General features: G+C 68.0%; 117 protein-coding genes and 3 tRNA genes (2 of these 120 cut by a window edge). 44 read left to right on the top strand and 76 right to left on the bottom strand.

Going from position 1 to position 112630, the window contains the following annotated elements:
* From FDA38_RS38400 to FDA38_RS38360, 9 genes are all read right to left on the bottom strand, one after another.
* Positions 1–137: the 5' portion of a MazG family protein gene (locus tag FDA38_RS38400; protein WP_137259070.1), read on the bottom strand. It extends 838 nt beyond the left edge of the window; only the first 137 of its 975 coding nucleotides appear in the window; it begins with the start codon at positions 135–137; its stop codon lies off the left edge, out of view.
* A 6-nt stretch (positions 138–143) separates the two neighbouring features.
* Complete coding sequence (locus tag FDA38_RS38395) at positions 144–767, bottom strand: hypothetical protein (RefSeq protein WP_137259069.1); 624 nt, start codon at positions 765–767, stop codon at positions 144–146.
* Between the two features lie 31 nt (positions 768–798).
* Positions 799–4431, bottom strand: a complete 3633-nt coding sequence (mfd, locus tag FDA38_RS38390; protein ID WP_137259068.1) for a transcription-repair coupling factor — start codon at positions 4429–4431, stop codon at positions 799–801.
* Positions 4428–5003, bottom strand: coding sequence for an aminoacyl-tRNA hydrolase (gene pth / locus FDA38_RS38385; protein WP_137259067.1), 576 nt, complete (start codon positions 5001–5003; stop codon positions 4428–4430). The genes mfd and pth overlap by 4 nt, the downstream gene beginning before the upstream one ends.
* Before the next feature lie 45 nt (positions 5004–5048).
* Positions 5049–5693: a 50S ribosomal protein L25/general stress protein Ctc gene (locus FDA38_RS38380; RefSeq protein ID WP_137259066.1), complete on the bottom strand. Its 645-nt coding sequence runs from the start codon at positions 5691–5693 to the stop codon at positions 5049–5051.
* A gap of 269 nt (positions 5694–5962) precedes the next feature.
* The gene (locus tag FDA38_RS38375; protein ID WP_137259065.1) at positions 5963–6724 is read right to left on the bottom strand and encodes an NAD(P)-binding domain-containing protein; all 762 of its coding nucleotides are present in this window, start codon (positions 6722–6724) and stop codon (positions 5963–5965) included.
* 2 nt (positions 6725–6726) lie between these two features.
* A complete protein-coding gene (locus FDA38_RS38370; RefSeq protein WP_137259064.1) occupies positions 6727–7707 on the bottom strand; it encodes a ribose-phosphate diphosphokinase in 981 nt (326 codons plus the stop codon).
* Between the two features lie 26 nt (positions 7708–7733).
* Positions 7734–9185: a bifunctional UDP-N-acetylglucosamine diphosphorylase/glucosamine-1-phosphate N-acetyltransferase GlmU gene (gene glmU, locus FDA38_RS38365; RefSeq protein WP_170990006.1), complete on the bottom strand. Its 1452-nt coding sequence runs from the start codon at positions 9183–9185 to the stop codon at positions 7734–7736.
* A 163-nt stretch (positions 9186–9348) separates the two neighbouring features.
* Complete coding sequence (locus FDA38_RS38360) at positions 9349–10428, bottom strand: hypothetical protein (RefSeq protein WP_137259062.1); 1080 nt, start codon at positions 10426–10428, stop codon at positions 9349–9351.
* Between the two features lie 93 nt (positions 10429–10521).
* Here FDA38_RS38360 and FDA38_RS38355 point away from each other — a divergent pair, with 93 nt between their 5' ends.
* Positions 10522–10848, top strand: a complete 327-nt coding sequence (locus FDA38_RS38355) for a VOC family protein (RefSeq protein ID WP_137259061.1) — start codon at positions 10522–10524, stop codon at positions 10846–10848.
* On the opposite strand, the gene FDA38_RS38350 is transcribed toward FDA38_RS38355, so the two are convergent.
* Positions 10838–11671 carry a phosphotransferase family protein gene (locus FDA38_RS38350; protein ID WP_170990005.1) on the bottom strand — a complete coding sequence of 278 codons (834 nt, stop codon included), beginning with the start codon at positions 11669–11671 and terminating at the stop codon, positions 10838–10840. The two genes, FDA38_RS38355 and FDA38_RS38350, sit on opposite strands and share 11 nt — an antisense overlap.
* An 88-nt stretch (positions 11672–11759) precedes the next feature.
* Between FDA38_RS38350 and FDA38_RS38345 the strand changes: the two genes are divergently transcribed.
* From FDA38_RS38345 to FDA38_RS38325, 5 genes are all read left to right on the top strand, one after another.
* Positions 11760–12134 carry a YciI family protein gene (locus FDA38_RS38345; RefSeq protein WP_137259059.1) on the top strand — a complete coding sequence of 125 codons (375 nt, stop codon included), beginning with the start codon at positions 11760–11762 and terminating at the stop codon, positions 12132–12134.
* 39 nt (positions 12135–12173) lie between these two features.
* On the top strand, positions 12174–12992 hold the full coding sequence (locus FDA38_RS38340; RefSeq protein WP_137259058.1) for an alpha/beta fold hydrolase: 819 nt from the start codon (positions 12174–12176) through the stop codon (positions 12990–12992).
* A 172-nt stretch (positions 12993–13164) separates the two neighbouring features.
* Positions 13165–13740, top strand: a complete 576-nt coding sequence (locus tag FDA38_RS38335) for a nucleotidyltransferase domain-containing protein (protein WP_137259057.1) — start codon at positions 13165–13167, stop codon at positions 13738–13740.
* A 29-nt stretch (positions 13741–13769) separates the two neighbouring features.
* On the top strand, positions 13770–14207 hold the full coding sequence (locus tag FDA38_RS38330; protein ID WP_137259056.1) for an NUDIX hydrolase: 438 nt from the start codon (positions 13770–13772) through the stop codon (positions 14205–14207).
* The gene (locus FDA38_RS38325; protein WP_233715177.1) at positions 14197–14721 is read left to right on the top strand and encodes a DinB family protein; all 525 of its coding nucleotides are present in this window, start codon (positions 14197–14199) and stop codon (positions 14719–14721) included. Before FDA38_RS38330 ends, FDA38_RS38325 begins: the two co-directional genes overlap by 11 nt.
* Here FDA38_RS38325 and FDA38_RS38320 read toward each other — a convergent pair.
* The 3 genes from FDA38_RS38320 to FDA38_RS38310 form a co-directional block, all read right to left on the bottom strand.
* Entirely contained in the window at positions 14712–15152 is a 441-nt protein-coding gene (locus tag FDA38_RS38320; RefSeq protein WP_137259055.1) for an AAA family ATPase, read from the bottom strand. The two genes, FDA38_RS38325 and FDA38_RS38320, sit on opposite strands and share 10 nt — an antisense overlap.
* A 54-nt stretch (positions 15153–15206) precedes the next feature.
* Positions 15207–16151, bottom strand: a complete 945-nt coding sequence (locus tag FDA38_RS38315; protein WP_137259054.1) for a phosphotransferase family protein — start codon at positions 16149–16151, stop codon at positions 15207–15209.
* A 91-nt stretch (positions 16152–16242) separates the two neighbouring features.
* Positions 16243–17031, bottom strand: coding sequence for a hypothetical protein (locus FDA38_RS38310; protein ID WP_137259053.1), 789 nt, complete (start codon positions 17029–17031; stop codon positions 16243–16245).
* Positions 17032–17272: 241 nt separating this feature from the next.
* On the opposite strand from FDA38_RS38310, the gene FDA38_RS38305 reads away from it, so the two are divergent.
* Positions 17273–17623 carry a hypothetical protein gene (locus tag FDA38_RS38305; protein WP_137259052.1) on the top strand — a complete coding sequence of 117 codons (351 nt, stop codon included), beginning with the start codon at positions 17273–17275 and terminating at the stop codon, positions 17621–17623.
* Positions 17624–17691: 68 nt separating this feature from the next.
* Here FDA38_RS38305 and FDA38_RS43515 read toward each other — a convergent pair whose 3' ends face one another.
* The 4 genes from FDA38_RS43515 to FDA38_RS42515 all read right to left on the bottom strand — a co-directional run bounded on the left by FDA38_RS43515 (position 17692) and on the right by FDA38_RS42515 (position 20332).
* Positions 17692–17814, bottom strand: coding sequence for a hypothetical protein (locus tag FDA38_RS43515; protein WP_267901779.1), 123 nt, complete (start codon positions 17812–17814; stop codon positions 17692–17694).
* 615 nt (positions 17815–18429) lie between these two features.
* The gene (locus tag FDA38_RS38295) at positions 18430–18870 is read right to left on the bottom strand and encodes a hypothetical protein (protein WP_137259050.1); all 441 of its coding nucleotides are present in this window, start codon (positions 18868–18870) and stop codon (positions 18430–18432) included.
* Between the two features lie 104 nt (positions 18871–18974).
* Positions 18975–19262, bottom strand: a complete 288-nt coding sequence (locus tag FDA38_RS38290) for a hypothetical protein (protein WP_137259049.1) — start codon at positions 19260–19262, stop codon at positions 18975–18977.
* Positions 19263–20260: 998 nt separating this feature from the next.
* Positions 20261–20332, bottom strand: a tRNA-Gln gene (locus FDA38_RS42515).
* 123 nt (positions 20333–20455) lie between these two features.
* Here FDA38_RS42515 and FDA38_RS38285 point away from each other — a divergent pair.
* The 6 genes from FDA38_RS38285 to FDA38_RS38260 all read left to right on the top strand — a co-directional run bounded on the left by FDA38_RS38285 (position 20456) and on the right by FDA38_RS38260 (position 27406).
* Entirely contained in the window at positions 20456–21451 is a 996-nt protein-coding gene (locus FDA38_RS38285) for an acyl-CoA desaturase (RefSeq protein WP_137259048.1), read from the top strand.
* Between the two features lie 54 nt (positions 21452–21505).
* A complete protein-coding gene (locus FDA38_RS38280) occupies positions 21506–22147 on the top strand; it encodes a TetR/AcrR family transcriptional regulator (RefSeq protein WP_137259047.1) in 642 nt (213 codons plus the stop codon).
* A 75-nt stretch (positions 22148–22222) separates the two neighbouring features.
* Positions 22223–23401, top strand: coding sequence for a sensor histidine kinase (locus FDA38_RS38275; protein WP_137259046.1), 1179 nt, complete (start codon positions 22223–22225; stop codon positions 23399–23401).
* A complete protein-coding gene (locus FDA38_RS38270; protein ID WP_137259045.1) occupies positions 23401–24066 on the top strand; it encodes a response regulator transcription factor in 666 nt (221 codons plus the stop codon). Before FDA38_RS38275 ends, FDA38_RS38270 begins: the two co-directional genes overlap by 1 nt.
* Positions 24067–24162: 96 nt before the next feature.
* Positions 24163–24942, top strand: coding sequence for an ABC transporter ATP-binding protein (locus FDA38_RS38265; RefSeq protein WP_137259044.1), 780 nt, complete (start codon positions 24163–24165; stop codon positions 24940–24942).
* 1 nt (position 24943) lies between these two features.
* Positions 24944–27406 carry an ABC transporter permease gene (locus FDA38_RS38260; protein WP_137259043.1) on the top strand — a complete coding sequence of 821 codons (2463 nt, stop codon included), beginning with the start codon at positions 24944–24946 and terminating at the stop codon, positions 27404–27406.
* Positions 27407–27449: 43 nt separating this feature from the next.
* Here FDA38_RS38260 and FDA38_RS38255 read toward each other — a convergent pair whose 3' ends face one another.
* Together FDA38_RS38255 and FDA38_RS38250 are read right to left on the bottom strand one after the other, a co-directional pair.
* Positions 27450–27797, bottom strand: coding sequence for a VOC family protein (locus FDA38_RS38255; RefSeq protein WP_202878026.1), 348 nt, complete (start codon positions 27795–27797; stop codon positions 27450–27452).
* A gap of 2 nt (positions 27798–27799) precedes the next feature.
* A complete protein-coding gene (locus FDA38_RS38250; protein WP_137259041.1) occupies positions 27800–28585 on the bottom strand; it encodes a methyltransferase domain-containing protein in 786 nt (261 codons plus the stop codon).
* Between the two features lie 97 nt (positions 28586–28682).
* Between FDA38_RS38250 and FDA38_RS38245 the strand changes: the two genes are divergently transcribed.
* Positions 28683–29180 (top strand): MarR family winged helix-turn-helix transcriptional regulator, encoded by a 498-nt coding sequence (locus tag FDA38_RS38245; protein ID WP_130440594.1) that lies wholly within the window; start codon positions 28683–28685, stop codon positions 29178–29180.
* A 360-nt stretch (positions 29181–29540) separates the two neighbouring features.
* On the opposite strand, the gene FDA38_RS38240 is transcribed toward FDA38_RS38245, so the two are convergent.
* Positions 29541–31301, bottom strand: coding sequence for an ABC-F family ATP-binding cassette domain-containing protein (locus tag FDA38_RS38240; RefSeq protein WP_380092105.1), 1761 nt, complete (start codon positions 31299–31301; stop codon positions 29541–29543).
* A 73-nt stretch (positions 31302–31374) separates the two neighbouring features.
* Between FDA38_RS38240 and FDA38_RS38235 the strand changes: the two genes are divergently transcribed.
* On the top strand, positions 31375–32223 hold the full coding sequence (locus tag FDA38_RS38235; RefSeq protein ID WP_170990004.1) for a fructosamine kinase family protein: 849 nt from the start codon (positions 31375–31377) through the stop codon (positions 32221–32223).
* On the opposite strand, the gene FDA38_RS38230 is transcribed toward FDA38_RS38235, so the two are convergent.
* The 13 genes from FDA38_RS38230 to FDA38_RS38170 all read right to left on the bottom strand — a co-directional run bounded on the left by FDA38_RS38230 (position 32207) and on the right by FDA38_RS38170 (position 42982).
* The gene (locus tag FDA38_RS38230) at positions 32207–34084 is read right to left on the bottom strand and encodes an elongation factor G (protein WP_137259038.1); all 1878 of its coding nucleotides are present in this window, start codon (positions 34082–34084) and stop codon (positions 32207–32209) included. The genes FDA38_RS38235 and FDA38_RS38230 overlap by 17 nt on opposite strands.
* 146 nt (positions 34085–34230) lie before the next feature.
* Positions 34231–34626: a type II toxin-antitoxin system VapC family toxin gene (locus tag FDA38_RS38225; protein WP_137259037.1), complete on the bottom strand. Its 396-nt coding sequence runs from the start codon at positions 34624–34626 to the stop codon at positions 34231–34233.
* Positions 34623–34877 (bottom strand): type II toxin-antitoxin system Phd/YefM family antitoxin, encoded by a 255-nt coding sequence (locus FDA38_RS38220; protein ID WP_137259036.1) that lies wholly within the window; start codon positions 34875–34877, stop codon positions 34623–34625. Before FDA38_RS38220 ends, FDA38_RS38225 begins: the two co-directional genes overlap by 4 nt.
* A 31-nt stretch (positions 34878–34908) precedes the next feature.
* Entirely contained in the window at positions 34909–35841 is a 933-nt protein-coding gene (locus tag FDA38_RS38215) for a 4-(cytidine 5'-diphospho)-2-C-methyl-D-erythritol kinase (RefSeq protein WP_137259035.1), read from the bottom strand.
* Positions 35842–35859: 18 nt separating this feature from the next.
* Positions 35860–36681: a 16S rRNA (adenine(1518)-N(6)/adenine(1519)-N(6))-dimethyltransferase RsmA gene (gene rsmA, locus FDA38_RS38210; protein ID WP_233715176.1), complete on the bottom strand. Its 822-nt coding sequence runs from the start codon at positions 36679–36681 to the stop codon at positions 35860–35862.
* A gap of 76 nt (positions 36682–36757) precedes the next feature.
* Entirely contained in the window at positions 36758–37888 is a 1131-nt protein-coding gene (locus FDA38_RS43305; protein ID WP_137259033.1) for a resuscitation-promoting factor, read from the bottom strand.
* Positions 37889–38114: 226 nt separating this feature from the next.
* Entirely contained in the window at positions 38115–38729 is a 615-nt protein-coding gene (locus FDA38_RS38200; RefSeq protein WP_137259032.1) for a nitroreductase family protein, read from the bottom strand.
* Between the two features lie 21 nt (positions 38730–38750).
* Positions 38751–39059 carry a hypothetical protein gene (locus FDA38_RS38195; RefSeq protein WP_137259031.1) on the bottom strand — a complete coding sequence of 103 codons (309 nt, stop codon included), beginning with the start codon at positions 39057–39059 and terminating at the stop codon, positions 38751–38753.
* Positions 39060–39171: 112 nt separating this feature from the next.
* Positions 39172–40062, bottom strand: coding sequence for an ornithine cyclodeaminase family protein (locus tag FDA38_RS38190; RefSeq protein ID WP_137259030.1), 891 nt, complete (start codon positions 40060–40062; stop codon positions 39172–39174).
* A 10-nt stretch (positions 40063–40072) separates the two neighbouring features.
* Complete coding sequence (locus FDA38_RS38185; protein WP_137259029.1) at positions 40073–41209, bottom strand: hypothetical protein; 1137 nt, start codon at positions 41207–41209, stop codon at positions 40073–40075.
* Entirely contained in the window at positions 41206–41622 is a 417-nt protein-coding gene (locus tag FDA38_RS38180; protein WP_137259028.1) for a hypothetical protein, read from the bottom strand. Before FDA38_RS38180 ends, FDA38_RS38185 begins: the two co-directional genes overlap by 4 nt.
* Positions 41623–41646: 24 nt before the next feature.
* Positions 41647–42558: a TatD family hydrolase gene (locus tag FDA38_RS38175; RefSeq protein ID WP_137259027.1), complete on the bottom strand. Its 912-nt coding sequence runs from the start codon at positions 42556–42558 to the stop codon at positions 41647–41649.
* Positions 42559–42568: 10 nt separating this feature from the next.
* The gene (locus tag FDA38_RS38170; protein WP_137259026.1) at positions 42569–42982 is read right to left on the bottom strand and encodes an SRPBCC family protein; all 414 of its coding nucleotides are present in this window, start codon (positions 42980–42982) and stop codon (positions 42569–42571) included.
* A 163-nt stretch (positions 42983–43145) separates the two neighbouring features.
* On the opposite strand from FDA38_RS38170, the gene FDA38_RS38165 reads away from it, so the two are divergent.
* On the top strand, positions 43146–45281 hold the full coding sequence (locus FDA38_RS38165; protein ID WP_137259025.1) for a discoidin domain-containing protein: 2136 nt from the start codon (positions 43146–43148) through the stop codon (positions 45279–45281).
* Here FDA38_RS38165 and FDA38_RS38160 read toward each other — a convergent pair.
* On the bottom strand, positions 45253–46170 hold the full coding sequence (locus FDA38_RS38160; RefSeq protein ID WP_137259024.1) for a helix-turn-helix domain-containing protein: 918 nt from the start codon (positions 46168–46170) through the stop codon (positions 45253–45255). The genes FDA38_RS38165 and FDA38_RS38160 overlap by 29 nt on opposite strands.
* Positions 46171–46235: 65 nt before the next feature.
* Between FDA38_RS38160 and FDA38_RS38155 the strand changes: the two genes are divergently transcribed.
* The 5 genes from FDA38_RS38155 to FDA38_RS38135 are packed head-to-tail and all read left to right on the top strand — an operon-like array spanning position 46236 to position 51455.
* A complete protein-coding gene (locus FDA38_RS38155; protein ID WP_137259023.1) occupies positions 46236–47546 on the top strand; it encodes a glycoside hydrolase family 36 protein in 1311 nt (436 codons plus the stop codon).
* Positions 47539–48453, top strand: coding sequence for a carbohydrate ABC transporter permease (locus FDA38_RS38150; RefSeq protein WP_233715175.1), 915 nt, complete (start codon positions 47539–47541; stop codon positions 48451–48453). Before FDA38_RS38155 ends, FDA38_RS38150 begins: the two co-directional genes overlap by 8 nt.
* A complete protein-coding gene (locus FDA38_RS38145) occupies positions 48450–49259 on the top strand; it encodes a carbohydrate ABC transporter permease (RefSeq protein ID WP_137259022.1) in 810 nt (269 codons plus the stop codon). The genes FDA38_RS38150 and FDA38_RS38145 overlap by 4 nt, the downstream gene beginning before the upstream one ends.
* A 13-nt stretch (positions 49260–49272) precedes the next feature.
* Positions 49273–50547, top strand: coding sequence for an ABC transporter substrate-binding protein (locus FDA38_RS38140; RefSeq protein ID WP_137259021.1), 1275 nt, complete (start codon positions 49273–49275; stop codon positions 50545–50547).
* Positions 50544–51455 (top strand): phytanoyl-CoA dioxygenase family protein, encoded by a 912-nt coding sequence (locus FDA38_RS38135; RefSeq protein ID WP_137259020.1) that lies wholly within the window; start codon positions 50544–50546, stop codon positions 51453–51455. Before FDA38_RS38140 ends, FDA38_RS38135 begins: the two co-directional genes overlap by 4 nt.
* Here FDA38_RS38135 and FDA38_RS38130 read toward each other — a convergent pair.
* From FDA38_RS38130 to rsmI, 3 genes are all read right to left on the bottom strand, one after another.
* Positions 51446–52363 carry an NADP-dependent oxidoreductase gene (locus FDA38_RS38130; RefSeq protein ID WP_137259019.1) on the bottom strand — a complete coding sequence of 306 codons (918 nt, stop codon included), beginning with the start codon at positions 52361–52363 and terminating at the stop codon, positions 51446–51448. The two genes, FDA38_RS38135 and FDA38_RS38130, sit on opposite strands and share 10 nt — an antisense overlap.
* An 88-nt stretch (positions 52364–52451) precedes the next feature.
* Positions 52452–54017 carry a methionine--tRNA ligase gene (gene metG / locus FDA38_RS38125; protein ID WP_137259018.1) on the bottom strand — a complete coding sequence of 522 codons (1566 nt, stop codon included), beginning with the start codon at positions 54015–54017 and terminating at the stop codon, positions 52452–52454.
* A gap of 28 nt (positions 54018–54045) precedes the next feature.
* Positions 54046–54888 (bottom strand): 16S rRNA (cytidine(1402)-2'-O)-methyltransferase, encoded by an 843-nt coding sequence (gene rsmI / locus FDA38_RS38120; RefSeq protein WP_137259017.1) that lies wholly within the window; start codon positions 54886–54888, stop codon positions 54046–54048.
* Between the two features lie 195 nt (positions 54889–55083).
* On the opposite strand from rsmI, the gene FDA38_RS38115 reads away from it, so the two are divergent.
* The gene (locus tag FDA38_RS38115; protein WP_325053140.1) at positions 55084–56655 is read left to right on the top strand and encodes a dolichyl-phosphate-mannose--protein mannosyltransferase; all 1572 of its coding nucleotides are present in this window, start codon (positions 55084–55086) and stop codon (positions 56653–56655) included.
* Here the strand turns inward: FDA38_RS38115 and FDA38_RS38110 are convergent.
* The 14 genes from FDA38_RS38110 to FDA38_RS38045 form a co-directional block, all read right to left on the bottom strand.
* A complete protein-coding gene (locus FDA38_RS38110) occupies positions 56639–57088 on the bottom strand; it encodes a GNAT family N-acetyltransferase (protein ID WP_137259015.1) in 450 nt (149 codons plus the stop codon). The two genes, FDA38_RS38115 and FDA38_RS38110, sit on opposite strands and share 17 nt — an antisense overlap.
* Positions 57089–57128: 40 nt before the next feature.
* Entirely contained in the window at positions 57129–57806 is a 678-nt protein-coding gene (locus tag FDA38_RS38105) for a DUF1707 SHOCT-like domain-containing protein (protein WP_137259014.1), read from the bottom strand.
* A gap of 63 nt (positions 57807–57869) precedes the next feature.
* Positions 57870–59078, bottom strand: a complete 1209-nt coding sequence (locus tag FDA38_RS38100) for an MFS transporter (RefSeq protein WP_233715174.1) — start codon at positions 59076–59078, stop codon at positions 57870–57872.
* Complete coding sequence (locus FDA38_RS38095; protein ID WP_137259013.1) at positions 59075–59878, bottom strand: Rossmann-like domain-containing protein; 804 nt, start codon at positions 59876–59878, stop codon at positions 59075–59077. Before FDA38_RS38095 ends, FDA38_RS38100 begins: the two co-directional genes overlap by 4 nt.
* A 26-nt stretch (positions 59879–59904) precedes the next feature.
* Positions 59905–60951 carry a pyridoxal-phosphate dependent enzyme gene (locus tag FDA38_RS38090; protein WP_202878024.1) on the bottom strand — a complete coding sequence of 349 codons (1047 nt, stop codon included), beginning with the start codon at positions 60949–60951 and terminating at the stop codon, positions 59905–59907.
* Positions 60948–62468: an ABC transporter ATP-binding protein gene (locus tag FDA38_RS38085; protein WP_137259012.1), complete on the bottom strand. Its 1521-nt coding sequence runs from the start codon at positions 62466–62468 to the stop codon at positions 60948–60950. Before FDA38_RS38085 ends, FDA38_RS38090 begins: the two co-directional genes overlap by 4 nt.
* Positions 62465–63226, bottom strand: coding sequence for an ABC transporter permease (locus tag FDA38_RS38080; RefSeq protein ID WP_233715173.1), 762 nt, complete (start codon positions 63224–63226; stop codon positions 62465–62467). Before FDA38_RS38080 ends, FDA38_RS38085 begins: the two co-directional genes overlap by 4 nt.
* Positions 63227–63246: 20 nt before the next feature.
* Positions 63247–64185, bottom strand: coding sequence for an ABC transporter permease (locus FDA38_RS38075; RefSeq protein ID WP_137259010.1), 939 nt, complete (start codon positions 64183–64185; stop codon positions 63247–63249).
* Complete coding sequence (locus FDA38_RS38070; protein ID WP_137259009.1) at positions 64186–65721, bottom strand: ABC transporter substrate-binding protein; 1536 nt, start codon at positions 65719–65721, stop codon at positions 64186–64188. It lies immediately after the preceding gene.
* Positions 65722–65823: 102 nt separating this feature from the next.
* Positions 65824–66306 carry a MarR family winged helix-turn-helix transcriptional regulator gene (locus FDA38_RS38065; protein ID WP_137259008.1) on the bottom strand — a complete coding sequence of 161 codons (483 nt, stop codon included), beginning with the start codon at positions 66304–66306 and terminating at the stop codon, positions 65824–65826.
* A 42-nt stretch (positions 66307–66348) separates the two neighbouring features.
* A complete protein-coding gene (locus tag FDA38_RS38060; RefSeq protein ID WP_233715172.1) occupies positions 66349–67161 on the bottom strand; it encodes a copper resistance D family protein in 813 nt (270 codons plus the stop codon).
* A 248-nt stretch (positions 67162–67409) separates the two neighbouring features.
* Entirely contained in the window at positions 67410–67916 is a 507-nt protein-coding gene (locus FDA38_RS38055) for a copper resistance CopC family protein (protein ID WP_137259006.1), read from the bottom strand.
* Positions 67917–67918: 2 nt separating this feature from the next.
* Complete coding sequence (locus FDA38_RS38050; protein ID WP_137259005.1) at positions 67919–68611, bottom strand: YcnI family copper-binding membrane protein; 693 nt, start codon at positions 68609–68611, stop codon at positions 67919–67921.
* Positions 68612–68657: 46 nt separating this feature from the next.
* Positions 68658–69191, bottom strand: a complete 534-nt coding sequence (locus FDA38_RS38045; protein WP_137259004.1) for a hypothetical protein — start codon at positions 69189–69191, stop codon at positions 68658–68660.
* Positions 69192–69337: 146 nt separating this feature from the next.
* Between FDA38_RS38045 and FDA38_RS38040 the strand changes: the two genes are divergently transcribed.
* The 5 genes from FDA38_RS38040 (at position 69338) to FDA38_RS38020 (ending at position 74475) form a co-directional block, all read left to right on the top strand.
* Entirely contained in the window at positions 69338–69862 is a 525-nt protein-coding gene (locus FDA38_RS38040; protein ID WP_137259003.1) for a SigE family RNA polymerase sigma factor, read from the top strand.
* A 1-nt stretch (position 69863) separates the two neighbouring features.
* Positions 69864–70634: a hypothetical protein gene (locus FDA38_RS38035; RefSeq protein WP_137259002.1), complete on the top strand. Its 771-nt coding sequence runs from the start codon at positions 69864–69866 to the stop codon at positions 70632–70634.
* Between the two features lie 19 nt (positions 70635–70653).
* Complete coding sequence (locus FDA38_RS38030; protein ID WP_137259001.1) at positions 70654–71478, top strand: ROK family protein; 825 nt, start codon at positions 70654–70656, stop codon at positions 71476–71478.
* 31 nt (positions 71479–71509) lie between these two features.
* A complete protein-coding gene (locus FDA38_RS38025; protein WP_233715171.1) occupies positions 71510–72172 on the top strand; it encodes a pentapeptide repeat-containing protein in 663 nt (220 codons plus the stop codon).
* Positions 72173–72258: 86 nt separating this feature from the next.
* Positions 72259–74475, top strand: a complete 2217-nt coding sequence (locus FDA38_RS38020; RefSeq protein ID WP_137258999.1) for an NADP-dependent isocitrate dehydrogenase — start codon at positions 72259–72261, stop codon at positions 74473–74475.
* 46 nt (positions 74476–74521) lie between these two features.
* On the opposite strand, the gene FDA38_RS38015 is transcribed toward FDA38_RS38020, so the two are convergent.
* Positions 74522–75535: a metallophosphoesterase gene (locus FDA38_RS38015; protein WP_137258998.1), complete on the bottom strand. Its 1014-nt coding sequence runs from the start codon at positions 75533–75535 to the stop codon at positions 74522–74524.
* A gap of 156 nt (positions 75536–75691) precedes the next feature.
* On the opposite strand from FDA38_RS38015, the gene proS reads away from it, so the two are divergent.
* The gene (gene proS, locus FDA38_RS38010; protein ID WP_137258997.1) at positions 75692–77104 is read left to right on the top strand and encodes a proline--tRNA ligase; all 1413 of its coding nucleotides are present in this window, start codon (positions 75692–75694) and stop codon (positions 77102–77104) included.
* Here the strand turns inward: proS and FDA38_RS42810 are convergent.
* The 7 genes from FDA38_RS42810 to FDA38_RS37975 all read right to left on the bottom strand — a co-directional run bounded on the left by FDA38_RS42810 (position 77101) and on the right by FDA38_RS37975 (position 84847).
* Positions 77101–78084, bottom strand: a complete 984-nt coding sequence (locus FDA38_RS42810; RefSeq protein ID WP_202878023.1) for a helix-turn-helix transcriptional regulator — start codon at positions 78082–78084, stop codon at positions 77101–77103. The two genes, proS and FDA38_RS42810, sit on opposite strands and share 4 nt — an antisense overlap.
* Positions 78085–78477: 393 nt before the next feature.
* Positions 78478–79914: a GuaB1 family IMP dehydrogenase-related protein gene (locus FDA38_RS38000; protein WP_137258996.1), complete on the bottom strand. Its 1437-nt coding sequence runs from the start codon at positions 79912–79914 to the stop codon at positions 78478–78480.
* Between the two features lie 75 nt (positions 79915–79989).
* Positions 79990–80598 (bottom strand): hypothetical protein, encoded by a 609-nt coding sequence (locus FDA38_RS37995; RefSeq protein ID WP_137258995.1) that lies wholly within the window; start codon positions 80596–80598, stop codon positions 79990–79992.
* Entirely contained in the window at positions 80595–81107 is a 513-nt protein-coding gene (locus FDA38_RS37990) for a hypothetical protein (protein ID WP_137258994.1), read from the bottom strand. Before FDA38_RS37990 ends, FDA38_RS37995 begins: the two co-directional genes overlap by 4 nt.
* Before the next feature lie 96 nt (positions 81108–81203).
* The gene (gene katG / locus FDA38_RS37985) at positions 81204–83432 is read right to left on the bottom strand and encodes a catalase/peroxidase HPI (RefSeq protein WP_137258993.1); all 2229 of its coding nucleotides are present in this window, start codon (positions 83430–83432) and stop codon (positions 81204–81206) included.
* Positions 83433–83470: 38 nt separating this feature from the next.
* Entirely contained in the window at positions 83471–83896 is a 426-nt protein-coding gene (locus tag FDA38_RS37980; protein ID WP_134107921.1) for a Fur family transcriptional regulator, read from the bottom strand.
* A 69-nt stretch (positions 83897–83965) separates the two neighbouring features.
* Entirely contained in the window at positions 83966–84847 is an 882-nt protein-coding gene (locus tag FDA38_RS37975) for an NAD-dependent epimerase/dehydratase family protein (RefSeq protein ID WP_137258992.1), read from the bottom strand.
* An 83-nt stretch (positions 84848–84930) separates the two neighbouring features.
* Between FDA38_RS37975 and FDA38_RS37970 the strand changes: the two genes are divergently transcribed.
* Positions 84931–85506, top strand: coding sequence for a TetR/AcrR family transcriptional regulator (locus FDA38_RS37970; protein ID WP_137258991.1), 576 nt, complete (start codon positions 84931–84933; stop codon positions 85504–85506).
* A gap of 51 nt (positions 85507–85557) precedes the next feature.
* On the opposite strand, the gene FDA38_RS37965 is transcribed toward FDA38_RS37970, so the two are convergent.
* Entirely contained in the window at positions 85558–86250 is a 693-nt protein-coding gene (locus FDA38_RS37965) for a hypothetical protein (protein WP_137258990.1), read from the bottom strand.
* Between the two features lie 114 nt (positions 86251–86364).
* Between FDA38_RS37965 and FDA38_RS37960 the strand changes: the two genes are divergently transcribed.
* Positions 86365–86952: a TetR/AcrR family transcriptional regulator gene (locus tag FDA38_RS37960; protein ID WP_137258989.1), complete on the top strand. Its 588-nt coding sequence runs from the start codon at positions 86365–86367 to the stop codon at positions 86950–86952.
* A 213-nt stretch (positions 86953–87165) separates the two neighbouring features.
* Here the strand turns inward: FDA38_RS37960 and FDA38_RS37955 are convergent.
* From FDA38_RS37955 to FDA38_RS37920, 8 genes are all read right to left on the bottom strand, one after another.
* Positions 87166–87238: transfer RNA gene (locus FDA38_RS37955), tRNA-Ala, on the bottom strand.
* 73 nt (positions 87239–87311) lie between these two features.
* Positions 87312–88088, bottom strand: coding sequence for a divisome protein SepX/GlpR (gene sepX, locus FDA38_RS37950; RefSeq protein ID WP_137258988.1), 777 nt, complete (start codon positions 88086–88088; stop codon positions 87312–87314).
* Between the two features lie 97 nt (positions 88089–88185).
* Positions 88186–88803, bottom strand: a complete 618-nt coding sequence (locus FDA38_RS37945) for a GNAT family N-acetyltransferase (protein WP_137258987.1) — start codon at positions 88801–88803, stop codon at positions 88186–88188.
* On the bottom strand, positions 88803–89291 hold the full coding sequence (locus FDA38_RS37940; protein WP_137258986.1) for a MogA/MoaB family molybdenum cofactor biosynthesis protein: 489 nt from the start codon (positions 89289–89291) through the stop codon (positions 88803–88805). The genes FDA38_RS37945 and FDA38_RS37940 overlap by 1 nt, the downstream gene beginning before the upstream one ends.
* On the bottom strand, positions 89288–89770 hold the full coding sequence (gene moaC, locus FDA38_RS37935; protein ID WP_137258985.1) for a cyclic pyranopterin monophosphate synthase MoaC: 483 nt from the start codon (positions 89768–89770) through the stop codon (positions 89288–89290). Before moaC ends, FDA38_RS37940 begins: the two co-directional genes overlap by 4 nt.
* The gene (glp, locus tag FDA38_RS37930) at positions 89767–90993 is read right to left on the bottom strand and encodes a molybdotransferase-like divisome protein Glp (protein ID WP_137258984.1); all 1227 of its coding nucleotides are present in this window, start codon (positions 90991–90993) and stop codon (positions 89767–89769) included. Before glp ends, moaC begins: the two co-directional genes overlap by 4 nt.
* A gap of 10 nt (positions 90994–91003) precedes the next feature.
* A complete protein-coding gene (locus FDA38_RS37925; RefSeq protein WP_137258983.1) occupies positions 91004–91474 on the bottom strand; it encodes a GNAT family N-acetyltransferase in 471 nt (156 codons plus the stop codon).
* Positions 91475–91493: 19 nt separating this feature from the next.
* Positions 91494–92882, bottom strand: a complete 1389-nt coding sequence (locus FDA38_RS37920; protein WP_137258982.1) for a UTP--glucose-1-phosphate uridylyltransferase — start codon at positions 92880–92882, stop codon at positions 91494–91496.
* 65 nt (positions 92883–92947) lie between these two features.
* On the opposite strand from FDA38_RS37920, the gene FDA38_RS37915 reads away from it, so the two are divergent.
* From FDA38_RS37915 to FDA38_RS37905, 3 genes are read left to right on the top strand one after another with little or no spacing between them, the layout of a single operon-like run.
* A complete protein-coding gene (locus FDA38_RS37915) occupies positions 92948–93508 on the top strand; it encodes a 5-formyltetrahydrofolate cyclo-ligase (RefSeq protein WP_233715170.1) in 561 nt (186 codons plus the stop codon).
* A complete protein-coding gene (locus FDA38_RS37910) occupies positions 93501–94397 on the top strand; it encodes an aminoglycoside phosphotransferase family protein (RefSeq protein WP_137258981.1) in 897 nt (298 codons plus the stop codon). Before FDA38_RS37915 ends, FDA38_RS37910 begins: the two co-directional genes overlap by 8 nt.
* Positions 94397–95455 (top strand): serine hydrolase domain-containing protein, encoded by a 1059-nt coding sequence (locus FDA38_RS37905; protein ID WP_137258980.1) that lies wholly within the window; start codon positions 94397–94399, stop codon positions 95453–95455. Before FDA38_RS37910 ends, FDA38_RS37905 begins: the two co-directional genes overlap by 1 nt.
* A 3-nt stretch (positions 95456–95458) precedes the next feature.
* Here the strand turns inward: FDA38_RS37905 and FDA38_RS37900 are convergent, their stop codons facing one another.
* Complete coding sequence (locus tag FDA38_RS37900; protein WP_137258979.1) at positions 95459–97999, bottom strand: penicillin acylase family protein; 2541 nt, start codon at positions 97997–97999, stop codon at positions 95459–95461.
* Between the two features lie 78 nt (positions 98000–98077).
* Here FDA38_RS37900 and FDA38_RS37895 point away from each other — a divergent pair, with 78 nt between their 5' ends.
* From FDA38_RS37895 to mscL, 4 genes are all read left to right on the top strand, one after another.
* Positions 98078–98539: a DUF1203 domain-containing protein gene (locus tag FDA38_RS37895; RefSeq protein WP_137258978.1), complete on the top strand. Its 462-nt coding sequence runs from the start codon at positions 98078–98080 to the stop codon at positions 98537–98539.
* A gap of 77 nt (positions 98540–98616) precedes the next feature.
* Entirely contained in the window at positions 98617–98949 is a 333-nt protein-coding gene (locus FDA38_RS37890) for an FmdB family zinc ribbon protein (protein ID WP_137258977.1), read from the top strand.
* A 55-nt stretch (positions 98950–99004) separates the two neighbouring features.
* Positions 99005–99616 (top strand): Flp pilus assembly protein CpaB, encoded by a 612-nt coding sequence (gene cpaB / locus FDA38_RS37885; protein ID WP_233715169.1) that lies wholly within the window; start codon positions 99005–99007, stop codon positions 99614–99616.
* A 104-nt stretch (positions 99617–99720) separates the two neighbouring features.
* Entirely contained in the window at positions 99721–100131 is a 411-nt protein-coding gene (mscL, locus tag FDA38_RS37880; RefSeq protein ID WP_233715168.1) for a large conductance mechanosensitive channel protein MscL, read from the top strand.
* A 33-nt stretch (positions 100132–100164) separates the two neighbouring features.
* Here mscL and FDA38_RS37875 read toward each other — a convergent pair whose 3' ends face one another.
* The 3 genes from FDA38_RS37875 to FDA38_RS42510 are packed head-to-tail and all read right to left on the bottom strand — an operon-like array spanning position 100165 to position 101445.
* Positions 100165–100671 (bottom strand): GNAT family N-acetyltransferase, encoded by a 507-nt coding sequence (locus tag FDA38_RS37875; protein WP_137258976.1) that lies wholly within the window; start codon positions 100669–100671, stop codon positions 100165–100167.
* Between the two features lie 10 nt (positions 100672–100681).
* Positions 100682–101308 carry an alpha/beta fold hydrolase gene (locus FDA38_RS37870; RefSeq protein WP_137258975.1) on the bottom strand — a complete coding sequence of 209 codons (627 nt, stop codon included), beginning with the start codon at positions 101306–101308 and terminating at the stop codon, positions 100682–100684.
* Positions 101305–101445 (bottom strand): hypothetical protein, encoded by a 141-nt coding sequence (locus tag FDA38_RS42510; RefSeq protein WP_170990002.1) that lies wholly within the window; start codon positions 101443–101445, stop codon positions 101305–101307. The genes FDA38_RS37870 and FDA38_RS42510 overlap by 4 nt, the downstream gene beginning before the upstream one ends.
* A gap of 215 nt (positions 101446–101660) precedes the next feature.
* Between FDA38_RS42510 and FDA38_RS37860 the strand changes: the two genes are divergently transcribed.
* The 7 genes from FDA38_RS37860 (at position 101661) to FDA38_RS37830 (ending at position 107875) form a co-directional block, all read left to right on the top strand.
* Positions 101661–102266: a hypothetical protein gene (locus FDA38_RS37860; RefSeq protein WP_233715167.1), complete on the top strand. Its 606-nt coding sequence runs from the start codon at positions 101661–101663 to the stop codon at positions 102264–102266.
* A 129-nt stretch (positions 102267–102395) separates the two neighbouring features.
* A complete protein-coding gene (locus FDA38_RS37855; protein ID WP_137258974.1) occupies positions 102396–103697 on the top strand; it encodes an alpha/beta hydrolase in 1302 nt (433 codons plus the stop codon).
* A gap of 92 nt (positions 103698–103789) precedes the next feature.
* Positions 103790–104284, top strand: coding sequence for a SigE family RNA polymerase sigma factor (locus FDA38_RS37850; protein ID WP_137258973.1), 495 nt, complete (start codon positions 103790–103792; stop codon positions 104282–104284).
* Positions 104281–104886 (top strand): META domain-containing protein, encoded by a 606-nt coding sequence (locus FDA38_RS37845; RefSeq protein WP_137258972.1) that lies wholly within the window; start codon positions 104281–104283, stop codon positions 104884–104886. The genes FDA38_RS37850 and FDA38_RS37845 overlap by 4 nt, the downstream gene beginning before the upstream one ends.
* 92 nt (positions 104887–104978) lie before the next feature.
* On the top strand, positions 104979–106268 hold the full coding sequence (locus tag FDA38_RS37840) for a chymotrypsin family serine protease (protein WP_137258971.1): 1290 nt from the start codon (positions 104979–104981) through the stop codon (positions 106266–106268).
* Between the two features lie 22 nt (positions 106269–106290).
* A tRNA-Arg gene (locus FDA38_RS37835) sits at positions 106291–106363 on the top strand.
* A gap of 138 nt (positions 106364–106501) precedes the next feature.
* On the top strand, positions 106502–107875 hold the full coding sequence (locus tag FDA38_RS37830; RefSeq protein WP_137258970.1) for a chloride channel protein: 1374 nt from the start codon (positions 106502–106504) through the stop codon (positions 107873–107875).
* Between the two features lie 43 nt (positions 107876–107918).
* Here the strand turns inward: FDA38_RS37830 and FDA38_RS37825 are convergent, their stop codons facing one another.
* The 4 genes from FDA38_RS37825 to FDA38_RS37810 form a co-directional block, all read right to left on the bottom strand.
* A complete protein-coding gene (locus FDA38_RS37825; RefSeq protein WP_202878022.1) occupies positions 107919–108725 on the bottom strand; it encodes an HAD family hydrolase in 807 nt (268 codons plus the stop codon).
* A gap of 166 nt (positions 108726–108891) precedes the next feature.
* Positions 108892–109707, bottom strand: coding sequence for an MIP/aquaporin family protein (locus FDA38_RS37820; protein WP_137258968.1), 816 nt, complete (start codon positions 109705–109707; stop codon positions 108892–108894).
* A gap of 53 nt (positions 109708–109760) precedes the next feature.
* On the bottom strand, positions 109761–111227 hold the full coding sequence (locus FDA38_RS37815) for a DUF2252 domain-containing protein (RefSeq protein ID WP_137258967.1): 1467 nt from the start codon (positions 111225–111227) through the stop codon (positions 109761–109763).
* 69 nt (positions 111228–111296) lie between these two features.
* Positions 111297–112630, bottom strand: partial view of an arylsulfatase gene (locus FDA38_RS37810; RefSeq protein WP_137258966.1) — the 3' portion only. The gene runs 1024 nt beyond the window's last position; the window shows 1334 of its 2358 coding nt (coding positions 1025–2358); its start codon lies off the right edge, out of view; the stop codon is at positions 111297–111299.

The following is a 112630-nucleotide window of genomic DNA, read 5'->3' as shown; positions in this document are numbered from 1 at the left end:
ACATCCGGGCGGCCAGGACCGCCCGCCGCGCCGATCTCGTCGGCCGCCTCGAGGGCCTGCCAGGTCGCGCGGGTCAGCAGACCCGGCGCGACCCGGGGGCTGGTGAGTACGACCGTGATCGTCCCACCGCTACTCATGAGCCGTCAGCCCTGGGGCTGGGCTTGCTGGGCGGCGTCGGCCGCAGCTTTGCGCTTGGCGGCGGTCTGGTCGGACTCGACCGAGAGGGAGCCCGAGACGCTCGTGTCGAGCTTGCCGTCGGTCCACTGGCCGAAGCGCGGGGCGACCGAGACCTTGATGTCCTTCGACGCGTCCTTGACCGCGAGCAGGCCCTGCTGCAGCTTGGCCTGGTCCTGCAGGTCCTTGATCGTGCCGCCGCCGAGCTTGACGGTGACGACCGCGGCGGTGGCAACCTCGTTCAGGAAGTCGCGCGTGACCGTGTCGGACTGGAACTTCTGGAACGTCGCCTCGTCGTCACCGACCGCGCTCTTGGCCGCCGTGGCGGTCTCCGCGGGCGTGACCGAGATCGACTTGTCCTGCTTGACCTGCCCGAGGATCGCGTTGTTCACCAGGTCGCTCAGCGCGGCGGCAGTGTTGTAGTTCTGCCCGAGCGCGGTGCTCACCGCCTGCGAGGTCTTGTCGACGTCGCCGATGCTGATCTCGGTCGTGCCGACAACGGCTGCCGCACCCGGGTGTGTGCCCGCCGCGCAACCACCGGTCAGCAGCACGATCGCCGCCACCGCACCGAGAGCCCGTAGCCGTGTGCTCACCGAATCTCCTCGTATCTGTTCTTCAAAGGTTTCACGCCGGCACCACGATAGGTTCCGCGATCACGTCGTCGATCAACCGGGTGCACCATTGCAGCAACTCCTGGTCGCGGAGCGGCTGACCGCCGACCGGCCTGGTGGCAGGTCTCGGCACCAGAATGGTATGCAGTTGCGGCTTCACCAGACTCTTCGGGTACAGCCTGTTCAACCGGAGCACCTTCGAATCGGGCAGCTCGACCGGTCCGAACCGGATCATGTTCCCCTGCAGCGTGACGTCGTGCAGCCCCGCCCGGCGGGCGTGGTTGCGGAACTTCGCCACCTCGATCAGGTTCAGCACGGCCTGCGGGATGTCGCCGTACCGGTCGTGCAGCTCCTCGACCAGCTCCGCGATCCCGTCCTCGTCCCGGACGGCGGCCAGCCGCTGGTACATCTCCAGCCGCAGCCGCTGCGACGGGATGTAGTCGTGCGGCAAGTGCGCGTCGATCGGGAGCTCGATCTTGACCTCGGGCTCCTCGGTCTGCGTGTCACCGCGGTACTCCGCGACCGCCTCGCCGACCAGCCGGACATAGAGATCGAACCCGACGTCCGCGATATGCCCGGACTGCTCGCCGCCGAGCAGGTTGCCCGCGCCGCGGATCTCCAGGTCCTTCATCGCGACCGCCATACCGCCGCCCAGATCGGCGTGCTGCGCGATCGTGGCCAGCCGGTCGTGGGCGGTCTCGGTGAGCGGCTTCTCCGGCGGGAAGAAGAAGTACGCGTACGCACGCTCCCGGCCACGACCGACGCGACCGCGGAGCTGGTGCAGCTGGGACAGGCCGAGCAGGTCGGCGCGTTCGACGATCATCGTGTTCGCGTTCGAGATGTCGATGCCGGATTCGACGATCGTCGTACACACGATCACGTCGGACTGCTTCTCCCAGAAGCCCTGGATGACGCTCTCGAGGGTGTGCTCGTTCATCTGGCCGTGCGCGACCGACACCCGCGCCTCGGGCACGAGCTGACGGATCCGCGCCGCGGCCTTCTCGATCGTGTTGACCCGGTTGTGGACGACGAAGACCTGCCCCTCGCGGAGCAGCTCGCGCCGGATCGCCGCGGTCACCTGGTGCTCGTCGTACGCGCCGACGAAGGTCAGCACCGGGTGCCGTTCCTCGGGCGGGGTCGCGATCGTCGACATCTCGCGGATGCCGGTGATCGACATCTCCAGCGTCCGCGGAATCGGCGTCGCGGACATCGTGAGTACGTCGACCGCCGTCCGCAGCCGCTTCAGCTGCTCCTTGTGCTCGACGCCGAACCGCTGCTCCTCGTCGACCACGACCAGGCCGAGATCCTTGAACGCGACCTCGCCGCTGAACAGCCGGTGCGTCCCGATCACCACGTCGACCGACCCGTCGGCGAGGCCGTCGATCGTTGCCTTCGCCTCCTTGTCGGTCTGGAACCGGGACAACGGCGCGACGTTCACCGGGAAGGCGGCGTACCGCTCGGCGAAGGTCGCGTAGTGCTGCTGCACCAGCAGCGTGGTCGGCACGAGGACGGCGACCTGCTTGCCGTCCTGCACTGCCTTGAACGCGGCCCGGACGGCGATCTCGGTCTTGCCGTAGCCGACGTCACCGCAGACGATCCGGTCCATCGGCATGACGCGTTCCATGTCGTGCTTGACGTCGTCGATCGTGGCCAGCTGGTCCGGCGTCTCGACGAACGGGAACGCGTCCTCGAGCTCACGCTGCCACGGGGTGTCCTTGGCGAAGGCATGCCCCTTGGTCGCCTGACGGGCGGCGTACAGCTTGATCAGCTCGCCGGCGATCTGGCGGACGGCCTTGCGGGCGCGGCCCTTGCGCTTGGCCCAGTCGCCGCCGCCCATCTTGTCCAGCGTCGGCTGCTCGCCACCGACGTACCGCGTGACCTGGTCGAGCTGGTCGGTCGGCACGTACAGCCGGTCGCCCGGTTGACCGCGCTTACTGGGCGCGAACTCGATCACGACGTACTCGCGGGTGGCCTTCTGACTGCCCGAACCGACGGTCCGCTGCATCATCTCGACGTAGCGGCCGACACCGTGCTGCTCGTGGACGACATAGTCGCCCGGCTGCAGCTCCAGCGGGTCGATCGTCTTCTTCCGGCGCGACGGCATCCGTTGCTGCGAACGGCGTTCGGCCGCGGACCGCTGCCCGGCCAGGTCGTTCTCGGTGAGTACGGCGAACTTGATGCCCTCGGCAATGAACCCGTGGTCCAGCTGCCCCTGCGAGATCAGGACGACACCCGGCTCCGGGATCTCCTCGATCCCCTCGACCACGCGGGCCGGCAGCTCGGCCTCGGAGAACACCTCGGCCAGACGTTGCGCGGGGCCGTGTCCTTCGGTGACGCAGACGACCCGCCAGCCGTCCCGGAGCCAGCCGCGGATGTCCTCGGCCGCGGCCGCCGTCTCACCGCGGTACGGGTCGACCTCGTGGACCGCGAGGATCCTGCTGGTGACCGCGCCGGCGTTGGCGTCGATGTCGAACGAGACCCGCTCGCCCATCGAGTCCCGCAGTACCGGGGTGTCGTCGGTCGGCGCCGCCGCGAACGGCGACAGGCTCCACCAGGCCAGCCCCTTGCCCAAGGCATGCGACCGGACGTCTCCCAGCGACATGTACGCCGCTGCGCCGAGGTCGATCGGGGCCTCGCCACCACCGGCGGCCGCGGCCCACGACGCCTCCAGGAACTCCTGGCTGGTCGCGACCAGATCGTGCGCCCGGGCCCGGACCCGCTCGGGGTCGCTGACGATGACATGCGCACCGGCCGGCATCAGGTCGACGAGCAACTCCATGTCGTCGACGAGCACCGGAGCCAGCGACTCCATGCCCTCGACGGCATGCCCCTCGGCGAGCTTCTCGAACAGCTCGGCCAGCTCGGGGTGTTCCTTCGCGAGTACGGCGGCGCGCGAACGCACCTCGTCGGTCAGCAGCAGCTCGCGGCACGGCGGCGCCCACAGACCGTGCTCGGCGATCTCCAACGAGCGCTGGTCGGCGACCGCGAAGTACCTGATCTCCTCGACGTCGTCGCCGAAGAAGTCGACCCGGAGCGGGTGCTCCTCGGTCGGCGGGAAGACGTCGATGATGCCGCCGCGGACCGCGAACTCACCACGCCGCTCGACCAGATCGACCCGGTGGTACGCCGCTCCGGCGAGCCGCTCCACTACATCTTCGAGCTCCATCGAGTCGCCGACGTGTAGCTGCACCGGCTTGAGGTCAGCCAGGCCGGCGACCTGCGGCTGCAGCACGGATCGCACCGGCGCGACCAGGATCTTGATCGGCCCGGTGGTCTCGTCGGACGGATCCGGGTGCGCGAGACGTCGCAGTACGGCGAGACGCCGGCCGACCGTGTCCGAACGCGGCGAGAGGCGCTCGTGCGGGAGGGTCTCCCAGGCCGGGTAGTAGGCGACGGTGCCGGGCTCTTCGACCAGGCACTGCAGCTCCTCGGCGAGCTCCTCGGCCTCGCGGAAGGTGGCCGTGACCGCGAGGACCGGGCGGTCGGCGCCGTTCTGGGCGGCGGCGATCGCGGCGAGCAGGACCGGGCGCACCGGGCCGGGCGCGCTCAGGTCGAGGGTCGTGACACCGTCGCTCTTGGCATCACGAACGGCCTCGGACACCACCGGATCGGTGATCAGGGTGTCGACCAGACCGCTCAATTTCACGAGTTGTACTTCCCTTGGGTTGCATCCAGGCCGTCGGTGAGCAGGTACTCGACGGCGTCCGCGGTCCGGTCGACGGCGAACGGAAGATCCTTGCGTTCGGTCGAGGAGAACTCGTTGAGGACGAAGTCTGCGGGCGCCTGCCGGCCCGGCGGACGACCCACACCGAACCGCACTCGATAGTACTCACCGGTGCCAAGCGATTTCCGCAGTGACTTGAGCCCGTTGTGCCCGTTGTCCCCGCCGCCGAACTTGCAGCGCAGTACGCCGAAGTCGATGTCCAGCTCGTCGTGGACGACGACCAGGCTGGCCGGGTCCAGCTTGAAGAACTTCAGCAGGCCGGAGACCGGGCCGCCGGACTCGTTCATGTACGCGCGGGGCTTGGCCAGCACCGTCCGCAGGCCACTGATCCGGGTCTCGATCAGCTCGGCCTTGACCTGCTTACTCTGCTTCCACTTGCCGCCGGTCCGGGCGGCAAGCTCGTCGGCCACCAGGCAGCCGATGTTGTGCCGGGTGCGGGCATAGGAAGGGCCGGGATTCCCCAGTCCGACGACCAACCACACGTCGTCCGCCACGGATCCCGGCCCTCCTGAAGTTCGGCTGCTGATGCCGAGTGCAGACTACTCGGCCGCGGCGGCCACCGGCTCCTCGGCAGCGGTCGGCTCGTCGCGCTCGATACCGGCCTCGGCCTCGGCCTCGGCCAGCTCGGCCTCGGCCTGCTCAGCGGTCTGCTGGGCGGTGATGTTCACGACCAGGGTGTCGGGCTCGATCGCCAGCGTCGTGCCGGCCGGCAGCTGCAGGTCCGACGCGTGGATCTGGGCGCCGACCTCCAGGCCCTCGATCGAGACGGTGACGCCGTCGGGGATGTGCGTCGCCTCGGCCTCGACCAGGATGCTCTGCGCCTCGAGCACGACCAGGGAGTCGCTGACGGCCTCGCCCTCGAGGTGCACCGCGATGTCGACCTGGACCTTCTCGCCACGGCGGACGATGACCAGGTCCACGTGCTCGATGAAGCCCTTCAGCGGGTCGCGCTGGACCTGCTTCGGCAGCGCGAGGTGGGACTCGCCGCCCTCGACCTCGATCATCAGCAGGGCGTTGGCGGTCTTGAGGGCCAGCATGGTGTCGTGACCGGGCAGCGTGATGTGCACCGGGTCACTGCCGTGGCCGTAGAGGACAGCGGGAACCTTGTTGTCCCGGCGGATTCGGCGGGCAGCCCCCTTGCCGAACTCCGTACGCGATTCGGCTTGGATCTTGACCTCGGCCACGAGATGAACTCCTAAAAGCGTTGCGGTGATCAGTTGTCTGGTTGGAACTCGGCTGCGGCCTCAGCGGGCGCCTGCTGACCCCGGAGAAGGCGTCAGGCAACGAACCACCGCGTCGATCACGGAGCCGCGCCCTGCACTTCTCGGGGGGCGTCCCTCGCCGAGGCAACCAAAACAGTCTACCCACCACTCCGGCCAGACGGGAAATCGTACTTCCAAGGCACTTTGCTCCCCCGCTGGAGCCGCTCCCGGTGAGCCGTTTCCGGGCCCGGTCAGGTGAGTTTGGTCCAGACCTCGCGGAGGGCGCGGGCGGCGTCGCCTTCGAGGCCGGCGTTGTCCAGGGTCTTGGCGAGTTCGTCGAACTCCGGGCCCCAGCGCCACGCCACGCTCCGGAGCTGGTCCGGGAGCGTCGGGTCCTTCAGCGAACCGGCGTCAGCACGGGTCTGCTGGGCGACGAGCGCCTCGGTCACACCGTGCTTCTCGGCCAGCTGGAACGCCAGCACGGCCAGCGCCGCCTTGCCCTTGTTGTAGAGCGCGTACGACGACTTCGCCGCGCTGGCCGCACCGGGCTCCGTGCCGACCACCATCGGGGTGACCGCAGTCCCGGCCCACAACGCGGCGACCTGGTCGGCCGCAGTACCGGACAGCATCAGGTGGGTCGGGCTCGGCCCACCGATCGGCGGCGGCCCGACCACGCCAGCGTCGACGAAAGTTGCGTCCGGTACGGCGGACTGCGCCTCGCGGAGCGACATCGGCGAGAGCGGGTTCGCCTCGACGTACAGACCGCTGAAGCCCGCACTGCCGACCTGCTTGGCGACGTCCACGGCACCCTGCGGGGCACACGAGCACAGGACGACCTCAGCCTGCTCGACGGCCTGCGCGAACGGCGTACCGATCAGACCGGCGTCCTCGGCGCGCTGCCGTGAAGCCTCGCTGCGCCCCTCGGGGACCCAGTACACCTCGTGACCGGCAGTGACCAGTTGCTTGGCGAGTTTCGAGCCCATGGCGCCGGGGTGGAAGACGGCGATTCGCATGCCTAGGCGCGGCCCTCGAAGAGGCTGGTGACCGAGCCGTCCTCGAAGACCTCGCGGATGGCCCGGCTGATCAGCGGAGCGATCGACAGCTCGGTGAGCTTGTCGAAGCGGCGGTCCTCCGCGATCGGCAGCGTGTTGGTCACGATGACCTCGCTGGCCTGGCAGTTCTTCAGCCGGTCCACCGCCGGACCGGACAGGATCGCATGGGTCGCGGCGATCACCACCCCGGCGGCGCCCTCGGCGTACAGGGCGTCGGCGGCCTTGGTGATCGTGCCGGCGGTGTCGATCATGTCGTCGACCAGGATGCAGACCCGGCCCTTGACCTCACCGACGACCCGGTTCGCGACCGTCTCGTTCGGGCGGTCGATGTCGCGGGTCTTGTGGATGAACGCCAGCGGCGCGCCGCCGAGCCGGGCGGACCACTGCTCGGCCACCTTGATCCGGCCGGCGTCCGGCGAGACCACGGCCAGCTGCTGGTCGCCGTACTTCTGCGCGACGTAGTCACTCAGGATCGGCAGCGCCATCAGGTGGTCCACCGGACCGTCGAAGAAGCCCTGGATCTGCGAGGTGTGCAGGTCGACGCAGATCAGCCGGTTCGCGCCCGCGGTCTTGAACAGGTCGGCCATCAGCCGGGCCGAGATCGGTTCGCGCCCGCGGTGTTTCTTGTCCTGGCGCGCGTACCCGTAGAACGGGAGTACGACGGTGATCCGCTTGGCCGAGGCCCGCTTCAGCGCGTCGACCATGATCAGCTGCTCCATGATCCACTCGTTGATCGGCGAGGTGTGGCTCTGGATCACGAACGCGTCGCTGCCCCGGACCGACTCCTCGAACCGGACGTAGATCTCGCCGTTGGCGAAGTCGTACGCCTGCGTCGGAACCAGGCCGCTGCCGAGCTCCTCGGCGACCTGCGCGGCGAGCGCGGGATGCGCCCGGCCGGAGAAGACCATCAGGTTCTTCTCGGTGGTTCGTTTCATCCCGCTCATCGCCGCGCCTCCCGTTGTTCTGCTGTTCAGGACTGCTCGTCGCCGGCCTGTTCGGCCAGCGCCGCTTCGGCCGCCTGAGCGGTCTTGGTGCCGGCCCGCTTACGCGCGACCCAGCCCTTGATGTTGCGCTGCCGACCGCGTGCGACCGCGATCTCGCCCGGGCCGACGTCCTCGGTCAGCGCCGTACCGGCCGCCAGGTAGGCGCCGTCGGCGATCGTGCGCGGGGCGACGATGACCGAGTTGCTGCCGATGAACGAGTGCTTGCCGACGTGGGTCGGGTGCTTCGCGACGCCGTCGTAGTTCGCGAAGATCGTGCCGGCGCCGATGTTCGCGCCGTCGCCGATCGTCGCGTCCCCGGCGTACGTGAGGTGCGGCACCTTGGCGCCGTCGCCGATGGTCGAGTTCTTGGTCTCGACGAACGTGCCGATCTTGCCCTTGACGCCGAGCTTGGTGTTCGGCCGCAGGTACGCGAACGGGCCGACCGAGGCGCCGTCGCCGATCACCGCGAGCGAGCCGTGGGTGCGGATGATCGTCGCGTTCTCGCCGACCTCGACATCGGTCAGCGTGGTGTCCGGGCCGATCGTCGTACCGCTGCCGACCGTGGTGGCGCCGTGCAGCTGGATGTTCGGCAGCAGGGTGACGTCGCGGGCCAGCTCGACCGTGGAGTCGACCCAGGTGGTGTTCGGGTCGACGATCGTGACGCCCTCGAGCATGTGCTTGGCGAGCGTACGGCGGTTCAGCTCCGCGCCGAGCGTGGCGAGCTGGACGCGGTTGTTGACGCCCTCGGTCTGCATCGCGTCGTCGGTGACGTGGGCGCCGACGCGCTTGCCGTCGTTCCGGGCGATCGAGATGACGTCGGTCAGGTACAGCTCGCCCTGTGCGTTGTCGGTGGTGAGACGGCTGAGCCCGTCACGCAGCGTGATCGAATCGAAGACATAGATGCCGGCGTTGATCACCCGGATCTCGCGCTGTTCCGGGGTGGCGTCCTTGTGCTCGACGATCGCGTCCACCGCGCCGTCGGCGCCCTGGACGACCCGCCCGTACCCGGTCGGGTCGGGGACGAGCGCGGTCAGGACGGTGACCGCGTTCCCCTGCTTGTCGTGGTCGGCGATCAGGTCGTGCAGCGTCTCCGCCTCCAGCAGCGGGACGTCACCCGACGTGACGATCACCGAGCCGTCGAAGTCCTGCGGTACGGCGGTCAGCCCGGCGCGGACGGCGTCGCCCGTGCCGAGCTGCTGCTCCTGGACGGCGGTCCGGACGTCGGGGTCGACCTCCTTCAGGTGCGCCTCGACCAGTTCGCGGCCGCTGCCGACCACGACGACCAGGTGTTCGGGGGTGAGTGCCCGGGCGGCGACGACGGCGTGCCCGACGAGACTGCGCCCGCCGATCTCGTGCAGCACCTTCGGCGTCGCCGATTTCATCCGGGTTCCGAGCCCGGCGGCCATGATCACGACCGCCGCGGGGCGATGGGAAGTCACGCGGTCTTCTCCTCGAGTTCCCTGCGAGTTTCTTTCAACAAGTATCAGCATGGGCACCCGATGCAGTGCCCGCGCAAGCCTACTTGCTCAAGATCCGAACCCCACCCCACCCTCCACGAGACCGATCTCACCCTCCGTCGTGGTCGGGACGCTCAGTGACCGATCAGCGGCTGTAGGCGGCCAGGGCCGAGAACGGGGACGCCGCGGACGTGGCTGTCATGCCTACTGTCCAGGTTCGGTCGTTGGTGGTGGTGATGGCGGTGAGGGTGCCCGTTGGGGCATTGGGGGCGGGGGCGTTGACGAACTTCGCGCCGGTGAGTTGGAGGACGTAGGGCTTGGCGGTTGAGTTGTCGCCTTCGAAGCGTTCGCCGACGGCGACGGGGCGGTTGTTCCGGAGTACGACGTCGTACAGCTGCGCCATGCCCGCCGGGACCGGGACCTGGGCCCACTTGGTGCCGTTGTAGTGGAGGGCGAGTGGGGCGATCCCGGAGTGGTACTGGACGCCGACCAGCCAGATGTTCTTCGGGCCGGCGACCGCGATGCCGGTCGGGATCTGGGAGCCGTCGACCGGTACGTCCTTCACCAGGGTCCAGCGCTTGCCGTCGAAGTGCGCGAGGCCGGCGTTCAGCCCGAGCCAGGCGTTGTTCGCGGAGAGTACGGCGAGGACGTTGCCGTTGATCGAATTCTCGAGGCCGGTGTAGAGCGGCTGCCACTTCCCACCGACGTACCGATAGACGACCGCCCGCTCCGCGCCGCCGACGTTCGCCCACCCGGCGACCCAGACCGACTTGTCCGGCGCGATGACGACATCGTCGAACGACCCGGTCGGTACGGCGGGCGGCTTGACGACCAACCACTTCGTACCGTTCCAGTGCATGGCAAGCGGCTTCGTCTGGTTCGGGTCCGTCCGGTCTTCGCCGACCGCCCAGACGTTGGCCGCCGTACCGACCGCAACGCTCTCCAACGTCGCGTTGGTCTTCACCGGCTGCGCGGTCGCCTTCCACGTCTTCCCGTCCCAGCGCATCGCCAACGGACGCTGATCGGCGAAGTCCTCCACCTGATCGCCACCGACAGCCCATGTCCCGCCGGCCCCACTCGCGACGTCGTTGAACGTCGCCGGCTGCCGATGCGTCGCAGTCGTTGCCCACCGCAACGGTGCTTCGGCTCCTGCAGCGGATCCGGCCGCCAGCGCGCTCGCGACGACCCCAGCCATCACGGCCAGCATGCTTTTCTTCAGTCTCACAACGGTTCCCTCCGAGTGTGCGTCTCCTACACCCCTCCCGACGCCTTCACCCGACCCCCGCGTTACACCCCAGAATCTGCAACCCTGAGAACCATGGCCCTCACCCTCGGAGCAATCATCCTCAACGTCCCGAAAACCGGCCCCGCCGCCGACTTCTGGAGTCAGGCTCTCGGTTTCACCGCCGACGGCAACCCCGACTTCCTCATCCCTCCCCCGTCCGCCCGCCCCACCCGCCTCCACTTCGACGAAACCGACCGCACCCACCTAGACCTCTGGGTAGACAACTCAACCCTGGAAGAGGAAGTAGACCGTCTCATCGCCCTCGGCGCCGAACGAGTCGAAGACTGGACCTACCCGCACGACGCCGACTTCGTGGTCCTCAGATCCCCCGACGGCACCGTCTTCTGCATCATCGGTTGAACAAAGCCGCAGCCAGCGGTACGGCGCTGTCCCGGCCGTACGGGTCTGCGTCATGCGCATTGGCGATCAGCAGCGAGTGAACGCGGCGATAGACGAGCAGCTGCTCAGCGTCGTACCCGAGTTGATCCACAAACGCCTGGTCGAACGCCGCCTCGACCTCGCGAACCCGCGGCAACCACAGCTCGACCAGACTCGCAGCCGCCGCCGCGTCGAACACCGGATCGCCGGCCATCGTCAGCATGCCCAGATCGATCAGCGCCACCGGCCAGAGATCCTCGTCGACGAGGATGTTCCCCGCGGTCACGTCGCCGTGCACGAGCCGGCTCTCCGGCTCCTTCATCCCGGACAGCTGTTGCAACAGCTGCTCCACCTTGCCGTCGAAGTCATCGACAACCGGCGCAAGCTGATCGCCGAACCGCGCCACCCGCCGCCGTACCAGCCCTGTCAGCGCCTCGATCCACGACGTTCCCTCCGGCCTGAACAGGTCGTCCTCATCGAGCACCGTCATCCGCTGCAGCACCTCAGGCGCGTCGACCTCCGCAAGCGCCGCGAGTACGTCGACAACGCAGTCCCGCGTCCGCTCCCACCCGGCCTCCCCGAACGCCGGCGCCACCTTGTAGAGCGGTACGCCGGGCAGCTCCGCCTCGATCGTCACGTGGTACGGACCAGGCCGGCGAATCTCGATCATCCGCGGCGTACGAAACGGCAACCGCCCGTCGATCGCGGCGTACAACTCCCCCAGCCGTCGCAGCTCGGCGTCGCCGGCGTGAAACCAGATCTTGGCGATCCTCTCGCCCGGCAGGCGGTAGACAGCCCCCTGCATCCCGATCGCGAGCTGCTCGAGTCGTGTCGATTTCAGGTCAGGTCGGTCGTCATCCTGGTGATACTGCCGGTCCTGAAAGGCGAACCACATGGCTGACTTGACGCGATTTCTGATCCTGATGGCGGAGCCCGATCACTTCGCTCGCTGGGATGCGGCGGCCGACGCGGAGCACGAGCGAGTCTTTGCGGACTTCCGTGCGTTCACGGCTGCCGTACGTGAGCGCGGGCGCTTCCGCGGGGGCGAGGCGCTGGTGCACCCGAAGGATGCCCGGACGCTGCGTCCGGACGGCGATGGGCGTGCGGTGGTCGAAGGGCCGTACGCCGACACCGTCGAGCAACTCGGCGGCTTCTATCTGGTCGAGCTGCCCGACCGGGCAACGGCGCTTGAGGTGGCCGCGCTGCTGCCCCGCGAGTACGACATCGAGGTGCGGGAATGCCTCGATGTCGGCGTACCTGACGAGTAAAGGCCTCTAGCTGTCGGTGCGACCTGACATCCTCGCGGCATGCGTGATTCGTTCGTAGACGTTGGCGATGTGACGCTGTTCGTGCGTGAGCTTGGGGAGCGGGGCGATAGGCCCTCGCTGGTCGTGATGCACGGCGGGCCGGACGTCGGCCACGGCTACCTCCTGCCCGGCTTCGAGCCGCTGGCTCGCGATCACCATGTCGTACTGTTCGACTTCCGCGGTTGCGGGCGGAGTACGCGCCGCCTGCCCGACGACGAGCTGCAACCGGAGTACGTCGTACGGGACACCCATCGCCTGATCGACAAACTCGAGCTCGGGCAGGTCGATCTGCTCGGGTTCTCCACGGGCGGGCGCGCCGCGATGGGCTTCGTGGACAAGCATCCGGAGCAGGTACGCCGCTTGGTTCTTGCCTCCACGTCGGCGTACACATCTGCAGACAACGCCCGCCATCTGGCCGACTGGCCCGAATACCACCGCCGCCAACGCATCGAGGACGAGGCCAACGGCGCCCTCCGCAACTCGACCGTCTTCGTCTGGGACCTGTCCCTCGCACCCGCCTACCTGGCCCTGCTCAACTCGATTGGCACCGACGAAGGCGACTGGTCCCTCGAACGCGCGATGCAAGGCCTGATGCACCCGTGGTGCCCCGGCGACCCCGAACAAGTCCTCCGCACTCTCAACAAACCCACGCTCATCCTCCACGGCGTGTACGACATGGGCTTCCCCGTCCAACTCGCCCGCCGCCTCCACACCGCCCTCCCCACCAGCCAACTAGCAGTCATTCCCAACGCAGCCCACATGGCCCACTTCGAAAACCCCACCCTCTGGTCAGATCACATCCGCCGCTTCCTGGCCTGAAATCCCGGTGCCGACAGACCTTTGGATCGCTACGATTCGTTCGACGAGTGTCAGAGCACGGAGGAGGTGGTTCTCATGCGCTACTCATGCGCGGTGCCGCCTCGAACGGAACTCTGGCGGCTCTGACTCTCTCGGGGCTCACCGCATCCGATGTCATGCGAGGGAGTCAGCCATGCAATCTGAAGCTCTGAGCGCCGTACGCGCGCTGTTCGACAACTACCCCGCCCGCTACTGGATCGCCGGCGGTTGGGCGCTCGATCTGTTTGCTGATCGGGTACGGCGACCGCACTCGGACGTCGACGTACTCGTCCTGGCCCGCGACCTCCACCACGTCGCCGCCACCTTCACCGCCCCGCGGCCAACGCTCGAAAACCCCAACACCGGCGACCAGCGGCCGTGGGAGCCCGGCGAGACGCTGACCCCAGGCCCCGACGTACTCGCCTTCCCAGATGAGCTCTTCCCGGCCCCGGTCCGCATCATGCTCGCGGCCTCCGACGGCGACGACTGGGTGTATCACCGCGGCCGCGGCACCACCCGGAAACCGCTCGACGAGATCACCCTCACCAACGGCCTGCCGTACCTCGCCCCGGAGATCGTGCTCGTCTACAAGTCCCGCAGCGACCGCCCGAAGGACACCGAAGACTTCCACGATGTCGCGGACCTCCTAGACCCAGCCCGCCGCGCCTGGCTCCACGCCCACATCGCCCCGCGATACCCCGACCACCCCTGGCTCCCAACCCTCAGCTAGCTGAGCCCACCAGCCTCTAAAGTCATCCCGTGGCGAGGCTAGCGGTAAAGCTCATCCTGCTCGACGCCGACGACCGCGTACTCCTCATCCACGCCAAGGACCCGAAATCCCAGTCCAAGTGCTGGTACCCGGTCGGCGGCGGCGTCGAGCCCGGCGAGTCCCTCCAGTCAGCCGCCGCACGCGAGGCCCACGAAGAAACCGGCCTGGTCGATCTCCCGGTCGGTACGCCGGTCTGGCGCCGCGACCACCGCTACGAGTTCGACGGCCAGGCCTTCGACGTACACGAAGAATGGTTGCTGCACCGGGTCGAGCACTTCTCGCCGGCACCTGCGGCATTGAGCGAGTACGAGACCCGCACCATCCTCGGCTTCCGCTGGTGGACCTCCCAGGAACTACTCACCACAACCGAAACCATCTTCCCGCCCCAACTCGGCCAACTGCTGGCGGAGGTGCCGGGTGAAAGATGAGCTGTTGAAGGCGTTACAGGGCAGTCGGGCCGTGATGCTCGGGAAGCTCGCCGGGTTGTCGGAGTACGACCGGCGCCGGCCGTTGACTCCGACCGGGACGAATCTGCTTGGGCTGGTGAAGCATCTGGCCGGGATGGAGTACGGGTACCTCGGCGAGGCGTTCGGGCGTCCACCGATCGAGCGCCCGTCGTGGTTCCGCGACGACCCGTCCACCGAGATCGACATGTGGGCCACGCCGGATGAATCGAGCGAGTACGTCGTGACCGTCTACCAGCAGGCCTGTGCTCATGCAGACCGCACCGTCAACGAGCTCGACCTGGACAGCCCGGCCCACGTCGCGCACTGGGCCGAGGGCCACCAAGAGACGACATTGGGCGTCCTACTGATCCGCATGGTCAACGAGACCGCCCAGCACGCCGGCCACGCCGACATCATCCGCGAGCTGATCGACGACGACCCGTCCTGGCGCGACCACCGAGGCGTGATCCAACAAGCTGCCGACGCCTACCGCTGAAGCCCTTCGATCAGATCGGCCAGCTCTCCCACCGGCTTCCGCCCATCCAGCTCCACCGTCGCGCCCTGGCGGAGCAGGGGCTCGACGGTCTCGACGTACGTCGCAATCTCGGCCTGCTGCTCCGCGGTCCTGCCGTACGGATTGTTGGTCCGCGTACTGACCCGCTCGATCAGCACCTCAACCGGCGCACTGATCAACACCACCTGCTCGAACCGGTCGTAGAACCGTCCCTGATTCTCAACCGTCCCCGAAACAACAACATCCGGCTGCTCCCGCAACAACCGATCCATCCGCCACTCATCCCACCGACCATCCGCCAACACCCAGCCGTCGTAGTCGGTGTCGACCGTCAGATGCCCCCGCCGCCGCAACTCCTCAAGCACGGTCGTCTTCCCGACCCCCGACATCCCCGTCACCAACACCCGCGCCATACCACCGGACCGTAGCAACAACCGGGTACGCCGGACTCCGCGCCGACCGCCCAGTTATCCGAGCCGCTGTAGCGCCGCCTCGACGGCGACCTCGACCCGGGAAGTCATGTCGGGCACATCGACGGGACGGCGCCCGGCGACCTGACCACGGATCCACTTCGACACGCTGTCGTCATAGTGCAGCAGGGCATACAGGTCCCACCACGGATCGAGAGTCACCCCGGCGATCGACTCATAGAGCGACCGAAGCTGCTCCGCCCACTCGGGCGAGTAGAGCGCCGCCAAGTACCGCCGACAGTGCCCGACGTCAATCGCACGCGATCCTCGATAGATGGAGTTCCAGTCCGTCAGTCCGGTAATCCTCCCGCGCGACCAGAGCATGTTCACAGGCAGGAGATCGCAGTGCAGAAAGACGGCCGTGTCCTCAGGCGGCGCCGCCGCCATGAGACTGAACGCCGCCTTCCACACAGCCGGCTTCTGTGCATCGACCGGCACCCGAAACCCGCCTACAGGAGCGATCCAAGAATCCGTCCAAGGCCTGAACGTCTTCGCGGGCAGATCGAGGGAATGCAGCAAGACAGCAATCTCCGCGATCCTCGTCAGCCATGACCGAGGTTCCGCCGGATTGAGGTGAACAAGCCCCTGCAACCGCGTCATCAGCAACGCCGGCGCGCCACCGGTCGAAGCACCAGCAACATCAGCAGCCAGAACGCTCGGAACCGGAAGCCCGCTTCCCGCCACCACACCAAGGTTGGCGATCTCCTGCTCCAAGGGCTCCTGCAGACCAAGCCCGCCCGGATACTGCCGCAGTACGACGAACGTCCGCACCCCACGCCGCTCGACAGTCAACCGATTCACGGCCGAGCAGACCCCACCGGTCAGCCGCCGATAACCAACGACCCGACTCCCCCGCCCCATCGACGCCGCAACCCAGTCGAGCGTCTCCACAGAAGGCCGCCGCTCCCTGAACCCACCCTCCCGCCAGTCGCCGTCGTCCATGACCGCGACCCTATTCGTCAGAGCCCCACAGCGATAAGCGTTTTCCAACCCGCCGCCCTAGCCTCATGGTTCGTAGAACGGATCCGCGACGTCAGCTCTGTGCTGTGTGTGCGGTCTCGTCGAGGATTGTGTGGGTGGTCTTGCGTGAGGCGTCCAGGTCGAGTACGCCGAGGATGAAGCAGATCACGGTCTCGGCGAAGAGGCTTGCGTCTGCTGAGCCGGCTTCCTTCATCTCCTCGGGCTGGACGCGGGATCGGAACAAGAACCCGTCCAGCATCGCCTGCAGCGCCAGGCCGACTCGCTCGATCGTCCAGCCGGGCCTGAGGTTGAGCTGGAGCGCGCCGAGCAACGCGGCGTACCCCTCGAACCACGGTTCGCGAGTGCCGACGATGTCCTTGATGATCGCGGCCCTCAGGTCGGGATATTGGTCGAGCAGAGGTCCGATGTGGTGCAGCAGGTACGAGCGCGGTCGCGCCTGCAACGCCTTCAGGAGCCCGTCGCAGAGTTCGATCACGGCGTCGGTCAAGCTCGCGGCGGTGACACTGGCCGGCAGCTTCCCGACGTACAGCGCCGGGTTGGACTCGGGCGCATCGCGGTACAGCATCGTGTGGATGATCGCCGCCTTCACGAAGGTGTTGCGATCGGGCCACCGATTCCGGAAGGCCTTCTCACTCGCCCCGTCCCCGTGGCGCTCCTGCGCGAGCTCGACGACGTCGCTGACCCGCATCCACTCGAGCGCAGCCGGAAAATGGATCCCACGCAGTCGATGCGGACGCTCCCGGACACCACCGTCGAACATCCCGTCGATCAGCTCGGCGGCCGCATCCAGAAAGTATCCGGCGCTGGCGTCATCCCGCGCTGCCGGTGGCCGTGGCGTCATCTCGAGTCCTCCCCCGCCTGTACATCGGGCAGAACCATCGTCACGTTACGTGGCCATCTGTAGGGAGGCACTTGCCTCCCTCTACGTCCCACCGCATGGACGCCACGCACCCCCTCGCTTAGCGTGATCAAACTGCCGCGCGTCCGACGGCATACGCCGAGAGGGGGATCGAACGCGCGGCAGTTCACCATCCAGTACGGCGGCCCGTAACGCGCGTCACCCCGTCCCCGATACTCGGTTCATGACGGGGATGAGCAAGTCATGGCGGGTTGGCGGCGCCCTCTACGTACTGGCCGTATTCGCGTTCGCCACCTACGTCTACGTCGCCGACTTCGATCTCATCAGATTCCTGTGGCTCGGCACCGCACCACTCGGCCTGACAGTGCCCTACATCAGCTACCTCGCCTCAATCCCGCTGATGCTCCTCGGCCCCACCAACCTGATCGACAGCAACGCCCTGGTCCCCTGGCTCATCACCCTCTGGACTCTCGCCGCAGCCGGCAATGCCCTACTCGCCCACCTGCTCTGGAACGAACTCCGCTCCCAATGCCGCCGGTGTACTGCGACCCGGGCCGCGGCGTCCTTCGGATAGCTGCAAACCCGGGCCGGCCTGCCGCGTCGATCCTGATCCGCACCAAATCGTCAGACCTGGCCCGATGTTCATCCACCGACCGGTTTCCCGTCGATGAAGACCAGCTCGGCCAGGGCCACGATGTAGGTGGAGCCCCACGTACCGATGACGGGAAGATCTCGTGCCTCGTCGGCTGTGGCGATGCGGACCATCTGACCGTCACGATAAAGGCCGACCGCTCCGCCCACGCGGTGGGATAGACGCGGCAGAGCACCATCTCGCTCGCGCGCCGGCGAGCGTTGACCGAGGATTGCCCCTCCGTTGCCCCCGATCATCTTGATGTGCCCGTAGCCCCAGTTGACGAGCTGACTGTCATCGACCGCAGCCTGCGGCGAACGTTCGACTGTTGATCGCCTGGTGTGGCGCTTCCTCAGCGGTGGGCACCGCGACAACAACACCGCAGGCTGAACGGCCGTCTCGTAGCGGTATCCCCCAGATGTGCCCTGGCAAGAGGTGAGCGTTCGACTTGGGCACGAACGGATAGGCAGCAGGGCGCAAGACCACGAGGCGATTATCGGTGCTCGGAAGCTGCGTTGCGGCTGCGCCACATAGGGCAGCCCTTTGCGTCTTGTGGTTCTGGCAGGGGTCGTGAGTCGCCGAGGGGCAACGATCGGGTGCCGCGCGGAGCCAGGCCGGCACATGAGTTCAGTGGTGGTACGCAGCCACCACCGCGCCGGCACCGCGTGCGCCCACGCCAGCAGATCCACCCTGGACTCACCGAAGGCCGGCATCGCCACCGGGCGGTCACGCGCGGCTCGATACTCCCGCTACGAGAGCCAGGGCGGGTCGTATCGGCTCACATAGGCGCGTGCTCTTTCCGTCGGATCGGCCCAGTACTGGTGTGGTTGCCGATGCACGTGCGCTTCACAGAACTCCCGAAGGTCGCTGGTGATCGTCTCCACCTCACGGACCGGAAGACCCTCGAAGTCGCTGTTGACCTGGTGGAGTTCGGATTCAAGATTCCAACCCGACGCATCGAACGCCCACGCGCCCCACCTCGCGTACACATGCAGCGGATGTTCGAAGTCACCCATGTACATCGCCGCCAAGCCGATCCCCTTGTCGGCATAGAAATCCCGACAAGTCCAGGCCAGCACATGACAAGCCCCACTCGAGAAGAACGCCTGATCCGTCCGCTCCCACGAGACCCGCTGATCCGCCCGCTCAAGAGCAGTCCGCCGAAACACCCCAGACGCCGTCGCTGCCATGTGGAGATGCTAATGACGCGATCCCCCATCCGCGACGAGACTCCACGCATCGCGGTATGGGCGCGGGCAGTGAACTATCGGAGGCCTCGTGGCGTGACAGTGCGTCAGACAGGGTCCACCCAGGTGGCCGCCAACGCGGCGAGCCGGTCTGCAAATCGATCGACCTCACAGCCCTCAGGATCAAGTCCGAAGTGATCCTTGAGGTCGTACCAAAGGAACTCACTGAGCTCAGCGCGTGAGGCCCCTCGCATCAGCAGCCGCCACAGCGGCGCCAGCAGGCAGTCGTACTCGTCAGCAACGAGATCGGCCACTCCAATGGGATCCCATTGATTGAGCAGATACCGCAGGTTTGCCTGCCGACGCTCGATCTCGCCGACTTCAGGCTGAGCCATGTCATCGTCATCACGGCGACGTACCGGTGAGACAAGTTGGGACTGAGAAGAGACTAGCTGTGCGACCTCATGCGCACACGCTCATCGGCAGGTCCGTGCGGTCCCGATCGTGACGCCACACGCCGGGCAGGCGGGAGCCGCGCATGGCACCGCGTGGGGCACGCACCCACCAGATCCACGTCGACGGCAGCACGCGGAGAGAGCGCCCTCGCCAGGTTTCGATCCTGGTCCTCGAGATTCAGTTGCCAGCCCGTTCACCCCCGTTTGTGAGCAAGTCCGTTAGCAAGCACGCGCAGTGGAGGTAGTCGGAGGAACGCTGTTGACGGCACCTCCAGGCGTCCTCAAGATGTAGCGGTCAGCGGAGGTAGTGGAACCGCTGGCCTAGGCCGCTGCCTCGGTACAGAAGTAGCCAAGCCCGGCTTCTGTGCCCGTTGTGGAGGGGAGCTGCCCGTTCGAGACGGGCCAGTGCGGGCAAGCGTCGCCCGGATGTCGCGGTCCTCATGGGCATCCGAGCCGGGCGACGTCCACTACTGCTTGCGCGTACCTCGCCCATCGTGTCTTCCCGTCGGCACGTATCGGCCGCACATCGTCGCGGATCCTCGATTAGAGAGGTCGAACCGGCGGGTTGCGCACAGCACCGCGCGGGGCACACCCCAACCACCTCCACCACCCGCGGAAACCCAGTACGCCGTAGTCACGCGCGATGAGCGCCAACATGGCGCGCCAAGCGCCGGGCGGGTGGGAGCGGCGCGCAGCACGGCGACGAAGGAGCCGCGCGTAGCACCGCGTGGGGCAGACCCCACCAGGTCCACCTCAACCCACCAGCAGCAGGACCCGCCACGCCGCACTCACGCGCGATGAGCGCCAACATGGCGCGCCAAGCGCCGGGCGGGCGGGAGCGGCGCGCAGCACGGCGACGAAGGAGTCGCACGTAGCACCGCGTGGGGCACGCACCCCACCGGATCCACGTCTGCGGCGCACGCAGTACGTGAAGAGAGCTCCCCCGCCAGGTTTCGATCCTGGTCTTCGAGATTCAAAGTCTCGCGGGCTGCCGATTACCCCACGGGGGATCGTGGTTGCCGGGACAGTTTGCCATGAGTGGGGTGGATGACACGCTGAGGGGTTCCTTACCTACGGTGCCGTAGGTTACGGTTGCGTAGGTAAGGACCCCCGACCCGAGGGATGAAGCAGCTATGACCCCACCCGTTGCCACGCCGGACGCGCCCACCCGTACCGCGCCCGTCGTCGAGGACGTGAACACCGGGACGCTCGGCGGCGAGCAGAAGAAGGCCTGGGAGCAGGTGGCGCTGGCGTTGTTCATCGGCATCCCGTTCCTGGCAGTGCTGGCGGCGGTGCCGATCGCGTGGGGCGGTTTCCTCGGCTGGCACGACGTGGTCCTGGCGGTCGTGTTCTACACGATCGCGGGGCACGGGATCTCGATCGGTTTCCACCGGCTGTTCACGCACAAGTCGTTCAAGCCGAACCGGCCGATGAAGTACGCGCTGGCCATCGCCGGCTCGCTGGCGATCGAGGGGCCGGTGATCCGCTGGGTGGCCGATCACCGCAAGCACCACAAGTTCTCCGACCGCGAGGGTGACCCGCACAGCCCCTGGCGGTACGGCGAGACGCTCGGCGCGCTGACCAAGGGGTTCATCTACGCGCACGTGGGCTGGCTGTTCGACACCGAGCAGACCCCGCAGCGCCAGTACGCGCCGGACCTGCTGAAGGACAAGGACATCGTCCGCGTGTCCCGGCTGTTCCCGCTCCTGGTCGCGACCAGCGTCCTGCTGCCGGCGATCATCGGCGGCCTCTGGTCCTGGTCGTTCACCGGCGCGCTGACCGCGTTCTTCTGGGCCAGCCTGGTCCGGATCGCGCTGCTCCACCACGTCACCTGGTCGATCAACTCGATCTGCCACACGATCGGCGACCGGCCGTTCAAGAGCCGGGACAAGTCCGGCAACGTGTGGTGGCTGGCGATCTTGAGCCAGGGCGAGTCGTGGCACAACCTGCACCACTCCGACCCGACCTGCGCGCGGCACGGCGTACTCAAGGGTCAGCTCGACACGTCGGCCCGCTGCATCTGGTTCTTCGAGAAGCGCGGCTGGGTCACCGACGTCCGCTGGCCGGTCAAAGAGCGGCTGGAGGCCCGGCGTGTGGACTCTTCGACCCGTACTCTCAAGGCTGCCTGAAAACCTCCCACCGGCAACACCCGAAGTGCGGCATGATGCTGACGTGATCACGACGTGACGGAACCCAAACCGCGGCGGTCCGGCCGGATCCGGATGACCAGTGCCGAACGTCGCGAACAACTCATCACGATTGCCCGCGGCCTGTTCGCCCAGAAGGGGTACGAGGCCACCTCGGTCGAGGAGATCGCACACCGCGCCGAGGTCTCGAAACCGGTCGTCTACGAACACTTCGGCGGCAAGGAAGGCCTGTACGCCGTTGTCGTCGACCGCGAGGTCCGCGCGTTGCTCGACGGCGTCACCGGCGCACTCACGGCCGGCCGCGCGCACGAACTCGTCGAGCAGGCCGCGCTCGCCCTGCTCGACTACATCGAGAAGAACGCCGACGGCTTCCGGATCCTGGTCCGGGACTCGCCGGTCGGATCGTCGACGGGCTCCTTCATCTCGATCCTCAGCGACGTCGCGACCCGGGTCGAGCACATCCTCGCGGAGGAGTTCAAGCGCCGCGGCCTCGACCCGAAGAACGCGCCGATGTACGCCCAGATGCTGGTCGGCATGGTCGCGCTCACCGGCCAGTGGTGGCTGGACGCCCGCAAACCGAAGAAGCCGGACGTCGCCGCGCACCTGGTCAACCTCGCCTGGAACGGCCTGTCCGGCCTCGAGCCCAAGCCCACGCTCTCGACCCGCCCGCACAAGTAACAAGACCGCGGTCGTACGCCGACATCCGCCCGGAGGCTGACCCCGGCGCACAATCGGCCCCGTACCCTGGCGAACATGACGGGGATACTGACCGCCCGGCCGCTGCCTGCCCGGAGCAGGGCCTTCGACCTGCTGCTGGCCGGTGCGCTGTGCGTGACCGCCGGATTCCTGTCGCTCGCGCAGGCGCACTTCGGCGGCATCCTCGCGTTCGGCATGCTGGTCCCGCTGATCTGGCGCCGTACCCATCCTGAACTGGTCTTCTTCGCCGTCTGCTCGGTCGCCGCCCTGCAATGGCTGATCGGCGTCGACCTGCAGCCCGGCAACATCGGCCTGCTCGTCGCGCTCTATGCCATCTCCGTGTACGGCGACACCCGCCTGAGCCGGATCGCCCTCGGTATCGGCGGGCTCGGCGTGCTGATGGCCGTCTCGCGCTACTGGTCGAACGCGGACTGGAAACAGCAGGTCACGATGATGGTCGCGCTCGGCGCGCTCGTCTTCGGCGTCTGGGCGTTCGGCGAGCGCCGCCGCACCCGCGGTCTGTACGTCGCCCAGCTCGAGGAGCGCGCCGCCCAGCTCGAACGGGACCGCGACCGGGAGAACAAGCTGGCCGTGAGCAACGAACGGACCCGGATCGCCCGCGAGATCCACGACGTGGTCGCGCACGGCCTGTCGATCATGATCGTCCAGGCCGATGGCGGGCTGTACGCCGCCGACCAGTCGCCCGCGGCCGCGAAGAAGGCACTCGCCACCATCGGCGACACCGGCCGCGCGAGCCTGACCGAGATGCGCAAGATGCTCGGCCTGCTCAAACAGGACGAGCCGAACGAGCTCGACCCGAACCAGCCGCGTCCACAACCGGGTGTCTCCAGCCTGCCCGAGTTGATCGACAACGTCCGCGAGGCCGGCCTCAACGTCACGTACGACGTGACCGGCCAGCCTCGCGATCTGCCCGCGCTGCTCGGGCTCACGGCGTACCGGATCGTGCAGGAAGGTCTGACCAACACCCTGAAACACGCCGGACCAGGAGCCCGCACCTGCGTGAAGTTGGACTTCGGGCGCGAGATGCTGACCGTGGTGGTCACCGATGACGGCCGCGGTGCCGGCGTCGCGCCGAGCTCGGATCCGGGTCATGGTCTGGTCGGGATGCGGCAACGCGCCTCGGTCTCGGGCGGTACGGTGAGCGCCGGACCGAAGGCGGGCGGCGGTTACGAGGTGATCGCCAAGCTGCCGTACAACCTGCCGACTGGAGAGTGATGGACGACGTCATCCGCGTGTTCCTCGTGGACGATCAGGAGCTGGTCAGAGCGGGATTCACGATGCTGGTCGACTCCCAGGCCGATATGCGGGTGGTCGGACAGGCCGGCGACGGCGGTGAAGCGGTCGAGAAGATCCAGGTGACCGCCTGCGACGTCGTACTGATGGATGTCCGGATGCCGCGGCTGGACGGCGTCGAGGCGACCCGCCGGCTGCAGTCGTTGCCGGAAGCACCGAAGGTGATCGTGCTGACCACGTTCGACCTGGACGAGTACGCGTTCGCGGCGATCAAGGCCGGCGCGGCCGGCTTCCTGCTCAAAAACACCCCGCCGGCCGACCTGCTGTCCGCGATCCGCCAGGTCCACTCCGGCGACGCCGTGGTCTCCCCCAGTACGACGAAACGCCTGCTCGAGCATTTCGCCGGCGCGCTGCCCGACACCGAGACCGAGCGCCCTGATCTGGCCGAGCTGACCGCCCGCGAACGGGAGGTCCTGGTCGAGGTGGCCCGCGGCCTGTCGAACACCGAGATCGCCAGGCTCTTCACGTTGTCCGAGGCAACGGTGAAGACGCATATCGGCCGCATCCTGGCCAAGACCGGCCTCCGCGACCGGGTCGCCCTCGTCGTCCTGGGGTACGAAACGGGCCTGGTCAGGCCGACCAAGTAATACCCAGGTAGGACCCGTAGTCCCCACTGCGGTCCGACGTAACCGGGCGCGGCGATCACTAACTTCTTGGTGAAACCTCAAGAACCAAGGAGTGACATGAGCTTGCAGACCGGAGAGCTTGCGGCCGGGCGGTTGCCGCAGGACGGGGAACCGCGGACCGCGATCCGGGCGCACGAGCTGCGCAAGGTGTACGGACAGGGCGACACCGCGGTCGCCGCGCTCGACGGCGTCTCGGTCGACTTCGGCGTCGGCCAGTTCACCGCGATCATGGGACCGTCGGGGTCCGGCAAGTCGACGCTGATGCACTGCCTGGCCGGTCTGGACACCCCGACCGGCGGTCAGGTCCTGCTCGGCGAGACCGAGCTGACCCGGCTGCCCGACTCCGAGCTGACCAAGATCCGGCGGGACCGGGTCGGGTTCGTCTTCCAGTCGTTCAACCTGCTGCCGATGCTGACCGCGAAGGACAACATCCTGCTGCCGCTCGAGCTCGGCAACCGCAAGCCCGACCAGCAGTGGCTCGACACGCTGATCGACGTACTCGGCCTCGCTGACCGGCTCACGCACCGGCCGTCGGAGCTGTCCGGCGGTCAGCAGCAGCGGGTCGCGGTCGCGCGGGCCCTGGTCGGGCGGCCGGAGGTCGTGTTCGCCGACGAGCCGACCGGGAACCTGGACTCGCGGTCCGGCGCCGAGGTGCTCGGCTTCCTGCGCCGCTCGGTGCGCGAGTTCGGCCAGACCGTGGTGATGGTCACCCACGACCCGCTGGCCGCGTCGTACGCCGACCGTGTCGTGATGCTTGCCGACGGCAAGCTTGCGGGCGAGCTGCGGCAGCCGACCCCGGAGAGCGTCCTCGACGCCCTGCGCCAGCTGGGAGCCTGACGTGCGCCGTTCCATCCTCTCCTCGCTGCGCGCCCACGTGGGCCGCCTGGTCGCCGCCTGTCTGGCGATCTTGCTCGGGGTCGGTTTCGGGTCGCTGGCGATGATCGTGCACTCGTCCGCGTCGCACGGCGTCGACGAGACGATCGGCGCGCAGTACAAGGGCGTCGACGCCGTCGTCTACCCGGACCAGTCGACGATCTCTCCCGCCGACATCGCCAACGTGCAGAAGCTGCCGCAGGCCGCATCGGTCGTCACGCTGACCACGGCGTACCTACAGGTGTCGTACCCGGACCTGGTCCGGCCGACCACGCTCCCGATCGACGCGCTCTACGACACCACCCGCATCGCCGGTCCCGGCACCTCGTCCGGACGGTTGCCCACCACAACGAACGAGATCGCGCTGCCGGCCCGCGCCGCGGCCAAGCACAAGGTCGCCGTCGGCCAGACCCTGCGACTCAGCTCGTACGACGACAAGTCGTGGACCGTCACCGTCGTCGGACTGCTCGACGACTCGAAGGTCGTCGGTACGGGATCCGCGGTCGCGACTCCCGCCGCGGTCAAGATCTTCGAACCGGGTGCCTTCGTCCAAGGCATCGGGATCGCCGCCAAGCCCGGCGTCACGCAGCAGCAGGCGGCCGACGCCGCGGGGGCCGTTGTTTCCAAGGGTTTGACGACCTTCACCGGTACGGCGTTCATCGCCCACGAGGTGAAGAGCTACACCAACGGCATCGACGTACTAGGCGGTGTGTTCGGGATGTTCGCCGTCATCGCGCTCTTCGTCGCCTGTCTGGTGATCGGCAACACGTTCACGATCGTCATCGCGCAACGCACCCGCGAGATGGCGCTGCTGCGCTGCGTCGGCGCGTCCCGGCGGCAGGTGTTCTCCTCGGTGATCGCCGAGGCGAGCGTGGTCGGCGTGATCGCGTCCACGATCGGTGTCGTCTTCGGCGTCGCGCTGTCCGCGGTCGGGCTGGCGCTCTCCCGCGAGTTCGACTGGGGCATCCCGCCGGTGCCGCTGCACCTGGATCTGTCGTCGGTGTTCCTGCCGCTGCTGCTCGGCACCGTGGCGACGCTGCTCGCCGCTGTCGTACCTGCCCGGCGCGCGACCAAGGTGGCCCCGCTCGCCGCACTGCGTCCCGAGGCTGCGCCCGCGGCCGCGTCCAAGGCCGGCGTACTGCGTTTGATCCTGGGCTTCCTGCTCCTCGTCGGTGGCGGCCTGCTGCTGGCGGCCGGCGCGGCGTCGCACCAGGTCCTGGTCGGGGTCGCGGGAGGTGCGATCTCGTTCCTCGGCATCCTCGCGGTCGGTTCGCTGCTCGTGCCCGCGTTGATCCGGGTGATCGGCGCACTGCCCGCGAAGGGTGGCGGCGTACCCGCCCGGATCGCCGTCGCGAACGCGGTCCGGAACCCGAAGCGCACAGCGGCCACCACGTCCGCGCTGCTCATCGGAGTCACGCTGATCAGCCTCACCTGCGTCGGAATCGCCTCGGTACGCAAGACGTTCGACGTGTCGATGGACGGGCAGTACCCGGTCGACCTGATGGTGACGACGTACAAGGAGAAGATGCCGGCCAACGCCGAGCAGCAGCTCCGCGACATCAAGGGCATCACGCAAGTCGTCCCGATCAGCCAGGTGACGGTGAAGTCCGGCGGCCAGGAGGTCCAGGTCACGGGCATCGACCCGACCAAGGCCGGGCCGGTCATCCACAACCCGGAGGCGGCCGGCCAACTCAAGCCGGGTACGGCGTTGATGGACCGGTCAACGATGATCATGCTGAAGCTCGAGAACGGATCGCCGCTGACGATCGTGTCCGGGCAGCACAAGCTGACCGTCACCGCGCAGCAGGCGACCGGGCTCGATCCGATCACAGTCAGCTCGTCCGATCTCGCCAAGCTGGCGCCGACCGCGCCGGTGACCGGGTTCTGGCTCGCGTCGGATCCGAAGGCGGACGGCTCGGACGTGATCGACGCCGTGGAGCAGTCGATCCCGACCGTGAAGGACCTGTCCGTCACCGGCGGGCTGGCCGAGCGGACCAGCTACACGAAGATCTTCGACGTACTGCTGATCGTCGGCGTGGGTCTCCTCGGGGTCTCGGTGCTGATCGCGCTGGTCGGCGTGGGCAACACGCTCAGCCTGTCGGTCCTCGAACGGACACGAGAGAACGCACTGCTCCGCGCGATGGGTCTCTCCCGCCGCCAGCTGCGCCGGATGCTCGCGGTCGAATCGTTGCTGATGGCACTGGTCGCGGCCGGTCTCGGGATCGTGCTCGGCCTGGTCTACGGCTGGACCGGGACGAGCGCGCTGATGGGCGGCCAGACGGTCGACGGCGGCGTCGAGTACGCCGTACCGGGGAAGCTGCTGATCATCATCGCCGCCGTCGCCGCGATCGCCGGTCTGCTCGCCTCCGTCCTGCCCGCCCGCCGGGCGGCCAAGGTCGCACCGGCCGGTGCGCTCGCGACCGAATGAGCCAGCGGCTCGCCCGGCTTGAGGGGGCCGGGCGAGCCGCTCGTCACACGATCTCTATCCGATTCCCATGTCCGTCGGCGGTGTGGAACCGCCGGCGGCCGGGGATCGTCTCGTTGTCCCACGTGACCGGGTATCCCAGACCAGCCAATCGCAAGGCCAGCCCGTCCAGGTCGTCGACGGCCAACGCCGGATGCGCCTTCTTCGCCGGAGTGAACCCCGCCTCCACGCCGACATGGATCTCCGCGTCACCGGCCTTGAACCAGCAACCGCCGCGCGACTTGAGCAGCTCCGGCTTCTCGACCTCGGTCATCCCGAGCGCCTCGGCGTAGAACGCCCGCGCCACGTCCTCGCCGCCGGCCGGGCACGACACCTGCACATGATCGAGCCGCATGCTCATCCCTCCTTGCGTGCCACTGCGAAGATGCGGCGGAACGGCAACAACGTCCCGTACGACTTCTGCGGATACGCCTCCGCCAGCCGAGCGCCGTACTCCGCCTCGAACTGCTTGCGCAGCTCATCCGGCAACGACTGCAGCACCGGCCGCGCACCGGTCCCCTTCACCCATTCCAGTACGGCGTTGTCGCCCGCGAGCACGTGGAAGTACGTCGTCTCCCACGCGTCCACCACGCAACCCTCCGCGCTGAGCACATCGACGTACTCCGCCGGACCGGGCACGTCCGGCCGCAGCGACGCGTCCTTCGCGAACTCGGCGTACGGCTCGGTCTCGGCGAGCTCCCGCAGGATCGCGTGCGACGGCGCGTTCCCGTTGCCCGGGATCTGGATCGCCAGCCACCCACCCGGCCGCAACGCCCGCACGAACCCGGGCAGCAGGTCGACCTGCTCGGGGATCCACTGCAGCGTCGCGTTCGTAACGATCACGTCGAGCGATCCCGGCTCGGCGGCCCACTCGCGAACATCGCCCAACTCGAAGCCGAGATGGTCGTCGGCGTACTCCGCCGCGGCCTCGAGCATCTGCGGTGAGCTGTCGATCCCACGGATCACGGCCTCCGGCCAGACCTGGCGCAGCGTCGCGGTCAGCGCGCCCGGACCGCAGCCGAGATCGACGACGGTCCGTACGTCGGTCGCCTGCACCCGCTCGACCAGGTCCCGGAACGGGCGGGCCCGCTCGTCGGCGTACGTGCCGTACTGCACTGGACTCCACACCGGTGACGCACGCATCGGTCTGCACCTCTCTCCACGATTTATCTTGACATCGAGATACTCTAGACCTGCGACTTGTCTTGATGTCAAGAGTCTTGATGGGTAGTCTCGAACCATGGAGGACGAGGTCGATCGGCTGATCGAGGCCTGGCGCCGTGAGCGCCCCGACCTCGACGTGGCGCCGATGGAGGTGCTGTCCCGGGTCAGCCGGCTCGCGCGGCACCTGGATCGCGCCCGCAGTCAAGCGTTCGACACCCACGGCCTGGAGTCGTGGGAGTTCGACGTACTCGCGGCGCTCCGGCGCGCGGGTGCGCCGTACCAGCTCTCCCCCGGCAAACTGCTGAAGGAAACCCTGGTCACCTCCGGCACGATGACGAACCGGGTCGACCGGCTCGCCGCGCGCGGCCTGGTCGAGCGGCTGCCGGATCCGTCGGACCGCCGCGGGGTCCTCGTCCAGCTGACCACAGCCGGCCGCGACGCGGTCGATGCCGCGATGGCCGACCTGCTCACCCACGAGCGCGCGCTGCTGGGATCGCTCAGCGAGCGCGACCAGCAGAAGATCGCCCGCGTACTGCGCGAGCTGGTCCGCCCGTTCGATCTGGAAAAGCACTAACAATATCCGGACAAACGCGCCGTGGAATTCTGCCGGAATAATCCGAAAAGACGACCCGTCACTTCCGCCCGGTTCCGATCGTTGCTAGTTGCAACGAGATCGAGAGGCTGTTGTAGCCGTCGACTATCGACACTGGGTGAGACCCCGCACTAGGGTCATCACCGTCGGTGGTTGACCGACCACAAACTGTCAGATCACGGTGACTTCGGCGGCAAGAGGTGGTCCGCCGAAAGTGGCCGCGCGGTGTCCGGGGCTCGGGGCCCGAACAACGCCGGCCGGCACGGGGCCCGCTCACCCAGAGTTCGGCGCCCCCTCCGAATCACAGGGGATCGGAGGGGCGCCGCGCTCAATCAAGCGTTTCTACTCGGCCAGCTCGGCGGCTTCGAACCATGCCGTCTCGAGCTCGGCCCGCTCGTCGGCCAGCTTGCGGAGCTCGGTGTCCAGCCCGGCCAGCCGCTCGTAGTCGCTGGCGCTCGCGGCCAGCTGGTCGTGCAGCTTCGCCTCGGTCTCGGTGAGTTTGGCCAGCTGCCGCTCGATCCGGTTCAGCTCTTTCTTCGCCGCCCGCGACGCCGCCGGGTCGACCGACAAATTGCTGGACATCTCCGGCGCCGGTGTCAACGCATTTGACGGCGCCCGCCGCGGAATTCCGGCCTCGAGTTCGTCGAGATACTGATCGACACCGCGCGGCAGATGCCGCACCTGGCCGTCACCCATGATCGCGTAAACCATGTCGCTCACGCGCTCGAGGAAGTACCGGTCGTGGGTGACCGTGACGACGACGCCGGGCCAGCTGTCGAGGAAGTCCTCCAGCACGGTGAGCGTCTCGACGTCCAGGTCGTTGGTCGGCTCGTCGAGGATCAGCACGTTCGGCTCGTCGAGCAGAATCCGCAGCAGCTGCAGTCGGCGCCGCTCGCCACCCGACAGGTCCGAGATCCGCGTCGTCAACTTGTCCCCGGTGAACCCGAACCGCTCCAGCAGCTGCGACGACGTTAGCTCACCACCTCGCCCCGCAAGCGCCGCCGTACGGCGGATTGCGGTGATGTGCTCGAGCACTGTTGACGCACCGTCGACCTCGTCGAGGGTCTGGGACAGGTTCGCGACGCGGACCGTCTTGCCCTGCTTCACCACGCCGCGGTCCGGGGCGAGCTGCCCGGTCAGGACCTTGAGGAACGTCGTCTTGCCCGCGCCGTTCGGGCCGAGCAGCCCGATCCGGTCCGCCGGGCCGAGGCGGAACGTGACGTGGTTGAGCATCACCCGGTCACCGAAGCTCAGGCTGACGTCCTCCACGTCGAACACGTCCTTGCCGAGCCTCGCCGTCGCCAGCTGCGACAGCGCGAGCTTGTCGCGCGGCGGCGGCTCGTTCTCGATCAGGGCGTTGGCCGCCTCGATCCGGAACTTCGGCTTGGTCGATCGCGCCGGCGCACCACGGCGCAGCCAGGCGAGCTCCTTCTTCAGGAGGTTCTGCCGCTTGGTCTCGGTGACCTGCGCGCTCCGGGACCGCTCGGCCTTCGCGAGGACGTAGGCGGCGTAGCCACCGTCGTACGACGAGACGTGGCCGCCCTGCACCTCCCAGGTGACCGTGCAGACCGCGTCCAGGAACCAGCGGTCGTGGGTGATGACGATGAGGGCGCCGGCGCGGTCGACGACGTGCTCGGCGAGCCAGCTGACGGCCTCGATGTCGAGGTGGTTGGTGGGCTCGTCGAGGACGAGCAGGTCGACCTCGGTCAGCAACAGCCTGGCGAGCGACGCCCGGCGGCGTTCGCCACCGCTCAGGCTGCCGACGAGCGCCTGGTGGTCTATCTCGCCGAGCAAGTGCTCCATCACCGAGCGTGTCCGCGGATCGGCAGCCCAGGTGTAGGTCTCGACATCGCCGAGCACTGCGTGCAGCACGGTCTGCCCGGGGTCGAGGTCGTCGCTCTGCCCGAGATACCCGAGCCGCAGGTCGCGGTTGTGTGTGATCCGGCCGCTGTCGGGCTCCTCACGCCTCGCCAGGACCTGTAGAAGCGTCGATTTGCCGTCGCCGTTCCGTCCGACCACGCCGGCCCGTTCACCGCGCCCGATCCCGAGGGTGACCGAGTCGAGCAACGTCCGGGTGCCGAAGCCTTTGGAAACAGCTTCCATATTGACCAAGTTAGGTGCCGCCATAACGGGCCCCAGGGTATCCGACCGCTCCGCACGTGCCAGGATCGTCCAGGTGCTGAATGCTGCCTGGCTCGACGGCCTGTCCCTGGGCGACCCGATCGCCGCCGATCCGCTGGAGGGCGGGTACGCCAGCAAGACCTACCGCGTGCGTACGTCGCTGGGCCGGACCGCGGTCGTGAAGACCCAGGAGAATCTGCCGTCCGACCTGTATCCGCTCGAAGCCGACGGCCTCGACGCGCTGCGGGTCCCGGGCGGGTTCGCCGTACCTGAGGTGCTTCGGGTCACGTCGTCGTTCATCGTGCTGGCGGACCTCGGTACGGCGGAAGCGTCGCCGACGTACTGGGAGGACGCGGGGCGGGCGTTGGCGCTGCAGCATCAGCAGACGGCCGACAAGTTCGGCTACCACCAGGACAACTACCTGGGCACGCTTCCGCAGCGGAACCCGTGGACGACCGACGGGCACGCGTTCTTCGCCGAGCAGCGGCTGCTCCGCTATCTGGAGGAGCCGAACTGCTTCTCGCAACTTCCGGAGGCCGACCGCCGCCGGTTGGAACGCATCGCTCTACGTCTGCCGGACCTGGTCCCGGCCCAGCTTCCGTCTTTGTTGCACGGCGACCTGTGGCACGGCAATCTCCTCCCCGGCCCCGACGGCGAGCCGGGCATGATCGATCCCGCCGTCAACTACGGCTGGCCCGAAGCCGATCTGGCCACGCTGCTCATCTACGGCAACCTGTCCGACCAGTTCTTCTCGGCGTACGAGGAGCTGCACCCGTTGGCCGACGGCTGGCGTGAGCGCATGCCGCTCCTCCATCTGCGTGAGCTCCTCTGCATCACCGCCCACTGGCCCGACCGCGCGCAGACCGTCGCCGAGATCCACACGATCCTCAAGAGCTTCGATTGAGGTTCAGCAGGTACTGCTTCTCGTTGAGCGGGTTGCCGTCTGTGCGTGAGCGGATGGGTGCCGGGCCGGGGACCGGTTGGTAGGTGTGGAAGGTGGTGGCCAGGAGACCTTCGCCGTGGGTCAGCGTGGGGAGGAAGGTCTCGAAGGAGTGCGTCGTGGCGGCGGGGATCGTGCCTTCCAGGTGGGCCTGGGTCTCGGTGAGGGTGGTCTGGGAGACGACGCCGCGGTGTTCGGCGATGTGGGCGAGGACGCGCGAGACCGTGTCGGCCGGGGCGTCCAGCTCGAACTGGTTGACCGGCTCGAGGACCGTCGTACCGGCCTCGGCGATGGCCTGCATGAGGACCAGCGGGACAAGACGGCGGAAGTCGGCGGCGACGGTCGCGACGCTGGAGTAGGCCGTGTGGGTGAGATCGACCCGGATGTTCGGGATCTCCCAGCCGAAGAGGCCCTGGTGGAGGGTCAGGCGGACCGTCTCCTCGATCGCGGTGTGGAACGCGCGGGGCAGCCCGCCGAGCTCGACGATCAGGTTGTACTCGATGCCCTCGGCAACGGGTGAGACGCGGAACCCGACACCGGCCGCCCACAGGTTCTCCGGCGCGGTGATCTCACGGACCGCCTCGCCTGTCCCGTCAAGGCGTTCGACGTGGATCGGCGTCGTCTGGCTGAAGGTGACGTCGACGCCGTACTCCGTTGCGAGCAGGGACGCGATCACCTCCTTCTGCACCTCGCCGTACAGGCTGACGGTGATCTCGTCGGCCTTGCGCACCCGGATCAGCGGGTCCTGCTCGGCGAGCTGTGTCAACGCCTGGAACAGCTTGACCCGGTCGCGCGCACTCACCACGGTCTCCAGCGTCGGCGGTGCGAACAACCGCCCGACCTGCTTGGTGCGGACACCGAGCTGATCGCCGATCCGGATGCTCTTCAACCCGCGCAGCGCCACGATCTGGCCGGCCTCGGCCCGATCGACCGGATGACCCGAGACCTCGATCGCGCTCGGACGAGCCTGGTACTCCGGTCCGTCCACCGGATGTACGTCGACGTACGAGCGCGACGTCAGCGTGCCCGCGAACATCCGGGCCAGCGCGATCTTCTGCCCGGCCGCGCCGCGATCGACCTTGAAAACCCTTGCCTGCAAGGGATCTTCTGATGCTGGAGTTGCTCTGGGCAACCACGAACGGATGCCCTCGATCAGCTCCGCCACCCCAACCCCGGTCATGGCCGACCCGAAGTACACGGGATGCACCTGCGCAGTCGCCACCTGCCGCCGTAGCTCGCCGGCGACATCGAGCGGAGCGCCGGACAAGTACCCCTCGAGGAACTCGTCGTTGCGCTCGGCAAGCATCTCCGCGAGCGGCTCGGTGTCCTGCGGCACCAGGCCCGCGGATCGTGTTCCGAGATCCGTGACACCGACCATCGGTACGGCGGACGGCGTCAGCAAGCGCTTGATGTCCGCCAGCAGATCGTCGTACCGCGCGCCGACGCGGTCGATCTTGTTCACGAACAGCAGGGTCGGGATGCGCAACCGGTCGAGGGTGCGCATGAGCAACCGGGTCTGCGGCTGCACGCCCTCGACCGCGGAGATCACCAGCACCGCGCCGTCCAGCACGGACAGCGCCCGCTCGACCTCGGCGATGAAGTCCGAGTGTCCGGGCGTGTCGATCAGGTTCACCGGCAGGTCGCCCAGCGCGAACGACACGACCGCCGAACGGATCGTGATCCCGCGCTTGCGCTCGAGTTCCATCGAGTCGGTCTGGGTGTTCCCGTCGTCGACCCGTCCGACCCGGTCGATAACCCCGGCGGCGTACAGCAGCCGCTCGGTCAGGCTGGTCTTACCGGCGTCGACATGCGCCACAATGCCCATCGTCAGAGAGTTCAAGAGTCCTCGCGAATGCGTCGATGCGATCAGAACCAATGAGGTCGATCACAACGCGGCGCATCCCGGTCTCCTGTCTCTTACTGATGGGCATTCGACCGTAACACCACAACAAGGCCGCGGACGAACGATTTTCAGGCTTCGAGGATCGGTACGTCGTACCGCTGGATGAGCCCGTCGCGAGTCACCAACGTCAATCTCTCGACGAGAGCCTGCGCCACCAGCATTCGATCGAAGGGATCCCGATGGATCGGCGGCAACCGTCCGGCGACGTCGGCGTGAGCCATCGAGATCGGCAACTCGCTGAGACCACCACGCTCGATCCATTCCCGCAGGTCGTCCGGAAGTTTGATCTTGCCGGCAGCCTGCTTGATCGAGAGTTCCCAGACAGACGCAGCGCTGACGTAGACATCGAGCTCTGTGTCGATCCGGTTCCTGAGATCGTCCGAGAGCTCAGGACTGGCCTGCAGCCACCAGATCAGCACATGCGTGTCGAGCAGAAGACGCGCTGTCCCCGACAGTTCGGTCACGAGGGAATGCCGAAGTCGTCCGCGATCTCCGCGTTCGTCTCAGCCGAGTCCCAGTCGTCGGCCAAGCTGATCTGACCGGCCAGCGAACCCCATCCGCTGCGACGACGGGCAGTAGGCAGCGGAACCACCTTTGCAACAGGGTGCCCGGCGCGGCTGATGATGACTTCCTCGCCGTGCTCTACCCGCTCGATGATCCGAGAGAGCTGCGTCTTGGCTTCATGAATGTTGTACTGCGGAGCCGGCTCGCCCATCATCCCTCCTTAGTCCACTTGGCTAAGTGTACTAGTGACTGACGATGGCGGGGAGGATTCGGGCGCCGGGGACCGGGCCTTCGGCTTGGCGGACCATTCGGCAGAGGCCGGATTCGGCGAGTTCTACGGCGAGGTCTACTGCGCTGCGGCTGTCGGCGGCGAGGAAGAGGCAGGTGGGGCCGGAGCCGGAGATCTGGGCGGCCAGGGCGCCCTGGTCGAGGCCGAACTGGAGTGTGTCGCCCAACTCCGGGCGCAGCGACAGGGCGGCCGCCTGGAGGTCGTTGCTGAGAGCAACGGCGAGCGCGCCGGGCTGGCCGGAGAGCAGCGCCGAGAGCAGTTCGGGACGGACCTGCGGCGCCTCGACCCGGCGCAGCGGCCGCAGGCGGTCCAGTTCGCCGTACACCTCGGGGGTGGACAGGCCGCCGTCGGCGATCGCGAACACCCAGTGGAACGTGCCGCGGGACATCACCTCGGTGACCTGCTCGCCGCGGCCCTGGCCGAGCGCGGTGTGCCCGACCAGGCAGAACGGGACGTCACTGCCGAGCTCCGCCGCGTGATGCTGCAGCTCGGTCTGCGTGAGCTGCAGGCCCCACAGCCGGTTGCACGCCACCAAGGTCGCTGCCGCGTCAGTCGATCCCCCGGCCATCCCACCGGCCACCGGGATCGTCTTGCGGATGGTCAGGTCGACACCCTCGTCGACGTCGTACTCCGCCTGCAGCAGCCGGGCCGCCTTCACCGCGAGGTTCGTCTCGTCGGTCGGTACGTCGTCCGCGAAGTCCCCCACGATCTCGACCGACACCTCGCCGTCGTCGTCACGCAGCTGCGCGGTGACGTCGTCGTACAGGGCAACGGCCTGGTACACCGTGGCGACGGGGTGGAACCCGTCCGGGCGCGGCGGACCGACGGACAGACCGAGGTTGATCTTGGCCGGTGCCCGCACCGTGACCTCAACAGAAGGTGGCACGTCGCACAGGCTAGGGCATCAGGTAGTCCGAGCTGCACCCGCGAGAGCGGCGAAGTCTGTGATCCCGAGCATCTCGCCGCGTAGTTGTGGGTCGATCCCCGTTGCCGCGAACACCTCGTCCAGGCGCGCGCGGTCGGGCATCCAGCGGGCCAGTGCGGAGCGGATCGTCTTGCGTCGTTGCGAGAACGCCGCCTCGATCACCGCGAACACCTCCTCGCGGGTCGCCGGCGTCTCCGGCGGATCGCGGCGTTCGAACGCAACCAGGCCCGAGTCCACGTTGGGCGCGGGCCAGAAGACATTCCGTCCGATCGGCCCGGCGCGCCGCACATCGGCGTACCAGGCGGCCTTGGCGGACGGTACGCCGTACGTGCGCGAGCCGGGCGGGGCGGCCAGACGGTCCGCGACCTCGGACTGCACCATCACGAGCCCGTGGCGTAGCGAGTCGGACACGCGGAGCAGGTGGAGGAGGACGGGTACGGCGACGTTGTACGGCAGGTTCGCCACGCAGGCGGTCGGCGTACCGATCTCTGCCGGAGTCACGTCCATCGCGTCGGCCTCGACCACGGTCAGCGCGGATGCCTGCTCCGGCGCGTACGTCGCGATCGTGGACGGGAGCGCCTGCGCCAGCAGCGGGTCGATCTCGACGGCGGTGACCGGGTGACCCTCGGCGAGCAGCGCCAGGGTCAGTGAGCCGAGCCCGGGGCCGACCTCCAGCACCGTCTCACCGGCGGACAGGTCGGCCGCGCGCACGATCCGGCGGACCGTGTTCGGGTCGATGACGAAGTTCTGGCCGCGTTGCTTGGTCGGACGGACGCCGAGCGACGCGGCCAATGAACGCACTTCCGCCGGACCGAGAAGCCTCGGTCCGGCGGAAGTGGATGAATCAGACGAGCTCACGCCTGTCAGTGTGTCAGGCTCAGGCCTTCTTGCCGCACACCGGCCAAGCGCCGTAGCCACCGCGGTCGGCCTTGACCTTCTCCGCGATCGCGATCTGCTGCGCCTTCGAGGCACCGTTGGCGTTGTTGGCGTACGCCGTACCGCCGTAGGCCGCCCAGGTGCCGTGGTCGAACTGGAGACCGCCGTAGTACCCGTTACCGGTGTTGGCCGCCCAGTTGCCGCCCGACTCACACGCGGCGATCCGGTCCCACGCGCCACCACTGCTGGTCGGCGGCGTCGGCTTCTCGTCCGTGGTCGTGGTCGTCGGCTCGGCCGGCTTCGGCTTGGTGCCGACCAGGACCTTCTCGTCGACCGGCGCGGTGACGACCTTCGTCGCGACCACCTTCGTGGTCGACAGCTTGCCGTCCAGGTAGGTGTACAGGTACGTGACGGACTTGGAGCCGTCGGTGCCCTTGGCCGTGGTCTTCGTGGTGCCCTGGACCAGCGTCGCCGACTTGGTCTGATCGGTGCCGTGCGCAACCGCCACGGTCTTGCTGACCTGCTTCTGCAGGACCTGCACGTAGCCGACCTTGTTGACGCCGAGCTTCAGCGGGGTGGCGGCGGCCGGAGTGATCCGGTCGTCGGCGTCCCAGCGGATCTTCGCCTCGGTCAGGGCCTCGCCGACCGTACCGGCCAGCGACTTGATCGTCGCGATCTTGCCCAGGTGGACGATCTGCACGGTCTTCGGGGTCTTCACGACCAGCTCCAGCCCCTGGCGCCCGAGCGGCGCGCTACGGCTGGTGGAGAGCTGGGCCCCGTCGTACCGCAGACCGAGGTCGGCGAGCGCTTCGTTCACGCTGTCGGCGGTGGTCCAGTAGGCCTTCTTGGTGCCGTCGGCGTTGACGGTCAGCTCGCGACCGTACTGGACCGCGATCTCCTGGCCGTCCTTGAGCTTGGAGTCCGGACCCGGCGCGACCACGTCGTGGGCACCGATCTGAACTTTCTCGGCCTTCAGGGCGTCTGCCACGGTGGAGCCGAAGGTGTGAACCTTCCGCACCTGGCCGTCGACGGAGAGGCTGACTGTCTTGCTCTTCTCGGCATACGCCGCAGAGCCGCCCGCGACGGCAATCGCGGCGGTCGCACCGACGGCCGCGATGATGGACTTACGCACTAACGCTCCCAGGTAGGGCTACCCGGGCACGGGGTGGGACAGCACAGGCACCGACCGTCGACGCCGGACTGGCTGCCCGGAGCTTCGTGTCCCGCCGAGGGGATGTACTGCCCGGAATCTTCCCCGATCCCGGCCAACATCACGGGACCATAACGAAGATATGCCGGAAGTGCCAATCCCCTGGTCGGCGAGTCGGAAATGGGTGTAACGGGGCCGACATGCCTCGTCACGCCAGGTGATGGCCCCACTGGCCGCGATGCACCACTTCGGCGGTCGTCCGGCGGCCCCGTTTCAGTGACGGCGAGCGCTTGTCCTGGGCCCGGTACCCGACCGACAGCACCCCGACCAGATCGAACCCCTCGGGTACGCCGAACTCCTTGAGCAGTCGACCCACTTTGTCCGCAGGAGGCCCGAAAAAGCAGGCTCCCAGGCCTTCGTCGACGACCGTCTGCAGCATCAGCAGCACCGCCATCCCGGTGTCGACGTACCAGTACGGCGCGGTCCAGCGGCCCTCGTCGCGATCGGTCCAGCCCTTGTCCGGCTCGGTGTACCGATCGAGGTAGGCGTCCTTGTGCGCGAACGCGAGAACGAGCAGCGGCGCCCGGCGCAGGCCTGTGATCCACTCCACATACTTCTCGTCCGGATCCTCGGCCGCGATCCGCCAGTACCGCTCCCGCTCGTCACCCTCCAGCGTCAGGAACGCCCACCCCTGACTGAACCCACCCGACGGCGCCCGAAGCCCGTTCTCGAGAATCCGCTCCCGCACCTCATCCGGAACCGCCCGCTCAGCGTCGTAGTTCCGAACCATCCGCCGCCGCCGCACAACCTCACTGAACTCCATGAGGTGTGTCTATCAGCGGTCTCAGCCGACGTCGTCGCCGACCTCCAGGTGCCGCCAGAACTCGATCGCCGGCTGAGCCGTCACGCCGGCCGCCGCCATCATCTGCTCGATCTGCGGCCCGGAGTTCGCGAAGAACGCCTGGAACGACGCCTCGTCGGGCCACTCGTCGACGACGAGAAGCTCGTTCTCGCTGCCGTAGAAGTGATGTGAGATCAGGCCGCGACTGGATGCGTCCGCAATCACACCTTCGAAGAGCGCACCGTTGTCGGCGCCCAGCTTCTCGATCGCCGTGGGGTCCCCAGTCACCCGCAGGGTCATCAGAACACTCATTGCCCCTCCCCCTTGCAGGCCGGCCCCGAACCGGGCCGACGCCCTCAGACTGCGCTCGCCCGACACCCCGCGCAACGGTCCGCGGAAACGTTGACGGTCGGCGTCCGTCCCGTCACGAAAGCAGCTTCGCCAGCAGGTACGCCTCGGTCCCGGCCAGCCCGACCGAGCAGAACAGCACGGTCCGCCCCGTCACGTTGTCTGCAATCGCGGCGCCGAGACTCATCAGCCGCTCCTGCTGCGGAGTGCCGGCCAGGACGAAGGGCGGGTCGTACGCCGCGGTCTGCGCAACCGAGTCCGTCACGACGAGGTCGGCCCGATCAACCAACTCCGCCCCGAACTCCGCCCGCCCAACCTGCTTCGGCCCGAGCGTCGTCACGAATGCCCCATCCTTCACCCAAGCCGGCTCAATCACCGGCACCGGGCTGTTGGTCGCCAACACCACGACATCCGCCCCCTCAACAGCATCACGGGCCGACTCGACCGCAGTCACCGGCAACCCAAGATCCCCAGAAGCCCTTCTAGCAAAGGCGATCCGCCGCTCCCGGTCCCGACCAAAAACCCGAACACTCGACAACCGCCGCACCGCCCCGATAGCCCAGAGCTGAGTGAAGGCTTGGGTGCCCGTACCTATCAAGGCGAGGGTGGTAGCAGTCGGGTCGGCGAGGGCGTCGAAGGCTACACCTCCGATCGCGCCGACCCGCCTCGGCCCCAGTTCGTTGCCTACAGCAATCCCCCGCACCTCACCAGAACCCCAGTCGTGCAGCACGACGACCTGCTGCCCAGGATCGGTGTCAAACGAGTCATACGACCGGTAGCCGTACCACTCCCCTTCCAACGCACCGGTCGTGAACACCAGCCGCCCACCACCGAGCTCGGTGGATACCCGAGGCGGCGTGTGCAACCGCCCCGCATGAGCAGCAAGAACCGCCTCCCGCATCCAGGCAACCGCATCGCCGGGGCGGAGCCGGGCCCGGATATCGGCGTCGGTGAGGATGGTGACCACGGTCTGCCGCTCAGTCGCGCTGCGGAGAGTGCGGTTGCCTTGGGCCACCGGTCGGCCGCGTCGCCTGCTGTCCGCGGGGCCGCGAGCCTTCGCCCTGCTCGACCGGCGCGTGGTCGGTGGCTTCCACGGGTCGCCTGGTCGCGCCGGAGGCCGGCGCCTGAGGCGCGGTCAGAGCCCGCAGCCGTTTGAGGTCGGGTGGCAGATTCCCCTGCGCTCGCCGTACAGCCTGGTTCACCCGCGACGCCGGCCGCTGCGCCTGCTGCCGAGCCCGCTGCGCATTGTCAATCCGGTACTTGCGTTCGATCCGATTGAGTGCGCTGTCCAGCCCGGCGATCGCGTTCTGCGCAGCCTTGGTTCCCTCCTCGGCCTTCTGGTCACTCCCCAGCGACTCGTCGCCCTCGACAGCAGCCAGCACAGAGAGGGATTCACGCAGCGGTGCGACCAACTGTTTGCGCACCTCGGCGCGGTGCGACTCGGGCATGAGGCCCGGCTCAGCAAGATGTTCGTCGATCACCAGGTCGACCGCGACGTTCCAGCGTTGTGCATCGTCAGCGCAGAGGAGTTTCTGTGTGACCTGAGCGCTGGTCAGCCCGCTCCGTTCGGCCAGCGCCCTGTCGAGGAGTCTGGCAGCAGGCGTGAAGGCGGCATAGGCGTCGAGACCCGGTTGCGCCAGGACCGCGGCCTCGACCTTGTCCAGCCCTGCGTCGGTGAAGACATCACTGATGATGTTGTCGAGGTTGCGCTTCGTCCACTGCTCGACGCGGCCTTCGTCACTGGCAGCCGCGGCGTCGTCGTACGGGTAAGCCTCGGGTGCCGTCATGTCGCCGCCGGGTGCCATCAGATGAGCGGCTTCGTGGGTCAACGTGTCCATCGCGTCGCGAAGCAGCCAGGCTTCGTCGTCGGTCAGCGGGCGATCGAGGTCCCGTGCCTTGCGCAACTGATCGAGGACGTTCGCTACGGAGACCGAGATGCTGCCGTCAGCGTGCGCGCTGCCGAGATTCTCCGGATCGGTCTCCTCGAGCACCCGCCCGTTCCACCGGGTCCGAGGACCACCTCTACCGCCGGCTCGCTGCTCGACGGCGTACACCACCGCGGCCACCAGCCGGTACTCCCACGACTGCGGCGAGATCTCGACCACGTCGGTCACGTGCTGCCGTCCGAGCCGTCCCGAAGCCGCTCGATCAGCCTGACCAGGCTCGAGTTCATCCGCAGGATCGTCATGGACTCGCGCCGCGGGGCCTGGCGGGACAACGCCGCGATCTCGGTCTTGACGCGTTCGGCATGAGCGATCCGCTCGAGCGGCGACCTCTTGTCGGCAAGCGCCTGTCCCAGCAACGTGGAGGCACGCTCGTACTGCGGGCTGGTGCCGGGCTTCGGCCCGCTGATGAACTCGGGCAGTTTCTCCGCCCTGATCAGCGCCAGGCGACGGGAACGCTCGTCGGCGATCTGACCTGCCAGCGCCTTCAACCGGACGATCTCAGCAGCGACCGTCGGCTCGTCGGCTCCTCGGAGGGAGTCGGCCAGTTCAAGTAGCTGGGCGTCGAAAGCCTCGTAGTCCACGGACTCAGCGTAGTGGGCGAACAGTTACCACGAGCCGCCGAAGGCGTGGTTGGCGTTGGTGTTGAGGGCGGTGCAGAGTTCGGGGACGGAGATGTTGAGGACGTCGGCCATTTTGCGGACGGTGTGGGGGATGAGGTACGAGGCGTTGGGTTTGCCTCGGTACGGGGAGGGGGTCAGGTAGGGGGCGTCGGTTTCGACGAGGATGCGGTCTAGGGGGGTGACGGCGAGGGCGTCGCGGAGGGACTGGGCGTTCTTGAAGGTGACTACGCCGGCGAAGCTGAGGAAGGCGCCGCGGTTGACGCATTCGCGGGCGAACTCGGTGTCGCCGGAGAAGCAGTGCATGACCAGGCGGTCCGGGACGCCCTCGCGGTCGAGGATGCGCAGGATGTCCTCGTGCGCGTCGCGGTCGTGGATCATCAGCGTCTTGCCGAGGCGTTTCGCCAACTCGATGTGGGCGGCAAACGATTCGTGCTGCGCCGTACGGCCGTCCTCGCCGGTGCGGAAGTAGTCGAGTCCGGTCTCGCCGATCACCCGGACCTTGTCCGAGCTCGACGCCAGCCGCTCGATCTCCGCGAGCGCGCTGTCCAGCTCGCCGGCTTCCTTCAGCTTCGGTGCCTCGTTCGGGTGCAGCGCGACGCCCGCGATCAGGTTCGGGTACTGCGCAGCCGCCTCGACCGCCCACACCGCGCCCGGCAGATCGCACCCGACCTGCACGATCCGCGTCACGCCGACCGACGACGCCAGCTTGATCGCCTCGGCCGGGCTCAACCACGCGCCGTCCTCGCCGTCGGCGATATCCAGATGACAGTGCGCGTCGACCACGCTCATCGGCAACGGATCAGGTACCGCGGGCCGGCTCCGGTCGCGCGACCGCCCGTCCTCACCGATAGCAGCCCGTTCCCGGGTCGGGCGGTCGACCTCCACACCATCAGACATACCGCCTAGATTACTCAGCGGCCTCCTTGACCTTCGCGACGAGCATCTCCCACATCTCCTGCGAGTGCTTGGCCTCGTCCTCGCTCGCGTTGTTGTCCTGGCTGAGCTTCAAGTGCGTATTCCCACTGAGCTCATACGTCAGCGTGTGGTAGTTCTCCGGTACGTCGGGTTGCCCCGTCAGCGGACTCCAATGCGTGAGCGTCAGCAACCGCCCCGGCTCGACGGCGAGGATCTCGCCCTTGTCCTGGTACGGCTTGCCCTCCCATTCGCCACTCCACGTGATCGGGCTGCCGACCTGCCAGTCGGTCTCGACCTCGGCGCCGAACCACAGCTCCTTCAGCTTCTCCGGGCTGGTCAGCACCTCCCACACCCGCTCGGCCGGCGCATCGATATCGATCTCGGCCACTGCCACATATCCAGTCATGGTGAATCTCCTCTCTCCCCTGACCGTACGGTTCCCGCCTCCCATGCGCTTGTAGAAAAGCGTCAGCCGGATCGTGCAGGAAGTCAGCACCCACGGCCATGTCCGCAGCCCGCGCAGCCCAGTAGTTTGCGTCTCGGTTCCGCCCGACCGACAGGAGCAGCCGATGCCCGGAAGGCTCAGCGCAGTCCTCGCCGTACTTGGTCTCGCCGTGGGAGCGCTACACACGGAGACGCCGCCACCGATCCCGGTGCAGATCTTCAGTCTGACCGATCTGCACGGATATCTATCCGAGACCGAGAACCTGACCATCGCCGGCCCGTCCGGCACCCAGCAGGTCGGAGGTGCCGCGTATCTCAAGGCACACCTGGACCGGCTACGGAAACCCAACAGCTTCCTGATCGGCTCGGGTGACCAGTTCAGCGGCTGGCCCGACTACACCCAGGCGTTCGCGAACGAGCCGACCATCGAGGTACTGAACGCGTTCGGGATGGACTTCGACGTCGCCGGCAACCACGAGTTCGACCGGGAGTTCCCGTTCCTGCGGCGGATGCAGACCGGCGCCTGCTACGGCAAGCCCGGCTTCGACAGCTGCTTCAAGGACTCCACCGGCCGGAACTTCCACGGCACCGACTACGCCTACCACGCGGCGAACATCGTCGACCCGCGGACCAAGCGGCCGGTGCTCCCGCCGTACTGGATCGCGAAGGCCGGGTCGAAGCGGATCGGCTTCATCGGTCTCGGTTTCCCGGGGACGCCGACCGAGACGCTGTCGATCGACGGCTCCGGGTTCGAGTTCCAGGGCGTGGTCGACGCCGCGAACCGGGCCGCGGCGGAGCTCAAGGCCCAGGGCGTGAACGCGATCGTGGTCAGCATGCACGAAGGCGGTCAGCAGGGCGGGTTGTACGACGAGTGCAAGAACCCGACCGGCCCGATCTTCGACGCCGCGCGGGCGATGTCGCCGGATATCGACGTGATCCTCGGCGGGCACTGGCACACCGCGTTCAACTGCATGATCCCCGACCCGAACGGTGTACCGCGTCCGGTGCTGGAGGCAAGCAACCACGGCCGGGTGCTCGGCGAGATCAACCTCGAGCTCGACCCTGCGACCGGTGACGTGATCCGATCGGCAACGACCGCGACCAACCACGCGGTCACCAAGGACGTCACGCCCGATCCGAAGATCCAGAAGATCGTGAAGTACTGGATGGACAAGTGGACTGCCCGCCAGGAGCGGCCGCTCGCCAAGCTCGACCGCGATCTCGACTTCGCCACCACCGCGGAAAGCCGGACCGGCAACCTGGTCGCCGACCTCTACAAAGCCGAAGCGGACGGCGACTTCGCCCTGGTCCCGGCCGATCTCGGCGTCGACGTGATCGCCGCCGGGCTGAACGCAGGCACGGTGACGTACGGCGAAGCCTGGCCGGTCGCCGGGATCTCGCCGATCACCACGCTCTCGATGAAGGGCTCGACAGTCGAGGCCGTCCTCGAGCAACAGTGGATCCCGCCGGCGTACGGCTGCAGCCGGCTGTCCGCGCTCGCTACCTCCGCGAACTTCCGCTACACCTACGACCTCGGCAGACCGGTCGGCGACCGGATCGACCCGGCGAAGGTCCTGATCAACGGCAAGCCGCTGAAGCTCGACAAGACGTATCGTGTGACGACGAGCGCGGCGATGCCGTTGCACGGAGCGCAGTACGGCTATCCCGGCTTCCAGCAATACTCCAAGCTCACCCGTGCGCCGAAGATGGGCCAGGAGGTGTTCCTCAACTACCTGCGAACCCATCCGTTGCTCAAGGCACCGAGTCTCGGCCGGGTCACCGCGATCCCCGGTACGCCGCCGCCCGTCGACGGCCCGTTCGGTCCGCTGAACCTGCTGCCGCAGCGCGAGATGACCGCGACGGCGACCAGCCAGGGTTCGCCCGCCTACACCGCGGCGGGCGCGATCGACGGCAACTGCACGACGATGTGGCACTCGAACTGGAGCCCGCACGCACCGCTCCCGCAGTACATCACCCTCGATCTGAAGACGCCGCGCGCGATCGAAGCACTCGTCTACACCCCGCGCCAGGACGCCGACGTGCCGAACGGCCGGATCTCGTCGTACGACGTCCAGACCAGCGTCGACGGGATCACCTTCACGTCGGCCACGCAGGGCACCTGGGACGGCAGCGTCGACGCCAAGATCGCGAGGCTCCCGGCTGGTACGACGGCTCGCTACGTCCGGCTCGTCGGTCTGGCCGGCGGGGCGGACTACGCGGCCGCGACCGAGCTCAATATAGCTCTAGCTCCGGGTTCCTGACCTTGGCGCGGTGGGCGGTCGGCGACATCCCGTAGCGGCGGCCGAACTGGCGGCTGAGGTAGTGCGGTGAATCGAAGCCGACCGCCGCGGCGATCTGCGCGACGGACATGTCGGTCGCGCCGAGCAGCTCGGCGGCGCGCTGCAGGCGGAGCGCCAGTACGACGTTCATGATCGAGTCGCCGACCTGCTCCTTGAACAGATGCGCGAGCCGGGAGACGGATACCTGGGCGAGCCCGGCGAGCGAGGTCAGCGTATGCGGCCTCGCCGGGTCCGCGGTGATTGCCTCGAGCACCAGATGCACGCGGGCGTCCAGGTGCTGCGTCTCCCGGCGCAGGCTCGCGACCGCGGTCAGTAGCACCTCCTCGATGCCGTTCATCGTCAGCTCGGTCGCGACGCTCTTCTCCAGCAGGTGCAGCTCGGTATCGCCGGTCGGCGACAGCCCGGCCCGCTGCGCATCCCGATGCAGCCGGTCGAAGGCAGACACCACGCGGTCGGTCTCCGACGACCTCGTCAACCGCACGTACGACAGCCCCGGCATTGCCTGTGGCAACGACAACCACGTGTGCCACTCGCGCCGCGGCTGGAAATGCGCCCACCACGACTCCCAGTACGTGCCGACCGTGCCGTAGTCGTGCGGCGTACCCGGGCTGACCAGTACGACGTCCCCGTGGCGCAGCGTCAGCCGGTTCTCACCGATCAGGTACCGGCCCGTGCCGGAGGCCGTGTAGAGCAGGTACCAGCTGCCCACGCCGTCCGGCCGGACGACGCGATAGTCGCCGCCGCTGTGGAAGTGGCCGGTCACCAGTTTGCTCGGCGGCGGGATCTCGCTGTACAGCTCGATCAGTACCTGGGTAGCAAGATCGTGCTCGAAGTCAGCAGGCTCCGTCATGGTGGATCCCCTCGTAAGGGCTCCAAGATTAGCAAGATCCTGCACCCGGAGAATCGAGTGAATCCGTGCCCTTCGCCCCCGTCGCCGAGCTCGAGTACGACGCGTCCACGCTGGTCTTCGAGCACGGCTGGCAGTCCTGGAGCCCGAGCGGCTGGTACCGGCTCGACGCCTCACCGCCGCGGCCGACCGCCCCGAACCATCACGTGATGGCGTACCGCCCGGGCGTCGACGCCGGCCGGTTCCAGGGCGAGGGCCTGCTCGCGGTCGCGACCGCCGGCGAGGTCACGACAGTTGCCGCGATCACGCCGGATGCGGTCCCGTCGATTCGCGCCGAGATCCACGGCAACCGGCTGGTGGTCTCTGCCGACGGCGAGGTGCAAGTCACCACAGGCACGCACACCAACCCCAACCAGGCGCTCGCGGACTGGGCCGAATCCTTCGGCTCACCACCGATCCGGGTCTTCGGCCCGTCGTGGTGCAGCTGGTACGCGTACTGGGGCAAGGTCACCGAGCGCGACGTGATGGCCGAGGTCCGCCAGTTCGACCAGCACGAGCTCAGCGTCGACCTGGTCCTGCTCGACGAGGGGTACCAGGCCGCGATCGGCGACTGGCTGACGCCGCGCGACGACTTCGGCTCGACCGTCCGGCTCGCCGCCGACATCCGGTCCAGCGGACGCCGCGCCGGCATCTGGGTCGCCCCGTTCCTGGTTGCCGCCGGCAGCGAGACAGCGCGCAAGCATCCGGAGTGGCTGGTCCCCGGGATCAACGCCGGCACCAACTGGGGCCAGGAGCAACTAGTCCTCGACGTCACGCATCCCGGTGCCGCACGGCACATCCAGGATGTCTTCACGGAGTTGTGCAGGCAGGGGTACGACCACTTCAAGCTCGACTTCGTGTACGCCGGTGCGATCGACGGACCGCGGCACGAGCAGCTCGACGGCATCGCGGCGTACCGGCATGGGATGCGACTGCTGCGCGAGGCCGTCGGACCGAACCGGATCCTGCACGGCTGCGGCGCGCCGATTCTGCCGAGCCTCGGACTGGTCGACTGCATGCGGATCTCGCCGGACACCGATCCGTTGGTCGACCCGCCGTCCGGCGACATCAGCCAGCCGGGTCAGCGCGGTGCACGGTCGACGTCGGTGGCGCGTGAGTTCCTGCACGGCCGGTGGTGGGCGAACGACTCCGACTGCCTGATCGTGCGGCCCGACGTCCAGGAGCGGGAGAGCTGGGCACAGCACATCGCTGAGGGTCCGGGTCTGCGGATGTCGAGCGATCCCATCGGCGAGCTCGATCGCTGGGGGCTGGATCGCACCCGTGAGCTGCTCGTCCCGAGTTCGCCGCGGCCGCACCCGCTGAAGGATCCGGATGCTTAGGCCCGCGCCCCGCCGTCGGCACCGCATCGGACAGGCCCGGCAGACGGCAGCGGCGTACTCGCTGCTCGCGCCGAGCCTGGTCGGCGTACTCGGCTTCCTGCTCGCGCCCGTGGTGATCGTGCTCGTGCTCAGCCTGTTCGACTGGAAGTTGCTGTCGACACCGGAATTCATTGGGCTCGCCAACTACCGCAAGCTGTTCACCGACTACGACGTCTGGCACTCGCTCCTGGTCACGCTGTACTACGTCCTCATCTGCGTGCCCGGTACGACGATCCTCTCGCTGCTCCTCGCGCTCCTGGTCGACCGCAAGCTTCGCGGGATGAAGTACTTCCGCGCGCTGCTGGTGATCCCGTGGATGGCGACACCCGTTGCCCTCGGCCTCGTCTGGAGCTGGATCTTCGACCCCGGCCGCGGCGCGCTGAACCAGTTCCTCGGACTGTTCGGCGTCCACGGCCCGGCCTGGCTGTCGTCCCCGGTTCTCGCGATGCCGAGCGTCGCCGCCGTACACATCTGGCAGTTCGCCGGGTACAACATGCTGTTCTTCCTGGCCGGTCTGCAGAACATCCCGCCGTCGTTGCGCGAGGCATCGTCGCTGGACGGTGCGTCGCCGGTCGCGCACTTCTTCTCGATCACGCTCCCGCTGCTGCGGCCGACGATGCTGTTCGTGCTGATCACCAATGTGATCGGCTCGTTCCAGGCCTTCGACACGATCTTCGTGATGACCGAGGGCGGGCCCGGCGACAGCACCGAGGTGACGACGTACCTGATCTACGACGAGGCGTTCAAGAAGTTCGACTTCGGCTACGCCTCGACGATCTCGGTCCTGCTGTTCGCGGTCGTGCTGATCGCGACGATCTCCCAGTTCGTGTACTTCGAACGCCGTACGACCTACGAGGTGTCCGGATGAAACTGCGCGTCTTCGTGTACGCCGTCCTGGTGGCCGGCTGCGTACTCGCGATCTTCCCGTACTTCCTGACCGTGCTGACCGCGTTCAAGGGCCCCGGGCAACTGTCGGAGACGATGCCGTGGGAGCCCGGCGTACCGCCCAGCACGGCCGCGTTCCACCGGTTGTTCGCCTCCGGCTTCGGCGGCTACCTGGTCAACACGACGCTCGTCACGGCCGGGATCACTCTCGGCCAGGTCGTGTTCGCGGTGCTCGCGGCATATGCGTTCGCGCGGCTGTCGTTCCCGGGCCGGGACGCGTTGTTCTGGGTCTATCTGTCGACATTGATGGTGCCGCCGGTGGTCACGATGATCCCGCTGTACCTGATGATGCAGAAGCTCGGCCTGGTCGACACCTGGGCCGGTCTGATGCTGCCGACGATGCTCGGTACGCCGTACGCGATCTTCCTGCTCCGCCAGTTCTTCCGCAGCATTCCCGCGGATCTCGAGGACGCCGCCCGGATCGACGGCGCCGGGCGGGTCCGGACGCTGGTGTCGATCGTGCTGCCGTTGTCGAAACCGATCCTGGTCACCGTCACCACGCTCGCCGTGGTCGCCAACTGGAACAGCTTCCTCTGGCCGCTGATCATCACCAGCAGCGAGGACAAGCGGTTGCTGTCGGTCGGGATCGCCTTGTTCAAGGGGGAGATCGGCGTCGATTACAACGCCGTGATGGCCGGCAGCCTGATCGCGCTGGCGCCGCTGCTCGTGCTGTTCATCGTGTTCCAGCGCTTCATCGTCCGCTCGGTCGCTGTTACCGGGCTCAAGTAGTTCGGAGGCTCTCATGTCTTTGTCCAGGAGGACTTTTCTGATCGGCGCCGGCAGTGTGCTCGCGCTGGCCGGGTGCGGCTCGTCGAACGACGCCGGCTCGAGTGGTGGCGGCAAGGTCGAGCTCGTGTACCGGTTGTGGGACGAGCAGCAGGAGGTCGGCTACAAGGCGGTGTTCGCGGAGTTCACCAAGGAGAACCCGGACATCACGGTCCGGATGGAGGTGCTGCCCTGGGATCAGTACTGGACCAAGCTCACCACCGAGCTCGCGAGCGGCAAGGCGCCGGACGTGTTCTGGCTGACCGTCGACTACTTCCCGGACTTCGCCGGCAAGGGTGTACTGGCGCCGCTCGACGACCTGATCTCGAAGGCCGGGCTCAAGCTCGACGCCTACAACGAGAACGTCGTGCAGTCGTACAAGTTCGAGGACAAGCAGCTGGGGATGCCGAAGGACATGGGCATCGTCGGGCTGCTGTACAACAAGGACCTGTTCAAGAAGGCCGGCGTGACGATGCCGGCCGAGCTGACCTGGGCGCCGGACGGTTCAGGCAGCTTCCTCGAGGTCGCTCGCAAGCTGACCGTCGGCACCAAGCAATGGGGGTTCTGCTCGTGGAACCACAACCAGACCCAGTGGCTGAACTGGATCGCCTCGAACGGCGGCCACGCGATGGACAAGCCGTACGGCACGTTCGACTTCGCCGGGCAGAAGTCGGTCGAGGCGCTGCAGTTCGCGCGTGACCTGATCTTCAAGTGGAAGGTGTCGCCGGACGGCACCCGGACCAACCCGCCGACCGGGCAGGCGACCGAGATGTTCTACCGCGGTGAGGTCGCGATGTTCCCGGCGAACAACGCGCTGCTCCCGTTCGCGCTGCCCGAGGTGAAGTTCCCGATCGGCGTCGCCGCGATGCCGGCCGGACCGGCCGGGCGCACGGTGGTGATCAACGGCCTCGCCGAGGCGATGTTCGCGAAGACCAAGCACCCGGACGAGGCCGGCAAGCTGGTCGCGTTCCTCGGCTCGGAGAAGGCGCAGCGGTTGATGGGCGACGCGGGGTACATCATCCCGGCGTTGACCGACGCGGGCGCCGGGTACCAGGCGTTCTGGAAGGAGAAGGACATCGACGTCAAGCCGTTCCTCGACTCGGCGGCCGGCAGCACGGTCAACCTCCCGATCGCGGACGGCTGGACCTCGAAGAGCACCGAGATCAACAAGGCCGCCAACGACCTCTTCCTCGACAAGACCCCCGTCCAAGGCATCGCCGCAGCCATGGACAAGATTGGGAATGACAAGTGAAAGAGCTGACCGACTCCCACGACCTCGTGTCGGACGCCGCCGCTCTGCAGACACGACTGGCCTCCGACGGCTACTTGTTCTTCCGCGGGTTGTTACCGGTTGACGTGGTGACCGACGTCCACGAACAGCTGGCGCGGATCTTGTACGACAGTGACTGGCTGGACCGGAACGCTGATCCGCGGGAGCTGGTGGCGTCGGGGCGGGCCGTCGAGGAGGGGTCGGCCGGGTTCTTCGGTGCCTATACGGCGATCCAGAGCACGCAGGCGTTCCACGAGCTCGCCGTACGGCCGGAGTTGATCGGGTTGGCGGGCAGGCTGCTCGGTGAGGAGGCGTTCGCGCATCCGGCGCATATCTGCCGGATCGCGCCGCCGTCGCCGGGGGCGAATCCGACGCCGATCCATCAGGACTACCGGTTCATCCAGGGCTGCGTCGACACGCTCACGACGTGGCTCCCGTTGAGCGCGGCGCCGCCGGAGATCGGTGGGCTGCGGGTGTACGCCGGGTCGCCGCGTCTCGGCGTACTGCCGGTGAAGGCGTCCGACGGGCCGGGGATGATGCGGGCCGAGGCCGACGAGAACCACCCGGAGTGGCGTACGACGTCGTACCAGCCCGGCGACGTACTGCTTTTCGGGAGCCTGACCGTGCACGGCGCGATGCCGAACCGGACGAAGCGGCTGCGGCTGTCGGCCGACTTCCGGTACCAGGCTCGGAGCGCACCGATGGCGCGGGACCTGCTCGGCACCGGGAAGCCGCACTACCACCCGGACGTGCCGGACTTCCCGACCCTCACCCGCGGCTGGACCTCGACGGAATCTGTCGAGGTCCCGGCCGGGGTGAACTTCGTCGATCGCTGGGACCCGCGGGTCGACGACGTGCCGACGCCGCAGTCCCGGTTCAGCTACGCCTGAGGCAGTACGACGACCTTGCCGCGGGCGTGGCCCGACTCGCTCAGCGCCTGGGCCTTGTCCGCGTCCGCCAGGGCGAAGCTCTCGGCGATCCGGATCGTGAGCTTGCCGTCAGCAGCCGCCTGCAACTGGGCGTCGAGGGCGGCCCGGACCTCTTCGGGGGAGCCGGTGCCGCCCCCGGACGTCTGGATGCCGAGCTCGGCCGCAGCGAAGTCGGCGATCGTGATGATCCGGTCGGTCCCGCCGCGCAGCTCGATCGACTCCTCGAGACCGCCCTTACCCGCGGTGTCGAACACGGCGTCGACACCCTGTGGCGCGGCTTCGCGGACCCGCTCCAGCAGCCCCTCGCCGTACAGCACCGGGATCGCGCCGATCGACGTCAGGTACTCGTGGTTCGCCTCGGACGCCGTACCGATGACGGTCAGACCGGCCGCCTTCGCGAGCTGGACGGCGACCGAGCCGACCGCGCCCGCGGCGCCGTGGATCAGGATCGTCTCGCCGGGCTTCACCTCGAGCAGGTCGAGCACCCGCTGCGCGGTCTCGCCGGCCACCGGTACGCCGACAGCCTGCTCCCAGCCGAGACCGGCCGGCTTGCGGGTGATGTTGCCGCCGAGCGCGTACTCGGCGTACGAACCGCCGGCCGACCAGCCGACGACCTCGTCGCCGACCGCGAAGGCCGCGCCGTCACCGGCCTCGTCCACCACGCCGGCGACCTCGAACCCCGGGATCGCGGGGAATTTCGCCGGTGCGAAGTCCTTCGTGAAGCCGCGCCGGATCTTCGTGTCGTACGGGTTCACGCCGGCCGCGTGCACCTTGATCCGCACCTGCCCGGGGCCCGCGTGCGGCTCCGGCACATCCTGCACCTTGAGTACCTCGGGATCGCCGTACTCCTCGAACACCACAGCCCGCATGCGACAGCCTCCTCGAATTGGTTGTTGCTACAAGAAAAGGCGGCGCCGCCGCCCGGCATTCCCGGACGGCGTCGCGAGTTTGTTGCAGTTAGTTCTCCTCGAGCCGCGGGAACAGCGGCTCACCCTTGGTCAGCGTCGACCCCGGCGGCAGCTGGCCCCAGGTGCCGGCGTCCTGCACGCGCTGGTCCTTCAGGGCGCCCAGCTTCTCCTCGGCGCCGAGCAGCTCCCAGAGCTTCGCGGACGACTTCGGCATCGTCGGGTTGTGCAGTACGGCGACCGCGCGCAGCGTCTCGGCCGCGGAGTACAGGATCGTGGCGAGCCGGTCCTGCTTCGACTCGTCCTTCGCGACCTTCCACGGCTCCTGCTCGGTGACATACCCGTTGACCGCGCCAACGAGCTCGTTGATCGCCGCGAGCGCGTCCTGGAAGGCGAGCGTGTCCAGCGCCTTGTCCGCGGTCGCCACGGTCTGCGCGAGCTTGTCCGCCAGCGCCTGCTCGGCCGGTCCGTGGTCGGTCGGCTCCGGCAGCGTGCCGCCGAAGTACTTGCCGACCATCGCCGCGATCCGGCTGGCCAGGTTGCCCAGGCCGTTCGCGAGCTCGGAGGTGTAGACCGCGCTCAGGTGCTCCCAGGAGAACGAGCCGTCCGAACCGAACTGGATCGTGCGCAGGAAGTAGTACCGGAACGCATCCGAGCCGAAGTGGTCGGTGATCTCGTGCGGCGCGATCGCGGTCAGCTTCGACTTGCTCATCTTCTCGCCGCCGACGAGCAGCCAGCCGTGCGCGAACACCTGCCGCGGTACGGCGACGCCCGCAGCCATCAGCATGGCCGGCCAGATCACCGCGTGGAACCTGAGGATGTCCTTGCCGACCAGGTGGACGTCGACCGGCCACAGCTCCTCGAACCGCTTCGGGTCGGTGCCGTAGCCCGCCGCCGTCACGTAGTTGAGCAGCGCGTCGATCCAGACGTACAGCACGTGGTCCTCGTCCCACGGCACCGGGATGCCCCAGTCGAAGGTCGACCGCGTGATCGACAGGTCCTGCAGGCCCTGCTTGACGAACGCGATCACCTCGTTGCGGGCGCTGGCGGGCGCGACGAAGTCCGGCTGCTCGTCGTACAGCTCGAGCAGCTTGTCGGCGTACGCCGAGAGCCGGAAGAAGTAGTTGGTCTCCGAGACCGTCTCCAGCTCGGTGCCGTGGATCATGCACCGCTGGGTGCCGTCCTCGTCGGTCCGGATGTCCGCGGGGAGCTTGAACTCCTCGCAGCCGACGCAGTACAGGCCCTCGTACTCGCCCTTGTAGACGTCGCCCTTGTCGTACAGCGTCTGCCAGAACTCGCGGACCCGCTCGGTGTGGCGCTGCTCGGTGGTCCGGATGAAGTCGTCGTACGCGATGTCGACGTCCACCCAGGCCGGCTTCCAGGCCTCCTCGACCAGCTTGTCCGTCCAGGCCTGCGGCGTCATGCCCTGCGCCTCGGCGCTGCGCATCACCTTCTCGCCGTGCTCGTCGGTACCGGTCAGGTACCACTTGCGCTCGCCGCGCTGCGCGTGCCAGCGCGTCAGGACGTCCCCGGCCACCGTCGTGTAGGCGCTGCCGATGTGCGGCGGGGCCGTGACGTAGTAGATCGGGGTGGTGACGTAATAGGCCTTCTCGGACATGTCTCAAGCGTAGTGGGGCGCGCGAATGCTATTTACCAGGGTCTCGCGCGGCCAGTACCGCGTCGTACACGGTCCGTTTCGGGACGTTGAAGCGCTTCGCGACATCAGCGATCGCTTGTTTGCGGTGCGTACCCGCTTCCTCGTCCTTGGCCACCTCGCGGGCCAGGTCCTCGGCGGTAACGATCTTGTGCGGGTCGGCGCCGGACACGACGATCGTGATCTCTCCGCGTACGCCGTCCTTCGACCAGGTGACGAGCTCGTCGAGTGGGCCACGCTTGACCTCTTCATACGTCTTGGTCAGCTCCCGGCACACCGCCGTACGCCGATCCGCGCCGAACGCCTCGGCCATTGCCTCCAGGGACGCGGTCAACCGGTGCGGCGCCTCGAAGAACACCATCGTCCGGGGCTCGTCCGCCAGCTCCCCCAGCCGCCGCCCCCGCTCCCCCGGCTTCCGCGGCAGAAACCCCTCGAACGTGAACCGATCCACCGGCAACCCGCTCAACGCCAACGCCGTCAACACCGCCGAGGGCCCCGGCACAGCCGTCACCGGCACGTCCGCCTCGATCGCCGCCGCCACCAGCCGGTACCCCGGATCCGACACGCTGGGCATCCCCGCGTCGGTCACCACCACCACGGTCTGCCCGTCGACCAACGCCTGGAGCAACTCCGGCGTCCGCTCCCGCTCGTTCCCCTCGAAGTAACTGACGACCCGCCCACCCAGCTGAATCCCCAACTCCGAAGTCAACCGCCGCAACCGCCGCGTATCCTCCGCGGCCACCACATCCGCCCCCACCAAAACCCGCCCCAACCGCGCCGAAGCATCAGAAACATCCCCAATAGGAGTCCCCGCCAGCACCAATCGCCCGGTCATCGGGCCATCATCCCAGCCCGCCGGACAGACTCCGGGAGGCGGTGGTACCGGGGCGTCCGTACGATGGCGGGCGTGGCTGCTGTGATCGAGGATGGGACTGCGCGGCGTAGCGACGTCGGCGAGGGGCTGGAGACGCTCGGGCGGGACGTGCTCGGGAGACGGTTGCCGCCGCTCAAGGAGCGCCTATACCCGGCCATGCCGCGGGACTTCGACGGTGGCTGGATCGCCACGCTGGCGATCACGCTGATGGCGGGCATCCTGCGGTTCTGGCATCTCAGTACGCCGGTGAAGTTCGTCTTCGACGAGACGTACTACGCCAAGGACGCGTTCAGCCTGCTCAAGTTCGGCTACGCGCGCCAGTTCATCGACCAGCCCGAGGGCGCCGCCGACAAGGCGATCCTGAGCGGCAACCTGGACGTCTTCAAGCCGACCCCGAGCCTGACCGTGCACCCCGAGGTCGGCAAGTGGATGATCGCGGCCGGTGAGCAACTGTTCGGGATGAACACGTTCGGCTGGCGGTTCATGCCGGCCCTCTTCGGCACCCTGACCGTCCTCCTGGTGATCCGGACCGTACGCCGGATGACCCGCTCGACCCTGATCGGCTCGATCGCCGGCCTGCTGCTCGCGGTCGACGGCCTGCATTTCGTCATGTCCCGGGTCGCGCTGCTCGACATCTTCCTCGCGTTCTGGCTGGTCGCGGCGGTCTCCTGCCTGGTCGCCGACCGCGACTGGACCCGCCGCCGGCACGCCGACTCCCTCGACACCCCGACCTCCAACGGCGAACGCCGTACGATCGGCCGCTGGCTGCTGATCCGCCCGTGGCGCATCGCCGCCGGCATCTGCTTCGGCCTCGCGCTCGGCACGAAATGGTCGGCCGTCTGGACACTGGCCGCGTTCGGCGTACTCGCCTTCGCCTGGGACTTCGGCGCGCGGCGGGCTCTCGGCGTACGGTTCGCGTTCGTGAAGTCGGCGCTCGTCGACGGCATCCCGGCGTTCGTCAGCCTCGTGCTGGTCGCGGGTGTCACCTACCTCGCGACGTGGACCGGCTGGCTGCTGCACGACAACGCGTACGACCACAACTGGGCGGCGAGCAATCCAGCACACGGCGTGATGAAGGTCGTGCCCGACGACTTCCGGTCACTGCTCGAGTACCACAAGGAAGTGCTCGCGTTCCACACCGGCGACTACATCAAGCACGCCACCCACCCGTACCAGTCGAACCCGGCCGGCTGGCCGATCATCGCCCGCCCGATCGGCTTCGACGCGGTCAACGACATCAAACCCGGTACGCCGGGCTGCAACGCCCCCGCCGGGACCAACTGCCTGCAGGTGATCTCTGCCCTCGGTACGCCGCTGCTGTGGTGGGGCGGCGCACTCGCCCTGATCGCGGCGCTGGTGTTCTGGATCGGCTCGCGGGACTGGCGGTACGGCGTTCCGATCGTCGGGTTCGTCACCTGCTGGGTGCCGTGGTTCGCGTTCGACGACAGACCGATCTTCTTCTTCTACGCCGTCACGATGATCCCGTTCACCGTGATGGCCGTGGCCCTGGTCCTCGGCAAGATCCTCGGCCCGGCACGCGCGGCGATCGGTTCGGCGGCCAGTGCGATGAGTACGGCGTCACCGCGCCGGCTGATCGGCAGCGCGGTGGTCGGCGCGTTCGTCGTACTCGTGGTGCTGAACTTCGCCTACATCTGGCCGATCCTGACCGACAAGGTCCTCCCCCACCCGGACTGGCTCAACCGGATGTGGTTCAAGTCGTGGATCTAGCCGCGTAGTCCACGTTCGCGAGCGGCCAGTCCGCGGCCAGCCAACTGGAGACTGCCTCGTACAACGGAACGTCCAGCTCGGCGCGGCCAGCGGTCACCCACGACCGTACGTCGGTGACTCCCGGATCCTTGCGCGACGGATAGATGTAGACGCACCCGATCACGTCTGTGTCGATCACCGTGAAGGTGAAGCCACGCCGCTGAACGAAGTCCTCCGCGTGCCGCTCCAGATCCGCGAGATTCGACTCGAGCGTCATCCCGTCGACCGGCGGCCAGCTGCCACCGAACCCCGGAGTCGCACGGATGTGCTCGATGCTGCTCGTCCACGCGGCATGATCCGGGACGTTGTGCTCCGGCCCGAGCGGTTCCAGCCGGAAGCGTGGCGTGATCAGTTCCCGGGGCACGTCGAAGTCGGCTGGGACGAAGTCGCTCATGCCCGCAGGCTATGAGGCCGCGCCCCGGACCGCACCCGCATTAGTGCAGCTCGTGGTGACCCTTGCCCTTGTTCTTCTTGCCGTGCCGCTTGGCCGAGGACTGGCCGCCGACGCCGCCGAACAGCGCGAGGCCCTTCACCACGACGGTCGGCGCGTTCGGGTCCGGGTCGTCGCTGCCGCGGGCACCGAAGCCGCCGAAGATCCCGACGCCCTCGTTGCGAACCGTGACGCCTTCGGGAACGGTGATGTCGATCCCGCCGAACACCGCGAACGCCCAGATCGTCACCTCGCGGCCCTCGAAGACCGCGTTGGTCATGTCCAGATCGTGCCCGCCGAACACCGCGAACGCGTTCGTACGCCGCTTCACCCGCCAGCGACCGGTCCGCTCGCCGCCGCCGAAGATCGCCACCATCGTGTCGAAGCTCTGGCTCGGGTCGGCCGGCTCCTCGATCGGGACCGGGCTGTTGGAGACCGACGGCTGCGCCACCGGCAGCGGCACCGGCGCGGCCTGCCCCGGTACGACGAGGTCGCGGGTGATCGGCTCGAGCTCGCCGAGAGTCCTGGCCTGCAACGTCTGCTCGAGGCGTTCGGCATGCTCGTCCTGCGACAACCGCCCCGACATCAGGGCATCCCGCAGTACGTCGACGACCTGGTCACGATCGGTGTCGGACGCCCGCAGGTGCGCGTGCGGGTGCGGGCGGTCGGGCAGATTCTCCATAAGACGGAACGATATATCGAGAGGGGCTCGGTGCGGACTCCGGAAAACCCCCGATCCTGACCCCTACTCCTGACGCTGGACTCTGAGGGCAAAGAGCACCGCGACGAGGGTGATTGCGGCGAAGGTGAGCGCCGTACCCGGGTAGCCGCCGAGGCCGAGGCCCAGACCGCCGATCGCGGCGCCGAGGAACGTACCGAGGCTCATGCCGGCCGCGTTGACGCTGAGCGCCGAGCCGCGGAGGTCGCCACTGCGGCGGACCAGGAGCGTGGTGACACAGGCCGCGACGGTTGCGTGGCTCGCGCCCATCAGAGCGGTGAGCAGCAGCGTGAGCGGCAGGGTCGGCGAGAAGTAGAACGCCGCGACCGCGATCAGCGCCACGACGATGCCGGCGAGGAGCAGCTTCTCCGGGCTGATCCACGCGCGATCGGTGGCGAGATAACGCCCGGCGAAGAGATTGCCGAGGAAGAACGACGCGCCACTCAGCGACCACACCAGCGCGAACCAGCCCGGAGCGAGGTCGAACTTGTCGTCGTAGAACGCGGCGAGATACGCGAGGTACCCCATGAAGGCCGCGGTCCGGAGCATGGCGACTGCGAGCAGCGGAAGCGCACCTGGGACGCGGGCCAGCTCGCGGTACGTCGCGAGGTAGCTCACCCGCTCGTTCCTGCTCCGGGGCGACTTGCGCCCGCGTCCGCGCCAGAGGAAGGCGGCCGACAGGGCGACCGAGATCACCGAGGCGGCGAGCAGGTTGCCTCGCCAACCCCAGATCAACCCCGGTACGGCGAGCACCGGAGCCGCCAGCATCGCCATCGCCGACGTCGTTGCGGACACCAACGTCGCCGCCCGCCCCGCGGCCGCCGGCGAGCGGAACCGATCCGCCGCCGCAGCCCCGATCGACGGCGCCAGGATCGAGGTCGACGCACCGATCAGCAGGCAGAACGCCGCCAGCGCGAATACGTTGCCTACAGCCCCTAACGCGGCCGAGATCCCCAGCAACGCGAGCCCACCCGCGGCCACCAACTCCCGTGCGACCCGATCCATCAACGGCGCCAGCGAGACCCCGACCGCCAGCGCCGCCAGCCCACCGAGCCCGCGCAGGCCGCCGATCTCCGCCACGCTCCCGCCCGCGGTGTCCGCGATCGGCACCAGATACATCCCGAACACCGTGAACGGGATCAGACTCACCGTCGAGGCCAGCAGGAACGGCCAGAGCCGCCTGGCCATCCGGAGATCGCCGGGGACCTCGGCGGCCAGTTTCTGCGAGGTGCTCATAGATCCGTCCTGTAGCGGTAGAGGCTGCTCGGGCGGGAGCTGAACTGGGAGAAGGGGAACGGTTCGGCAGACAGCGCGGTCACGCCGTCGCCGAGGAACGCACGGGCGACAGCGCTGCCGGTCTGCGCGTAGATCGCGAGCGGCTTCGATTGCTCGCGGCAACGAGTGAGGAGTACGTCGAAGCTGCCGTTGGACAGGGTCATGCCGGTGGCGACAACCGCGTCGGCGGCGTCCACGACCTCGATCATGTCCCGCGACACGGTCAGACCGGACGCGGTCTCGCGGAGGTTGAAGTCGCACGGGAGACAGATGCCGCCGCGGTCGGTGATCGCGTCGACGAGTGGGTTGACGACCCCGATCAGCGCGACTTTGGTGCCGTCAGCAACATCGAGAAGACTGGCCACGACGGCATCACGAGCCCGCGCGCGGACGTCCGGAGTACCGGCCGGGAGGACGATCTCCTCAGCCTGAGCAGCTGTGTGATGCGGCTCGACCGCGGCCAGGTAGGCGTCGAGCGCGGCGATCCGCACCGGGAGCGGGTCGTCCGAGGACAGTACGTCGGCCAGCGTCCGGCCCGACGTGTCCGCGCAGTACGACGGATCCAACTCCCCGGCCTCGAACGAGCAGGCGCCGAAGACCTCGCCGACCCGCAACAACACGTAGTAGTTGCGATAGGTGACCTCAGCCCCCGGCAACCGCGTGGTGTGATGCAACCAGAAAGCGCTGGTGATGTTGAACTCTGCGGGCGAACGGCCGTACGAGCCGTCGAGAACAGCCGCGGTCAGGTCAGCAACAGTCATCGGGCAGCTCCACTCACAGGTTGAGACTAATGCGACGGCGTCGCAGATGGAAACTCCTCATGGCGGGCCAGTCCCGACTCGCGGCGGTCCCACGACATCGCCGACCACGGCACCGAGAGCTCGTCCAGCGAGTCGATCTCGAGCGGACGCATCGACGCCATCGGCCGCGCCTCGGCATGCCGGGCAAAAGCGGACTCGACGTACCGCGTCCCGGTGTCCGCGGCCAGGAAGACGTGCTTCCGCCCGCGGTCGCAGCCGTGCTCCCACAACGCCGACAGGTACGCCGCTCCTGCCGACAGCCCGGCGAACACGCCGGACGTCCGGAGCAGATCCACCGCCGCCGACATCGCGTAGTCGAACGAGACCCAGTGCAACCGGTCGTACAGCTCGTGCCGCACGTTGCGGAACTCGATCGAGCTGCCGATCCCGGCGATGATCATGTCCGGATCCTGCGTGTGCCCGGCCCCGAACGTGATGCTGCCGAACGGCTGCACGCCGACCAGGTTCACGTCCCGCCCACGCTCCCGCAGGTACGCCGCGATCGCGCCGGTCGACGCGCCCGTACCGACCCCGCCGACCAGGCAGAGCGGTCCGTCCGGCACCACCTCCGCGACGAGATCGGCGACCGCGCGGTACCCGAGGTAGTGGATGTCGTCGTGATACTGCTGCATCCAGTGGTACGTCGGGTTGTCGCGCAGGATCTCCCCGATCCGGCGTACCCGGAGGTTCTGGTCGAGTTGGAGATTGTTCGAGGACGGCACCTGCTCGACGGTCGCGCCGAGGATCTCGAGCTGGATCTTCAGGGTCCGGTCGACCGTGGTCGAGCCGACGATGTGGCAGTTCATCCCGTACCGGTGGCAGGCGAGCGCGAGCGCGTGGGCGTAGATCCCGCTCGAACTGTCGATCAGCGTGTCACCACGCCGTACCCGTCCGGTCTCGAGCAGGTGGCGTACGGCGCCGAGCGCGGAGTACACCTTCATGGTTTCGAACCGCAGGCAGATCAGATCGTCCCCGACCCGGATCGGGTCAGGGTCCTTGATGGCCTCCGCCAGGTGGTCGTGCAGTCGCGTCATCGGCGCGGTTCGCTCCTCGAGTCGATTGTGTGCACGGGCGGAGTGTGCGGGTTTCCGATCCGCGCGGCTGCTACCAGCCGGCGGGTCAATTCGTGGTGTGGTTCGGTCGTGAGGGTCGCGGGCGGACCTTGTTCGACCACGCGGCCGTCGTCGAGGACGAGGACCTGATCCGCGACGGCCGCGACGAGACCGAGGTCGTGGCCGATCCAGATCAGCGCCGTACCGCGGGCCTTCAGCTCGGTCAGCAGGTCGAGGACGAGCGCCGTGCCGTGGTCGTCGAGGGCGGTGGTGATCTCATCGCAGATCAGTACGTCGGGGTTCGCGTGGACAGCCCGGGCGAGGGCGGCGCGCTGGAGCTCGCCGCCGGAGAGCCGGCTCGGCGGGCGGGCCGCGGTGATCGCGGCGACGCCGAGGCGGGCGAGCGTGGCGACGGCTTCGGCGTGGGCCTGGTCCGGCGCGAGTCCGCGCAGGCGTTGCGCCGTACGGGCTACTTGCTGGTCGACGGGACGGCGTTCGTCGAAGGATCCGCGGACCTCCTGCCAGACGTACTGGACGCGGCGGGTCTGCTCGCGGGTGCGGTTGCGGAGGACCGGGAGCGGCTCGCCGTCGAGGAGGATGCGGCCGGTGTGGCGCTCGTGCAGGCCGGCGAGGCAGCGGGCCAGGGTGGTCTTGCCGCTGCCGGAGCGGCCGACGACGCCGAGGCAGGCGCCGGCGCGGACGTCGAGGGTGACATCACGCAGTACGACGTCACGCCCGCTCGGGCGCAGCGAAGCAGACAGGTTCATTGCCTCTAGCAACGGCTGCCCGGCGGAGGAGGTTCCCGTCGCGGGCCGGTCGGGGGACGGCGGGAGTACGTCGCCGATGACGCGGCCGGCGTCGAGGACCACGATCCGGGTGGCGAGGGCGCGCACCAGCTCGAGATCGTGACTGAGCAACAACACACCTAGGCCGGCTTCGGTCAGCTCGTGGAGCTCCTGGACCAGTTGCAGGCGGGTGATCGAGTCCAGCCCGGTGCTGGGTTCGTCGAGCACCAGCACCCTCGGCCCACAGGTCAGCGCCTGCGCCAACGCCACCCGCTGCCGCTGCCCGCCCGAAAACTGATGCGGAAACCTCCTCAACGTCGCGCGATCGCCCGGCACCTGCGCGGCCCGGACAGCTTCCTCGACGTCGCCGTCGTGAAGCTTCGCCAGCTCCCGCAGCGTCGTACCGATCCGTCGAGCCGGATTGAGTGCGCTGCCCGGGTGCTGCGGCATGTAGGCAACCATCCGACCGCGCACGTTCGCTGCGGTGGGTCCGTTGCTGTCGACAACCACCTGACCAGCTACCTCGACCCGCCCGTCGAGCCGCACGCCGTCACCGTGCTCGCCGAGCAACGCCAGCGCCGAGGTCGTCTTCCCCGATCCCGACGCTCCGACGAGCGCCGTCACCTCACCGGCGAAGACCTCGAAGGAGACACCGTCCACGAGAATCGCCGAGCCCGCGGTAGCCGTCAGGTTGTCGACTCGCGCCACTGTCATGCGGTCGCCACCTGACGTGATCGGTGCACGAGGCGGTCGGCCAGCAGGTTGAAGCCGAGGGTGAACGAGACGAGGAGGAGCGCCGGCGCGAGGACCGACCACGGCTGGAGCAGGAGTCCTTCGCGATTGCGCGACACGCTGACCGCCCAGTCCGGCGCGGTCGAGCTCAGCCCGAGGCCGAGGAAGTTTACCGAGGCGACCAGGAAGACCGCGAGCGTGATCCGGGTGCCGAGATCGGCGGCCACCGGTCCGAGCACCGAGCGGCCGACGTACCCGAGCTGGATCGCGAACCATGACTCACGCTGCATCCGCAACGCCTCAACCACCGGCCCGCTCGCCGCATCCAACGCCGCCGCCCGAACCAGCCGCGCGACGGTCGGTACGTTGACCATCGCCACCGCCACCGTGATCGCCACCGCCGACGCCCGCCACCCGACCGCAACCACACTGATCACCAGCAACGAAGGCAGCGGCAGCAGTACGTCGAGCGGCCGCATCAACCCTTCGTCCAACCACCGATGCCTCGTGGACGCCGCCACCAGCCCGATCAACCCACCCACGCCGTACGCCAACACCACCGCACCGATAGCCATCCCCAACGCAGTCCGCCCACCCACCAGCAACAACCCGAACACATCCCGCCCCAACCCATCCGTCCCCAACAACCCCTCAGACGAATACGGCAACCCCTCGCGTGAATCGCGCGGCGCCAGTGGACCCAACACCGCAATCACCAACGGCACCACAACCAGCAGCATCGCGATCCACCCCCGGCGGTTCATCGGAGCAGGGCCGTTCGTGGGACCAGCCGGTTGCAGGCCAGGTCTGCGGTCAGGTTGATGAGGAGGGCTGCAACTGCCAAGACGAGGGTCAGGCCTTGGACTGTGGGGATGTCGCGGGTTTCTACGCCGTCGACCAAGGCAGTAGCGAAGCCGGGGATGGCGAAGATGGCTTCTACTACGAGGACTCCGCCGAGCAGCGTGTCACCGGTGCGCGCCAGCTCTTGAACCCCCGGCACGGCGGCGTTCGGGAGCACGTGACGGAGCAGCAACTGTCGCCTGGGAACCCCGAGTCGACGCGCCTGGACGACGTACTCGGCATGGAGAGCGTTGATCGTGCCGGCTCGCACCTGGCGTGACAGGAGACAGACGGTGCGACCGAACAGGACCGCCACGGGGAGGACCAACAGCACGGGAGAGGCGAGCAGATCCCCACCGATCCACGTCGCCGGCAGCCAGCCGAGTCTCAAAGAGAAGACCGCAACCAGCACGACCGCGATCACGAAATCCGGGATCGCCGACAACGCCAGCGTCACCGACGTGATCGCGCGATCGATCCGACCGTTCTCCCGCGTCCCCATCACGATGCCCAGGGCAACAGCCAGCGGTACGACGACCGCAAGCGTCGCAACCGTCAGCACCAGCGTCGCGCCGATCGAGGACCGCACGATGTCGACCACCGGTCCCCCGCTGATCAGCGACGTACCCAGGTCGCCCGTCAGAACATTCCCCAACCAGTGCACGAAGCGCTCCGGAGCCGGCTGATCCAGCCCGAGCTCACCCCGCAACCGCGCGACCTGCTCCGGCGTCAGCGTCTCGGTGAACCGCAGCTCCGCCGCATCCCCCGGCAGCAACGAGGTCAGCACGAACACCAGCACCGAGAGCACGGCCAGCTGCACAACCGCGAGCAGCGCCCGCTGAGCGGCGTACGACCGCATTCAGGCCAGCCACACCTTGTCGAACCGCCCCTGGTCCAGTGTGTTCGGCGGCACCGCCTGCACACCCTGCACCTTGGCCGACACCGCGACGAGATAGTCCGGCAGCCCCCATGCGAGAATCCCGCCCTCGTCACGCAACGTCTTCTGCAGTACGCCGTACCTCGACGACCGCTCCTCCTCCGACGTCACCGCCCGCGCCGCCGCGAACTCCGCGTCGAACGCCGGCCGCCGCCAATGCGTCACATTGAACGGCGAATGCGACAGCAACCGATCGGTGAAGTACTGCGGGATCGGCATCGCGCCAGACCGATGGTTGCCGATAGCACCCTTCGTCAACAGGTCCTTCGCGTACGTCTGCGGGCTCCCGGTCGTCACCTTCAACCGAACCCCCGCCTCGGCCACCTGCTCCGCGAACAACGTCGCCGCCTCGACGAACCCGGCCGACGCATCCGCGGTGAAGATCTCCACCTCCTTCCCCACCAGCCCGGCCTTCGTCAGCAACGCCTTCGCCCGATCGACGTCCCGCTCACGAGCCGGCAGATCGGCCGGATAGTACTGATATCCCTTACCGAAAAGGTCATTCCCGACCTCACCGCGCCCCGCGAGTACGACGTCCACCAGCCGCTGCCGATCCGCGAGCAGCTTGAACGCGAGCCGCACGTCCGGGTTGTCGAACGGCGGCTGATCGACCTTCATTACGAACGCCTGCATCGTGCTGGCCTTCGCCGCGACGACCCGCACCGCCTTCCCGGCCGTCCGCGCGAACGTCGCCGTCATGTCGTTCGCGTACTCCGCCTGCCCGCCCTGCACTGCGTTCGCCCGCGCCTCGGAGTCGGCGGACAGGATGTGCAGCTCCTCGATCCGGGCGGGCGCGTCCCAGTAATCGTCGTACCGCGAAGCGACCATCGACCGCCCCGCCTCGAACGACGCGAACCGGAACGCGCCGGTCCCAAGAGGCTTGGTCGGGTCCTTGAACCCATCACGCACGATCTGCGTGCCGATGCCGGCGAGCAGGGCCGGGAACTCGGCGTTCGGAGCGGTCAGCACCAGCTCGACCGTCGACGGACCCAGAGCCTTGCTGCGCTTGAGATCCAGCGTCGCGAGCGACGACTGTGCGACCCGCTCGGGTACGGCGGGGTCGGCGATCCGCGCGAGGCTGAACAGCACGTCCTCCGCGACCAGCTTCGCACCGTCGTGGAAGCTCGCATCCCGCAGGCTGAACCGCCAGGTCGTCGCGGTCCCGTCGTGCTCCCATTTCGACGCGAGCCGCGGCACCGGCTTTAAATCAGGCCCGAGCTCGACCAGCTTCTCGTAGATCGCCTTGTGTCGCGCGATGTCCACGAACAGGCTCTGCACGTGCGGATCCAGCACTTCCTTCGCCCCACCACCGGCGTACACAGCGCGCAACCGCCCACCCTGCTTGGGCTGCGCCGCCGCCTCACCGTCCGCACCGCAGCCAACCGCCGCAGCCAGCCCGGCGGCGCCGGCCACCCCCAGAAACCCACGCCTGCTGAACGCCTCGGACACGCGCCACATCCTCACGTTAGTGAAAACGATTGTCAAATCCAGCGCGCATCTGAACGAGACGCCCTCATTCTTCCGAGGGCCATCCCCAATCGCTCTCCGTGACGGCGTGTCCTAGTCGTCGCAGTCCGGGGTCGGGCAGGTTTCCGGGAGGTCGGCGGCTATCCGGTCGAGGAGGGTGGTGAGTTGGGCCTGCTCGGCGGGGGTCAGGCGGTTGAAGAAGTAGGCGCGGACGGCGTCGACGTGGTCGGGGGCGGCGGCGTCGATCGCTGTGCGGCCGAGTTCGGTGAGGCGGACCATCGAGCCGCGGGCGTCGGCGACGCATTCCTCGCGGCAGACCAGGCCGCGTTTCTCCATCCGGCTGACCTGGTGGGACAGCCGGCTGCGTTCCCACCCGACGGAGCGGCCGAGGTCGCGGGTGCGCAGTACGCCGTCCTCGGCCTCCGACAGCGGGTGGAGCAGGGCGTAGTCGGCGCCGGACAGACCCGAATTGCTGATCATCCGCGCCTCGAGCGCGCGCATCAGCTCGCGGTGCGTGTCCCGGTACGACTCCCAGAGCCGCGCCTCACGCTTGTCGAGCCATTGCGGTTCACCCATGACGACATTGTACGGACATCTGTTGACATGTCATCGAGTCCGCTACGGCGTGCGCGACAAGGCAACCGCGAGGCCGATGGTGCCGGCCATCACGAGCAGCTCGAGTACGGCGAGCCGGCGGAACGCGACCGGATCGCCCGCCTCCAGTTGGGGCAGTGTGCTCTGCCGATGCAGCTGCCCGATGATGACGAGCGTCGCGAATGCGAGGGTCTTGCCGAGCACGAGAGCGCCGTACCCGGTCGTCACCCATTGCGTGATCAGGCCCCATCCTTCCTGGCGTCCGCCCAGGTGGATCTCGGCTGTCAGTAGGCCGGTGATGCCCATCGTGACGGCGCAGACCAGGGCGAGCGTGCTGAAGACCTCGACGGCTTGGCGCGAGCGGGAATACCGCAGTACGGCGGCCAATCCGCCGACCCATGCGGTCGCGGCGACGACGTGTACGACGAGGGAAGTCGTCGCGAGGACGGACCAGGCGCTGGTGCGATCCAGTGCGCCGTGACCGGTGAGGAGCGGGCCGGTCAGGGCGGCGATCGTGAGTACTGCGGCGAGACGTGCGCCGCGCATCGTCTTCACACCGCTCAAGACGACGGCGAGCACGGCGGTGAGTACGACGGCTGCTGCGAGCGCTCGGACTTGCGTGAGTTGGCCGGCTGGCTCGGCATGCTCGGCGAGATGCGAGAGCGGGATGCCGAGGATCACCGTGGCGGTAGCGATCAGGCCACCGATGCTCGCCACCGCCCAGATCCCAGCCGCCAACGCCGCGTCCTGACAGGCCCGGATCGCCTTACTACCAAGCTTTCCACCGTCCGCCGGCAGAAACAGCAACACCGCCAGCACCGCCCCACCCGTCGCCACAGCCGCCCCATCCGCGACAACCCGCAACACCGGAACCGCCCACGAAACCCCCAGCCCAGCCCCCAACAACCCATCCACCGCCCGCTGCGGCGCCCCACCCCCCGCAAACAAAGCCGCCACCATCACAAAGATGCCAACAGCAACCATCCCGAGCACGACCCACGCGCTCCGCGCTCCCGGTCGAGGGAGCTGGGCGGGGGCCGAACCCACAGGCTGTGCTGGGTCCTCGGGTGAGGGGTGGGGGTTCATCAGGCGGCGGGGCGGCGGCGGACGATGACTATGGCGAGGGCTACGACCACCAGCATCACCAAGCACATTGCGACGATCGTGACGGTGTTGCCGCTGCCCTGGGAGGTTGTCGGGGTGCCGGCTGGTTGGGTGGCGGGGTGGCCGGCGTGGGTGACGGTGAAGGCGCCCGTGATGGTGATCGGGTGGCCGTCGGCCGAGACCACGCGGGCCTCGACGGTGTACTTCCCCGCCTCGATCATCGCGCCGACCGTCTGGGTGACGGTGTTGTCGACCACCTGGGCGTCGCCGTTGGCGACGTTCGTGCCGCTGGGCGATTTGACCTGTACCTGCGTCCCGTTCGACCCGACCGGCTCGTTGAACGTCAGGATCACCTTCGTCGGCGGCACTGCCATCGACGAACCGTCCGTCGGCGTCATCGACTCGAGCTTGGCGTGCGCCGCCGCCACGCCGGTGGAAACCACCAGCGTGAACAGCGACGCCACCAGAATTGCGATCAGTCGACGCACGGCTACTGCTTCTCTCCAGGAGCAGCCACAGCAGTACGACGCGGCCGCAGCCCGAAGGCCAATCCGAGCAACCCGACCAACAGACCAGCACCGCCGAGCCAGCGCGCCAGCGTGTCCGACGTACCCTCCGACGTGGTCGCGGCCACCGGCGTAATCGCCGCCGTCAGCTTCAACGTAGGCGCCGGGTGCTCAGGCTCGTCCGCGCCGTCCTTGGCGACGTCGGCCCACTTCACCACCTCACCGTCGCTGTACGTCTGCACAGCAGGGAAGCTCAACGAATCCACCCCCTCCGGCATCCTCCCGACCGACAACGCGAACTCATCGAAGTCGTTCGGCGGAATCCCACCAGCGGTCGCCGTCCAGGTGACCGTGGTGATCGCCTTGGTCAGCGTGACATCGCCGACCTTGACCTCCGCCGGCAACTTCTCCTCCTTCTTCTCCACCTTCCAACCGTCCTTCACCTGCGCACCGACCGACGCGAACGGATGATCGGTGGGCAACGACACGACCAGCTTGGTGGTGCTGGTGTTGTCGGACTCGGTCGGCACGCGGAAGACCAGCTTCGCGTACCCACCGGGCTTGGCGTCCGGCGAGGACACCGTGACGTGCGCGGACGCCGACCCCGCGGCGCCGATCACGACCAGCGCGGACGCCGCGACGATCGCGCCGGCGCGCAGGACGAATCTCTTGGGCATGAGAGAACCTTTCAAGGCATACGAGTAATCCGGCTCGTGGACCGGTTCAGACAGCAGCGATCACTCGTACGCCGGGAGGTCCGCGGCGGGAAACGTTCGACTCGAGCCAGGACGCGGCGAGCCGCACCGGCGAGGACACAACGACGAACCGGCGGCTGCGCCCAGGCACCGGATACAGCACCGGAAGCCGCGGAAGGAACCGCGCGAAGATGCGTACGACGCGCGAGACCCAACGCTGGGCCTGGCTGACCGCGAGCACACCCGCCAGCAGGACCGACAAGTGCGTGGCGCTCATCATCAAGCTGCCACCGATACCCGGCGACATCGCCATACCGTCATGCATGCTCGCCGAATCCAGCGTCACGTGCACGAACAACTGCACTGCGGCCAGCACGAGCGCCGTCAGCAACCGCTCCCCAGCGAGGTACTCCCCCAGCAACCAGCACGCACCGGCCAGCGCAGCCAGCGGAGGTACGACGTCGAGCGGGACTCCGCCACCGCCCACGAGCACGTGACCGACCACCGCCACCGCGACGCTCAGCGCCGCGACCACGGACGTCGTCCTGCTCTCGGTCGGCATGTCATTCCCCTCGCTCCAGTCACTCTACGGACAGGACCGGGCCCTTGTTCCCTTAGCCTCAGGGGAGCGGGAAAAATCTGCCGGATCGGTGCAACCAGTTGGTGAGCCCACCACGTTTGACCCGGCATGACTGGGGAGAGCCGCGGGTGAGACCGGAGACCGAGCAGGACTACATCGAGTTCGTCACGCATCAAGCTAACGCTCTGTGCCGAACCGCTTACCTGCTGTGCGGTGACTGGCGTCGTGCGGAGGACGCGACCCAGGAGGCGCTGATCCGGCTGTACCGCGTCTGGGGCCGGATCCAGCGCAAGGGCGCGGTCGCGGCGTACGCGCGGAAGGTCGTCGTCTCGACCACCCTCGACGCTCTGCGCCGCAAATCCAGCCAGGAGGTCGTCGGTGGTGACGACTACTTCGCCAACGAGACCGACAGCGCCGACCCGCTCGCCGTACTCGAGAACCGCCTCGTGATCACCAAGGCCCTCGCCGAACTGCCGCCCCGGCAGCGCGCGTGCGTCGTACTGCGGTACTTCGACGAGCTTTCCGTCGACGAGACCGCCGCCGCCCTCGACTGCCGCCCCGGAACCGTCAAGAGCCAGACCCTGCGCGCGCTGGAGAAACTGCGCACGCATCCGGCCCTCGCCGAACTTTCCGACCTGGCTGTGAGGGGTTGAGATGACAACCGAACTGAAGACGCTGCTCGACCAGGCCGCCGACCGTCCCGCGACGTTCACCCCGGACGTGGCAGACCTGGTCGCCGCCGGCCGGCACCGCACCCGGGTCCGTCGCGTGGTGATCTCGGCCGCGACAGCGGTTGCCGCGGCGACCGTCGTCATCGCCGGACTGCTCATCGGCCAGCTCGGGAACGCCAAGCCGCAGCCGGCGACCACCGCCACCCAGCCGACGATGATCACCGACCTGTGCGCCAAATCCGACGACTTCTTCCGGACCGCGAACGACGACGCGTGGCGCCGGCAGGTGGTCAGCACTTGGACGGACAAGGTGGTCGAGGTGACCGACCCCGACGGCGCGATCACGGTACGACGGTCGCCGGACGGATCGCAGTACGCGTACTGCGTGGCCGGCGTACCGATCAACGGCCGGCCGCTGGGCGGGTTCGGAGCGACGCTGCTGAACGTCGGCATCATCACTCGCCCGTTCCAGATCCAGCGGTACTGGACCATGGCCTGCGGCGATGTCCCGGTCGATCGGGCGGACCGGAAGACCCTGTGCATGGGGGTTCGGTACAGCTACGCGGGCCGGGTGCCGGAGGGAGTCACCCGGATCGCGTTCTCGGGCCTCGGGCAGCACGCGGACGCCACGATCAAGGACGGCTACTGGGTCCACCGCGTCTACACCGACACCATCCTGAAGGGGAACACCGACCCGATCTACATCACCATGTACGACGGGGCCGGGAAGCAGGTGTTCAGGGAGCGGTACTGAGCTTTGCGATGATGTCCGGATGGATGTAGCTGTGCTGGAGATCGGGGGAAGCCACGTCACGGCGGCGGTGGTGACGCCGGCGACCTGGGCCGTGACCGAGGTGGACCGGGCCAAGCTCGCGTCCCAGGAGGCGCCGGACGTGGTGGTCGGGCAGCTCGCGGACGCGGCCCGGAAGTTGCCGCTGGCAAACGGTCTGGCGATCGCACTGCCCGGTCCGTTCGACTTCGGCACGGGGGTCGCGTGGTACCGCGGTCAGGGCAAGTTCGACCAGCTGTACGGGTTCAACCTCGGCGCCGCGTTGAGCGCCGAGCTCGGGATCGACCGGCTCCTGTTCATGAACGACGCGGAGGCGTTCACGGTCGGTGAGTGGACGGCGGGCGAGGTCCGCGGCGTCGAACGCTGCCTCGGCGTCACGATCGGCACCGGCATCGGTACGGCGTTCCTCGCCGACGGCCGCGTGGTCCGCGAGGGCGACACGGTCCCGCCGGGCGGCGAGCTCTACAAGACGTCGTACGCCGGGAAGCCGCTGGAGGACTCGATCTCCGCGCGGGCGATCCTCCGCGCGTACCCGAAGACGGTCCCGGGCGTGAAGGAGATCGCCGACCTGGCCCGCGCCGGCGACACGACCGCGCACGAAGTCCTGGTGACCGCCTTCACTCACCTGGCCGACGCTCTGAAACCCTGGCTGGAACGCTTCGGGGTAACCCACACCGTCCTGGGCGGCTCGATCTCAGGAGCCTTCGATCTGGTGCAGTCGGCCCTCGACTTCCCTGCCTCTGCCACCAAGGACACAGAACACTCCGCCCTGATCGGCTCCGCGGCCCACTACCTCCGCTCGCGATGAACTGTCGGCGATCCCGGCTACGGTCGCAGACGTGAAGATCGCCGCACCTCGCCTCCGTCCCAACCTCGACGCCGCCCGGCCGACCGACCTGGACGACGAGGAACGGCTGCTCGATCTCGCCCTGGAGGACGCGGACCTGAGCGATCTCGTGGCCGAGCACGTCGAGATCAGCGGCAGCCGGTTGACCCGCTGCAAGCTGGCCGGTTCGGATCTGGAGAAGCTGATCCTGGTCGACGCCGAGGTGGCCCAGTGCGATATCGCGAACGCCCGCTGGTCCGACGCGGCGCTGACCCGGGTCGCGATTACGGCGTCCCGGATGATCGGGTTCGCCGGCCCCGGAGCCAGCCTCCAGCACGTGACGATCCGCGACAGCGTGCTCGACTTCGCGTCGTTCCGGTTCTCGCGGTTCCACAAGGTCGAGCTGTCCGACTGCCGGCTGCAGAACGCCGACTTCGTCTCCGCGGACCTGACCGGGGCGGTGTTCCGCGGCTGCGACCTGTCCGGCGTGGAGTTCTCCCAGGTCAAGGCCGCCAAGGCGATTTTCGTGGACTGCACCTGGGAGGGCGCGAAGGGCCTGGCCTCGCTGGCCGGTGCGACGGTCGCGGCGGCCTCCCCGATCGACACGTTGGCGTTCACCAGCGCGGTGACCGCGGCGAGCGGTATCACACTTGCCCACCCCGACGAGCTCGACTGACTGATCTCCGCAGGCGAGCCCTGCACGGGGCGTGAGCCTGCCCACGCCGGGGACGGTCCGGCCGGAAGGCCCATTAGGGTGGGGCTGTGACTGACTCGACGATCATCTACACCCACACCGACGAGGCTCCGGCGCTCGCCACGTACTCGTTCCTCCCTGTCGTCCAGGCGTACGCCGGCCAGGCCGGTGTCGGGGTGGAGACCCGGGACATCTCACTGGCAGGCCGCATCCTGGCCCTCTTCCCGGAGTACCTGAAGGACGACCAGCGGATCGCGGACGCGCTGACCGAGCTCGGTGAGCTGGCCAAGACGCCCGAGGCGAACATCATCAAGCTGCCGAACGTCTCGGCCTCGATCCCGCAGCTGAAGGCCGCGGTCGCCGAGCTGCAGTCCCAGGGCTACGCGCTGCCGGAGTACCCGGACGAGCCGAAGACCGACGAGGAGCGGGAGATCCAGGCCCGCTACGACAAGGTCAAGGGCTCCGCGGTGAACCCGGTACTGCGCGAGGGCAACTCAGACCGCCGCGCGCCCGCCTCGGTGAAGAACTACGCCAAGACCCACCCGCACCGGATGGGCGCCTGGAGTGCCGACTCCAAGACCAACGTCGCGACGATGGACACCGACGACTTCCGGTCAACCGAGAAGTCGGCCGTGCTCGAGTCCGACGACGTGCTGCGGATCGAGCTGGTCGGCGACGACGGGACCACCACCGTGCTGCGCGAGTCGATCCCGGTGCTGGCCGGTGAGGTCGTCGACGCGTCGGTCCTGCACGTGGCCGCGCTGCGCGAGTTCCTGACCGCGCAGGTCGCCCAGGCGAAGGCCGACGACGTGCTGTTCTCGGTCCACCTGAAGGCCACGATGATGAAGGTCTCCGACCCGATCATCTTCGGCCACGTCGTCCGGGCCTTCTTCCCGGAGACGTTCGCGCAGTACGGCGACGTACTCGCGAAGGCCGGTCTGACGCCGAACGACGGCCTCGGCGGCATCCTGCACGGCATCGCGACGCTGCCCGAGGGCGCCGAGATCAAGGCGTCCTTCGACGCCGAGCTCGCCGCCGGCCCGAAGTTGGCGATGGTCGACTCGGACAAGGGCATCACCAACCTGCACGTCCCGTCGGACGTGATCGTCGACGCGTCGATGCCGGCCATGATTCGTACGTCGGGGCACATGTGGGGCCCGGACGGCCAGGAGCACGACACCCTCGCGGTCCTGCCCGACCACAGCTACTCCGGGATCTACCAGGCGGTCCTCGACGACTGCCGCGCGAACGGCGCGTTCGACCCGGCCACGATGGGCTCGGTGCCGAACGTCGGCCTGATGGCGCAGAAGGCCGAGGAGTACGGCTCGCACGACAAGACGTTCGAGATCCAGACCACCGGCAGCGTCCGGCTGGTGAACCAGGCCGGCGAGGTCGTCCTCGAGCAGGCGGTCTCGGCCGGCGACATCTTCCGCGCCTGCCAGACCAAGGACGCCCCGATCCAGGACTGGGTCAAGCTGGCCGTCAACCGGGCCCGCGCGACCGGGGACCCGGCGGTGTTCTGGCTGGACGAGACCCGCGCGCACGACGCCCAGATCATCGCGAAGGTGCAGACGTACCTGTTCGAGCACGACACCGAGGGCCTGGACATCCGGATCCTCGCGCCGGTGGACGCGATCAAGTTCTCGCTGGAGCGGATCCGCCGCGGCGAGAACACGATCTCGGTGACGGGCAACGTACTGCGTGACTACCTGACCGACCTGTTCCCGATCCTCGAGCTCGGCACCAGCGCGAAGATGCTGTCGATCGTGCCGCTGATGGCGGGCGGCGGACTGTTCGAGACCGGTGCCGGCGGTTCGGCGCCGAAGCACGTGCAGCAGCTGGTCAAGGAGAACTACCTGCGCTGGGACAGCCTCGGCGAGTTCTTCGCCCTGGCCGCGAGCTTCGAGCACCTCGCCCAGGCGACCGGCAACGCCCGCGCTCAGATCCTCGCCGACACGCTTGACCGCGCGACCGCGACGTTCCTGAACGAGGACAAGTCCCCGACCCGCCGCGTCGGCGGCATCGACAACCGCGGCAGCCACTTCTACCTGTCCCTCTACTGGGCCCAGGAGCTGGCCAAGCAGACCGACGACGCCGAGCTGGCCAAGGCGTTCGCGCCGCTGGCCGAGACGCTGGCTGCGAACGAGCAGACCATCGTCGACGAGCTCCTGGCGGTCCAGGGCAGCCCGGTCGACCTCGGCGGCTACTACCAGCCCGACCCGGCCAAGGCGGCCGCCGTCATGCGCCCGTCCAAGACCTGGAACGACGCCCTGGCGTCGATCTGATCGATGGGTCAGAAGGCGCCCGGTGATCCGGGCGCCTTCTTGCGTTTCAGGACGTGAACGGCACGCGGGTCCAGCTCAGTACGGCGGGCTTGCGCGGGTCGATCGTCACCCGCAGGTAGTTGTTCACCCCGGTCGAGCCGTCGACGGTGACCCGGGACAGGTTCTCGGCCGGCGTCGTCACGCCGTAGAACTTGGTCCAGGACGAGCTCGCCGAGAGCGGCTTGTCGCTGTTGTAGACGTGGCTGTCACCGTTGAACAGGTACACCGGGCCGCGGAAGTTCGCCGACTCGCGGGCGATCTCCTGCACGATCGGCTGGAACGCGTAGTAGTCCGCGAACGACGGGTTCGCCACGGTCGGGTCGAACATGTCGGCCTGCGTCAGCAGTACGACGGCCTTGTCCCGGTCCGCACGCGCCTGCGCGAACGTGTCGTGGATGCTCTGCATGACGGCCGACGTACGGTTCAGCACCTCGGCGGTCTGCTCCGGCGTGGCCGTGGTGTTGCCCGTCCACGGCGCCAGACTGTTGTTGCTGCCAACGATGTGCAACGCCGCGAACGCGACGTCGTCGCGGCTGAACCGGACGTCCTCCGGAATGCCCTGGGCGACCTGGCTCTCGACCTTCGCCGGGTGCCGGCCGAGCGTCCGGCCGGGCTGCGGGAAGAACACCTGCCGGACCTTCGCCAGCCGCTCCAGCGGGTTGTAGCCGCCGTTGTTCGCGCGGTGGCAGTCGGTCCACTCGTTGTCCCCGACGGTGTACACCAGCGGGTCGGCGAACCGGTCGAACTGCGTCTTCACCTGGGCGAAGTACTCGTCGCTGCAGACCGACGAGCCGTCCTTGATGTCGCCGAGATGGGTGACCAGCTTGACCTGCCGGTCGGCGTTGATCTGGTCGATCACCTTCGGGAAGCGGGTGATCTGCGCTGCACCGTAGGGGATGTCGCCGATCACGGCGAACGTGTACGGATCCGGGCCGCGGTCCGCGGCGGCGTTCGGAACACCGACCGCGAGCCCGAGCAGGGCAAGGCACGCGGAGATCACAGGCGCACGACGTACTCTCACAAATCCTCCAAGTCCGAGCGGGATACGGGCCAACTTTTCGGCCCGGTGGTGAACACCGGAGCACTCCCGCATGAACTTCACCGGCTGAGAGTCCGCTGATAGCGCCGGCCAGCAAATGCGTGGCAGCCATCGTGGGGTCTTCCTACACTGGCCGACATGACAGCTTCCCGTTCCGTGCTTGCCTCGCAGGCCGCGGACTACCCCCGATGGTTCCAGGATGTGATTGCCAAAGCCGAGCTCGCCGACAACGGGCCGGTGCGGGGGACCATGGTCGTACGACCGTATGGCTACGGGATCTGGGAACTGTTGCAGGAGGCAATGAACCGCCGGATCAAGGCGACCGGTGCGGCAAACGCCTACTTCCCGCTCCTGATCCCCGAGAGCTACCTCCAACGTGAGGCCGAGCATGTAGAAGGCTTCAGCCCCGAGCTCGCGGTGGTAACGCATGCCGGCGGCAAGGAACTCGAAGAGCCCGCCGTCATCCGCCCGACCTCGGAAACCGTCATCGGCGAGTACATGGCGAAGTGGATCCAGAGCTACCGCGACCTGCCCCTCCTCCTCAACCAATGGGCCAATGCAGTCCGCTGGGAGCTGCGCCCGCGCCTCTTCCTCCGCACCACCGAATTCCTCTGGCAGGAAGGCCACACCGCCCACGCCACCTTCGAGGACGCCCGCGCATACGCCACGAAGATCCTGTACGACGTCTATCGCGACGTCATGGTCAACGTCCTCGCGATCCCCGTTGTCGCCGGCCGCAAGACCCGGCGCGAACGCTTCGCCGGCGCGATCAACACCATGACGCTGGAAGCGATGACCGGTGACGGCAAAGCCCTGCAGATGTGCACCTCGCACGAGCTCGGCCAGAACTTCGCCCGCGCCTTCGACATCAACTATCTGTCGAGCGACGGTGAACGCGAGCTCGCCTGGACCACCTCCTGGGGCAGCACCACCCGCATGGTCGGCGGCCTGATCATGGTGCACGGCGACGACGCCGGCCTCCGCGTCCCGCCCGCGGTCGCGCCGATCCAGGTCGTCGTACTCGCGGTAAGAGACGAAACGATCGAAGCCGCCCGCCGCATCGCCGACGACCTCGAGTCCGCGGGGCTGCGCGTGACGGTCGACGACCGCACCGACCAGCCGTTCGGCCGCCGCGCGGTCAACTGGGAGCTCAAGGGCGTCCCGATCCGCATCGAGCTCGGCCCGCGCGACCTGGCCGCGGGCGCGGCAACCGTCGTACGGCGTCTCCGCGACTCTGCCAAGACCGCCGTCAACCTCTCCGACCTCACGTCGACCGTCGTCGACGCGATCGACACCGACCAGGCGCATCTGCTGCAGGAAGCGACAGCTCGCCACACCGCACGCACCACCGCGGTGTCGACCGTCGACGAAGCAGTGGAGGTGGCCGCGGCCGGCTGGGCCAGCCTCCCGTACGACGCCGTCGGAGAAGAGGGCGAGGACCGCCTGGCCGAGTCCGGCGTCACTGTCCGTTGCCTCCAACGCCCGGACGGCACCCTGCCGCTCGACGACACCGAGCCCGACCTGATCGCGTACGTCGCGCGGTCGTACTAGCGGGCGAGGTACTTCCGGACGTCGTCGCTGACCTGGGCGCGGTTACGCAAGCCGTACTTGCGGAGGATCGCGCTCAGGTGCGTTTTGACGGTGTTGAGGCTGACGCCGAGCTCAGCGGCCAACTGGTCGTTGTCGAGGCCGTCGGCGAGCAGCACGGCGACCGCCTGCTGCGCCTTGGTCAGACTGGTGAACCGACGCTCAGGCCCCTCGTCGGTCTCCATCAGCATCTCGATCAGCTCGGACTGGATGTGCTCGGTCGCGTCGATGATCCGCTCGAGATGCGTCCGGACGGCGGCGCTCACATCGGGCTCCTTCTCCGCCTCGTTCGCCATCTCCCGGATCGACGCGACCCGGTGCGTCAGGTACTCCATCACGTGGTCGGACGTGAGCAGATTCGGCCCGACGTCGCCCGCGGGCAGCCGGCGCAACGCCTCCCGGTCCTCGCCTTCACGGGTCAGTACGCGCTCGACGACGGCACACAACCACTCGAACGCCCGGACCGCGTTGTCGTCGTACGCCTTGGGCTCGTAGCTCTGCATCGACAGCATGCCGAACAGCTGATCGGGCCCGTCCTTGGCCGGCCGGAAGATCGGCACGGTCACCGCGTCCTCGGACCGCCGCCCCAGATCCCCCACCGGTACGCCGGCATGCAGCGCGAACCCGTTGTCGTAGGCGAACCGGTACGTCTGCCGGTGCTTCACCACCCACGCGGTCTGCCCGTTCGGCCCGAAGTTGTGGGTGTCCGGGCTGACGTAGTGGCCGACGTCGTACCCGTACGGGTAGCGGACCCGGCTGCTGCCCTGCAGGAACCCGACGAAGAACGCGTCGACGCGCGCGACCTTCCCGGCTACGACCCGGACGTAGTCATACAGTCCGTAGTGGTCGGAGCGGAAGAGCGCTTCGATCTTGTGGTAGGCCTCGCGCAGGATGATCGCGGTCTCCGCGTCAACCCGCAGCGGGGCAACCTTGTCTGACTCCACAACGTCGGCTCCCCACACACCACGGCAGCATCGATCCCTTGACTATGCCGCCGTAACCCGCGGCTTGCCAAGCGATGCGCGACGATCTGTGGACAAACTGCAGTCGCGGGCGGTGAGTGTGAGCTCCCGAGTCGCCCTCCCAAGCCTCGGCCGAGCCCTCCTGCACCACCCGCGACCACGAAGTGGGACACCTGTAAACGTTGAGCCCCCGCGTCGATCGATCCCACGCCCCCTGCGAGATCGGCGACCCCCCGACGGTTGTTCCGGTGTCCCATCCTCCCCCCGCTGACTACACGGTGCCACCGAACGCCGACGGTGACCATCGCCCGCCGCATGATCTTGTTGTGCCCTCAATCTCATCCCGCGGGTGAGACCGTTTGTATACGATTACAGCTACCAGCTGGTGTCGAGCGGCTTGCCCTCGGCGTACCCGGCGGCCGTCTGCAGTCCGACCACGGCGCGCTCGTGGAACTCGGCGAGGTTCGCGGCACCGACGTACGTGCAGGAGCTGCGGATGCCGGAGACGATCGAGTCAAGCACGTCCTCGACGCTCGGGCGCTCCGGGTCGAGGTACATTCGGGCGGTCGAGATGCCCTCCTCGAAGATGCTCTTCCGGGCCCGCTGGAACGGCGTGTCGTCGGCCGTCCGGGACCGCACCGCCCGCGCGGACGCCATCCCGAAGCTCTCCTTGTAGATCCGCCCCTGGCTGTCCCGGTGCGGGTCGCCGGGCGACTCGTACGTACCGGCGAACCACGAGCCGATCATCACGCTCGACGCCCCCGCGGCCAGGGCGAGCGCGACGTCGCGCGGGTACCGTACGCCGCCGTCCGCCCAGACGTGCTTGCCGAGCTCACGGGCCCGCGTCGCACATTCGAGTACGGCGGAGAACTGCGGACGACCGACCGCCGTCTGCATCCGCGTCGTACACATCGCGCCCGGCCCGACACCGACCTTCACGATGTCCGCGCCGGCGTTGACGAGATCCGTGACGCCCTCGGCGGTGACCACGTTGCCGGCCACGATCGGCACGGTCGGACCCAGGGCGCGAACCCGCTCGACGACCTCGAGCATCCGCTCCTGATGACCGTGCGCGGTGTCGATCACGAGTACGTCGATGCCGACGTCGAGCAACGCCTTGGCCTTCTGCTCGGCGTCCCCGTTGATCCCGATCGCGGCGGCGATCCGGAGCTTGCCGTTCGCGTCCAGCGCCGGGTTGTACAGAGTGGCGCGGAGCGCGCGCTGCCGGGTCAGAATGCCGACAATCTGGTCGTTGGCATCCACGACCGGCGCGAGCCGGTGCCGGCCGTCGTGCAGTTGGTTGAACGCCGCCTCCGGGTCGGTCCCCTGCGGCAAGGTCAGCAACTCGCGGGACATGATCCCTTCGAGCTGGGTGAACCGGTCGACGCCGGCACAATCCGCCTCGGTCACTACCCCGACCGGCCGCCCGTGATCGACGACGACCACCGCGCCGTGATTCCGCTTCGGCAGCAGGTTCAACGCCTCACCGACGGTCCCCGTCGGCGGCAGCGTCAGCGCGGTGTCATGCACCGGATCCCGCTGCTTGACCCAAGCAACCACGTCGGCCACCACATCCACCGGAATGTCCTGCGGAATCACCGCCAGCCCGCCACCCCGAGCCATCGTCTCCGCCATCCGCCGCCCCGAGACCGCCGTCATATTCGCGGCGATCACCGGAATCGATGCGCCGCTCCCGTCCCCGGTCGACAGATCAACATCCAACCGCGACGCGACCCGGGACCGATTGGGCACCAGGAACACGTCACTGAACGTAAGGTCCCCCACCGACTCCCGCTCGAGATGAAACCGCATGGCAGACCCCTTCGCCCGAGAACAAAACCCACCTAGCCTGACACGTCAGGTACCCCCGAACAAGCGAACCCGCACTCATCGGTCGAGACCCTGGCCCTGAGGCGGTGGCGAGTCCGCCCGCCGGTTGCCGAACTGCGATGCCGCCAACGGACGGGATGTTGCCAAGGGCACCTGTCCGGGGAAGGCGTGGGCGATCGCCCGGTTGGCATCGAGCTCAGCCTGCCGCTGGGCCTGGTTCTGCTTGAGGCTGGGCATCCGATCACCGAAGGCGTTCAAACCTGGCTGACGGTCATGCAGATTCCGATTGAGCCGTGCGCACGTGTGCTCGTAGATGTTCCCGGCACCTCGCCGCGGCTTGACCGCCAACAACTCCCGCCGCGGCAACTCCCCAGGCGCGACCGCCGGCATCTCCCGAAACACCAACCGATAGTCAGCCTTCGCCTGCGGATCAGATTGCAGATATGCGGTAACGCAGTCCCGCAGATCCCCTTTCCCGGACTCATATCCGAGCGCATGGCGCCCGTCCGATGTCCCGGCCGCGAGCTGTCCCATTTCACGAAGGACCTGTCGGCGCACGTAGTCTTCGGGTCCGCCTGGGTTTCTTCCTGCCGCCGCTGTGAGCCGTCGGAAGTCCATCGCGAACCCGTCGCCGATGATCAGCTCGTAGCCGTCGGTGGACGTCAATGCGAGGTGTCGTCTTCCTGACGGAGCTCCTCGAGGATCCGCTGGGTCTCCGGACCCATCATCTCGGCGAATTCGTCCAGGGTCATCGGACGGCTGGTCGGCAAGGGCTCGGACGCGTACACACGATGTGTCGGATCGTCGATCGTGCCGGGCGGGGGTTCGTCGTCGCCGCGCAATTGCCGGTACTGCGAGGTCGACATGATGACGGCCTCCGGCTCACCGTCGTCGCCCCACACCACCGGCGCGAACGACCCGGCCCGGATCGCGCTGACCATCGACGCCAGCTCATCCGCCACCGTCTGCGCCGCGACCACACCAGGGCGACGCTCGAACTTCGACTCCCCGCCGAGGTCCTCGAACTGGTCGTACGTGAGCAGCACCGCCTCCGGCACCCCGCCGTCGCCGAAGCTGAACGGCATCGTCCGCCCACGCCGGAACCGGGCCAGCACCCCTACGACATCACGCCGTACGTCATCGACCGACCGAATCCCGGAACCATCAGTAGCCACACCCCGACTCTACGACGCCGCAGTGGCCTGCCCAGACTTATCCACAGCACAAAACCGGCTCCCCTGACAGGGGAGCCGGTTCCGTTTGCGCTTATTTCACCGCAGGTCGAAGCGGTCCAGCTCCATGACCTTCTGCCACGCGGCCACGAAGTCCGTGACGAACTTGTCCTTCGCGTCGTCGGCGGCGTAGACCTCGGCGACGGCGCGGAGCTCGGAGTTCGAGCCGAAGACGAGGTCGGCGCGGGTGCCGGTCCACTTGACCTTGCCGTCGACCGAGCCCTCGAACGTCTCCTGGCTGTCGTCCGCGGCGTGCCATTCGGTGCCGAGGTCGAGCAGGTTCACGAAGAAGTCGTTCGTGAGCGTGCCCGGGTTGTCGGTGAGGACGCCGGCCTTCGAGCCGTCGTAGTTCGTACCGAGGACGCGCAGGCCGCCGACCAGCACGGTCAGCTCCGGCGCGCTCAGCGTGAGCAGGTTCGCCCGGTCCAGCAGCAGGTACTCCGCCGGGAGCCGGTTGCCCTTGCCGTAGTAGTTGCGGAACCCGTCCGCGACCGGCTCGAGTGCGGCGAACGAGTCGGAGTCGGTCTGCTCCGCCGACGCGTCCGTACGGCCCGGGGTGAACGGTACGACGACGTCGTACCCGGCGTTCTTGGCCGCGACCTCCACACCGACACCGCCGGCGAGGACGATCACGTCGGCCAGCGAGACCGGCTTGCCGAACGACTGCTGGATGCCTTCGAGCGTCCGCAGTACCTGCGCCAGCTCGTCCGGCTTGTTGATCTCCCAGCCGGCCTGCGGCTGCAGACGGATGCGCGCACCGTTGGCGCCACCACGCTTGTCACTGCCACGGAACGTCGACGCCGACGCCCACGCGGTCGAGACGAGCTGCGAGACCGAGAGCCCCGACGCCGCGATCGCTGCCTTGAGCGCGGTCACGTCGTCGGCGTTGATCAGCTCGTGGTCGACGGCCGGCAGCGGGTCCTGCCAGATCAGCACCTCGCTCGGAACCTCCGGGCCGAGGTACCGGACGACCGGACCCATGTCGCGGTGGGTCAGCTTGAACCAGGCCCGCGCGAACGCGTCCGCGAACTCGTCCGGGTTGTCCTTGAACCGGCGCGAGATCGGCTCGTAGATCGGGTCGAACCGCAGCGCCAGGTCCGTGGTGAGCATGGTCGGCTTCTGCTTCTTGTTCGGGTCGAACGCGTTCGGGATGATCTCCTCGGCGTCCTTCGCGACCCACTGGTTCGCACCGGCCGGGCTCTTCGTCAGCTCCCACTCGTAGCCGAACAGGATGGTGAAGAAGTCGTTGCCCCACTTGGCCGGCGTCGTCGTCCAGGTGACCTCGAGGCCGCTGGTGATCGCGTCCGGACCGGCGCCGGAGTTGTACGTGTTGCGCCAGCCGAGGCCCTGGTGGTCCATCGGCGCGCCCTCGGGCTCGGCGCCGACGTACTGCTCCGGGTCGGCCGCACCGTGGGTCTTGCCGAAGGTGTGACCACCGGCGATCAGCGCGACGGTCTCCTCGTCGTTCATCGCCATCCGGCCGAAGGTCTCGCGGATGTCGCGGGCCGAGGCGATCGGGTCCGGGTTGCCGTTCGGGCCTTCCGGGTTCACGTAGATCAGACCCATCTGGACCGCACCGAGCGGCTTCTCCAGCTCACGGTCGCCGGTGTAGCGCTCGTCGCCGAGCCATGTGGTCTCGGGGCCCCAGTAGACGTCGTCCTCCGGCTCCCACACGTCCGCGCGGCCACCGGCGTACCCGAAGGTCTTGAAGCCCATCGTCTCGAGCGCGACGTTGCCGGTCAGGATCAGCAGGTCGGCCCAGGAGATCTTCTGGCCGTACTTCTTCTTCACCGGCCAGAGCAGCCGGCGCGCCTTGTCCAGGTTGGCGTTGTCCGGCCAGCTGTTCAGCGGGGCGAACCGCTGCTGACCAGCACCGGCGCCACCGCGGCCGTCGCTGATCCGGTAGGTGCCGGCGCTGTGCCAGGCCATCCGGATCATCAGCGGGCCGTAGTGCCCGAAGTCGGCCGGCCACCAGTCCTGCGAGGTGGTCAGCACCTCGGCGATGTCGGCCTTCACCGCGGCCAGGTCGAGGCTCTGGAACGCGGCGGCGTAGTCGAACTCCTCGCCGAGCGGGTTCGCGACCGCGGGGTTCTTGGCCAGGATCTTCAGGTTCAGCTGGTTCGGCCACCAGCCGCGATTCGCGTTCCCGCTGGTCGGGTGTGCACCCTGACCGTGGGCTACGGGGCAACCGCCGGACGCCTGCGCATCCTCTTCGCCGCGGCTCTCCTCGCTGCCTTCACCGGGCAGTGGCTCATGGATCTCGGACATCAGATTCCTTCCAGGACTGGACTTTTTCGATGGAAGATTCAGGTACGGCGTGAGCAGTCGGCGCACAAGCCCCAGTAGATGACCTCGGCCTCGTCGATGACGAACCCGTGGTCCTCGGACGCGGTCAGACAGGGCGCATGCCCGACCGCACAGTCGACGTCGGCGATGGCACCGCACGACCGGCAGACGGCGTGGTGGTGGTTGTCACCCACGCGCGACTCGTACCGCGCCACCGACCCCAACGGCTGGATCCGCCGCACCAGGCCCGCCGCCGTCAACGTGTGCAGCGAGTCGTAGACCGCCTGGTGCGACGCCTGGGGCAATTCGTTGCGCACGGCACCAATAATGGAGTCCGTGTCCGCATGCGGATGCTCGTAGACCGCGGCCAGCACCGCCACCCGCGGCCGGGTCACCCGCAACGAGACCCCACGCAACAACCCCTGGAGCTCATCCACCGTCGGCACGCGTCGCAGTCTTCCGCGTTTTCTGGAACGAGTCAAGATTAGCTGCCGCGATTCTCAACCTGAGACAACTCAGGCCTGAAGGTTCTCCAGGTCCGCCAGCAGATTCGGGTGTTCAGGCTTCCAACCGAGCACATCCCGGGTGTGAACACTGGACGCCGGCTGGTCGGTCGCGAAGATCGGACCGAGCGGGCCGTACGTCTCCTCCGGCACAGCCTGGACCGGCAGCCCGAGCCGTCGACCGATCACCGCAGCGATCTCCCGTACGGCGTCGCCCTCGCCATCCACCGCATGCCACGCCGTGCCGGCCGGCGCATTCTCGAGAACCAACCGGAACAGCACCGCCGCATCCAACGCATGCACAGCCGGCCACCGCTGCGTGCCATCACCGGGGTAACCGGACACCCCAGCGCGCCGCGCGATGTCGGTCAGCAAGCCGGCGAACCCGCCGGTCCCCCGATTGTGAACAGTCCGCGGCATCCGTACGGCGGCACTCCGGACCCCACGCTCCGCCAGTCCGAGCACGCCCATCACAGACCGCCCTCGCCCACCAACCGGCCCGTCAAGCGGCAACGGGTCGGCCTCCGTCGCCACCCGTCCCGCCACCCACGGCGTACCCGAAACCGTCACCAACGGACGCCCACTCCCCACCAGCGCCTCCCCCAACACCGCCAGCGCGGCCCCCTCCTCGGCAACACCCGCCGCCACCGCCTCCGGACTGCTGAAGTCGTTGCTAAAGGCAAGGTGAATCACCCCGTCCGACTCCGCGGCACCAGCCTGAAGCACCTCCAGATCCGCAAGGCTCCCGCGAACAACCGCAGACCCGGCCTCCTTCAACCCAGCCGCAGCGGCATCGGACCGAGCCAGGGCAAGAACCGCATGCCCGTTCGCCAGCAACTCCGCAACCACGGCCGACCCGATCAGCCCGCTTCCACCGGTGATGAATACCTGCATCAGACACTCCTGAACGTGATGGGACCTTTGTCCCATCACAGTAGCACTGACGAGACAAAGGTCCCATCACCTACAATCAGGGTATGGCGCGATGGGAACCCGGTGCACGCGAACGACTGATCCTGGCCGCCGTGGACCTCTTCGCCGATCAGGGCTACGACGCGACCACGGTCGCCCAGATCGCCGAACGGGCCGGAGTCACGAAGAGCACCTTCTTCCGCCACTTCCCCGACAAGCGCGAACTCCTCGTGGCCGGCCAGGAAACCCTGTGCCGCCTGCTGGTCGAGGGGATCACCGACGCACCCGAGGATGCAGGTCCGGTCGACGCGATCGCCGCCGGGCTGGAGCGCGCCTCGAGCGCGATGGGGCCGATGAACCGCGAGCTCGGCCCCCGCCTGAAGGCTGCCGTCGCCGCCAGCACCGAACTCCAGGAACGTGATGCGCTGAAGAGCGTCGGCCTCGCAAAGGCGATGACCGACGCTCTTCTGACCCGCGGCGTCCCGGACCCCGTCGCCCACCTGGCCGCCGAACTGGGCGTCCTGGCCTTCAAGCGCGGCTACACCGAATGGATGCAACTGGAACACGACGAAGCGGGTCTGGCGCCACACGCATTGGCCGCCCTCGCAGAGCTGCGCGCAGCCAGCGCTTCGTTGGGCTGAGACAGTACGCGCCTGAGGCAGATCCTTGCTTCAGGCACGTACTGCGCAAGCTCAGCCGGCCGCGGCCGGGACCGAAGCGCGCGTGGGCCGAGCGTGGACCGCAGCCCGGCGGGAGCTGCGGAGGACGCTGATGCTCACGGCAAGGGTCCAGAGGCTCCACAGTGCGCCCATGCTGGCCGTCGTACCCCAGCCCTGGGCGCTGTAGAAGTTCGCCGGGTCGTCACCGAAGTACAGCGCCGGCACGAAGGCGAGGTTGATCGCCGCGAGCACGAACGCGGACCAGCCGACCCACTTCGGCAGCAACCGCAACCGATAGACGACGATCCCGAGTGCGATCAGGAACAACCCCATCAGCAGCCGTGAGATCAGGCCCTGCATCAGGTACTGCGCTCCCGCGAACGGGCCCTCCTTCGTGGTGTCGATGTCGTGGTCGGTGACGATCGCGGCGCCGGCCTCCATCGACTGCGGCACGAACACCATCGCGACCCACAACAGCCCGGCCGTCTGGATCACGCCCGCGATCCAGTCCGACGCGACGTCGACCTGATGGATCAGCTGGCGCAGTCCGGTGAAGAACAGGATGTAGAAGACGCAGCCCACGATCCCGATCAGGCTGCGGGTCAGGATGTTCCAGTCCGGCGGAGCACCTGAGTAGAGGAAGTACAGCGGCACCTGGACGACGATCAGCGCGCTCGCGATGACCCCGAACAGTCCTGCATACCTGCGAACCACGGCTTCCGGCATGGTCTTGATCCCCTCTTGTGGTGGACGAGACGTCTCGTCTCATGACGAGACGCTAAGTCTCGCCATTGCCCACTGTCAAGACACAACGTCTCGTCTTGTGTAAGCTTCGGACGTATGGCGACCCCGAACCCCGAACGTCGTAGCGAGCGCGCCCGCCAGGCGATCCTGGACGCCGCCCTCGAGCTGTGCCTGAAGCACACGTACGGCGGCCTCACCATGGAGGGCATCGCCAAACGGGCCGGCGTCGGCAAGCAGACGATCTACCGCTGGTGGCCCTCGAAGGCCGCGATCCTCCTGGAGGCTCTCCAGGAGCGCGGCGGCAGCACCCTGATCTTCCCCGACACCGGCAACCTGAAGGCCGACCTGCGCGCCCAGATGAACCAGGTCGTCACCGCCTTCACCGACCCAACCTTCGCCGCCTACAGCGGCGGCCTGATAGCCGCCGCCCAAAGCGACCCCGACATCGCCGCGGCCGTAGTAGCCAGCATCATCAAACCCCGAGTAGACCTCTGCGTAGAACGCCTACAAAAAGCCCAACAGGCAGGAGAGCTCCGCCCAGACGTAAACCTCCCCGACCTGGTAGAGCTCCTCTATGCCCCCCTCTACTACCGCCTACTCCTCCACACCCGCCCCGTCTCCAAGTCCCAGGTCACCACAATCCTCGACCTAGCCCTAAACGGCGCAACCGCAGACAAGAACTAACCCACCCCAAGCAGGTGAGCGACCGGCCAACCCGAGCCAAGCAAGTGAGCTGACCGCAGAACCCAACCCAAGCCAACCCGCCGAGCGAAGCGAAGGCCCAAGGGGGTGCGGGTGGCGGAGCCCCCGCTCGCGGCAAGCGAAGCGCAGCCGCACAACACAGAGAAGGCGACCCGGTCCGCGCTTTCCGCGGACACGAGTCGCCCATCGCCTTCGTGGAGCTGAGGGGATTCGAACCCCTGGCCTCTTCGTTGCGAACGAAGCGCGCTACCAACTGCGCCACAGCCCCGAGCTGGTCGCCTTGGTTTCCCTGGCGACCGCGAAACTCTAACACGTAGAGCCCCGGGTTCTAAAACCGGATATCAGTCGCCGACGGCGCGTTTCACCTCGTGTTCTTCGGGCTCGGCGCGCTCGGCGACGACGGGCTTCTCGGCGGGGTCCGTCGTCCGCGCACTGGAGAAGACTTCGTCGTCGGTGAGGGAGATCGTGCGCACCGTCCGGTCGGGTGCTTTCTCCTTCAGGACGTACGTCGGAAGCGTCACCGGCACCGGGTCCCAGAGGCCTTCGGCCGCAGGCTTCTCGGCGGGCTTGGCGGGCGCCGGCGCTTCGGGGAGCTTGACCTCGATGGTCATCTCCTCGTCGGGCGACGGCGCGGGCTTCCCGGCCGGTCCGCGGTCGTGCTGGGCCTGGATGCGGGTACGCCGTTCGGCAGCGATCCGCGCACGGGTCCGCGCCTGCCGCCGCAGCTGCACCCGGGTGAGTACGACGAAGCCGAGGATGAACGCGCCGGGAATCGCCACCGACCACCACGGCACCATCGCGAGTCCGGCCAGCGCGACGACCGACAGCAGCGAAAGGGTCAGGATCGACAGCACCCGCCGACGGCGCATTGCGGCCACCCGGCGGGCTCGGTTGGGGACGTACCGCTGCGGCGGCGACGGGTCGTCGGCGGCGGTCGCTCCGGGCGGGCGTACGACGTACCGCGGTCGCGACGGGTCGCGGGAGAGCACCCGCGCTTCGGCGGATGACGGCACCACCGGTTGCCGCCGCGCTTCGTCGCCCCGCTTCAGCCACATCGGGACGAGGTAGGCGGCCCAGGCGGCGACGATCGCCACATAGATCAGCCCTGTCGTCCCCATGCGACGACGCTAAGGTGCGGCGGGGGCCAGATGAGGTACGTGAGACGGTGTGTCGCAAGAAGACTCGTGTGACTGATGTGAATAGCACGCACCGTAGTCAGCGCAGTCGCGCTACGAGACCGGGCCCGACCTCTTCGATGTTGAGCGCGAAGATGCGGTGGTCGCGCCAGTCGCCGTCGATGTGCAGGAACCGCGGCCGCTCGCCTTCGTACCGGAAGCCGAGCTTCTCCACCACGCGCAGACTTGCCTTGTTCTCCGGGCGGATCGCGACTTCGATCCGGTGCAGGCCGAGGGTGAACCAGCAGTGGTCGGCGGCCATCGCGACGGCGGTCGGCACGATCCCGCGACCGGCGTACTGCTCGTCGACCCAGTAGCCGAGATTCGCCCAGCGGGCCGAGCCGTAGGTGATGCCGGAGACCGTGAGCTGTCCGACCAGCGGCCACTTCGACCGGGCCCCGACGCCGGCTGCACCGCCGTACGTGATGACGAACGGGAGCATGCGTCCGTACCGCGCCTGCCGGTTCCAGTCACGTGCCATGGCTCGGAAGGTGCGTGCACCGTCCTCCGCACCGGGCGGCTGGGTCGCGTCCCAGGGCCGCAGCCAGCTGACGTTCCGCTGGCGTGCAGCGGCCCACTCGCCGCCGTCACCCGCCCGCAACGGGCGCAGTCCGACCTGTCCGTGCTGCAACTCGACAGGCCAGTGCACGATTGCCATCAGTCGGTGTCCGTCCGCACATGGTCCCCACCGTGTACCTGCTCGACCGCATGTCGCAGTAGCGGTTCCAGTACGGCGAGACCGTCCTTCACCCCGCCACGCGAGCCGGGCAGGTTGACGATGACCGTAGTACCTGCGACTCCGGCCAGTCCACGGGACAGTGCGGCTGTCGGTACTCCGTTGGCGACGCCGTACGCCCGGATCGCTTCGGCAATCCCCGGCACGACCTTCGTCAGCACAGCAGCCGTCTGCTCCGGCGTCTCGTCGGTCGGCGAGATCCCGGTGCCACCCGTCGTCAGCACGACGTCGTACGACGCCTCGACCGCGGCACGCAACGCATCGCCGACCGGTGCACCGTCAGGGACGACAGACGGCCCGGACACCTCAAAGCCCCACTCCGCCAGCCGTGACGCGATCAGTGGACCTGTGGTGTCGGTGTAGATCCCAGCGGCCGCACGGTTGGACACGCTGACGACAAGCGCTCTCACGGCCGCTCCCAGTGCCCGGTCTTGCCGCCCTCTTTCAACTCCACCCGTACGTCGGTCAGCACTGCCGCCGGATCCAGCGCCTTCACCATGTCGATCACAGCCAGCCCCGCGACCGCAACCGCGGTCAGAGCTTCCATCTCGACACCGGTGCGGTCGGTCGTCTTCACCTGCGCCCGGATCAGTACGGCGTCGTCCGCGACCTCGAGGTCGACCTTGGCGCCGGTGATCGCGATCGGGTGACACAGCGGGACCAGGTCCGGCGTCCGCTTCGCACCCATGATCCCGGCGATCCGGGCGACACCGAGCGCGTCACCCTTCGGTACGCCGTCGCCGCGCAGCGCGGTCACCACCTCGGCCGAGACCAGAACCTTGCCGCTGGCAACAGCTCGCCGGCTCCCCACGTCCTTGGCCGACACGTCGACCATCCGCGCGGCCCCGGTCTCGTCGACATGGGTCAGCCCGGCAGGCGGCTCGGTCATCCGGTCTCCTCGTCCAGCAACATGAGCTCGACTTGATCGCCGGCCCGTACTGCGGTGACGTCCTCGGGCACGATGATCAGTGCGTTCGCGCGGCTCAACCCGCCGAGCAGGTGCGAGCCGTGCCCGCCGACTGTACTGGCCATCCAGCCCTGGTCGCCGGAGGTGGCCGTGGCGCGGACGAACTGCCGCCGCCCCGCGGGCGAGCTGAACCCGTCCAGCGTCACTCCCGGGACCAGTGCGCGCCGGTACGGCATCTGCCCCATCATCTTGCGCAGTGCGGGCCGTACGAACACCTCGAACGACACGTACGCCGACACCGGGTTGCCCGGCAGCGTGAAGATCGGCACCTCGTCCTCACCGATCACACCGAACCCCTGCGGCTTCCCCGGCTGCATCGCGACCTGCGGGAAGTCCACAGTGCCCAGCTTGGACAGCTCCTCCTTCACCACGTCGTACGCGCCCATGCTGACGCCACCTGTGGTGATGACCAGGTCAGCACGCACCAACTGGTCCGAGAGCGTGTCCATGATCCGCTTGGGGTCGTCGTCAACGATGCCGACGCGGTAGACGACCGCTCCGGCGTCCCGCGCACACGCGGCCATGGTGTAGCTGTTCGAGTCGTAGATCTGCCCGTCGCCCAGCCGGCTCCCCGGCTCACGCAACTCGGCGCCGGTGGAGATCACCACGACCCGCGGTCGCGGACGAGCCTTCACCCGCGCCCGGCCGACCGCTGCGAGTACGGCAATCTGCCGCGGCCCCAGGATCGTGTCGCGGTCCAGCACCTGCACTCCGGCCGTCACGTCCTCACCGGCGTGCCGTACCGAACCGCCGACCGGCGGCTGCTGGGTGATGCGGACGTTGACCGTCCCACCGTCGGTCCACTCGACCGGTACGACGCTGTCCGCGCCGCGCGGCATCGGCGCGCCCGTCATGATCCGTACACAGGTACCGGGCGTCACCACGATCGGCTGGCTTCGGCCGGCCCGGAACTCCCCTACTACCGGCAGGGCGATCGGGTTCTCGTCCGAGGCACCGGCCAGGTCACCGGCCTGGACGGCGTACCCGTCCATGGCCGAGTTGTCGAACCCCGGCAGACTCACCCCCGAGACGATGTCCTCGCACAGCACCAGCCCGACCGCGTCCATCAAAGGCTGGTCGAACGCGGGCAGAGGCGTCACACGGCCGAGTACAGCCTCCAGATGCTCATCAACACTCCGTCTCACGAGCCTGACCCTAATCCACACCCTCCGGGTGGTTGCCCCAGGTCATCCGCACGTCGGGCGCGCGTTCCTCGTTGGCAGCGCCATCGGTACGGCGTACCTCGACGAAGCCGTGGGCTTTGTAGAAGGACTGGGCGTGGGTGTTGGTCTGGAAGGTCCAGAGCGCCAGTCCGCCAGGCCGGAGGTCCTTGGCGAGGTCCACGAGGGTCGATCCGATGCCCTGACCGGCCGCCTCCGGTACGACGTACAGCTGGTCGAGGTCGTCGCCGTCGAGCGTCAGCACTGCGACGATCCGGTCGTCGTCGAGCGCCACCCAGGTCTCCGCGTCCGGCAGCAGCACGTCCGCGAACCAGGTCGCCACCTCCGCGGCCGTATGGATCGCCGGCGGCAGCTGCGAATCGTCAGCATGGCGCGAGCGCCACCACACCGCGGCGGCCTCGTCCGTGTCGGACGGCTCCAACGGCCTGATCAGCAGGTCGTCCATCGCACTCCCCCCGAAGCGTTCAGTTGCTCAGTTCGGTCCCGTCCGGGATGACCCGGCGCTCACCGGCCGGCGCCTCCACCTCGACGTCCCCGACCACCACCACATCCTTGCCGAAGGCAACGTCACCGCGCACCTCGAGCCGGTCGGCCCGGACCAGCGAGGGCGGCCCGGCCGCGAACCGGAGGTCGAAGTCGGCGAGGATCTTGAAGAACTCCGGGTCCAGGTCGACGTACGGCTCGTCGCCCTCGTGCGTCGTGGTCAGGTCGCCAGCCTCGTCGAGCTCGTAGACGTCGGAACGCAGTACGAGCAGGTCGTTCGTGGTCTTCACCGGCTTGAACCGGCTGCGGTCGACGATCACGGCCTGCGAACCCTCGAACGTCTCGATCGCGGTACCCATCGCGGTCTCGAGCTGGATCACCTTCGGCGAGGACGGGTCGGCCGGGTCGACGGTCTTGCGGTTCACGATGATCGGCAGGCCGAGGATCCCGTCGTGCCCGTCCATCAGCTCGGCGAGCCGGTCCAGGTCGATCCACAGGTTGTTGGTGTTGAACGTCTTGTGCCGGGTGACGTCCTGGAAGTACTGCGTGTCCTCCTCGGCGACCTGTGCGCTGTCCCGCAGGATCAGCCGGCCGTCGGACTTGCGCACCGCGACGTGGCCGCCCTTGCGGTCGGAGCGGGTGCGCCGGCAGACCTCCATACCAAACGGTACGGTATGTTCCGCCATCCAGGCGGCGATCCGCGGATCCGGTGTCGCGCCGAGGTTGTCGGCGTTCGAGATGAACGCGTGCCGGAAGCCGTGCTCGCGCAGCGCATCAAGGGTGCCGGAGGCAACCAACGCGGTGAACAGGTCGCCGTGGCCCGGCGGGCACCAGGCCAGCTCCGGGTCCGGCTCCCACTCGGCCGGCGTCAGGTCGTCGGCGAGCAGCTTCGGCTCCATGTTCTGCAGGAAGTCGAGCGGCAGCCCGTCGATCGCCAGGCCGTCGTACTCGCTCAGGATCTGCAGCGACTCGGTCTTGGTGCGGAACGAGTTCATCAGCACCAGCGGCAGCGGTACGTCGTACTTGCCCCGGGTGCTCAGGATCTGCCGGGCGATGATGTCGAGGAAGCTCAGCCCGTCCTTGACCGGCAGCGCGGACTTCGGGCCGGTGACGCCCATCGACGTACCGAGGCCGCCGTTGAGCTTGATGACGACCGTCTCGGCGAGCGCGGCGCGCATGGCGTCCGGATCGGTGTCCAGGTGATCGAGGTGCGGCAGCTCGCCGACCGGTTCGATGTCGGCCTCGTGGATCTTCCCCTGCTGCCCCGATTCGAGCAGCTGGTAGTAGTGCGTGAAGACGCGTATTGCAACGTCGGCAGCACCGGCTGCACGCATCTTCTCCTGCGCTTGTCTGAGACCCACCTCACCCATGCACCAACCCTAGGGGACAGCCACCAATCCGAGTGTTGCCCGCGTCACCCTCATACGATCAGTTCGTGTTTCAGTCGAAGGCCACGGCGCGGCAACATTTCCTCGGTACCCGGGAGCAGCGCCCCCATGCGGAAGGGCTGCTGACCTGCGCCAAGCAGGTGCTGCCCGACGTCCACCGGGTCGCTCTGTACGTATCGATGGGCCCGGAGCCGCAGACTGGCGCGCTGATCGACTGGCTGCTCGCGACCGACCGCGAGGTACTGCTGCCGATCCTGTACGCCGACAACGACCTCGGCTGGGGCATCGCGCCCGGTGCGGCTGACCTGGTGCCCGGTCGGCTCGGCCTGTCCGAGCCGCCGACCGATCTGGGCTCGGACGCCATCGCTACTGCCGATCTGGTCATCTGCCCCGCCGTAGCCGTCGCCCGCGACGGAGTACGCCTGGGCCGCGGCGGAGGTTCGTACGACCGCGCACTCGGCCGGATCCGACCTGGTACGCCGGTCTGGGCCGCCGTGTACGACGCCGAGATCGTGGATGCCCTGCCGTCCGACGCGCACGACCACCCGGTGGACGCTGCGCTCACACCAACTCGTTTGATCCCGCTGCAAAGATCAGGAGATGACTGAGACCGCGGTCGAAGCCGCACGCTCCCTCGGCCTGACCGTCACCGACCCTCGGGTGCTCTACACCGCCTTCTCCACGGTCGTTCATCTACAGCCGTCGCCTGTGGTCGCGCGGGTACCGATGAACCTCCCGGACGGCATGAAGGACCCCGAACCCGCCGTACGCCGTCAGCAGCGCGAACTGGATGTCGTCACCTGGCTGGCTGCGCATGGCGCGCCCGTCGTGCAGCCGACTCCGCTGGTGCCTCGCCGGCCGGTGGAGCGGGACGGGTTGTCCATGACCTTCTGGACGTACGTGGAAGTGGACCAGACCGCCGAGCCCGACCACTTCGGCGCCACGGCTCGCGTGCCGGAGCTGCACGCCCAGCTCGCGGACTACCCAGGTGAACTCGCCTGGATGACCCCGCTGCGGCTGATCGGTCCAGGTCTGGAGGCCGCCGAGGCTGTGCCCGGTCTGCTCGAGCAGGACGACGTCGACCGAGCCAGAGCCGAGTGGAAGGTGCTGGAGCCAGTCCTGACCAGTCGGTCCGGGTTCGAGGCGGTCTTCCCGTCGGCGACCGTGCAGCCGATCCACGGCGACGCCCCGTCGTGGAACCTGATCACCACCGTCGACGGGCCGCTCTGGGCCGACTTCGAGGACGCGACACTCGGACCGATCGAGTGGGACGTCGCCGGCTTCGGACCGGAGCTGTACCGGGCGTACGACGAGGCGGCGCGGACTCGCGATCTGCCGACGCTCGACCCGAAGATCCAGCAGGTGGTGGATCTGGCCCGCGCCCTGCAGGTCCTCGTCTGCACCCCGCTGGTCCCGCTGATCCCGGAACTGGCCGACGGGATCCGGATGTTCGCGACCCAGTGGCGCGCGATGCCGTTCGCTGGTGGACTGAGCTGATGCTACAGACGTACGTCGACAACGGCGTGGTACCCGGACTCATCAGTCTCATCAGCCGCGGTGACGAAACCCGGGTCGAGGTGCTCGGCAGAACGGCGTACGACGGGCCGGAGCTGCAGCGGGACAGCCTGTTCCGGGTCTCGTCGTTCACCAAGTCGATCGTTGCCGCCGCGACCATGATCCTCGTCGACGAGCTGCGGCTGACCATGGACGCACCGGTTGCCGACGTACTGCCGGAGCTGGCGCATCCCGTCGTACTGCGGCAGCCGGACGGGCCTCTGGACGACACGGTGCCGGCGGCGCGGCCGATCACGACGCGGGACCTGCTGACGTTCCGGCTCGGGCTGGGTGAGTCGGACAACCCTGCGCTGCGGCAGCGTGAGGAGGAGCTCGATCTCCACACGTTCGGACCACCTGTACCGCGGACCGGGTTGGAGCCGGACGAGTGGATGCGGCGGCTGGCGACGCTGCCGCTGCAGTACCAGCCGGGCGAGCACTGGCTGTACTCGACCGGCTCCCACGTGCTCGGCGTACTGATCGCACGGGTTGCAGGTCAGCCGCTGGAGGAGTTCCTCCGCGAGCGGATCTTCGAACCGCTCGGAATGCGCGACACCGGGTTCACGGCGATGGATCCCGCTCGGCTGACCACGGCGTACGTCGGGGACGACGTACTGGATCCGGCCGCGGGTAGCCAATGGCTGACGCCGCCGCCGTTCCCGGACGCCAGTGGTGGGCTGGTCTCGACCGTCGACGACTTCCACGCCTTCACGCGGATGCTCCTGAGCGGCGGGCTGCTCTCACCGGCTGCCATCGCGGAGATGACGACCGACCAGCTCACGCCGGCGCAGCGCGAGGGTGCGGCCGGCTTCCTCGGACCGGACACCGGCTGGGGCTACGGCATGTCCGTCGGCAGCGACCGGTACGGCTGGGCAGGCGGACTGGGCTCGCTGTGGTCGACCACGCCCGCGGACGGGACCATCTCGATCCTGCTGACCCAGCGAGCGCTCTGGACCTGGCCGGAAGAACTGTTCGCCGAGGCCAGCGCGCCCGCCTGGTGACAGCTACCGATCCGGCTTGGTGAAGGTCAGTGAGTGCTTGCGGGTCGCCTCGACGGCGCCCTTCGTGTAGGCCCACTGCAGCGTCTCGCCCTTGACCCACAACTTCGTCTGATCGGTGTAGTTGGACGAGAACGCGTGCCCGGACACACCTGTCAGGTTCACCCAGCGGGACTGGTCGAAGTCCGACAGGTCGACGACCATGCGCATCGACGGGGTCGCGGTCACGTCGTACCCCTCGGAGGCGTCCCAGGCGGTCGCGTCGACGATCGACGTACCTCCGCCGAGCTGGTAGGGGCCGCGGTTGAAGATCTTCTCGACCAGTCCGATCCCGGACTTGCCCAGCGTCTGGTTGGTCAGCGTGAGCTTGTGCAGCTTGCCCCACTGCCAGTTGACCGGCTCCCGCGCCATCTTCTGGGTGATCTCGGTCCGCGCGTTGACCAGGGCCTCGCGCAGGATGTCGTCGCGGCTCTCCTTCTGCGGAGTGCCGATGTTGTCCCACCAGCCGCTGTTGGGCTGGCCGAGCAGGGTGTGGATCACCTCGAACCAGCGTGAACCGCCGTCCGGCCAGGTGCCCTCCGGGAGCTGGTCATGGAAGGTCAGCGCGAGCAGGTTGCGCCAGACCACGTTGAAGTACGCGGCCGCGGCGGAGTCCGGCGGCTGGGTGAAGTCCCAGTTCCGCAGGGTGTCCTGGCCCTGCTTCTCGAACGCGTCGTCGATGCTGATCCGGAGCAGGTACGGCACCAGCATCTCCGCGGCCTTGTTCTTGGTGTCCAGCTGGATCGACGCCATCGCGTTCGCGTCCAGCTTGCCGGCGGACTTGATCCGGTCGAGGATCTGCTGACTTCGGTAGCCGTAGTCCCAGGTGTTCGTCAGGTAGTAGGTGTACGTGTTCGGCACCACGGCCTGGTTGGCGGTGACGATGATCCCGCCCGGTGGATCGAACTCGGTCGGCAACGCATCGAAGGGTATGTAGCCCTTCCAGTAGTACTTCGGGTCCCAGCCGGGCACGGGCCAGTCCCCGCGACCCGTTGCGCGGATCGGGATCAGTCCGGGCGACTGGTAGCCGATGTGGCCGTCGGTGTCGGCGTACACCAGGTTCTGCGAGGGGACCTGGAACTGTTGCGCGGCGGCGCGGAACTCGGTCCAGTTCTGAGCTGTGTTGATCGCGAACAGCGCGTCGGCGGTCTTGCCCGGATTCAGCGCGGTCCACTGCAGTGCGACGCCGTACGCCGTCGGGTACTTCGCCTGTGCCGCGGCCTGCTCGCCGACCTTGCGCTCGTCCTCACCGACGTCGGAGATGAGCGGACCGTGCCTGGTCTCGCGGACGGTGATCTTCACCGGCTTGTCCTCGCCGGCCACCTTGAACGTCTCCTCGCGGGTGGCCATCGCGCGCCACTTGTTGTTGTAGAGAACGTTGTTGCCGTCGATCCGCTCCAGGTACAGGTCCTGGACGTCGGGGTCGAGGTTGGTGAAGCCCCAGGAGATCGCGTTGTTGTGGCCGATCACCACACCGGGCAGACCGGAGAAGCTGAAGCCGGAGACGTCGAACGGGCAGGCCTTGCCGACGCTGTTGCAGTGCAGACCGACCTGCGTCCAGATGCCCGGCATGGTCGCGCCCAGGTGCGGGTCGTTGGCCAGCAGCGGCTTGCCGGTCGTGGTGTGGTCGCCGGAGACCACCCAGGAGTTCGAACCGACGCCGTCGCCCTGGCCGAGCAGCTCGGGCAGCCCCTTCGCGACACTCTGCACGGAGTCGAGTGACTTGAGCAGGTCCTGGGTCAGCATGCCGCGGCGGAGCTCGGGGCTCACCGGCGCCGTGGTGAACTTGCCGTCCGTGCCGATCGAGCCGCTGGACATGATCGGCTGGTTCCGGTCGTACGGGTACTGCGGGTAGAGGCTCTCGATGTTGCGGGCCGGGAACGCGGCCAGCAGCTTGGTCCGGGTGATCTCCTCGTCCAGGTTGCCGCCGAGGTCCCACGCCATCGCCTTGAGCCAGGACAGCGAGTCCGCCGCGGTCCAGGGCTCCGGGGTGTAGTTCTTCGGCCCGCCGGGCTGCAGGGAGAGGATGCCGTACTCCAGGCTGAGGCCGGAGCCGCTGTGCTTCGACAGGTACGCGTTGACGCCGCGGGCGTAGTCGTCGAGGTACTCACGGGTGCTCGGGTTGAGCAGCGGCAGCTCCTGCTCCGCGACGCGCCGCCAGCCGAGGGTCCGGACGAACTTGTCGGTCTCGAGCGCGTCCTTGCCGAACAGCTCACTCAGCCGGCCGGCGGTGACGTGCCGGCGGAAGTCCATCTCGAAGAACCGGTCCTGCGCGGCCACATAGCCCTGCGCGGCGAACAGGTCGGCCGGGGTGTCGGCGTAGATCTGCGGGATCCCGTTCGCGTCCCGGACCACGTTGACGTCGCCGTCGAGACCATTCAGATCGATCGATCCGTCGTACGTCGGGAACGAGTGGCGGACGACGAAGATCACGGTCCCGGCGATCACCACGAGGACCGTGGCGAGGGCGATTCCGCTGATGACGACGAGTCGAAGCAGGCGAGGCACGGACCAACCGTAGAGAATCCGCCCGCGCACCCCAAATGGGGTCCCTCACAACTTTGCGTTGCTCTGCGTTCCCTCGACATGAACGCAGAGTTGAGGTATGAAGGCGTCCCCGGTTCCGAGCTGGACCGCATTCGCTGCAACAGCTACGACGATTTCGGAAACGCCGTCGTTCCGCGGACGTCGGAAGGCGGCGAGCCGCTGCGCTGCTGCCTGACGCTCGCGGGCGCCGGTGAGCGGATCACGCTGGTCGCACACCGCCCGATGACGGTCGGCGGCCCGTACGCCGAGATCGGGCCGGTGTTCGTGCACGTGACGGACTGCCCGGGTCCGGACGAGGGCTTCCCGATCGACTTCCGGGACCGGCAGGCGGTACTGCGGCCGTACGACGCCGCCGGTCAGATGCTGGACGGTGTCGTCGCAGAGCCTGGGACGAGCGAAACGGAGCTCAAACTACTGTTCGAGGATCCGGCCGTGGACACCGTTCAGGTGCGCAATGTGGTGGCCGGATGCTGGAACTTCACGGTGCGCCGACAGGGCTGAGTTGGAATACTTCGGGCCGCTGGCGCATTATTAGCAGTCGGGTAGTAGGAGTGCCAGCGGCTTGAAGGGAACCGACCGTGCCGACGTACCAGTACCAGTGCACCGACTGTGGTGAAGCGCTCGAGGTGCGCCAGAGCTTCACGGACGATGCTTTGACCGTGTGCCCGAACTGCCAGGGCAACCTCCGCAAGGTCTTCAACGCCGTGGGCGTCGTGTTCAAGGGCTCCGGCTTCTACCGGACCGACAGCCGCTCGTCCGGCAAGAGCTCGGTGCCGGCGAAGTCCGAGTCGTCCTCGGCCGGCTCCGGCGGCTCGTCCGAGTCGTCGAAGTCGTCGTCGACCTCGAAGGACTCCTCGTCGGGCAGCTCCTCCTCGGGAAGCTCGTCCTCCTCGAGCACCAGCGCCGCCTGAATCTTTTCTGTGGATAACCGGAAGGGACGCCGGAGAAGTTCGTATCTTCTCCGGCATGAAAATCCCTTCCCCACTTCGTGATCTGCTCCGTGCCGCCCGTTGGCACCGTCGACTGCTGGCCGGCGTTGCCGCCGCGGCCGCTGTGTACTTCGGCCTTCTAGCCCTCTCCCCTTCGCCCCCGCCGACAGTCGCGGTGCTGGCCGCCGCGCGCGACCTGACCGGCGGAGCCGTGCCCACGCACGACGACCTGCGTACCGTCGAACTACCGCCGGGCGCTGTGCCTTCCGGTGCCCTCAGACCGGGCGCCGATCTGACCGCGCGGCTGCTGAGCGGACCGGTCAGAGCAGGCGAGCCACTCACCGACGCCAGATTCCTGGGGCCACCAGCCGTGCCGTCCGGCTCTCTCGCCTATCCGTTCCGCGTCGACGACGCCGACATCAGCGCTCTCCTACGGGTCGGCGACCACATCAATCTGTACGCCGCAACGAGTACGGCCGCTGCCGGCCTCCTGGCCCGAAGCGTTCCCGTCATCGCTCTGCCGGCGCCTCGGTCGGCCACGGCCGGCGCGCTGATCGTGGTCGCGGCAACGCCGGAGATCGCGACCCGACTGGCCCAGGCCAGTACGAACTCGCGCATCACTGTCGCGCTGACGCCCGACACGAGCTGATCACTCAGCGGACAGCTGAGGGCACGATGCGTTGCCGCGCGGCGCGGTACCTCGCTCTGGGCAGCCCGCGGCCCTACGTTTCTCGGGTACAAACCACCCGCTTCGTGGAGGCAACCCACATGCTCAAGGGCTTCAAAGAATTCGTCATGCGCGGGAACGTCATCGACCTCGCGGTCGCCGTCGTCATCGGCGCAGCGTTCACCAAGATCGTCAATGCGCTCGTGGACGGCTTCATCAACCCGTTCATCGCAGCGATCTTCGGCAAGACCGATATCAGCGGCGTCTGGAACTTCGAGATCAACGGCGCGAAGTTCTCGATCGGCCTCATCCTGCAGGCCGCGCTGAACTTCCTGTTCGTCGCCATCGCGGTCTACTTCTTCATCGTGATGCCGCTGAACAAGCTCGCCGAGCGCCGCAGGCGCGGCGAGGAGCCCGAGCCGGAGACCACCCCGCTCACCGCCGACCAGGAGCTGCTGACCGAGATCCGCGACCTGCTCCGCACCCGCCAGCCATAAGGCCTGCCGTCGCCGCAGGTGGGCGCGTAAACCTCAGCCCCTGAGCTCGCCGGCGTCCACCTGCTCACCGGCGTACCGCATCCAGCGGTACGGGACCGGCTGACCGTCGTTCCACTCCTCCATCAAGGCCGCGGGCACGTCGACGAAACCGCTGCCGTGGTAGGCGCGGATCGCCGCCGCGTTCTCCGGGCGGACCCGCAGGAAGACCTCCGAGTAGCCGGCGTCCAGTGCCGGTCCGAGCAACGCCTTGACGAGTTCTCCGCCGACCCCGCGACCCCGGAGCTTCGGGTCCACGATGATCCGGGCGAGCTCGACCTCGTCCTCCTCGTCGTCCAGCCAGATCTCGCCGTAGCCCACCGGCTGCTCGCCGTCGAACAGCAGATAGGAGTGGATGTCCTCCTCGACCGTCCGCCAGCTCGTCCGCAGATCATCCGGGAAGGGGTACTCCACCCGCCCGGACAGCAACGCCACTTCCTTCGCATCGACGGCCCAGCTCGCGACCTCGACGCCGTACCCGTCGGAAAACCCCCGAAGTTCCACGCGCTCCCCCTCAGTTGACGAACTCCACGATCGTTCGCACCAGCTGATCCAGGTACTGCGTGCTGTTCCGGAAGGCGGGCGTCGGCGGTTCGGGACACCCTGCCAGCTCACGACTCCCCCGGATCGACCGCAACAGCGCGTCGACCGTCTTCCGCTGATGCGACGGATTCTCCGGTACCGACGGCAGCACCGCCACCCGAATACGTGTCAGAGCGGCAAGTTCCTGGTCCGTCACACCACGCAGGATGCCGCCGGCCAGCAGGCTTTCCGCGGCGTCGGGCGGGCAGCCGCGGGTCACCAACCCCGTCCGGGCACGTTCGTTCGCGGCGGCGTCGTCGCCGGTCGCGGGCCAGGCCAGCAGGAGGCGATCGACCAGCTCCGGAAACCTCAATGCCAGCAGGACCGCGACCGTACACCCATTGGAGGCGCCAACGATTCTTACCGGACCGGCACGTTTCGCCAGGAGTTCACCGAGGGCCTCGACCTCGACGTCCCACCCACTTGCACACTGCGGACGGTCCGGCGCGAGCACCTCCACGCCGTACGACGTGAGTCCGGCGGTGATGCCCGGCGTACCCCAGAACTTGGCTGCGTCCATGGCTTCCCAGAGGCCGCCGTGGACCAGGAGCACGGTCATCCGTGGTGCGGGGGGACCTCGTTCAGGATGCGCTCGTCGTCGTCGCTGCCGAAGTCGTTCTCACCCCAGGACCGCGGGTCGTCGTCACGGGTCTGTTCCGGCAGCAGCGGCTCGTCGTCTTCATACGGGCTCGTCATGCCTCCAGATTACCGAGTCGCCGGGGCGCTCCGGGAGTGATTTCTCCCCGGGGAGCTATACCCGCGACCAGCGCGCGGACGTTACAGCTCTGCCTCGGTTGCCGAACGATCCGGCGGCGTGACCGGAACGACGCGCCGCCGTGATGTTCTGGCACGCACGACGTGACGCCTTTCCAGCATCATGGGTGACCTTGCCAACCCGGAAGGACCGAGTCGTGAGTGCATTACGGACACGGGGCCTGATCGGTGCGACGCTCGTCGTGGCTGTTCTCGGTGTTGCCGCCGCCTGCGGTAACGAGAACTCCACCTCTCCGCCCGCCGCCCAGCCCACGGACACGCCGACCACCCCCGGCACCCCCACGCCGTCACCCACCCCCAGCGGCACACCGAGCACCGACTGCCCCGAGACCATCGCGGCCGTCCGCGCCGCCGCCGACAAGGCGGTCTGGGGCCAGGGTGCCGCGACCTCAGCGTTCCACCCCGTCAGCGTGACGATCTGCCAGTACGACGCGGCGGCGTCCGGGCAGGACTACGCGACCGTCACCACGAAACGCACCGGCAAGCAGGCGACCGATCTGCTCGCCCTGGTCAACGCGGCGAAACCTGTCGCAAAGAAGCCGAGCATCTGCACCAAGGAACTCGGCCCGACCTACGTCATGCGGTTCACCGACAACGACCGCGGCGTGCTGTCGATCACGGCCGAGGCCTTCGGCTGCCACCGCCTGGTGGCGACCTCCCTGGAGGGTCCGGGCAAGCCGGGCACCCTGCCGGCGCCGCGCCAGGTAACCGGCGAGCTGACCAAGGCACTCGGCCTCCGCTGACCCCCCGCGCCGGACGTGCACCCCGAAGCCGTCCGAAGCGGGGTCAACCCGCGCCTGCCTTGCGGGTCCCTCCACAGGTCGACCCGCGAGGCAGGTTGCGGCGGCCGGCGCGTTGCCGCACGCTGATGCATGCGAACGATCCGGCTGCTGTGCGCGCTGGTCCTCGCCACCAGCGCCTGCTCGGCGCCGACAGGTGCTGCCGACTGCACGCCGGGCTTCACCTGTACGACAGTTCACGTCCCGGTCGATCGCCAGCGCCCCGACGGCCCGTCGCTCGATCTCGCAGTCATCGCGGCCGACAACGTCGACGCACCACGCGGTGTTCTCCTGCTCCTCACCGGCGGCCCCGGCCAGCCCGGCGTACCGCTCCTGCCCAGCCTCAAGCGCAACGTGCACCCCGACGTACTGCGCGAGTACCGGCTCGTCATGCTCGACCAACGCGGCACGGGCTCGAACGGCATCAATTGCCCTTCATTACAAGAGACCGTCGGCGGCTCGGACTTCCTCACACCGCCGCCAGCCGCTGTCGACGAGTGCGCTCAGCGGATCGGCGCGGGCCTCGGGTACTACGGCACACCCGACACCGTCGACGACATCGAGCAGCTGCGCCAGTCCCTCAAGGTCGACAGGCTGACCCTCGACGGGACGTCGTACGGGAGCTTCACGGCGGCGCAGTACGGCTTGAAGTATCCGAGCCATGTCCAGTCGCTCGTGCTGGATTCCGTCGTACCGCACAAGGGTTTCGATCCGATGGGCGTCGATCTGATGGCAGCGACCGGTCCGGTACTCAAGGCCGCGTGCCGTCAGGATCCAACGTGTACGACGGATCCGGTGGCGGACCTGGCCTGGCTGGTGCAGCACGGTGTCAGCGGGACCGACCTGATGGAGACGCTGTCGGTCGCGAGCCTCAACTCGGTAAACCCAACGCTCAAAGGGATTCCGGCCACTTTGCACGCCGCACGCACCAGCGACGACACCGGCTTGAAGCAGCTCCTCCAGCAAACCAGCAGCAGAGGACTCGAGTACAGCACGCTCTCCGCGGGACTGCACATGGCCACCCTCTGCTCGGACCTCCGCTTCCCGTGGTCCGGCAAGCCCGATCGCGAGACCGCTCTCAACGACGCCGTACGACGCTTGAACGCAAAGCACCTGTACCCGTACGACGTGGTGACCGCGCGCAGCCAGCTGATGATCCAGGGCTGCCTGCGCTGGCCGGCCGCCCGCGTGTCGACGTACCCGGCCGCACAGGAACTGTTGCCACGCACGCTGATCCTGCACGGGAGTAACGACCTGTTCTGTCCACTGGACTGGTCCAGATGGGAGCAGGAGCACTCGCGGGACGCGAAGCTGGTTGTCATCCCCGGCAGCGGGCACAGCGTGCAACGGGATCCCCGTGGGCAGGAAGCGGTCCGGGCGTTCCTGCTGGACTAGAGACGGAACTGTGCGCCAACGGTTGCAGCACGTGGGCGGCTCGATGCGTCTAATAGGTGTGAGGAGTTGTACGCCCAGCCAGGGAGTGGCGCGTGGAGTTCGAGGAGTACGTATCCGCCCGTGGACAGGAACTGGTGCGGCTCGGGTTCACGGTCTCCGGCGACTACCAGCGAGCGGAGGACCTTGCGCAGATCGCGTTGATGCAGGCGTTCCGCTCCTGGCGGAAGGTGCGCAACGTCGACGACCCACACCACTACGTCCGGCGCATCCTGGTGAACGAGTTCCTCTCGATGACCCGCCGGCGTTCGTACAGCGAGGCGCCGACGGCCGAGATCGACCCGCAGGGCGCCGTACCCGATCACGCCACGGACATCGCGAACTCCGATGACCTCTGGCGAGCACTTGCCACGTTGTCCGCCCGGGAACGGGTCGTGCTGGTCCTGCGCTACTACCAGGACCTGGACGACCAGACGATCGCCGACGTGCTCGGCATCAAACCGTCCTCCGTGCGTGCGACCGCGAGCCGGGCGCTCGCCTCGCTGCGGGAATCGAAGAAGACCAATCGCATTGATGAGAGGTTGTCGTGAGCAACACCGATCTCGAGGATGACCTGCGGGGTACGTTCGAACGCGCCGCCGCCTCGGTGCCAGAGTCCACCGGCCTGACCGAGCGCGCCACGACCGGCGCGCAGCGGGCCCGGCGGCGTACGTGGATCGTCTCCGGTGCGGCCGCCGCCGCGGTCGCGGCGATCGCCGTCGTGGGCTTCGGGCTGGCCGGCTCGAACAGCAAGCCCTCCCAGCCGCCGGTCGCCGGCGGGCAGGCGCCGGTCTCGGCGACACCCACGCCGAAGCCGCTGACGGCCCAGACGGTGTCCGGCACGTGGCGGCCGCTGCAGATCGCCGGATTCAAGGCGCTGAAGGCGGCCCGGCCGCAGGATCCGGTGCTGGTGTTCCGCCCGGACGGGACGTGGTCGGGTTCGGACGGCTGCAACGGACTCCAGGGGACCTACAGCATCGGACAACGCGGTGAGTTCACCGCGACGCCGGGCCTGCAGCACCTGATCGGCTGCGACAACGTTCCGCACACCGGCGTACTGACGTCTGCCAAGCGGGTCGCGATCGCCGGCGACACGCTGCAGTTCTTCGGCGCCGACGGGCGTCAACTTGCGAGTTACGCTCGCGCACGGTAGTCGCAATTGCTCGCGGACGGTGATCGGCGCTTGACGGAACGGAGTCTCTGACCACACCATCTAGTGGCCGGTCCACCGATCTTGGGAGCTTTGTGCGACTCTCTGTCACCGTCCCGCTGCTCACCCTCGGTTCAGCCTCACTCTTCGCAGTTGTCCTCACCGTGCCCTCGTCGGGTGCGGTCGTGGGTGCCGCGGTGTGTTCTCACGCACAGCCGAGTGCAAGCTCGACCGAGGCGAAGCGGCTGTCGCAACCGACCTCCGCGTCCGACGCGCGGCCGCTCGGCGAGTCGCTCGGCGACGGCATCTCCGCCGCCGTGAGCTCGCTCGAGCCGCTCGACGCGACCGGCCGTCCCACGTCCGGCCTGCCGTACGGGGTGAGCCAGGGCGTCATCGGCGTGGTCGGCTCGGCCACGACCGGCTACAAGGTCGTCGTCGACTCCGCGAAGCTCGACGAGAAGAAGTACCAGTCCGCGATGGCCCGCAACCTGCCGGCGGCCGGCAAGCAGATGGTCGGCGTGGAGCGCAGCTGCCGCTCGGCCCAGTCGATCGCCGACGCCTGGAACGCTGTCGGCGCCCGCGACTGGTCATCCGACGCCGGCCGTACGACGTTCGCCGCGGACCTCGACCCGGTCACCGAGAACGTCTTCGTCGAATACGACCAGGCCACCACGTCGCCAACGTCCCAGGCCGGTCTCCGCAAGCTGTCCGGCGTACAGGTCGTCGCCGGCTCGCTCGCGCGGACGACTCGCCTGAGCGACACCCCGAAGGGCGGCCACTGGGGCGGTGCGCGGATCACGTCCGCGTCGAAGAACTGCACCGCCGGCTTCTCCGTCGTACGGCGCTCCAACGGGCAGCGCGGATCGGTCACCGCCGGCCATTGCGGTGCTGCCGGCACGGTGTGGAAGTCGGGCACCAACTACTACGGCACCACGACGCTCCGGACGAACTACCCGGACTACGACCAGTCGCTGGTCACCGGCAGCGCGTACGGCGCGAAGATCTGGACCGACGGCCCCGGCGACACCGCCAACACCCGCACCGTCACCGGCGGCGGCGACCCCGGCGTCGGCACGGTGGTCTGCCAGTCCGGCAGCTTCAGCACATCCCTGTGCGGCCTCACGGTCCGCTCGAATTCAGCGAAGTACTGCGACGCCGACGGCTGCACGACGTACGTCATCCGCGCCACCCGCGGCGGACTGGTCGCCATCATCGGCGGCGACTCCGGCGGCCCCGTCTACACCCGCCGCGGCACCGCCTCCGCCACCATCCGCGGCCTGGCCTTCGCCGGCGCCGGCTGCGCCGCCTCCCGCTGCACCACCCTCTACGCCGAACGCTACAAATCCATCACCGGCCACCTAGGCGTCACGGCCCTGACCGGCTGACCGCTAAGCTGTCCCCGCGTGCGCCCCCGTAGCTCAGGGGATAGAGCGTCGGTTTCCTAAACCGTGCGTCGCAGGTTCGAATCCTGCCGGGGGCACAGTGGGATGTCTCAGGACATCGGCATGACCGCGGGGGTCGAGGATTTTCACCCCGCGTGGATGAGGAACCCCGTTGGCGGTGGCGGCCATAGTGGCAGGTCAGGACCCCATGCCGCGGGGAGGGCGACGAGAGTCTGATGACCCAGTCGAATGGCCACCCAGCCTCAGCGTCGCCACCTTCCGGCCCTCCCGCCTCCGGTCCTTCCGGCGGTACGCCGGCGATCGACCCGGTCGCCGTCATCCGGTCGAGAGCCTACTTGTCGGCGCTGGTGCTTGCAGCGATTCTGGGTCTTCCGATCTCGGTTATCGCCTACGGCTTCCTGGCGGCGGTTTCTCACCTCCAGACCTACATCTTCGTGGACCTACCGGGTCAGCTCATCGAAGGCGCAGTACCTGCCTGGTGGCCTGTTCCTTGGCTGGTCCTCTGCGGGCTCCTCACCGCACTGACCATCCGATACCTGCCAGGCAACGCAGGGCACTCACCCGCTTTCGGGTTCCACGCCGGAGGTGGCCCAGCCACCAGCCGCGAACTCCCTGGCATCCTCCTTGCAGCGCTCGCCACCCTCAGCCTGGGCGCTGTGCTCGGACCGGAAGCACCCCTGATCGCCATCGGTGGAGGTCTGGCCGCCCTGACCGTGCACCTGGCCAAGAAGGACGCGCCTCCGATGGCGCTGACCATGATGGCGGCGGCCGGAAGCTTCGCAGCAATCAGCACGCTGCTCGGCTCCCCGGTCCTCGGTGCGTTCTTGATCATGGAAGCCGCGGGCATCGGTGGTGCCACGCTGAGCCTGGTCGCGCTGCCGGGGCTGCTCGCCTCCGGCATCGGTGCCTTGGCGTTCGTCGGCCTCGACGCCTGGACCGGGCTGGGCAACTTCTCGCTCGCACTCACCTCGGTACCCCCGGAGGTGGCCCCGACCGTGGCATCGCTCGGCTGGGCCCTGGCCGTCGGGGTCGTCGCTGCGCTCCTGGGCTGGCTGATCCGTTGGATGGCGCTGTCGCTGCGCCCGATCGTGCACCTGAACCGTGTTCTCGTCACCCCGGTACTCGGCCTCCTCATCGGCCTGACCGCCATGAGCTATCAGCTCATCACCGATCACCAGTTCACCGACATCCTGTTCTCCGGCCAGGATGCGATGCCCGACCTGGTCAAGAACGCGTCCGGCTATTCGCTCGCGGTGCTGGTCGTGCTCATCGTGGGCAAGAGCCTGATGTACGGGCTCTCGCTCAGCGCGTTCCGCGGCGGCCCGGTCTTTCCCTCGATGTTCATCGGTGCGGCAGTCGGCATCGCGGTCAGTGGCTTGCCCGGCCTGAGTCTCGCGCCGGCGATCGGCATGGGTATCGGTGCCATGTGCGCAGTCATGCTCCGGCTGCCGCTGACGTCGGTCTTGCTCGCCACGCTGCTGCTCGGGGCCGACGGTCTCTCCGTCACTCCCGAAGTGGTGGTCGCGGTGACGGTAGCCTTCGTCACCACCAGCCGGCTCCCGGCGCCGGCCGCCACAGCCGCGACGTGATCCGCGCCCCGGACCAGGAGCCATCTGTGGTGGTGGCGACCGCTCAGAACACGGTGGTCCAGTCGTTTCTCATGCTGACGGTCGTCCAGCCGGCGGCTTCGGCTTCTTTGAGCGCCTGCTCGGCGCCGGTGGTGTAGTCGAACTCACGCTCGGCGTCGTCGTGGACGACGAGTAGGCGCAGCGTCGGCTTGGAGGCGTGATGCGTGAACTGGAGCATTGGGATGTCACCGTTGGAATTGCCCGCGGCGAGCATTGGGCGGCGGCCTGTGCGGTTCCAGATACGCACCGGCTTCTCCGGCCCGTCGTCAAGGTAGTCGGCCTCAGGTCTGTGGGTGATCGTGCCGCCGGGCCCGTCGCTGGTGTAGGTGAAGGTGGTACTGCTTCCGATCACCCGCTCACGTGGGATGCCGTACACCTCCTGGCTGATGGGCCGCATGAAGTCGCGACCGCCGCCCGAGACGATGTAGTTCGCGAATCCGTTCGCCTCCAGGTAGCCGAGCAGTTCAACCATCGGTGCGTAGGTGCACTGCAGATAGCGCCGACCGAGGGTCGGATGCTGCGCGCTTCGCAGGAAGTCATCAGAGCGTTTCTCGAATTCGTCGACGCTCATCCCCGCGAAGGCCGACAGGATGCCGGCCGCCAAAGTCTTCACATTGGTGTCGTTCCCCGCGTAGTGCTCTGCTATCAGGGCACTCAACCAGCCGTAGTCCCGCTCCGAGGCGGCTTTCCACGGCTGGCGTTCACGCAGCTCGGGTTGCGCCTGCGCCAGCTCGACGAGACGGCGGAGGATGAAGTCGAGTTGGATCGGCATCGGCTTCTCGCACCACAGGGTGCCGTCGTTGTCGAACACTGCCACCCGTTCCTCGACCGCTGCAGCTGCGGATCCGTCCTGTCCGCCGGCTCGTTCGACGAAGTCGACGATTGCCTGCCTGGCGGGACCGTCCCGCCAGCTCGACAGCAACTCGGCGTTCATGTCACGCCCCTTCCGCTCGCGCGCCAACTGTCTGTGTGGCTGTCTATTCACTGGTGGCGGTCATCGGCAGCGCACCGCCCTCCGCGGCCTCACGCTCGTCCTTGTCGGGCAGTCCGCGCACCGCTCCGATGATCGCCACCGCGATGACGGCCCCGATCAGCGGGCCGGCGACATAGACCCACCAGCCCGTGTAGTCGTTACCGATGATGTCGGGCCCGAGAGTGCGGGCCGGGTTCATGGACGCGCCGCTGATCGGGCTGGCGAACAAGCCGAGCAGGGCGACCGTCGAGCCGACCGCGATCGCCGCGTTGTGCCCGATGCTGCGGCCCCCGGTCGCAGTGTTGAGGATGACGCTGGCCAGGATCGCGGTCAGGACGATCTCCATCACCAGCGACTTCCACTCCCCGCCGGGCTTGTCGATCGGGTAGTTCCCGCCCGCTCTGGCGTTGACGAACATCAACTGCAGGAACAGCGCGGCACACATGGCCCCGGCGAACTGGACCACGCAGTACGGCACCACCCATTTGGTGGGAAACACTCCACGGGCGGCAAACGCGACGGTCACAGCGGGGTTGATGTGGAGTCCCGACAGCGGACCCCAGGCATAGATCATTGCCATCACCACAGCCCCCGGCGCGATCACCGCCGCGGTCCTGCTGATCGGTTCGTTGCCCACGTACTGGTTGATCACACCCGATCCGGCCGCCACCGTCACCAGTACGAAGGTGCCCAGGAACTCGATGATCAGCCGGATCCACAACGGCCGTTGCCGCAGGGTGTCTTCCTCGAACCGGATGAAGTACCGGCGCCCAAGTGAGGCCCTGTGCTCAGCATCCGGATCGATGGCGGGTTCTGCCATGGCGCGCGTCCCTTCCTTCTCGGCCGTCCGGGCCGGGTCGCCCGGGTTCGGTTTCAGATGTCGGTGGTCGCCCGGGCCCGACCGTCTTCGACGGCGCTCTTGAGCGCGGCGTAGTCGCTCTCGTTCTGGTCGGCGTACGTTTCGGCGAAGTCGGCGATGGCCTGGTCGAAGGCATCCGATCCGCCGAGGTAGGCGGCCAGGGCGACGCGATCGCCGGAGCGAGCATGAGCGCGGGCCAGGGTCTGTCCGCAGATGCGGGCATAGACATCCATGCCCGAGGGAGCCGTCTGCTCGATCGGAAAGGAGAACTTCCAGTCCTTGAGTTGGCGGACGTAATAGTCGCGGTCAACTCCGTCCGGGCCCGGCATGTGGGTCCAGCCCAGGAAGATATCGCTTTCGGCCTGCATCAGGTGCTGTCCGGCGACCACGCGCTCGCCCTGGTTCCGGTACCGGCTGCGCCCGCAGTAGTCCGCCAGAACCGATCGCTGCGCCTCCTTGGCCTGCAGGAACACCGGTTCGACTCCGTCCCCGCCGTCCATCAGCACGATCCAGGCACGGGTGCCGACGCTGCCCACGCCGACGACCTTGCGAGCCGCCTGGACCAGCGTGAACTGCTCGAGCATGTGCCGCCGGTCCGACTGCAGGGTGCGCCGGTACTTGCCCAGCACAGTGCGGATCTCCTCGTACGCCGCACTGGCCTGCACGTCGGGGAAGACCTCCTCGACAGGAACGACCATCGGGGGGTCACTGATGATCCGCCGACGGCCCTCGACCACCGTGGTCAGCTTGCGCAGCGCCTGCGTGCTGTCGCGGGTGTGAGCCTTGGCCAGCATCTTCTCCGTGGCCTTGAACCCTTTGGCCTTCATCTGCGACCGGAACTGTCCGATGGCCTCTTCGATGTCCAGGTGGGTGTACCAGACCTCCAGGTAGGTCTGGTTCGCGAACCTCCGCATCGCCTTCCGGTACGCCTTCACCGCCGCGAGGACGATCCTGCGGCGGTGCTTGCCTCCGAATCCGTTGTCCCGACCCGCCACCGCCAGGCTCGCCGCCAGCCGCTTGACGTCCCATTCGAACGGGCCGGGCAGCGTCTCGTCGAAGTCGTTGACGTCGAAGACCAGCTCCCGCTCCGGCGAGGCGTACGCGCCGAAATTGGACAGATGCGCATCTCCGCACAACTGCGCCTGCAGCCCCGACGTGGGCGTCGTGGCCAGGTCGGCCGCCATCGGCAGTGCAGCCCCCCGGTAGAAGGTGAACGCCGACACCAGCATCCGCCCGTGCCGGATCGGCACCAGGTCCGGCACCCGCGACTTCGACTGCTCCAGCAACAGCCCCACCGGATCCCGCGGCCCGGGCTGGAACTCCGCATGCGCCTCCCGCGGAGTCACCCTCCGGGCGTCCTTCCCCAGGGCGACCCGGTCCGCATGGCTCAACTGCCCGGATGTCCCGGCCCGCTTCGCGTCTTGACGGAACTCCCGTACGGCAGGGCTCGCCGACCTGCCACCCGCAGTACTCACAGTCATAGCTCCCCCTCCGCCGGTTGATCCGCAGACCGTGGATCCGGGCTCACGGCCCCGCCGCAGACTGTCGCGCTACTCGCGCGACATCATCGCGACGGCTTCGCGCTCCAGGTCGACGTACGGGTCGCCGCTGACATCGACGGCTACGCGCTTGATCTTCCCGCCGGTGAAGAACCACGGTGCGTGGCCGGGGTAGTCCTGGGTGACCGGGTCGCTGCTGTCGCGTCCGACGCACAGGCCGTCGCCGGCCAGCGAGAACTTGCCCGGCTGGGTCTTGATCCGGCCCCCGCCGACCTTGACGTCGCCATGGAAGAGCGACAGCGTTCCGACCGAGACGCCGGGCGGGTCCTCGCCGTCCTTCTCGAAGGCGGCGGACAGGATCAGATCCTCCCCCGTCGGCAGCTCGTCGTCTGCAACGATCTTCTGTTCCAGGCTGCCCACGAAGCTGTAGACGTAGTGCAACCGGTTGTCCTTGACATAGAGGGTATGGCCGCCGAAACGCGAGCCGTGCGCGAACAGCACACCCTGCGCTCCGGGCGTGGCGATGTCGACGACCGCTGCGATCGAATAGGAACGGTTGCGGATGCTGACCGCCTGCGACTCCGGCACGTCGGCGACGCCCGGGTAGTAGACGTAGCGGTTGCGCGCCGGCGAGAGCACCGGTCGCGGCGTCGTGATGAGCTCCAGGGCACCGCGATCGTCGAGCGGGAAGGCGCCGTTGGCTCCGGCCTCGGCGTACCAGAGGTTGATCAGGTCGCGTAGGCGGTCGGGTTCTTCGGCGGCGAGGTCGTGGAGCTCGGCGCGATCGACGTCGGTGTGGTAGAGCTCCCAGGTGTCCTTGCCGAAGTTGCTCCAGCCACTGATGGTCGGGTGGGTCGTGACGGCCTTCCAGCCCTGGTGCCAGATGCTGCGTGAGCCGAGCATCGAGTAGAACTGCGTCTGACGTGCGCTGGGCAGCGGCGCACTGTCGAAGCTGTAGCGCATGCTGATGCCGTCGAAGTGGCTCTGCTGGTGGCCGCCAATGGTCTCGGGCGGCTCGACACCGAGCACGTCGAGGATCGTCGGAACGATGTCGATGGCGTGGTGGTACTGCTCGCGGAGCTCGCCCCTGGCCTCGATGCCGTGCGGCCAGGAAATGATGCACGGGTCTGACGTGCCGCCCTCGAACTCGTAGCGTTTCCACATCTTGAACGGTGTGTTGAACGCCATCGCCCAGCCGTTCGGGTAGTGGTTGTACGTCGCCGGGCTGCCGAGCTCGTCGAGCTTGGCGAGATTCTCCTGGAGGTCGTCCGGGATCCCGTTGCACAACTTGTTCTCGTTGACCGACCCGTTGGGGCCGCCCTCGCCGCTGGCACCGTTGTCGGAGACCACGATGATCATCGTGTTCTCGCTCTGGCCGGTCTCCT

Source organism: Kribbella jiaozuonensis, from assembly GCF_005233875.1.
In the GTDB taxonomy this organism is placed as follows: domain Bacteria; phylum Actinomycetota; class Actinomycetes; order Propionibacteriales; family Kribbellaceae; genus Kribbella; species Kribbella jiaozuonensis.
This window is presented reverse-complemented; position numbering and strand designations above follow the sequence as displayed.

What these genes read in the sequence shown, in the direction of transcription:
- FDA38_RS38355 (WP_137259061.1), top strand. Translation starts at nt 10,522, where the DNA reads ATGGCCCTCACCCTCGGAGCAATCATCCTCAACGTCCCGAAAACCGGC.
- FDA38_RS42510 (WP_170990002.1), bottom strand. Translation starts at nt 101,445, where the DNA reads ATGACGAGCCCGTATGAAGACGACGAGCCGCTGCTGCCGGAACAGACC.
- FDA38_RS43515 (WP_267901779.1), bottom strand. Translation starts at nt 17,814, where the DNA reads ATGGTCCGCATCGCCACAGCCGACGAGGCACGAGATCTTCCCGTCATC.
- FDA38_RS37855 (WP_137258974.1), top strand. Translation starts at nt 102,396, where the DNA reads ATGCGAACGATCCGGCTGCTGTGCGCGCTGGTCCTCGCCACCAGCGCC.
- metG (WP_137259018.1), bottom strand. Translation starts at nt 54,017, where the DNA reads ATGTCCGAGAAGGCCTATTACGTCACCACCCCGATCTACTACGTCACG.
- FDA38_RS38335 (WP_137259057.1), top strand. Translation starts at nt 13,165, where the DNA reads ATGCAATCTGAAGCTCTGAGCGCCGTACGCGCGCTGTTCGACAACTAC.
- proS (WP_137258997.1), top strand. Translation starts at nt 75,692, where the DNA reads ATGACAGCTTCCCGTTCCGTGCTTGCCTCGCAGGCCGCGGACTACCCC.
- FDA38_RS38140 (WP_137259021.1), top strand. Translation starts at nt 49,273, where the DNA reads ATGTCTTTGTCCAGGAGGACTTTTCTGATCGGCGCCGGCAGTGTGCTC.
- FDA38_RS38160 (WP_137259024.1), bottom strand. Translation starts at nt 46,170, where the DNA reads ATGACGGAGCCTGCTGACTTCGAGCACGATCTTGCTACCCAGGTACTG.
- FDA38_RS38115 (WP_325053140.1), top strand. Translation starts at nt 55,084, where the DNA reads ATGCCGCGGGACTTCGACGGTGGCTGGATCGCCACGCTGGCGATCACG.
- FDA38_RS37960 (WP_137258989.1), top strand. Translation starts at nt 86,365, where the DNA reads ATGGCGACCCCGAACCCCGAACGTCGTAGCGAGCGCGCCCGCCAGGCG.
- FDA38_RS38345 (WP_137259059.1), top strand. Translation starts at nt 11,760, where the DNA reads ATGGCTGACTTGACGCGATTTCTGATCCTGATGGCGGAGCCCGATCAC.
- FDA38_RS37910 (WP_137258981.1), top strand. Translation starts at nt 93,501, where the DNA reads ATGACTGAGACCGCGGTCGAAGCCGCACGCTCCCTCGGCCTGACCGTC.
- FDA38_RS38265 (WP_137259044.1), top strand. Translation starts at nt 24,163, where the DNA reads ATGAGCTTGCAGACCGGAGAGCTTGCGGCCGGGCGGTTGCCGCAGGAC.
- FDA38_RS37965 (WP_137258990.1), bottom strand. Translation starts at nt 86,250, where the DNA reads ATGCCGGAAGCCGTGGTTCGCAGGTATGCAGGACTGTTCGGGGTCATC.
- FDA38_RS38105 (WP_137259014.1), bottom strand. Translation starts at nt 57,806, where the DNA reads ATGGAGAATCTGCCCGACCGCCCGCACCCGCACGCGCACCTGCGGGCG.
- FDA38_RS38350 (WP_170990005.1), bottom strand. Translation starts at nt 11,671, where the DNA reads ATGCAGGGGGCTGTCTACCGCCTGCCGGGCGAGAGGATCGCCAAGATC.
- FDA38_RS38320 (WP_137259055.1), bottom strand. Translation starts at nt 15,152, where the DNA reads ATGGCGCGGGTGTTGGTGACGGGGATGTCGGGGGTCGGGAAGACGACC.
- FDA38_RS38310 (WP_137259053.1), bottom strand. Translation starts at nt 17,031, where the DNA reads ATGACGCCACGGCCACCGGCAGCGCGGGATGACGCCAGCGCCGGATAC.
- FDA38_RS37895 (WP_137258978.1), top strand. Translation starts at nt 98,078, where the DNA reads ATGAACGCAGAGTTGAGGTATGAAGGCGTCCCCGGTTCCGAGCTGGAC.
- cpaB (WP_233715169.1), top strand. Translation starts at nt 99,005, where the DNA reads ATGAAAATCCCTTCCCCACTTCGTGATCTGCTCCGTGCCGCCCGTTGG.
- FDA38_RS37975 (WP_137258992.1), bottom strand. Translation starts at nt 84,847, where the DNA reads ATGCAGGTATTCATCACCGGTGGAAGCGGGCTGATCGGGTCGGCCGTG.
- moaC (WP_137258985.1), bottom strand. Translation starts at nt 89,770, where the DNA reads ATGACCGAGCCGCCTGCCGGGCTGACCCATGTCGACGAGACCGGGGCC.
- FDA38_RS37970 (WP_137258991.1), top strand. Translation starts at nt 84,931, where the DNA reads ATGGCGCGATGGGAACCCGGTGCACGCGAACGACTGATCCTGGCCGCC.
- FDA38_RS38130 (WP_137259019.1), bottom strand. Translation starts at nt 52,363, where the DNA reads ATGCGGGCTGTGGTGTTCGAGGAGTACGGCGATCCCGAGGTACTCAAG.
- FDA38_RS38255 (WP_202878026.1), bottom strand. Translation starts at nt 27,797, where the DNA reads ATGCGGCTCGATCATGTGCAGGTGTCGTGCCCGGCCGGCGGCGAGGAC.
- FDA38_RS38285 (WP_137259048.1), top strand. Translation starts at nt 20,456, where the DNA reads ATGACCCCACCCGTTGCCACGCCGGACGCGCCCACCCGTACCGCGCCC.
- FDA38_RS38095 (WP_137259013.1), bottom strand. Translation starts at nt 59,878, where the DNA reads ATGACTGTTGCTGACCTGACCGCGGCTGTTCTCGACGGCTCGTACGGC.
- FDA38_RS38340 (WP_137259058.1), top strand. Translation starts at nt 12,174, where the DNA reads ATGCGTGATTCGTTCGTAGACGTTGGCGATGTGACGCTGTTCGTGCGT.
- FDA38_RS38270 (WP_137259045.1), top strand. Translation starts at nt 23,401, where the DNA reads ATGGACGACGTCATCCGCGTGTTCCTCGTGGACGATCAGGAGCTGGTC.
- FDA38_RS38170 (WP_137259026.1), bottom strand. Translation starts at nt 42,982, where the DNA reads ATGACTGGATATGTGGCAGTGGCCGAGATCGATATCGATGCGCCGGCC.
- FDA38_RS38045 (WP_137259004.1), bottom strand. Translation starts at nt 69,191, where the DNA reads ATGCCGACCGAGAGCAGGACGACGTCCGTGGTCGCGGCGCTGAGCGTC.
- FDA38_RS38050 (WP_137259005.1), bottom strand. Translation starts at nt 68,611, where the DNA reads ATGCCCAAGAGATTCGTCCTGCGCGCCGGCGCGATCGTCGCGGCGTCC.
- FDA38_RS38070 (WP_137259009.1), bottom strand. Translation starts at nt 65,721, where the DNA reads ATGTGGCGCGTGTCCGAGGCGTTCAGCAGGCGTGGGTTTCTGGGGGTG.
- FDA38_RS38110 (WP_137259015.1), bottom strand. Translation starts at nt 57,088, where the DNA reads ATGAGCGACTTCGTCCCAGCCGACTTCGACGTGCCCCGGGAACTGATC.
- FDA38_RS38085 (WP_137259012.1), bottom strand. Translation starts at nt 62,468, where the DNA reads ATGACAGTGGCGCGAGTCGACAACCTGACGGCTACCGCGGGCTCGGCG.
- FDA38_RS38175 (WP_137259027.1), bottom strand. Translation starts at nt 42,558, where the DNA reads ATGTCTGATGGTGTGGAGGTCGACCGCCCGACCCGGGAACGGGCTGCT.
- FDA38_RS37830 (WP_137258970.1), top strand. Translation starts at nt 106,502, where the DNA reads ATGACCCAGTCGAATGGCCACCCAGCCTCAGCGTCGCCACCTTCCGGC.
- FDA38_RS38295 (WP_137259050.1), bottom strand. Translation starts at nt 18,870, where the DNA reads ATGGCAGCGACGGCGTCTGGGGTGTTTCGGCGGACTGCTCTTGAGCGG.
- FDA38_RS38315 (WP_137259054.1), bottom strand. Translation starts at nt 16,151, where the DNA reads ATGGACGACGGCGACTGGCGGGAGGGTGGGTTCAGGGAGCGGCGGCCT.
- FDA38_RS38165 (WP_137259025.1), top strand. Translation starts at nt 43,146, where the DNA reads ATGCCCGGAAGGCTCAGCGCAGTCCTCGCCGTACTTGGTCTCGCCGTG.
- FDA38_RS38100 (WP_233715174.1), bottom strand. Translation starts at nt 59,078, where the DNA reads ATGAGCACCTCGCAGAAACTGGCCGCCGAGGTCCCCGGCGATCTCCGG.
- FDA38_RS37815 (WP_137258967.1), bottom strand. Translation starts at nt 111,227, where the DNA reads ATGACTGTGAGTACTGCGGGTGGCAGGTCGGCGAGCCCTGCCGTACGG.
- FDA38_RS38195 (WP_137259031.1), bottom strand. Translation starts at nt 39,059, where the DNA reads ATGAGTGTTCTGATGACCCTGCGGGTGACTGGGGACCCCACGGCGATC.
- FDA38_RS37925 (WP_137258983.1), bottom strand. Translation starts at nt 91,474, where the DNA reads ATGGACGACCTGCTGATCAGGCCGTTGGAGCCGTCCGACACGGACGAG.
- FDA38_RS38080 (WP_233715173.1), bottom strand. Translation starts at nt 63,226, where the DNA reads ATGCTGCTGGTTGTGGTGCCGTTGGTGATTGCGGTGTTGGGTCCACTG.
- FDA38_RS38150 (WP_233715175.1), top strand. Translation starts at nt 47,539, where the DNA reads ATGCTTAGGCCCGCGCCCCGCCGTCGGCACCGCATCGGACAGGCCCGG.
- FDA38_RS37945 (WP_137258987.1), bottom strand. Translation starts at nt 88,803, where the DNA reads ATGGCAATCGTGCACTGGCCTGTCGAGTTGCAGCACGGACAGGTCGGA.
- FDA38_RS38035 (WP_137259002.1), top strand. Translation starts at nt 69,864, where the DNA reads ATGACAACCGAACTGAAGACGCTGCTCGACCAGGCCGCCGACCGTCCC.
- FDA38_RS38375 (WP_137259065.1), bottom strand. Translation starts at nt 6,724, where the DNA reads ATGCGAATCGCCGTCTTCCACCCCGGCGCCATGGGCTCGAAACTCGCC.
- FDA38_RS38000 (WP_137258996.1), bottom strand. Translation starts at nt 79,914, where the DNA reads ATGCGGTTTCATCTCGAGCGGGAGTCGGTGGGGGACCTTACGTTCAGT.
- rsmI (WP_137259017.1), bottom strand. Translation starts at nt 54,888, where the DNA reads ATGACCGGGCGATTGGTGCTGGCGGGGACTCCTATTGGGGATGTTTCT.
- FDA38_RS38240 (WP_380092105.1), bottom strand. Translation starts at nt 31,301, where the DNA reads ATGGAAGCTGTTTCCAAAGGCTTCGGCACCCGGACGTTGCTCGACTCG.
- sepX (WP_137258988.1), bottom strand. Translation starts at nt 88,088, where the DNA reads ATGGGGACGACAGGGCTGATCTATGTGGCGATCGTCGCCGCCTGGGCC.
- FDA38_RS38030 (WP_137259001.1), top strand. Translation starts at nt 70,654, where the DNA reads ATGGATGTAGCTGTGCTGGAGATCGGGGGAAGCCACGTCACGGCGGCG.
- FDA38_RS38220 (WP_137259036.1), bottom strand. Translation starts at nt 34,877, where the DNA reads ATGGGCGAGCCGGCTCCGCAGTACAACATTCATGAAGCCAAGACGCAG.
- FDA38_RS37920 (WP_137258982.1), bottom strand. Translation starts at nt 92,882, where the DNA reads ATGGGTGAGGTGGGTCTCAGACAAGCGCAGGAGAAGATGCGTGCAGCC.
- FDA38_RS38145 (WP_137259022.1), top strand. Translation starts at nt 48,450, where the DNA reads ATGAAACTGCGCGTCTTCGTGTACGCCGTCCTGGTGGCCGGCTGCGTA.
- FDA38_RS37820 (WP_137258968.1), bottom strand. Translation starts at nt 109,707, where the DNA reads ATGGCAGAACCCGCCATCGATCCGGATGCTGAGCACAGGGCCTCACTT.
- FDA38_RS38245 (WP_130440594.1), top strand. Translation starts at nt 28,683, where the DNA reads ATGGAGGACGAGGTCGATCGGCTGATCGAGGCCTGGCGCCGTGAGCGC.
- FDA38_RS38090 (WP_202878024.1), bottom strand. Translation starts at nt 60,951, where the DNA reads ATGACGCGACTGCACGACCACCTGGCGGAGGCCATCAAGGACCCTGAC.
- FDA38_RS38065 (WP_137259008.1), bottom strand. Translation starts at nt 66,306, where the DNA reads ATGGGTGAACCGCAATGGCTCGACAAGCGTGAGGCGCGGCTCTGGGAG.
- FDA38_RS38275 (WP_137259046.1), top strand. Translation starts at nt 22,223, where the DNA reads ATGACGGGGATACTGACCGCCCGGCCGCTGCCTGCCCGGAGCAGGGCC.
- FDA38_RS38250 (WP_137259041.1), bottom strand. Translation starts at nt 28,585, where the DNA reads ATGCGTGCGTCACCGGTGTGGAGTCCAGTGCAGTACGGCACGTACGCC.
- FDA38_RS38370 (WP_137259064.1), bottom strand. Translation starts at nt 7,707, where the DNA reads ATGAGCGGGATGAAACGAACCACCGAGAAGAACCTGATGGTCTTCTCC.
- FDA38_RS37870 (WP_137258975.1), bottom strand. Translation starts at nt 101,308, where the DNA reads ATGACCGTGCTCCTGGTCCACGGCGGCCTCTGGGAAGCCATGGACGCA.
- FDA38_RS38305 (WP_137259052.1), top strand. Translation starts at nt 17,273, where the DNA reads ATGACGGGGATGAGCAAGTCATGGCGGGTTGGCGGCGCCCTCTACGTA.
- FDA38_RS38290 (WP_137259049.1), bottom strand. Translation starts at nt 19,262, where the DNA reads ATGGCTCAGCCTGAAGTCGGCGAGATCGAGCGTCGGCAGGCAAACCTG.
- FDA38_RS38230 (WP_137259038.1), bottom strand. Translation starts at nt 34,084, where the DNA reads ATGGGCATTGTGGCGCATGTCGACGCCGGTAAGACCAGCCTGACCGAG.
- FDA38_RS38200 (WP_137259032.1), bottom strand. Translation starts at nt 38,729, where the DNA reads ATGGAGTTCAGTGAGGTTGTGCGGCGGCGGCGGATGGTTCGGAACTAC.
- FDA38_RS37905 (WP_137258980.1), top strand. Translation starts at nt 94,397, where the DNA reads ATGCTACAGACGTACGTCGACAACGGCGTGGTACCCGGACTCATCAGT.
- katG (WP_137258993.1), bottom strand. Translation starts at nt 83,432, where the DNA reads ATGTCCGAGATCCATGAGCCACTGCCCGGTGAAGGCAGCGAGGAGAGC.
- FDA38_RS38075 (WP_137259010.1), bottom strand. Translation starts at nt 64,185, where the DNA reads ATGCGGTCGTACGCCGCTCAGCGGGCGCTGCTCGCGGTTGTGCAGCTG.